General features: G+C 53.8%; 123 protein-coding genes, 1 other RNA gene and 3 other annotated features (2 of these 127 cut by a window edge). Of the genes, 15 read left to right on the top strand and 109 right to left on the bottom strand.

Annotated elements, in window-relative coordinates; genetic code table 11:
• From yqfD to rpsU, 4 genes are all read right to left on the bottom strand, one after another.
• Positions 1 to 422 carry the beginning of a sporulation protein YqfD gene (yqfD, locus tag ACTVDO_RS01165; protein ID WP_442900893.1) on the bottom strand. Its footprint begins 766 nt before the window's first position, so 422 of the gene's 1188 nt are visible here — the first part of the coding sequence; the start codon lies at positions 420 to 422; the stop codon falls past the left edge of the window.
• The gene (gene yqfC, locus ACTVDO_RS01160) at positions 419 to 712 is read right to left on the bottom strand and encodes a sporulation protein YqfC (RefSeq protein WP_020960626.1); all 294 of its coding nucleotides are present in this window, start codon (positions 710 to 712) and stop codon (positions 419 to 421) included. Before yqfC ends, yqfD begins: the two co-directional genes overlap by 4 nt.
• A gap of 102 nt (positions 713 to 814) precedes the next feature.
• Positions 815 to 1261: a GatB/YqeY domain-containing protein gene (locus ACTVDO_RS01155; protein WP_020960627.1), complete on the bottom strand. Its 447-nt coding sequence runs from the start codon at positions 1259 to 1261 to the stop codon at positions 815 to 817.
• A gap of 29 nt (positions 1262 to 1290) precedes the next feature.
• Entirely contained in the window at positions 1291 to 1464 is a 174-nt protein-coding gene (gene rpsU, locus ACTVDO_RS01150) for a 30S ribosomal protein S21 (protein WP_008879912.1), read from the bottom strand.
• 180 nt (positions 1465 to 1644) lie between these two features.
• Here rpsU and ACTVDO_RS01145 point away from each other — a divergent pair, with 180 nt between their 5' ends.
• Complete coding sequence (locus tag ACTVDO_RS01145; protein ID WP_020960628.1) at positions 1645 to 2580, top strand: Na/Pi symporter; 936 nt, start codon at positions 1645 to 1647, stop codon at positions 2578 to 2580.
• Here the strand turns inward: ACTVDO_RS01145 and deoC are convergent.
• The 13 genes from deoC to gpr all read right to left on the bottom strand — a co-directional run bounded on the left by deoC (position 2577) and on the right by gpr (position 17587).
• Positions 2577 to 3248 (bottom strand): deoxyribose-phosphate aldolase, encoded by a 672-nt coding sequence (gene deoC, locus ACTVDO_RS01140; protein WP_020960629.1) that lies wholly within the window; start codon positions 3246 to 3248, stop codon positions 2577 to 2579. The genes ACTVDO_RS01145 and deoC overlap by 4 nt on opposite strands.
• A gap of 219 nt (positions 3249 to 3467) precedes the next feature.
• Positions 3468 to 4817: a tRNA (N(6)-L-threonylcarbamoyladenosine(37)-C(2))-methylthiotransferase MtaB gene (gene mtaB / locus ACTVDO_RS01135; RefSeq protein WP_020960630.1), complete on the bottom strand. Its 1350-nt coding sequence runs from the start codon at positions 4815 to 4817 to the stop codon at positions 3468 to 3470.
• Between the two features lie 70 nt (positions 4818 to 4887).
• Entirely contained in the window at positions 4888 to 5652 is a 765-nt protein-coding gene (locus tag ACTVDO_RS01130; protein ID WP_020960631.1) for a 16S rRNA (uracil(1498)-N(3))-methyltransferase, read from the bottom strand.
• An 18-nt stretch (positions 5653 to 5670) separates the two neighbouring features.
• On the bottom strand, positions 5671 to 6609 hold the full coding sequence (prmA, locus tag ACTVDO_RS01125; protein ID WP_023817692.1) for a 50S ribosomal protein L11 methyltransferase: 939 nt from the start codon (positions 6607 to 6609) through the stop codon (positions 5671 to 5673).
• A gap of 5 nt (positions 6610 to 6614) precedes the next feature.
• Entirely contained in the window at positions 6615 to 7760 is a 1146-nt protein-coding gene (dnaJ, locus tag ACTVDO_RS01120) for a molecular chaperone DnaJ (RefSeq protein ID WP_020960633.1), read from the bottom strand.
• Positions 7761 to 7889: 129 nt separating this feature from the next.
• Positions 7890 to 9710, bottom strand: a complete 1821-nt coding sequence (gene dnaK / locus ACTVDO_RS01115) for a molecular chaperone DnaK (protein WP_442900892.1) — start codon at positions 9708 to 9710, stop codon at positions 7890 to 7892.
• Between the two features lie 22 nt (positions 9711 to 9732).
• Positions 9733 to 10389, bottom strand: a complete 657-nt coding sequence (gene grpE, locus ACTVDO_RS01110) for a nucleotide exchange factor GrpE (protein ID WP_020960635.1) — start codon at positions 10387 to 10389, stop codon at positions 9733 to 9735.
• Positions 10390 to 10485: 96 nt separating this feature from the next.
• Entirely contained in the window at positions 10486 to 11520 is a 1035-nt protein-coding gene (gene hrcA / locus ACTVDO_RS01105) for a heat-inducible transcriptional repressor HrcA (RefSeq protein WP_020960636.1), read from the bottom strand.
• Between the two features lie 83 nt (positions 11521 to 11603).
• Positions 11604 to 12743: a radical SAM family heme chaperone HemW gene (gene hemW / locus ACTVDO_RS01100; RefSeq protein WP_020960637.1), complete on the bottom strand. Its 1140-nt coding sequence runs from the start codon at positions 12741 to 12743 to the stop codon at positions 11604 to 11606.
• Positions 12744 to 12868: 125 nt separating this feature from the next.
• On the bottom strand, positions 12869 to 14698 hold the full coding sequence (gene lepA, locus ACTVDO_RS01095; protein WP_020960638.1) for a translation elongation factor 4: 1830 nt from the start codon (positions 14696 to 14698) through the stop codon (positions 12869 to 12871).
• A gap of 143 nt (positions 14699 to 14841) precedes the next feature.
• Positions 14842 to 15180, bottom strand: a complete 339-nt coding sequence (locus ACTVDO_RS01090) for a DUF3679 domain-containing protein (RefSeq protein WP_442900891.1) — start codon at positions 15178 to 15180, stop codon at positions 14842 to 14844.
• Between the two features lie 13 nt (positions 15181 to 15193).
• The gene (gene spoIIP, locus ACTVDO_RS01085; RefSeq protein WP_020960640.1) at positions 15194 to 16393 is read right to left on the bottom strand and encodes a stage II sporulation protein P; all 1200 of its coding nucleotides are present in this window, start codon (positions 16391 to 16393) and stop codon (positions 15194 to 15196) included.
• A 75-nt stretch (positions 16394 to 16468) separates the two neighbouring features.
• On the bottom strand, positions 16469 to 17587 hold the full coding sequence (gene gpr, locus ACTVDO_RS01080; protein WP_020960641.1) for a GPR endopeptidase: 1119 nt from the start codon (positions 17585 to 17587) through the stop codon (positions 16469 to 16471).
• Positions 17588 to 17769: 182 nt separating this feature from the next.
• On the opposite strand from gpr, the gene rpsT reads away from it, so the two are divergent.
• Entirely contained in the window at positions 17770 to 18039 is a 270-nt protein-coding gene (gene rpsT, locus ACTVDO_RS01075; RefSeq protein ID WP_442900890.1) for a 30S ribosomal protein S20, read from the top strand.
• 124 nt (positions 18040 to 18163) lie between these two features.
• Here rpsT and holA read toward each other — a convergent pair whose 3' ends face one another.
• Entirely contained in the window at positions 18164 to 19201 is a 1038-nt protein-coding gene (holA, locus tag ACTVDO_RS01070) for a DNA polymerase III subunit delta (RefSeq protein WP_020960643.1), read from the bottom strand.
• Positions 19202 to 19484: 283 nt separating this feature from the next.
• On the opposite strand from holA, the gene ACTVDO_RS01065 reads away from it, so the two are divergent.
• Complete coding sequence (locus ACTVDO_RS01065; protein WP_020960644.1) at positions 19485 to 19619, top strand: YqzM family protein; 135 nt, start codon at positions 19485 to 19487, stop codon at positions 19617 to 19619.
• A gap of 45 nt (positions 19620 to 19664) precedes the next feature.
• On the opposite strand, the gene ACTVDO_RS01060 is transcribed toward ACTVDO_RS01065, so the two are convergent.
• The 3 genes from ACTVDO_RS01060 to ACTVDO_RS01050 all read right to left on the bottom strand — a co-directional run bounded on the left by ACTVDO_RS01060 (position 19665) and on the right by ACTVDO_RS01050 (position 23145).
• On the bottom strand, positions 19665 to 21962 hold the full coding sequence (locus ACTVDO_RS01060; RefSeq protein WP_442900889.1) for a DNA internalization-related competence protein ComEC/Rec2: 2298 nt from the start codon (positions 21960 to 21962) through the stop codon (positions 19665 to 19667).
• Entirely contained in the window at positions 21959 to 22426 is a 468-nt protein-coding gene (locus ACTVDO_RS01055; protein WP_020960646.1) for a ComE operon protein 2, read from the bottom strand. Before ACTVDO_RS01055 ends, ACTVDO_RS01060 begins: the two co-directional genes overlap by 4 nt.
• 107 nt (positions 22427 to 22533) lie before the next feature.
• Positions 22534 to 23145: a helix-hairpin-helix domain-containing protein gene (locus tag ACTVDO_RS01050; protein WP_020960647.1), complete on the bottom strand. Its 612-nt coding sequence runs from the start codon at positions 23143 to 23145 to the stop codon at positions 22534 to 22536.
• A gap of 101 nt (positions 23146 to 23246) precedes the next feature.
• Between ACTVDO_RS01050 and comER the strand changes: the two genes are divergently transcribed.
• Positions 23247 to 24065, top strand: coding sequence for a late competence protein ComER (gene comER / locus ACTVDO_RS01045; protein ID WP_020960648.1), 819 nt, complete (start codon positions 23247 to 23249; stop codon positions 24063 to 24065).
• A gap of 331 nt (positions 24066 to 24396) precedes the next feature.
• On the opposite strand, the gene ACTVDO_RS01040 is transcribed toward comER, so the two are convergent.
• From ACTVDO_RS01040 to ACTVDO_RS01005, 8 genes are read right to left on the bottom strand one after another with little or no spacing between them, the layout of a single operon-like run.
• Positions 24397 to 25140 (bottom strand): class I SAM-dependent DNA methyltransferase, encoded by a 744-nt coding sequence (locus tag ACTVDO_RS01040; RefSeq protein ID WP_020960649.1) that lies wholly within the window; start codon positions 25138 to 25140, stop codon positions 24397 to 24399.
• Complete coding sequence (gene rsfS / locus ACTVDO_RS01035) at positions 25137 to 25493, bottom strand: ribosome silencing factor (RefSeq protein ID WP_020960650.1); 357 nt, start codon at positions 25491 to 25493, stop codon at positions 25137 to 25139. The genes ACTVDO_RS01040 and rsfS overlap by 4 nt, the downstream gene beginning before the upstream one ends.
• Positions 25490 to 26068, bottom strand: coding sequence for a bis(5'-nucleosyl)-tetraphosphatase (symmetrical) YqeK (gene yqeK / locus ACTVDO_RS01030; protein WP_020960651.1), 579 nt, complete (start codon positions 26066 to 26068; stop codon positions 25490 to 25492). Before yqeK ends, rsfS begins: the two co-directional genes overlap by 4 nt.
• Positions 25977 to 26627: a nicotinate-nucleotide adenylyltransferase gene (locus ACTVDO_RS01025; protein WP_020960652.1), complete on the bottom strand. Its 651-nt coding sequence runs from the start codon at positions 26625 to 26627 to the stop codon at positions 25977 to 25979. Before ACTVDO_RS01025 ends, yqeK begins: the two co-directional genes overlap by 92 nt.
• 39 nt (positions 26628 to 26666) lie before the next feature.
• Positions 26667 to 26960 (bottom strand): ribosome assembly RNA-binding protein YhbY, encoded by a 294-nt coding sequence (gene yhbY, locus ACTVDO_RS01020; protein ID WP_020960653.1) that lies wholly within the window; start codon positions 26958 to 26960, stop codon positions 26667 to 26669.
• Positions 26961 to 26963: 3 nt separating this feature from the next.
• Positions 26964 to 27797: a shikimate dehydrogenase gene (aroE, locus tag ACTVDO_RS01015; protein ID WP_020960654.1), complete on the bottom strand. Its 834-nt coding sequence runs from the start codon at positions 27795 to 27797 to the stop codon at positions 26964 to 26966.
• 21 nt (positions 27798 to 27818) lie between these two features.
• A complete protein-coding gene (gene yqeH / locus ACTVDO_RS01010; RefSeq protein WP_442900888.1) occupies positions 27819 to 28928 on the bottom strand; it encodes a ribosome biogenesis GTPase YqeH in 1110 nt (369 codons plus the stop codon).
• A 2-nt stretch (positions 28929 to 28930) separates the two neighbouring features.
• Positions 28931 to 29446, bottom strand: a complete 516-nt coding sequence (locus ACTVDO_RS01005) for a YqeG family HAD IIIA-type phosphatase (RefSeq protein ID WP_020960656.1) — start codon at positions 29444 to 29446, stop codon at positions 28931 to 28933.
• Positions 29447 to 29789: 343 nt separating this feature from the next.
• Between ACTVDO_RS01005 and ACTVDO_RS01000 the strand changes: the two genes are divergently transcribed.
• A complete protein-coding gene (locus ACTVDO_RS01000; RefSeq protein ID WP_020960657.1) occupies positions 29790 to 29930 on the top strand; it encodes a sporulation histidine kinase inhibitor Sda in 141 nt (46 codons plus the stop codon).
• Between the two features lie 47 nt (positions 29931 to 29977).
• Here the strand turns inward: ACTVDO_RS01000 and ACTVDO_RS00995 are convergent, their stop codons facing one another.
• Positions 29978 to 30757: a phosphatidylserine decarboxylase gene (locus ACTVDO_RS00995; RefSeq protein WP_442900887.1), complete on the bottom strand. Its 780-nt coding sequence runs from the start codon at positions 30755 to 30757 to the stop codon at positions 29978 to 29980.
• Positions 30758 to 30880: 123 nt separating this feature from the next.
• Between ACTVDO_RS00995 and pssA the strand changes: the two genes are divergently transcribed.
• From pssA to motB, 3 genes are all read left to right on the top strand, one after another.
• Entirely contained in the window at positions 30881 to 31420 is a 540-nt protein-coding gene (pssA, locus tag ACTVDO_RS00990) for a CDP-diacylglycerol--serine O-phosphatidyltransferase (RefSeq protein WP_020960659.1), read from the top strand.
• A 172-nt stretch (positions 31421 to 31592) separates the two neighbouring features.
• The gene (motA, locus tag ACTVDO_RS00985; RefSeq protein ID WP_020960660.1) at positions 31593 to 32384 is read left to right on the top strand and encodes a flagellar motor stator protein MotA; all 792 of its coding nucleotides are present in this window, start codon (positions 31593 to 31595) and stop codon (positions 32382 to 32384) included.
• On the top strand, positions 32377 to 33156 hold the full coding sequence (gene motB / locus ACTVDO_RS00980; protein WP_442900886.1) for a flagellar motor protein MotB: 780 nt from the start codon (positions 32377 to 32379) through the stop codon (positions 33154 to 33156). Before motA ends, motB begins: the two co-directional genes overlap by 8 nt.
• A gap of 147 nt (positions 33157 to 33303) precedes the next feature.
• Here the strand turns inward: motB and ytvI are convergent, their stop codons facing one another.
• From ytvI to ACTVDO_RS00935, 9 genes are all read right to left on the bottom strand, one after another.
• Positions 33304 to 34329: a sporulation integral membrane protein YtvI gene (gene ytvI, locus ACTVDO_RS00975; RefSeq protein WP_442900885.1), complete on the bottom strand. Its 1026-nt coding sequence runs from the start codon at positions 34327 to 34329 to the stop codon at positions 33304 to 33306.
• A 131-nt stretch (positions 34330 to 34460) separates the two neighbouring features.
• Complete coding sequence (gltP, locus tag ACTVDO_RS00970; RefSeq protein WP_020960663.1) at positions 34461 to 35726, bottom strand: glutamate/aspartate:proton symporter GltP; 1266 nt, start codon at positions 35724 to 35726, stop codon at positions 34461 to 34463.
• 219 nt (positions 35727 to 35945) lie between these two features.
• Positions 35946 to 36659: an RNA polymerase sporulation sigma factor SigK gene (sigK, locus tag ACTVDO_RS00965; protein ID WP_442900884.1), complete on the bottom strand. Its 714-nt coding sequence runs from the start codon at positions 36657 to 36659 to the stop codon at positions 35946 to 35948.
• A gap of 528 nt (positions 36660 to 37187) precedes the next feature.
• Entirely contained in the window at positions 37188 to 37331 is a 144-nt protein-coding gene (locus ACTVDO_RS00960) for a YrzI family small protein (protein ID WP_020960666.1), read from the bottom strand.
• A 367-nt stretch (positions 37332 to 37698) separates the two neighbouring features.
• On the bottom strand, positions 37699 to 37944 hold the full coding sequence (locus ACTVDO_RS00955; RefSeq protein ID WP_020960668.1) for a YrhC family protein: 246 nt from the start codon (positions 37942 to 37944) through the stop codon (positions 37699 to 37701).
• A gap of 60 nt (positions 37945 to 38004) precedes the next feature.
• Positions 38005 to 39138, bottom strand: coding sequence for a bifunctional cystathionine gamma-lyase/homocysteine desulfhydrase (locus ACTVDO_RS00950; RefSeq protein WP_442900883.1), 1134 nt, complete (start codon positions 39136 to 39138; stop codon positions 38005 to 38007).
• Positions 39135 to 40064: a PLP-dependent cysteine synthase family protein gene (locus ACTVDO_RS00945; RefSeq protein ID WP_442900882.1), complete on the bottom strand. Its 930-nt coding sequence runs from the start codon at positions 40062 to 40064 to the stop codon at positions 39135 to 39137. Before ACTVDO_RS00945 ends, ACTVDO_RS00950 begins: the two co-directional genes overlap by 4 nt.
• Positions 40065 to 40131: 67 nt before the next feature.
• On the bottom strand, positions 40132 to 40836 hold the full coding sequence (gene mtnN, locus ACTVDO_RS00940; protein ID WP_020960671.1) for a 5'-methylthioadenosine/S-adenosylhomocysteine nucleosidase: 705 nt from the start codon (positions 40834 to 40836) through the stop codon (positions 40132 to 40134).
• Between the two features lie 14 nt (positions 40837 to 40850).
• Positions 40851 to 41498: a class I SAM-dependent methyltransferase gene (locus tag ACTVDO_RS00935; RefSeq protein ID WP_020960672.1), complete on the bottom strand. Its 648-nt coding sequence runs from the start codon at positions 41496 to 41498 to the stop codon at positions 40851 to 40853.
• A gap of 206 nt (positions 41499 to 41704) precedes the next feature.
• Here ACTVDO_RS00935 and ACTVDO_RS00930 point away from each other — a divergent pair, with 206 nt between their 5' ends.
• Positions 41705 to 41914 (top strand): YrzA family protein, encoded by a 210-nt coding sequence (locus ACTVDO_RS00930; protein ID WP_020960673.1) that lies wholly within the window; start codon positions 41705 to 41707, stop codon positions 41912 to 41914.
• 98 nt (positions 41915 to 42012) lie between these two features.
• Here the strand turns inward: ACTVDO_RS00930 and ACTVDO_RS00925 are convergent, their stop codons facing one another.
• From ACTVDO_RS00925 to ACTVDO_RS00815, 23 genes are all read right to left on the bottom strand, one after another.
• Complete coding sequence (locus ACTVDO_RS00925) at positions 42013 to 42633, bottom strand: YrrS family protein (protein ID WP_020960674.1); 621 nt, start codon at positions 42631 to 42633, stop codon at positions 42013 to 42015.
• A 63-nt stretch (positions 42634 to 42696) separates the two neighbouring features.
• A complete protein-coding gene (locus tag ACTVDO_RS00920) occupies positions 42697 to 44469 on the bottom strand; it encodes a peptidoglycan D,D-transpeptidase FtsI family protein (protein ID WP_020960675.1) in 1773 nt (590 codons plus the stop codon).
• Between the two features lie 98 nt (positions 44470 to 44567).
• Positions 44568 to 45044 (bottom strand): transcription elongation factor GreA, encoded by a 477-nt coding sequence (greA, locus tag ACTVDO_RS00915; protein ID WP_020960676.1) that lies wholly within the window; start codon positions 45042 to 45044, stop codon positions 44568 to 44570.
• Positions 45045 to 45151: 107 nt separating this feature from the next.
• Complete coding sequence (gene udk / locus ACTVDO_RS00910) at positions 45152 to 45787, bottom strand: uridine kinase (RefSeq protein ID WP_020960677.1); 636 nt, start codon at positions 45785 to 45787, stop codon at positions 45152 to 45154.
• A gap of 1 nt (position 45788) precedes the next feature.
• Positions 45789 to 47057, bottom strand: coding sequence for a peptidase U32 family protein (locus tag ACTVDO_RS00905; protein WP_020960678.1), 1269 nt, complete (start codon positions 47055 to 47057; stop codon positions 45789 to 45791).
• Positions 47058 to 47073: 16 nt separating this feature from the next.
• On the bottom strand, positions 47074 to 48003 hold the full coding sequence (locus tag ACTVDO_RS00900; RefSeq protein WP_020960679.1) for a peptidase U32 family protein: 930 nt from the start codon (positions 48001 to 48003) through the stop codon (positions 47074 to 47076).
• A complete protein-coding gene (locus ACTVDO_RS00895) occupies positions 48000 to 48653 on the bottom strand; it encodes an O-methyltransferase (RefSeq protein ID WP_020960680.1) in 654 nt (217 codons plus the stop codon). Before ACTVDO_RS00895 ends, ACTVDO_RS00900 begins: the two co-directional genes overlap by 4 nt.
• Before the next feature lie 204 nt (positions 48654 to 48857).
• Complete coding sequence (mltG, locus tag ACTVDO_RS00890; protein WP_020960681.1) at positions 48858 to 49949, bottom strand: endolytic transglycosylase MltG; 1092 nt, start codon at positions 49947 to 49949, stop codon at positions 48858 to 48860.
• 162 nt (positions 49950 to 50111) lie between these two features.
• Entirely contained in the window at positions 50112 to 50408 is a 297-nt protein-coding gene (locus ACTVDO_RS00885; RefSeq protein WP_020960683.1) for a DUF1292 domain-containing protein, read from the bottom strand.
• 17 nt (positions 50409 to 50425) lie between these two features.
• On the bottom strand, positions 50426 to 50842 hold the full coding sequence (gene ruvX, locus ACTVDO_RS00880) for a Holliday junction resolvase RuvX (RefSeq protein WP_020960684.1): 417 nt from the start codon (positions 50840 to 50842) through the stop codon (positions 50426 to 50428).
• 3 nt (positions 50843 to 50845) lie between these two features.
• Positions 50846 to 51112 carry an IreB family regulatory phosphoprotein gene (locus tag ACTVDO_RS00875; protein ID WP_020960685.1) on the bottom strand — a complete coding sequence of 89 codons (267 nt, stop codon included), beginning with the start codon at positions 51110 to 51112 and terminating at the stop codon, positions 50846 to 50848.
• Between the two features lie 69 nt (positions 51113 to 51181).
• Positions 51182 to 53818, bottom strand: coding sequence for an alanine--tRNA ligase (gene alaS, locus ACTVDO_RS00870; protein WP_020960686.1), 2637 nt, complete (start codon positions 53816 to 53818; stop codon positions 51182 to 51184).
• Positions 53819 to 53865: 47 nt separating this feature from the next.
• Positions 53866 to 54090: a binding site (T-box leader), on the bottom strand.
• 47 nt (positions 54091 to 54137) lie between these two features.
• Positions 54138 to 55199 (bottom strand): AI-2E family transporter, encoded by a 1062-nt coding sequence (locus tag ACTVDO_RS00865; protein WP_020960687.1) that lies wholly within the window; start codon positions 55197 to 55199, stop codon positions 54138 to 54140.
• A 125-nt stretch (positions 55200 to 55324) separates the two neighbouring features.
• Entirely contained in the window at positions 55325 to 55459 is a 135-nt protein-coding gene (locus ACTVDO_RS00860) for a YrzQ family protein (RefSeq protein WP_020960688.1), read from the bottom strand.
• 11 nt (positions 55460 to 55470) lie between these two features.
• Positions 55471 to 55662, bottom strand: coding sequence for a hypothetical protein (locus ACTVDO_RS00855; protein ID WP_008881018.1), 192 nt, complete (start codon positions 55660 to 55662; stop codon positions 55471 to 55473).
• Positions 55663 to 55677: 15 nt separating this feature from the next.
• Positions 55678 to 56151 carry a PRC-barrel domain-containing protein gene (locus tag ACTVDO_RS00850; protein ID WP_020960689.1) on the bottom strand — a complete coding sequence of 158 codons (474 nt, stop codon included), beginning with the start codon at positions 56149 to 56151 and terminating at the stop codon, positions 55678 to 55680.
• A gap of 26 nt (positions 56152 to 56177) precedes the next feature.
• Entirely contained in the window at positions 56178 to 58541 is a 2364-nt protein-coding gene (recD2, locus tag ACTVDO_RS00845) for an SF1B family DNA helicase RecD2 (protein WP_020960690.1), read from the bottom strand.
• Between the two features lie 19 nt (positions 58542 to 58560).
• On the bottom strand, positions 58561 to 59223 hold the full coding sequence (locus tag ACTVDO_RS00840) for a tetratricopeptide repeat protein (RefSeq protein ID WP_020960691.1): 663 nt from the start codon (positions 59221 to 59223) through the stop codon (positions 58561 to 58563).
• Between the two features lie 118 nt (positions 59224 to 59341).
• Positions 59342 to 60457: a tRNA 2-thiouridine(34) synthase MnmA gene (gene mnmA, locus ACTVDO_RS00835; protein ID WP_020960692.1), complete on the bottom strand. Its 1116-nt coding sequence runs from the start codon at positions 60455 to 60457 to the stop codon at positions 59342 to 59344.
• A 14-nt stretch (positions 60458 to 60471) separates the two neighbouring features.
• Entirely contained in the window at positions 60472 to 61614 is a 1143-nt protein-coding gene (locus ACTVDO_RS00830) for a cysteine desulfurase family protein (RefSeq protein ID WP_020960693.1), read from the bottom strand.
• A gap of 22 nt (positions 61615 to 61636) precedes the next feature.
• Positions 61637 to 62053: a cysteine metabolism transcriptional regulator CymR gene (cymR, locus tag ACTVDO_RS00825; protein WP_011232042.1), complete on the bottom strand. Its 417-nt coding sequence runs from the start codon at positions 62051 to 62053 to the stop codon at positions 61637 to 61639.
• Between the two features lie 10 nt (positions 62054 to 62063).
• A complete protein-coding gene (locus ACTVDO_RS00820; protein WP_020960694.1) occupies positions 62064 to 62714 on the bottom strand; it encodes a YczE/YyaS/YitT family protein in 651 nt (216 codons plus the stop codon).
• Between the two features lie 64 nt (positions 62715 to 62778).
• Positions 62779 to 64074 (bottom strand): replication-associated recombination protein A, encoded by a 1296-nt coding sequence (locus ACTVDO_RS00815; RefSeq protein ID WP_442900881.1) that lies wholly within the window; start codon positions 64072 to 64074, stop codon positions 62779 to 62781.
• On the opposite strand from ACTVDO_RS00815, the gene ACTVDO_RS00810 reads away from it, so the two are divergent.
• Together ACTVDO_RS00810 and ACTVDO_RS00805 are read left to right on the top strand one after the other, a co-directional pair.
• On the top strand, positions 64066 to 64389 hold the full coding sequence (locus tag ACTVDO_RS00810) for a hypothetical protein (RefSeq protein ID WP_442900880.1): 324 nt from the start codon (positions 64066 to 64068) through the stop codon (positions 64387 to 64389). The two genes, ACTVDO_RS00815 and ACTVDO_RS00810, sit on opposite strands and share 9 nt — an antisense overlap.
• Complete coding sequence (locus tag ACTVDO_RS00805) at positions 64386 to 65036, top strand: RsfA family transcriptional regulator (protein ID WP_442900879.1); 651 nt, start codon at positions 64386 to 64388, stop codon at positions 65034 to 65036. The genes ACTVDO_RS00810 and ACTVDO_RS00805 overlap by 4 nt, the downstream gene beginning before the upstream one ends.
• Positions 65037 to 65088: 52 nt before the next feature.
• On the opposite strand, the gene ACTVDO_RS00800 is transcribed toward ACTVDO_RS00805, so the two are convergent.
• From ACTVDO_RS00800 to ACTVDO_RS00735, 14 genes are all read right to left on the bottom strand, one after another.
• Positions 65089 to 65850, bottom strand: a complete 762-nt coding sequence (locus ACTVDO_RS00800; protein ID WP_020960698.1) for a tRNA threonylcarbamoyladenosine dehydratase — start codon at positions 65848 to 65850, stop codon at positions 65089 to 65091.
• 155 nt (positions 65851 to 66005) lie between these two features.
• Positions 66006 to 66192, bottom strand: a non-coding RNA gene (ssrS, locus tag ACTVDO_RS00795) — 6S RNA.
• Between the two features lie 76 nt (positions 66193 to 66268).
• Positions 66269 to 68041 (bottom strand): aspartate--tRNA ligase, encoded by a 1773-nt coding sequence (gene aspS, locus ACTVDO_RS00790; protein ID WP_020960699.1) that lies wholly within the window; start codon positions 68039 to 68041, stop codon positions 66269 to 66271.
• Positions 68041 to 69327, bottom strand: a complete 1287-nt coding sequence (gene hisS / locus ACTVDO_RS00785; protein WP_020960700.1) for a histidine--tRNA ligase — start codon at positions 69325 to 69327, stop codon at positions 68041 to 68043. Before hisS ends, aspS begins: the two co-directional genes overlap by 1 nt.
• Positions 69328 to 69375: 48 nt before the next feature.
• Positions 69376 to 69606 (bottom strand) — a binding site (T-box leader).
• Positions 69607 to 69914: 308 nt separating this feature from the next.
• On the bottom strand, positions 69915 to 71444 hold the full coding sequence (gene ahpF, locus ACTVDO_RS00780; protein ID WP_442900878.1) for an alkyl hydroperoxide reductase subunit F: 1530 nt from the start codon (positions 71442 to 71444) through the stop codon (positions 69915 to 69917).
• 13 nt (positions 71445 to 71457) lie between these two features.
• On the bottom strand, positions 71458 to 72021 hold the full coding sequence (gene ahpC / locus ACTVDO_RS00775; RefSeq protein ID WP_020960702.1) for an alkyl hydroperoxide reductase subunit C: 564 nt from the start codon (positions 72019 to 72021) through the stop codon (positions 71458 to 71460).
• Between the two features lie 358 nt (positions 72022 to 72379).
• Positions 72380 to 72553: a hypothetical protein gene (locus ACTVDO_RS00770; protein WP_020960703.1), complete on the bottom strand. Its 174-nt coding sequence runs from the start codon at positions 72551 to 72553 to the stop codon at positions 72380 to 72382.
• A gap of 80 nt (positions 72554 to 72633) precedes the next feature.
• A complete protein-coding gene (gene dtd, locus ACTVDO_RS00765) occupies positions 72634 to 73092 on the bottom strand; it encodes a D-aminoacyl-tRNA deacylase (RefSeq protein ID WP_020960704.1) in 459 nt (152 codons plus the stop codon).
• A 22-nt stretch (positions 73093 to 73114) separates the two neighbouring features.
• Positions 73115 to 75313 (bottom strand): RelA/SpoT family protein, encoded by a 2199-nt coding sequence (locus ACTVDO_RS00760; protein WP_020960705.1) that lies wholly within the window; start codon positions 75311 to 75313, stop codon positions 73115 to 73117.
• Between the two features lie 137 nt (positions 75314 to 75450).
• Positions 75451 to 75963 (bottom strand): adenine phosphoribosyltransferase, encoded by a 513-nt coding sequence (locus ACTVDO_RS00755; RefSeq protein ID WP_020960706.1) that lies wholly within the window; start codon positions 75961 to 75963, stop codon positions 75451 to 75453.
• A complete protein-coding gene (gene recJ, locus ACTVDO_RS00750) occupies positions 75963 to 78320 on the bottom strand; it encodes a single-stranded-DNA-specific exonuclease RecJ (protein WP_041267971.1) in 2358 nt (785 codons plus the stop codon). Before recJ ends, ACTVDO_RS00755 begins: the two co-directional genes overlap by 1 nt.
• A gap of 57 nt (positions 78321 to 78377) precedes the next feature.
• A complete protein-coding gene (locus tag ACTVDO_RS00745; protein WP_442900877.1) occupies positions 78378 to 79280 on the bottom strand; it encodes a cation diffusion facilitator family transporter in 903 nt (300 codons plus the stop codon).
• Between the two features lie 124 nt (positions 79281 to 79404).
• Entirely contained in the window at positions 79405 to 81657 is a 2253-nt protein-coding gene (gene secDF, locus ACTVDO_RS00740; RefSeq protein ID WP_442900876.1) for a protein translocase subunit SecDF, read from the bottom strand.
• Positions 81658 to 81776: 119 nt separating this feature from the next.
• Positions 81777 to 82067 (bottom strand): post-transcriptional regulator, encoded by a 291-nt coding sequence (locus ACTVDO_RS00735; protein ID WP_020960710.1) that lies wholly within the window; start codon positions 82065 to 82067, stop codon positions 81777 to 81779.
• 107 nt (positions 82068 to 82174) lie between these two features.
• Here ACTVDO_RS00735 and spoVB point away from each other — a divergent pair, with 107 nt between their 5' ends.
• Both spoVB and ACTVDO_RS00725 read left to right on the top strand, forming a co-directional pair.
• Positions 82175 to 83737, top strand: coding sequence for a stage V sporulation protein B (gene spoVB, locus ACTVDO_RS00730; protein ID WP_442900875.1), 1563 nt, complete (start codon positions 82175 to 82177; stop codon positions 83735 to 83737).
• Positions 83738 to 83802: 65 nt separating this feature from the next.
• The gene (locus ACTVDO_RS00725; protein ID WP_020960712.1) at positions 83803 to 84186 is read left to right on the top strand and encodes a TIGR04086 family membrane protein; all 384 of its coding nucleotides are present in this window, start codon (positions 83803 to 83805) and stop codon (positions 84184 to 84186) included.
• Positions 84187 to 84306: 120 nt separating this feature from the next.
• Here ACTVDO_RS00725 and yajC read toward each other — a convergent pair whose 3' ends face one another.
• The 16 genes from yajC to nadB form a co-directional block, all read right to left on the bottom strand.
• Positions 84307 to 84579 carry a preprotein translocase subunit YajC gene (gene yajC / locus ACTVDO_RS00720; RefSeq protein WP_020960713.1) on the bottom strand — a complete coding sequence of 91 codons (273 nt, stop codon included), beginning with the start codon at positions 84577 to 84579 and terminating at the stop codon, positions 84307 to 84309.
• Between the two features lie 23 nt (positions 84580 to 84602).
• Positions 84603 to 85745: a tRNA guanosine(34) transglycosylase Tgt gene (gene tgt / locus ACTVDO_RS00715; protein ID WP_020960714.1), complete on the bottom strand. Its 1143-nt coding sequence runs from the start codon at positions 85743 to 85745 to the stop codon at positions 84603 to 84605.
• Between the two features lie 17 nt (positions 85746 to 85762).
• A complete protein-coding gene (gene queA / locus ACTVDO_RS00710) occupies positions 85763 to 86791 on the bottom strand; it encodes a tRNA preQ1(34) S-adenosylmethionine ribosyltransferase-isomerase QueA (protein WP_020960715.1) in 1029 nt (342 codons plus the stop codon).
• A 15-nt stretch (positions 86792 to 86806) separates the two neighbouring features.
• Positions 86807 to 87013: a DUF2905 domain-containing protein gene (locus ACTVDO_RS00705; RefSeq protein ID WP_442900874.1), complete on the bottom strand. Its 207-nt coding sequence runs from the start codon at positions 87011 to 87013 to the stop codon at positions 86807 to 86809.
• The gene (ruvB, locus tag ACTVDO_RS00700) at positions 87010 to 88011 is read right to left on the bottom strand and encodes a Holliday junction branch migration DNA helicase RuvB (RefSeq protein WP_442900873.1); all 1002 of its coding nucleotides are present in this window, start codon (positions 88009 to 88011) and stop codon (positions 87010 to 87012) included. Before ruvB ends, ACTVDO_RS00705 begins: the two co-directional genes overlap by 4 nt.
• Positions 88012 to 88048: 37 nt before the next feature.
• Positions 88049 to 88624, bottom strand: coding sequence for a Holliday junction branch migration protein RuvA (gene ruvA / locus ACTVDO_RS00695; protein ID WP_442900872.1), 576 nt, complete (start codon positions 88622 to 88624; stop codon positions 88049 to 88051).
• 99 nt (positions 88625 to 88723) lie between these two features.
• Positions 88724 to 89206 (bottom strand): intercompartmental signaling factor BofC, encoded by a 483-nt coding sequence (locus ACTVDO_RS00690; protein ID WP_020960719.1) that lies wholly within the window; start codon positions 89204 to 89206, stop codon positions 88724 to 88726.
• A gap of 79 nt (positions 89207 to 89285) precedes the next feature.
• Positions 89286 to 90296 (bottom strand): DUF3231 family protein, encoded by a 1011-nt coding sequence (locus ACTVDO_RS00685; protein WP_020960720.1) that lies wholly within the window; start codon positions 90294 to 90296, stop codon positions 89286 to 89288.
• 101 nt (positions 90297 to 90397) lie between these two features.
• Entirely contained in the window at positions 90398 to 91141 is a 744-nt protein-coding gene (locus ACTVDO_RS00680; RefSeq protein WP_020960721.1) for a YebC/PmpR family DNA-binding transcriptional regulator, read from the bottom strand.
• A gap of 128 nt (positions 91142 to 91269) precedes the next feature.
• Complete coding sequence (locus ACTVDO_RS00675; protein WP_020960722.1) at positions 91270 to 92007, bottom strand: YhcN/YlaJ family sporulation lipoprotein; 738 nt, start codon at positions 92005 to 92007, stop codon at positions 91270 to 91272.
• A 115-nt stretch (positions 92008 to 92122) separates the two neighbouring features.
• Positions 92123 to 92863, bottom strand: coding sequence for an NAD(+) synthase (gene nadE / locus ACTVDO_RS00670; RefSeq protein WP_442900871.1), 741 nt, complete (start codon positions 92861 to 92863; stop codon positions 92123 to 92125).
• A gap of 35 nt (positions 92864 to 92898) precedes the next feature.
• Positions 92899 to 93843 carry a phosphotransferase gene (locus ACTVDO_RS00665; protein WP_020960724.1) on the bottom strand — a complete coding sequence of 315 codons (945 nt, stop codon included), beginning with the start codon at positions 93841 to 93843 and terminating at the stop codon, positions 92899 to 92901.
• Positions 93827 to 95494, bottom strand: a complete 1668-nt coding sequence (gene safA / locus ACTVDO_RS00660) for a SafA/ExsA family spore coat assembly protein (RefSeq protein WP_442900870.1) — start codon at positions 95492 to 95494, stop codon at positions 93827 to 93829. Before safA ends, ACTVDO_RS00665 begins: the two co-directional genes overlap by 17 nt.
• 157 nt (positions 95495 to 95651) lie before the next feature.
• Positions 95652 to 96755: a quinolinate synthase NadA gene (gene nadA / locus ACTVDO_RS00655; RefSeq protein ID WP_442900869.1), complete on the bottom strand. Its 1104-nt coding sequence runs from the start codon at positions 96753 to 96755 to the stop codon at positions 95652 to 95654.
• A gap of 14 nt (positions 96756 to 96769) precedes the next feature.
• Entirely contained in the window at positions 96770 to 97600 is an 831-nt protein-coding gene (nadC, locus tag ACTVDO_RS00650) for a carboxylating nicotinate-nucleotide diphosphorylase (protein ID WP_020960727.1), read from the bottom strand.
• A gap of 31 nt (positions 97601 to 97631) precedes the next feature.
• On the bottom strand, positions 97632 to 99230 hold the full coding sequence (nadB, locus tag ACTVDO_RS00645) for an L-aspartate oxidase (protein WP_442900868.1): 1599 nt from the start codon (positions 99228 to 99230) through the stop codon (positions 97632 to 97634).
• Positions 99231 to 99298: 68 nt separating this feature from the next.
• Here nadB and ACTVDO_RS00640 point away from each other — a divergent pair, with 68 nt between their 5' ends.
• Together ACTVDO_RS00640 and ACTVDO_RS00635 are read left to right on the top strand one after the other, a co-directional pair.
• On the top strand, positions 99299 to 100444 hold the full coding sequence (locus ACTVDO_RS00640) for an IscS subfamily cysteine desulfurase (protein ID WP_442900867.1): 1146 nt from the start codon (positions 99299 to 99301) through the stop codon (positions 100442 to 100444).
• Positions 100432 to 100980, top strand: coding sequence for a transcription repressor NadR (locus tag ACTVDO_RS00635; RefSeq protein WP_020960730.1), 549 nt, complete (start codon positions 100432 to 100434; stop codon positions 100978 to 100980). The genes ACTVDO_RS00640 and ACTVDO_RS00635 overlap by 13 nt, the downstream gene beginning before the upstream one ends.
• 272 nt (positions 100981 to 101252) lie before the next feature.
• Here the strand turns inward: ACTVDO_RS00635 and pheA are convergent, their stop codons facing one another.
• The 17 genes from pheA to ACTVDO_RS00550 form a co-directional block, all read right to left on the bottom strand.
• Positions 101253 to 102101, bottom strand: a complete 849-nt coding sequence (gene pheA, locus ACTVDO_RS00630; protein ID WP_442900866.1) for a prephenate dehydratase — start codon at positions 102099 to 102101, stop codon at positions 101253 to 101255.
• A 21-nt stretch (positions 102102 to 102122) separates the two neighbouring features.
• Positions 102123 to 102566, bottom strand: coding sequence for an ACT domain-containing protein (locus ACTVDO_RS00625; protein WP_020960733.1), 444 nt, complete (start codon positions 102564 to 102566; stop codon positions 102123 to 102125).
• 17 nt (positions 102567 to 102583) lie between these two features.
• The gene (gene obgE / locus ACTVDO_RS00620) at positions 102584 to 103885 is read right to left on the bottom strand and encodes a GTPase ObgE (RefSeq protein WP_442900865.1); all 1302 of its coding nucleotides are present in this window, start codon (positions 103883 to 103885) and stop codon (positions 102584 to 102586) included.
• Positions 103886 to 103979: 94 nt separating this feature from the next.
• Positions 103980 to 104540: a Spo0B C-terminal domain-containing protein gene (locus tag ACTVDO_RS00615; RefSeq protein ID WP_442900864.1), complete on the bottom strand. Its 561-nt coding sequence runs from the start codon at positions 104538 to 104540 to the stop codon at positions 103980 to 103982.
• A gap of 174 nt (positions 104541 to 104714) precedes the next feature.
• Positions 104715 to 105005 (bottom strand): 50S ribosomal protein L27, encoded by a 291-nt coding sequence (gene rpmA / locus ACTVDO_RS00610; RefSeq protein ID WP_008881065.1) that lies wholly within the window; start codon positions 105003 to 105005, stop codon positions 104715 to 104717.
• Between the two features lie 15 nt (positions 105006 to 105020).
• Positions 105021 to 105353 (bottom strand): ribosomal-processing cysteine protease Prp, encoded by a 333-nt coding sequence (locus ACTVDO_RS00605; RefSeq protein WP_020960736.1) that lies wholly within the window; start codon positions 105351 to 105353, stop codon positions 105021 to 105023.
• A 1-nt stretch (position 105354) separates the two neighbouring features.
• Positions 105355 to 105663, bottom strand: a complete 309-nt coding sequence (gene rplU, locus ACTVDO_RS00600; protein WP_020960737.1) for a 50S ribosomal protein L21 — start codon at positions 105661 to 105663, stop codon at positions 105355 to 105357.
• A gap of 15 nt (positions 105664 to 105678) precedes the next feature.
• Positions 105679 to 105758 (bottom strand) — a sequence feature (ribosomal protein L21 leader region).
• 145 nt (positions 105759 to 105903) lie between these two features.
• Positions 105904 to 106764 (bottom strand): site-2 protease family protein, encoded by an 861-nt coding sequence (locus ACTVDO_RS00595; RefSeq protein WP_020960738.1) that lies wholly within the window; start codon positions 106762 to 106764, stop codon positions 105904 to 105906.
• Positions 106757 to 107524: a M23 family metallopeptidase gene (locus ACTVDO_RS00590; protein WP_020960739.1), complete on the bottom strand. Its 768-nt coding sequence runs from the start codon at positions 107522 to 107524 to the stop codon at positions 106757 to 106759. Before ACTVDO_RS00590 ends, ACTVDO_RS00595 begins: the two co-directional genes overlap by 8 nt.
• A gap of 343 nt (positions 107525 to 107867) precedes the next feature.
• Positions 107868 to 108671 carry a septum site-determining protein MinD gene (gene minD, locus ACTVDO_RS00585; protein ID WP_020960740.1) on the bottom strand — a complete coding sequence of 268 codons (804 nt, stop codon included), beginning with the start codon at positions 108669 to 108671 and terminating at the stop codon, positions 107868 to 107870.
• A 2-nt stretch (positions 108672 to 108673) separates the two neighbouring features.
• Entirely contained in the window at positions 108674 to 109366 is a 693-nt protein-coding gene (gene minC / locus ACTVDO_RS00580) for a septum site-determining protein MinC (protein WP_020960741.1), read from the bottom strand.
• A gap of 40 nt (positions 109367 to 109406) precedes the next feature.
• Positions 109407 to 109925 carry a rod shape-determining protein MreD gene (mreD, locus tag ACTVDO_RS00575; protein WP_442900863.1) on the bottom strand — a complete coding sequence of 173 codons (519 nt, stop codon included), beginning with the start codon at positions 109923 to 109925 and terminating at the stop codon, positions 109407 to 109409.
• Entirely contained in the window at positions 109922 to 110788 is an 867-nt protein-coding gene (mreC, locus tag ACTVDO_RS00570) for a rod shape-determining protein MreC (RefSeq protein WP_020960743.1), read from the bottom strand. The genes mreD and mreC overlap by 4 nt, the downstream gene beginning before the upstream one ends.
• A 20-nt stretch (positions 110789 to 110808) precedes the next feature.
• Positions 110809 to 111831, bottom strand: coding sequence for a rod shape-determining protein (locus ACTVDO_RS00565; protein ID WP_020960744.1), 1023 nt, complete (start codon positions 111829 to 111831; stop codon positions 110809 to 110811).
• Positions 111832 to 111988: 157 nt separating this feature from the next.
• Positions 111989 to 112669: a RadC family protein gene (gene radC / locus ACTVDO_RS00560; RefSeq protein WP_020960745.1), complete on the bottom strand. Its 681-nt coding sequence runs from the start codon at positions 112667 to 112669 to the stop codon at positions 111989 to 111991.
• Positions 112670 to 112773: 104 nt separating this feature from the next.
• The gene (locus tag ACTVDO_RS00555; protein ID WP_020960746.1) at positions 112774 to 113361 is read right to left on the bottom strand and encodes a Maf family protein; all 588 of its coding nucleotides are present in this window, start codon (positions 113359 to 113361) and stop codon (positions 112774 to 112776) included.
• A 112-nt stretch (positions 113362 to 113473) separates the two neighbouring features.
• Positions 113474 to 114221, bottom strand: partial view of a stage II sporulation protein D gene (locus tag ACTVDO_RS00550; RefSeq protein ID WP_442900862.1) — the 3' portion only. It continues 347 nt past the right edge of the window; the window shows 748 of its 1095 coding nt (coding positions 348–1095); the start codon falls outside the window, past its right edge; it ends in the stop codon at positions 113474 to 113476.

The following is a 114221-nucleotide window of genomic DNA, read 5'->3' as shown; positions in this document are numbered from 1 at the left end:
AATTGGAACGCGCCGCGTTCGACTCCCATTCGTTTCAGTTCGCGGGAAATTTGATGTTCTGTCTCTGGGGTCGCGCCTTCGATGTCAATGTTCCAAACGATGTTGGACAGCAAAAACATGATGGCCATAAAAGCGAGCAAGCCGAGCCAAAAGCCGCTGTTTCGCCACGCACGACGCCAAAAAAACGGCAGTCCGGTTCTCCCGACAAACGAAAGCTTGCATTCGCTTTGCCGGGCGATATGGCGCAGCCGTTTCACATCGCTGAGCTTAATGAAAAACGTCACGGTATCCCCGCTATGCTTTTTCACGTTCCATACAGCGATGCCGTTGCGCACACAGGCGTTGATCAACCGTTCCGTCCCTTTGCCTTCCGCCTTGACCCGCACGCTGCCGGCGAGCGTGTCGACCCATTCGTTTTTCATCTTTTTTCCTCCTCTATATAAACGACTTGGCTGATTTTTCCCTCCAACAAAATTTCTTCCGGCAAAATCGTTTTAATAACAAATTGTTCGCCGCGGACAAGCAGCTGACCGTTCCGCAGCAAAAGGCGGAGCTCTTTATCGCTGAACGCAAGCAGCCCGCGGTGGTTTTCGATGTAAATATGGATTTGCCCCACCATCGTAATGCGGGGCAGGTCCATCATGATGTCAGCGGGAAGCTCGAGCTTTTCCGCCATCCACCGCTTCATCTGCTGGCGCCACTTTTTCACCATTAAAAAGAACCCCCTTTCATCTCATATGTATGAGACAAAAGGGGGTTCTAGCACCGCTTTTCAAAAACAGCAGGCCCGCCTGCCGGCAAGGCCCATCGTGTTTTATGAAAGCTGTTGTTGGACTAATTTATTGACGAGCGAACCGTCCGCTTTTCCTTTCACTTTCGGCATGATCGCACTCATGACTTTTCCCATATCCGCCTTCGAAGAAGCGCCGACTTCCTTGATCGTCTGTTGGATCAGTTCGCGCAGCTCATCCTCTGACAGCGGCTTTGGCATATACGATTGAACGATTTCAATTTCAGTTTTCGCTTTTTCGACAAGATCTGAACGGCCAGCGTTTTCAAATTCTTGGAGGGAGTCTTTACGCTGCTTCAGTTCACGAGAAAGAACCGTCAGCTCTTCGTCTTCTGACAGCGGGCTTTTGCCGAGCTTGATCGCTTCGTTTTGCAGCGCCGCTTTCAACATGCGCAGAACGGACAGCTTTTCTTTCTCCTTGTTTTTCATCGCCTGCTTCATATCGTCATTTAAACGATCGAGAAGACTCACCGATTATACACCCTCTTTGATCCGTGCTCTTAGTGCTTGCGCTTTCTAGCCGCTTCAGATTTTTTCTTCCGTCTGACGCTTGGCTTTTCATAAAATTCGCGCTTTCTCACTTCTTGCAAAGTACCGGTTTTCGAAACGGCACGTTTAAAGCGACGAAGAGCGTCGTCGATCGACTCATTTTTGCGAACGATCGTTTTGGACATCCTGCTTCCCTCCCTCCGAACAACAACCATTGCATATTGTACTTGTCAATTATAATACATGCCGATGGAAAAGGTCAATAAAAAAAGCTTGGCCGCCCCGTCCTGTCCCGCTCTCCTTCAAAAAACGGTCATCGCCCGCGGACAAGGCCCATACATATAAGATGAAAGGGGAGATCGTCCGTGGGGCCGCTTTTGATGCTGTTTGCCATTTACACCGCCATTTTTTTGATCGGCATGTTCATGATGAAAGCCGGGTTTTACACTTTGTCCGGCCATCGGCTGAAGCGATGGCTCATGCGCTTTACCGCCACACCATGGCAAGCGTTTCTCGCCGGCTTGGCGACGACCGCGCTTGTGCAAAGCAGCTCGGCGGTGATGGTGATGACCGTCGGTCTCGTCGCCACCGGCTATTTATCGTTCCGGCAGTCGATCGGCATCATTTTAGGCAGCAATATCGGTTCAACGGTCACGACCGAGCTCATGACCCTCGATATCGGCGATGGCGCCATTTCGCTTCTTCTCGGCGGCGCGCTGCTCGTCTTGATCGGGCGTCACCGCCTCATTTACAGCATCGGGATGATTGCCGTCGGCCTTGCCGCCTTGCTGTTCGCCATGGACGGCTTCAGCAGCCTCGCTAAACCGCTGGCCGCCTATCCGCTCGTTGATGATTGGCTGCAGCAGACAAACCGTTCAACGACGGTCGGCCTCCTTGTTGGCATCGTCTTGACCGCCCTCGTTCATTCAAGCGCAGCGACAATCGGCATCGCCATGGGCTTTTTAACCGAACAGTTGTTGACGCTTCCAGCCGCCATCGCGATATTGCTTGGCGCCAACATCGGCACGTGCATTACCGGGCTGCTCGCCTCGATCGGTTCAAGCAAAGAAGCGCAGTTAACGGCCTACACCCATTTATGGCTGAACGTCACCGGCGTGGCCGTATTTCTTTTTTGGACCGAGCCGCTCGCCCGTTTCGCGGCCATGCTCAGTTCCGCGCCCGACGTGCAGCTCGCCCATGTAAGCGTCCTGTTTAACGTCATTTGTTCTGTCGCCGCCTTGCCGTTTGTCAGCGCCATTGAAACAGCTATGTTGTTTTTGCACACCCGCAGACGGACTTAATAGCCATTGCCGCCAGTTCGGCCGCTGACGATCGCCACCCCGGAGCTCGTCCCGATGCGCGTCGCCCCGGCTTCCATCATCGTTTCCGCTGTTTTCCGATCCCGGACGCCGCCGGAGGCTTTGACGCCTACTTTGTCGCCGACTGTCCGGCGCATGAGCACCACGTCCTCGACTGTCGCTCCGCCGCCCGAGAATCCAGTCGATGTTTTCACATAGTCAGCGCCCGCTTTCACTGCCAATTGGCAAGCGCGCACTTTTTCATCGTCGGTCAACAAGGCCGTTTCGATAATCACTTTCACAAGCGCCTTCCCGTCCGCCGCCTCGACGACCGCGCGAATGTCGCGCTCAACAAGCTCGTCAGCGCCGCTTTTTAACGCGCCGATATTGATCACCATATCGACTTCACGCGCGCCGTTTTCGATGGCGTTGTTCGTTTCAAACGCTTTCGTTTCCGGCGTTGTCGCCCCAAGCGGGAAGCCGATGACCGTGCAAACGCGGACATCGGTGCCGGAAAGCTCTTGTGCCGCCGTTTTCACCCACGCCGGGTTGACGCACACGGAAGCGAAGCCATATTGCTTTGCTTCTTGGCATAATTGAATAATCTGTTCTTCCGTCGCTTCTGGTTTCAGCAGCGTATGGTCGATCATTTTGGCGATATCCGCCGTCATGGAAAACCGCTCCTTTCTTCCGTTGCTGCAAAAATTGAAAGGTCTGACGTCTACCATCATACCATGTCCCTGCGACAAAAACTAGCCGTCATCTATATTCTCTCCCGTTTCCGTAAGCTTTTTAGCCCGAGGCAGCTCCATGCCAAAAAGCGAAAAACCCAGCCTAACGGCTGGGTTTTATGAGGCGTTGCACTTCGTCCTACCCGATGATGTGGATGGTTATGAGCTGACTTTTAGCGAGCGCATGGCCTCCTCCGGCACAATGCGGACAAACTCGCCTTCATTATACGGATAGCCCGCTTTCGTGATTTTCACTTTCACCAGTTCGCCGATCATCTTTTCGGTTGCCGGGAAGCGCACTTTCAAATAGTTGTCCGTATAGCCGATATACATCCCCGGCTCTTCCTTGTCGTGCTCTTCCGGAATGACTTCGAGCACTTGCCCTTCAAACCGGGAAGCGTATTCTTTTGCCAGCTGATCGGATAGGGCGATCAAACGGCGGACGCGGTCATGTTTCGTCTCCTCATCGATTTGGTCCGGCATGCGGGCCGCCGGTGTGCCGGTCCGCTTCGAATATGGGAAAACGTGCAGTTCAGAGAACCGCTGTTCGCGGATAAAGTTGTACGTCTCCATAAATTCCTCTTCCGTTTCGCCCGGGAAGCCGACAATGACATCAGACGTTACGGCGAGTTCCGGAAACACTTCGCGCAACCGGGCGAGCCGCTCAGCAAAAAATTCCACCGTATATTTGCGGCGCATCCGCTTGAGCACGGTGTTGGACCCGGATTGAAGCGGAATGTGCAAATGGCGGACGATTTTGTCCGAACGCTTCAACACATCGATCACTTCATCAGTAATTTGGCTTGCCTCAATCGACGAGATGCGGATCCGTTTCAGTCCCGGCACTTGCTCGTCCAAATCGCTAAGCAGCGCGGCAAAGTTGTAGTCTTTTAGATCGGTGCCATAGCCGCCCGTATGAATGCCGGTCAACACGATTTCCTTATAGCCGGCGGCGACGAGCTGGCGCGCCTGGCGGATGATTTCTTGCGGATCGCGCGAACGCATTAAGCCGCGCGCCCATGGGATGATGCAAAACGTGCAAAAGTTGTTGCACCCTTCTTGAATTTTCAGCGACGCCCGCGTCCGATCGGTGAACGCCGGCACGTCCATCTCTTCGAACACGCGCGTTTTCATAATGTTGTGGACCGCATTGATCGGCTGGCGTTCACGCTGAAATTGCCCGACATATTCTAAAATTTTATGACGGTCTTGCGTGCCGATCACAATATCGACGCCGGGAATCGCCATCACCTCGGCCGGCGATGTTTGCGCATAACAGCCGGTCACGCAGACGACGGCGTCCGGATTGCGGCGCACCGCGCGGCGGATGACTTGGCGGCTTTTTTTGTCGCCCGTATTGGTCACTGTGCATGTGTTGATCACATACACGTCGGCACGACTTTCAAACTCTTTCCGTTCATAACCAGCCTTTTTAAACAGCTGCCAAATCGCTTCTGTTTCATAATGATTGACTTTGCAGCCCAATGTATGGAAAGCCACTGTTGGCATGTTCTTCACCTCACTCCGCACCATCGCTGACTGTCAGCGAATGGCTTGATTTTGATATAACCAAACGGCTTCACTCCCGTTCTTTCCGACGCAGCTCCCATTCGTACGAAACAGCTGAAAGCAAGTACAGCGGCGCCGTTTCCGTCCGCAAAATGCGCGGGCCAAGGCTGCACGGAGAAAAACCGCTTTGTTGAAGACGCTCGGCCTCCTCCGGACTGAACCCGCCTTCCGGCCCAAAAACGGCCAGCAGCGAGCCGCCCGGCTTAAGGCCGGCCAGAAGCGCCGGAAGCGAGGCGTGCCGCCCTCCGCGCCCCTCCTCTTCATAGGCAAACAGCCGGTTATCAACCGTTTCCCCGAAAGCGATCAATTCCTTGAGTGAAAGCGGCGCCCACACTTTTGGCAGCAACGTGCGTTCCGCCTGTTCGGCCGCCTCTTTCGCAATTTTCCCCCAACGTTCCACTTTTTTCTCCGCTTTTTTGGCATCCCATTTAACAATCGAGCGGGCGGCCATAAACGGAAGAAAGCCGGCGGCTCCGAGCTCGGTTCCTTTCTGGATGACAAGCTCCCATTTTTCGCCTTTTGGCAACCCTTGGGCGATATAAATGCGCACCGGCAGTTCGCGCTCCTCTTCTTTCCATTGTACAATACGGGCGCGCACATGCTCATTGGCAATTTGTTCAATCGTGCACACCGCCGTGCGCCCGTTCGGAAAAACGCAGGCGATGGCGTCTTCCGGCTTCATGCGCATGACGCGGACGATATGATGGGCGTCATCGCCGCTGATGACGACGTTTTCGCCTTGACGCTCCCGATCGGAAACGAAATAGCGCTGCACCAAACATCCCTTCTTTGCTTACGGTTTGATGGCGACAAACGCCACCCAGTCTTCCATCGCAACAACTTCTTCGATGACAAACCCGGCGGCAAGCAGCCCGTCTTTGACATCCTGTTTTTTCGCCTGGATGATGCCGGACGTGATAAAGCGGCCGCCCGGCTTCAACAGCCGGAAGGCGTCGGAAGCGAAGCGCAAAATGATTTCCGCCAAAATGTTGGCGACGATGACATCAGCCGGCTCGTCAATATGGTCAAGCAAATTGTTTTGCGCCACCGTGACGATAGACTGCACTTTATTGAGCTTGACGTTCAGCCGCGCGCTGTCGACTGCCACCGGATCTAAGTCGAGCGCCCGCACTGATCCGGCGCCAAGCATGGCGGCGGCAATGCTCAAAATGCCGGATCCGGTGCCGACGTCAATGACGTCATCGCCGGGGCGCACATATTTTTCGAGCGCCTGCAGGCACATGACTGTCGTCGGGTGGGTGCCGGTGCCAAACGCCATGCCTGGATCCATTTCGATGATCAGCTCATCGCCGGAAGCCGGCTCATATGTTTCCCATGTCGGCACGATTGTAAACTTTTCCGATACTTTCACCGGATGGTAATGTTTTTTCCACGCCGTCGCCCATTCTTCCTCATTCACTTCGCTCAACGTAATGTTATTTTTGCCAAGGTCAATATCATATAGCCATAAATTGTTAATCGCCTGCTTAATTTGTTCCACCGTTTCGCCAAGAAAACTATTGACCGGCAAATACGCTTTAATGATGACCCCTTCTTCCGGATAATCGTCCGGATTGAGCTCGACGATTTCGCCATACCAGTCGTCGCGGTCTTTCACGAGATCGTACGGATCTTCGATGACAACGCCGCCGGCACCCGCTTCATGCAAAATGTTTGAAATCGCCTCGACCGCCTCATGCGTCGTATGGATGCTGATTTCTGACCATTTCATCGCGCTCACGCTTCTCCTTTAAACGCCTTTTTTACTTTCTCAAAAAACCGGCCGTGCGGCCCGTCATGCATTGTTTCTCCGCCGAGCCGATCGAACTCGCGCAGCAGCTGCTTTTGTTTCTCTGTCAGCTTCGTCGGCGTGACGACGCGGACGACGACGTGTTGGTCGCCTTGACCGTAGCCGTGCACGTTCGGCACTCCTTTTCCTTTTAAGCGGAAGCGCGTGCCCGTTTGCGTACCGGCCGGAATTTTCAGCTTTACATCACCGTGGAGCGTCGGCACCTCAATTTCATCGCCGAGCGCCGCTTGGGCAAACGAAAGCGGCACTTCACAATAAATATCATCGCCATCACGTTTGAAAAACTCATGTGGTTCAACGCGAAAAACGATGTATAAATCCCCCGGCGGCCCGCCGTTGACCCCCGGCTCCCCTTTGCCGGCAACGCGCAGCTGCTGGCCGTCGTCGACGCCAGCCGGAATTTTGACATGAATTTTTTTTCGCTGTTTGACGCGCCCCGTGCCGCCGCACGTCGAACATTTTTCTGGAATATAGCGCCCCGTGCCGCCGCAAACCGGGCACGTTCGGCGGTTGACGATGCGGCCAAACGGCGTCGCCTGTTCACTTGTCACTTGTCCGCTGCCGCCGCAATGCGGACACGATTGCGGGCTTGTTCCCGGTTTGGTGCCGTTGCCGTGGCATGTGTCACACAGCTCTTCATGCGGCACTTCAATTTCCGTTTCTTTCCCGAACGCTGCTTCCTCAAACGTGAGCGTCATCATATATTCCACGTCGGCCCCTTTGCGCGGCCCGCTCGCCCGCCGGCGTGAACCGCCGCCAAAAAACGTCTCAAAAATATCTTCAAAGCCGCCAAAACCGCCGAAACCGCCAAAATCAAACCCGCCGCCTTGGAAGCCGCCCCCGAACGCCTCGTTCGGGTCGGTATGGCCGAACCGGTCGTAGCGGGCCCGCTTTTCATCATCGCTTAACACTTCATACGCTTCTTTAATCTCTTTAAACTTCTCCGCGGCGTCCGGCGCTTTATTAATGTCTGGATGATACTGCTTCGAAAGCTTTCGATACGCTTTTTTAATCTCGTCTTTCGTCGCGGTTTTACTGACGCCGAGAACTTCGTAGTAATCGCGCTTCGCCATCGTTGATCATCCACTCCCGATTCACTCACATAAAGGTTATTTTATCATTCCCCTTGACTTTATGGCAACATGGGAATGCTAGAAAAAAAGTCAAAGCCAAGGCAGGCCTGACTTTGACTGTTTGCACCATTATTTGTCGTCCTTCACTTCTTCAAATTCGGCATCAACGACATTGTCCCGGTTGGCGGCGCCAGCTTGTGCCCCGGCCTCTTGCGCCTGTTTCGCCGCTTGCTCATACAGCTTGATCGACAGTTGCTGCACCGCCTCTTGCAGCGCGTCTTTTTTCTTGCGGATATCATCAAGGTCGTTTTTCTCGAGCGCCGCTTTCAACGCATCTTTCGCATCTTGCGCTTTTTTGATTTCATCAGCGCTCACTTTCCCTTCAAGCTCTTTCACCGTTTTTTCAGTTGTAAAGATGAGCTGGTCGGCTTCATTGCGCAGCTCGGCCGCTTCCTTCCGCTTCCGGTCGGCTTCGGCGTTTTCCTCCGCCTCTTTGACCATGCGCTGAATTTCTTCTTCCGACAGGCCAGACGACGATTTAATCGTAATCGATTGCTCTTTGTTCGTGCCCAAGTCTTTGGCGCGCACATGGACGATGCCGTTGGCGTCAATGTCAAACGTCACTTCAATTTGCGGCACGCCGCGCGGCGCCGGCGGGATGCCGGTCAGCTGGAAGCGGCCGAGCGTTTTGTTGTCCGCCGCCATCGGGCGCTCCCCTTGCAGCACATGGATGTCTACTGTCGTTTGGTTGTCGGCGGCCGTGGTGAACACTTGCGATTTGCTCGTCGGAATGGTCGTATTCCGTTCGATTAATTTCGTGAACACGCCGCCCATCGTCTCAATGCCAAGCGACAGCGGGGTAACATCAAGCAAGACAACATCTTTCACTTCACCGGCAATGACCCCGCCTTGAATCGCCGCACCGATGGCGACGACTTCATCCGGGTTGACGCCTTTGTGCGGCTCTTTCCCAAGCTCGCGCTTAATCGCCTCTTGGACAGCCGGAATGCGCGTCGAACCGCCGACTAAAATCACTTTGTCAATATCAGCCGGCGTCATGCCAGCATCTTGCAGCGCTTGGCGAACCGGCCCCATCGTCCGTTCGACGAGGTGGGCGGACAGCTCTTCAAATTTCGCCCTGGTGAGCGTTGTCTCCAAATGGAGCGGGCCGTTTTCGTTCGCGCTGATGAACGGCAGCGAAATTTGCGTCTGCGTGACGCCCGACAGTTCTTTTTTCGCCTTTTCAGCTGCATCTTTCAAGCGCTGAAGCGCCATTTTATCTTTCGATAAGTCGATGCCATACTCTTGTTTGAACTGGCTGACCAAATAATCGATGATCACTTGGTCGAAGTCATCGCCGCCCAAATGGTTATCCCCGGCAGTCGCTTTCACTTCAAAGACGCCGTCGCCAAGCTCCAAAATGGAAACGTCAAACGTCCCACCGCCCAAGTCATAGACGAGAATCGTTTGATCCTCCTCTTTGTCAAGACCGTAAGCGAGAGCGGCCGCCGTCGGCTCGTTGATGATGCGCTCAACTTCAAGCCCGGCGATGCGTCCGGCATCTTTCGTCGCCTGGCGCTGGGCATCGTTAAAGTACGCCGGGACGGTGATGACGGCGCGTGTCACCGGCTCTCCCAAATAATCTTCGGCGTACGACTTCAAGTATTGCAAAATGATCGCCGAAATTTCCTGCGGCGTATATTGCTTCCCTTCGATGTCAACTTTGTAATCCGTCCCCATGTGGCGCTTAATCGAGATAATCGTGTTCGGATTCGTGATCGCCTGCCGTTTGGCGACCTCACCGACTAAACGCTCACCGTTTTTAAACGCTACAACCGATGGGGTTGTGCGGTTTCCTTCCGGGTTTGGAATGACTTTGGCTTCGCCGCCTTCTAACACGGCGACGCAAGAGTTTGTCGTCCCTAAGTCAATGCCGATAATTTTGCTCATCGCTCATCACCCTCCATTTCCGTTATTGGCTTACCTTGACCATCGCAGGACGGAGAATGCGATCCTTTAACTTATAGCCCTTTTGGAATTCCTCGACCACTGTATTCGGCTCGTAGCCGCCTTCATCCGTCTGCATGACCGCTTGATGCAAATGGGGGTCAAACGGCTTCCCGACCGCTTCAATCGCCTCGACGCCTTCTTTTTTCAACGCGTCAAGGAGCGAACGGTACACCATTTCCATCCCTTGCAAAATCGATTTGGCTTGTTCATTTTCCGTCTCTATTTTCAAGGCGCGCTCAAAGTTGTCAAGCACCGGAAGCAAATCGCTCGCCAAACTTTGGGCGCGGTATTTTTCAGCCGCTTCCATCTCTTGGCGTGTCCGGCGGCGGAAATTTTCAAAATCAGCATACAGGCGGAGATAGCGGTTTTCCATCTCAGCCAACTTGGCTTCGAGCTCCGCCACTTGCGCTTTGGCGGCCGCGAGCTCCCCCGCCTCGGCTTGCACCTCCTCAGCAGATCCGGTTGCCCCAGAGACCGGCTCTGGCTCCCCGCCAACCGACCCGGCAGCATCCGCTTCGCCTTCCGGCTGTAGAACCGCCTCTTCCGACGAAACCGGCTGCTCCATTTCAGGTTCGTTGTATGTAGCTTGTTCAGTCATTTGTTTTTCTCCTTGCTCCATTGCTTTCACCTCCCCAACAGGGCTCACCATTTATGTACCAATGGCCACAAGGAAAGGATGGACTGTGCATCCATCCGTTAACCAATATGGCCATTCTTACTGATTTTGATACCATTTTGCCAACGCCGCCGACAAATCGGAGGCAACGCGGTTTAAGACGGTGATCACGCGCGAATATTCCATGCGCGTCGGGCCGAGAATCGCAATCGTCCCAAGCGGCGCATCGCCGACTGAATATGTGGCCGTAATCAGGCTGCAGTTTTCCATGCCGCTCAGTTCATTTTCCCGCCCGATTGACACTTGCACCCCTTTTCGACTCTGCTTTCGCAGCAGGCGGTAAATATCCTTTTCCTGCTCGATGATGTTCAGAAGCGGGCGCACTTTTTGGATGTCGCTGAATTCCGGCTGATTGAGCATGTTCGCCTTGCCGGCGAAAAACATTTTTTCCTCTTCGGGGGCACCGATCGTATCGATCAGCGTATTGAGCATGCTGTCATAATTTCTAATATGCCGGCTCAGCACATCGGCCACTTCCCTGTCGATTTTTTCCTTTAAATCAATAAGGGGAACACCGTTCAACCGTTCGTTTAAAATGTTGACCATTTTTTCGAGATCGCTGGCGTTAACCGCAGCCGGAATCGTCACCACCCGGTTTTCGACGTGGCCTGTATCGGTCACAACGATGGCAACAGCCGTCTGTTCGTTGAGCGGAATGATTTGCATCCGTTTCAACTTGTTTTCTTTAAACGCCGGACCGAGGGCGATCGACGTATAATTGGTCAAGTCAGATAAAATTTGTGCCGATTTTTGCACCAGCTTCTCTAACTCATATATGCGCTCGGCGAACACAGAGCGGATTTTTTGAATATCTGCCCTTGTCAACCGCTGCGGAGGCAACAAGTGGTCAACATAATAGCGGTATCCTTTCTCCGACGGCACGCGGCCCGAGGAAATGTGCGTTTTTTCAATATAGCCCAGCTCTTCCAAATCCGCCATTTCATTGCGAATGGTCGCCGAGCTGAACGCGATTTGATGCTTTTTTGATAACGTCCGCGAACCGACAGGCTGCCCGGAACGAATGAAGTCGTCGATAATCACCTGCAAAATCAGCAGTTGACGGTCCGTTAACACGTTTCTCACCTCTGTTAGCACTCAAACATTTCGAGTGCTAATTCTACTATTAGGGTAGCAAATCGCTCGGCAAATGTCAATGTTTACATTTCGCCGAGAAAGGCGGCGAACACTTCATTGCCGAGCAGCTTGCCGCGCTTTGTCAAGCGGACGTGGGTCGCCGTCTCCTCAAGGCGTCCGTTTTCGATTTCACGACGGATCGCCTCGCCAAACACGTCGTTCATCTCACAGCCAAACTTTTGCTGGAAGCAGGCCTTGGACACTCCTTCCGTCTTGCGCAATCCTAAAAACATTTCCTCCTCCATCTGTTCGCGGACGGTCAAGCGGTGTACGTCGCGGTGCGGCCATTCGCCGCGTTCCACCTTCTCGATGTAATGGCGGACCGGACCGATATTGGCGCGCCGCACTCCATCAACGTAGCTGTGTGCCCCGGCACCGATGCCGTAATACTCTTCATTGTTCCAGTACACGAAATTGTGCCGGCTTTCAAATCCTTGGAACGCGTAGTTGCTAATTTCGTATTGCCGATAACCGCGGGCTGTCGTTCGTTCCATTGCCGCTTCATACATCGCCGCTTCTGCCTCCTCCCCCGGAAGGTAAAGGCGGCCTTTTCGCCACTCATTGTAAAAGATCGTTTTCGGCTCAAGAATGAGCGAATAGGCAGAAAGATGCGGCACATGAAGCGAAAATGCCGTTTCCAAATCGGCAAGAAACTGTTCAAACGTCTGCCCGGGAAGCCCGTACATGAGATCGAGGCTGATATTTTCAAACCCGGCTTCCCTTGCCATGGCCACCGCCCGCTCGGCATCGCCGCGTCGGTGTGTGCGACCGATCGCTTGAAGAAGCTGATCATCGAACGTCTGCACCCCGATGCTTAACCGGTTTACCCCAGCCGCGCGGAGAATGGAAAGTTTTTCTTTAGTCAGCCCATCCGGGTTCGCTTCGACCGTAAACTCCGCCATTTGCGCGTCAAACTGAAAATGGCGGTGGATGCTCTCAAGCAAGCGGCCGAGCTGCGCCGGCTCCAACACCGTCGGCGTGCCGCCGCCGATAAACAGCGTCTCGAGATGGCTGCCGAACTCGGCCGCCGTCCACGCCATTTCTTGATCCATCGCCCGCAAATAACCGTCAACCGGCTGGCCGGCGGCGAACACTTTGTTAAAGTCGCAATAATGACAAATATGGGCGCAAAACGGAATGTGAAAATATGCTGATGTTGCCATAGTCATCCTCCTTTCGGCTGCAGCCGGATTGCCGGCATAACGGCTCGTGGCATCTCTCATCCTTCCGCCGGCGTCGCATAGCGATAAACAAACAAGGCCATCCCCGAAGGAGACAGCCTTGCTCGTTATTTTTTCTGGTCATCGATTTTCAAGACAGCCATAAACGCTTCTTGGGGCACTTCGACCGAGCCGATTTGTTTCATTCGTTTCTTTCCTTCTTTTTGTTTCTCAAGCAGCTTCCGCTTCCGCGACACGTCGCCGCCGTAACATTTGGCAAGCACGTTTTTGCGCAGCGCTTTGATCGTCGAACGAGCGATGATTTTGTTGCCGATCGCCGCCTGCACCGGCACTTCAAACTGTTGGCGCGGGATTAAATCTTTCAACTTTTCAACAATCACTTTGCCGCGCTCATACGCCGCATCACGATGGACGATAAACGATAAAGCGTCGATTTTTTCCCCATTCAACAAAATATCCATTTTGACAAGATTCGATGGGCGGTAGCCGATCAATTCATAGTCAAATGACGCGTATCCTTTCGTGTTCGACTTTAAAGCGTCAAAAAAGTCGTACACAATCTCGGAGAGCGGGATGTCGTAAATGAGCATGACCCGCTTTTCATCTAAATACTGCATATCGACGAACGTGCCGCGCTTTCCTTGGCAGAGCTCCATGACCGGGCCGACGTAGTCGTTTGGCACCATAATCGTTGCCTTTACATACGGCTCTTCGATGCGGTCAATTTTTTGCGGATCCGGCATATTCGTCGGGTTGTCGACGGCGATTTCCGTCCCATCGGTTAAATACACCTTGTAGACGACGCTCGGTGCCGTTGTAATTAAATCGATATGGAACTCGCGCTCGATCCGCTCCTGAACAATTTCCATATGGAGCAAGCCGAGAAATCCGCAGCGGAAACCGAATCCAAGCGCCTGTGACGTTTCCGGCTCAAAATGAAGTGCCGCGTCATTGAGCTGCAGTTTCTCAAGCGCTTCGCGCAAATCGTTGTAGCGCGCCGTATCGATCGGGTACAGGCCGCAAAACACCATCGGGTTGAGCTTTCGGTAGCCGGGGAGCGGCTCAGCGGCCGGCCGTTCGGCGTCGGTGATCGTATCACCGACGCGCGTATCTGTTACATTTTTAATGGAAGCGGTCAAATAGCCGACATCGCCAACCGTCAGTTCGTCAACCATTTTTTGTTTGGGCGTAAACACGCCGACTTCGGTCACTTCAAATTCTTTGCCGGTCGACATCATTTTAATGCGTTGCCCTGGCTTCACCGTTCCGTCGACGATGCGAATGTAGGCGACAACGCCGCGGTATGGATCATAGAGCGAATCGAAAATGAGCGCTTTCAGCGGCGCATCCGGATCGCCTGACGGGGCCGGAATTTTTTCCACGATTTGTTCCAAAATTTCTTCAATGCCAATGCCCACTTTCGCTGAGGCGAGCACTGCTTCGGAGGCGTCAAGACCGATGACGTCCTCGATTTCCTGACGAACGCGCTCCGGCTCGGCGCTTGGCAAATCGATTTTATTAATGACCGGCAAAATTTCCAAATTGTTATCAATTGCCAAATACACGTTGGCGAGTGTCTGCGCTTCAATGCCTTGTGCCGCATCGACGACCAAGATCGCTCCTTCGCAAGCGGCCAGGCTGCGGGACACTTCATACGTAAAATCGACGTGACCCGGTGTATCGATCAAATGAAAAATATACGCTTCCCCGTTTTTCGCTTTATATGTCAACTGAACCGCATTCAATTTGATTGTGATGCCGCGTTCGCGCTCGAGATCCATCATGTCGAGCGTCTGCTCCCGCAGCTCGCGCTCCGACAGCGCGCCCGTTTTTTCTAAAATGCGGTCCGCTAGCGTCGATTTTCCGTGGTCAATGTGGGCGATAATGGAAAAGTTTCGAATCCGTTCCTGCCGTTTCAGCCGTTCTTCCCGGTTCATCGTCTCTCACTCCTGCTTCTTCGCAAAACTACACTAGCTTTGATTATAGCAACAGTGCGAAGAAGATTCAATGACCAAGGTAAAAACAAAAAAGCCGCCATGCCTGGCGGAGCAATCATCGTTTGAACTTGTCCGGAAACCGGCTAACTAAACGCGCGGCCGACGAGCGACAGCACTGTCTCCATGAACGCCGTCACCGCATCCGCAAACTGCCGGCCGAGTTCAGAAAAGAGATTGAACGTTTTCAGTTCCTCAATCGTTTCCTTTTTTTCCTGCAAATCACCTGCCGTCACCGTCCGTCCGAACACGGCCGTCTCAAGCTCTCCGTTTCCATTTTTCTCGATCTGAATGACGGACGGAAACGACGGGTCAGCGTAGCCCCGCATTCGCTCCATGCCGTGGTGCGCCTGCTGCATGCCCAACAACACACCGAAAAAAAGGAGAAAGAGCGCTAGACTAAACCGAATAAACCACCTTGCCATATACGACGCCCCTTTACTTTTTCTCCGCCGGAGCCGGCGCTTCGACTTTTTCCGCCTGCCAATAATAGTCGCTGAACACATCGGCAAAAGCAGTCGCCGAACGGAACAATTCAGCAAACGTATTGTCGACGCCACCGAATTCAACTAAAATCGCGTTCCCGGATAAATCTTGATTAAATTTTCCATCCGTTCCCGCTCCTTGTTTCTTAATGACCCCACGGCTCAACCCCGGGTATTTTTTCTGCAGCAGATGATGGAGATCTGTCGCCAGCTGCAAGTTTTTCTCATATTCCGCGTTCTCGCCGCCGACAATAAACGCCACACGTGCGTAGTCAACCCCATTGATCGTCGTCGTCGTATATTTCCGTCGGTGCGCATCGCGGTGAATATCGATGAAGTATTGCAGATCGCGATTTTGCTTCATCGCCGCGACGACCGTTTGTCTTGACATGTCGTACGCTTGGCCGTATTTCATCCCCTTTTTCAACAATTCCGCTTCAATATCGGTTTTGTTAACTTGCGCGCCAATTCCCCGCTTCTCTAATTCTTCCATTAATTTTTCTCCAACCTTTGTCACATTTACGCTTCGGTGGAACGCTAAATCCGGGTCGGTCACACCTTTTAAGGCCGGCAAATACGACTCACGCGTATGCGTATGGTAAATGTAGACGACCTCTCTTCCCCCCGTCGTCTGCGCGGGCGGCGGAACCGGCTTTTCATCTTGGCTTTGCTCCGCTTGTTCGAGCTCCTCAACCGATGCCTGCCGCTCAGCGAGCATCACTTCAAGCGGCGGCGCTGATTCGTACGGAATATTCGTATAATCCGTCCCTTCACCGGCGACCAAAATTTTGCTGTCATACAAGGCAAAGCCCGGCAGCTCGCTGCCGAGCAGGCTGCGCGGGTCATCGGGATTGATGCTTGTCGCCAAGCGGAATAACAGCGACGAATAACTCGTCTGTTGCCGCTCTTTTGGCAGCAGCTGGGTAAAATAACGATTTTCAAGCCCGAACAGGCGAATGAACGTTTCTTCCGGAAAATGGGCCGCCATATCGTTAAGCGACGATGACGACGGGCGGTATTCCGGACGCAGCGACGTAAGCGCTCCGACGAGCATAAACATCATCATACATCCAAGAACGATGAACATCAGCAATTTTTTTAAACTGGCTCTTGGAACAGTGATCACGACGTTTGGGGAGCGCCCTCGTTTCATCTTTTCCACCCTTTCCCGGCTTGTCTCCTCACTTTAACGTATGGCCAAGCAGGAAAAGATAGAACCGTTTTTTGCCTAGTGGGTGTAAGAGCCCGTATTGCCTTGATCGACTTGCTGATGCAGCGCCGCGTTTAAGCCGCCGGCCAACAAGTTGGCCATATCGCCGATGAACGAATCGACTTCCTTCGGTGTCACCATTAAGTTATGTCCAAGCGGAGCGAGCACTTCATAAATGAGGCGGCGCTTTTCGTCATCGCCAAGCGTGCCGACCATGCCCAGGAATGTCGATCGTTCTTGCGGAGACGGCATATCGTGTTCGGTCAACTTCTTTTTGCGGCCGAACGCCCAGCCAGCCGGAGCCAACGCGCTTGACGGCCGCTGTCCTTCGCGCATCTCACGGCCGAAATGTTTTAAAATGAAATCGATCGTGTCGCTTGTGATCGAGACGGCATCGACGACCGTCGGAACGCCAATTGAAATGACCGGGATGCCAAGCGTCTTATCGCTTAGCTCTTTCCGCTTGTTGCCGACCCCGGAACCAGGGTGAATGCCGGTATCCGAAATTTGGATCGTCGCGTTGACCCGTTCAATTGAACGGGCTGCCAGAGCATCAATAACGATGACAAAATCCGGCTTCGTTTTCCGGACGACACCATCAATAATATCGCTCGTTTCGATGCCGGTCGTCCCCATCACCCCGGGAGCAAGGGCGCTCACCGGCCGGAATCCTTCCTCGACACTTTCCGGCTGCAATTGAAACAAATGGCGGGTGACGAGCACGTTTTCGACCGTCAACGGCCCGAGCGCATCAGGGGTGACGTTTTGGTTGCCAAGCCCGACAATCAGGCAGCTCGCTTGCTCGGGAATGCGGAGCCGTTGTAAAAAGGTGCTCAGTTGTTCCGAAAAAATGCGCTGCACTTTTTGCTGCAATTCCGTGTTTTGTTCGCGGATGCCTTGCGCCTCAATCGTCAAATAATGGCCCGGCTTTTTGCCAATTGACGCTGCCCCTTGCTCTGTGACATGCACGTGCGACAGTTTGACGCCGTCGATCTCCTGATCATGAATGATGACTCCCTCAATCGGCGAGGCGCTTTCTTTTTTTTGCTGCAAACGCTCCTCGACCGCGATCTCATGGGCTTCGATCGCTAAGTCGGTACGCACCGAGTACATGCGTAAATCAAGCGGCTGTTCCATCTCGTTCCTCCTCGTTCATGCTGTTTTCTTTTATTGTCGCCGCAATGGGGCCGTGTCATTCATATTTTGTAAAGGATTTTCGCTTGAACACTCTTGCATAATCAAAACGCGTTTGATAGAATAACATTTGTTCTTCCTGTTGTTCACAGCAGAAATAGGAACGGTAATGGAGGTGAACGGACGTGGCTAACATTAAATCGGCGATCAAACGCGCGAAAACGAGCGAAAAACGTCGGGCTCACAACGCCTCGATGAAATCGGCCATGCGCACGGCGATCAAAAAATTTGAAACGCTTGTTGAAGTGAAAGACGTGGAAAGAGCGCAAGAAGCGTTCATTATCGCGTCGAAAAAATTAGACAAAGCCGCAAGCAAAGGCCTTATTCATAAAAATGCCGCCAGCCGGCAAAAATCGCGTTTAGCGAAAAAATTAAACAGCATCCAAGCTTCATAATAAAAAACGACCTGGCGCCAGGTCGTTTTTTTGTACTGCATGAATCTTCTGGGCATTCCAACGGAAAAGGCGGGCCCGCCCGCTTGCGCACAAGCCCAAACGCCAAGGGGCGGCCGTACAACGATCAGCTGCCGCGCTTTGCCGCCGGGCGGGCGCCCCAACGCATGAGCAGCAGCTCGACGGCCAGGCGGCGGTCCATGGCTCCACTTTTCACTTCATAATCAGCGGCGGCTAACTGATCGATTGCTTCCGTCAGCTCCGTATCAGAAAAACGGGACGCCTGGCCAAGGGCGAGCTTGACGCGGAACGGATGCACTTTGAGCACCGAGGCGATTTGCGTCTGCCCATAACCTGCTTCAGAGAGCCATTTCACTTGCGCCAACAGGCGGAAATGGCCGGCGAGCAATGCCAAAATTTTGATCGGTTCCTCATTGTTTTCAAGCAAGTCGTAAAACGTCTGCAGCGCCGCCGGAATGTCGCGCTTCGCTACTTGCTCGACAAGGACAAAGACGTTTTCCTCCGGTGTTCGGGCAACAAGCTGCTCCACCGCCGCCGCCTCCACCGTCCCACCCGGCCCGGCAAACAAGGCCAGCTTATCCATTTCATTCGCCAAGACCGCCAGCTGCGTTCCGGCCCGGCGCAAAAGCAGCTCAATGGCTTCGTCACTCACCGACACCCCTTGGTGTTCGAACCGGCGGCGCACCCAGGCCCGCAACTCCGCTTCGGCGAGCGGGGCGGCGACCACGACTTCGCTGTGCTCTTTGGCGAGCTTCGTAATTTTTTTCCGCTCATCAAGCTTGTCATACGGCGCGAAAAAAACGACAATGGAAAACGGCGCCGGCGCTTTTAAGTATGCCTCCACCTTCGTCAAATCGTGCTCGATCTCCTTCTCTTTTTCGGCCGTAAAAAAATACGGATGCTTAATGAGGATGACGCGCCGTTCCCCAAAAAACGGCACCGTCTCCGCCTCCTCGAGCGCCGCTTGCACCGGTGTTTCTTCGCAGTCATACACGGCAAGATTCCATTCGCGTTCTTCGTCGCCAAGCGCCGCCTTCACTAACCGTTCGTACGTTTCCACTAATAAAAACGGCTCGCTGCCATATAATAAATAAAGGGGAGAAAACCTCCGTTTTTCAATATTTCCCCATACCCGTTCCAGCATGTTCCCTTCTCCATTCTCTAGCAAGATTCCCTGCTAGAAAGATACACCGTTTTCCGCCATTTTACAAGGGAACCGGCTGTCGAGAAAACCGGTTCCCCTTTATATAAACGCCGGCCAATAAGTCCTAGGACCTTATTTGCCAGCGGGTTATTTTTATGTTTTCCCGGCCGTTTGAAAGTATTTGTGTCAACTGTTGTCAAGGAAGGAAAATGGACAAGCGACGGTAGATTTTTTTGGTGTTTTCGTCTATACTAAAAATGATTGCACGAGGAGGGGGAAAACGATGAACGTATTTGAAAAGGAAGTGCAAAGCCAACGGAATGACGCCGTCGATTCCGCCGTCGGGTTTATCGTGTCGTTCGGCTTTTTCGCGACGATATTCATCATCGCGACGCTGATCGAATTTTTCGGCCGGTAAAGGGTTGCTTACATAAGCAATCCTTTTTTCTTTGTGTATAATATGCTATGGTTTTATTTGCTGAAAGGTTCCGCTTTTTTTGCCTACTGCATTGTATGGCTTCATCACCTGAAAAGTTCCGCTTCCGCCATCATAAAGATACCGAATGGCTCCGTTTTCATCCGTCCGCCAACTGATGACGCCTTGTTGCTTCAGCCGTTCTAGCACCTCCGGGGACGGGTGGCCATAACGATTGAAACGGCCGACCGAAATAAGCGCAGCCCGCGGCTTCACTGTGCGCAAAAACGGAGCAGTTGTCGACGTTTCACTGCCATGGTGCGCGACTTTCAATACATCGATGCGCAGCGTCGGATAGGCGCGGATGAGCGCTTCCTCCGCTTCTTTTTCAATGTCTCCGGTAAACAGCCAAACGAAACCGCCAAGGCGAGCAAGCAACACAAGCGAGCCGTTGTTGTCCTCATCGTTCCCTTTTTCCGGATGGAGCACAACGAACCGCACGCCTCCCTCTGTCCATCCTTCCCCCCGCACCGCGGTGTGGACCGGCACGGAAAACGGGCGCGCTACCGCCTTTACGGCCGGCCGTGCTCCCGGACTGGTGACAATTTCGTTGACGCGTATGGCCTTCATCACCTCAGGAGCCGCCCCGATATGGTCGGCGTCATCGTGCGTCAAAAGGAGTTTGTCGATCGTTCGCACCCCTTGCGCTTTTAAAAACGGGACGACGACATCGCGGCCGACGGCAAACGGACGAGCCCGCTCGCGCCACGGTTCACGCCCCCACTCCGGCGTCCCCCCAGTGTCAATGAGATAGACCGCTTTCCGATGAGGAAGTTCAATGTAAATGCAATCACCTTGGCCGACATCGAGCACCGTCACCTCCCCCTTCGGGTTCACGTATGGGGCGGCCAGCTGCAACGCCATCGCCGCCGCGACTGTTGCCAACCCGCGAATGATCCAACCGCGCTCCCAACAAAGAAACGCCGCTGCGACCGCTGCCGCATAAACGGCCAAGCACCACGGCTCCGGGCGCCCGAGCACAAGCATCAATGGATGGTCGGCCGAGAAAAAACGAACGACCGCATTCGTAAGCCCAACCGTTTGAACAAACAGCCAAACGAGCGGAAAAATCGGAACAGCAGTGGATAGAAAGGAGAGTGGCAACACAACAAACGAATACCAAGGAACGAACACGACATTGAGAAATACGCTCCAAACAGAGATTTCGTAAAAATGGTAAAGCAAAACCGGCAGGGCGGCCGTTTGAGCGACGAGTGCCGTTTGCAGCAACCGTCCCACTATCGAGCGAACAGCAACAAGCGCCGGAAAATGAACGAGGAGGACGAACGTCACTACAAACGACAGTTGAAATCCGACATCCCACACCATGTACGGATCGAAGACCAAAAGTGCAAGGGCGGTCCAGCTTAACGCGTCGAGCGGATGGATCGCTCCTTTTTTCCATTGGACCGCGAGCACGATCATGCCTGTCGCACAAGCGCGCAAAACCGATGGCGAGGCGCCGGCGAGCACCGCGTAAACCGGCAGGGCGGCCAGTAAAGCGACGACAACCGCCTCGCGTGTCACGAAACGGATCGCTGCGGCAAACACCGCACCGACAAGCAAGGTGACATGGCCGCCGGAGATGGCCAGCAAATGGATGAGCCCAAGCTCTTGGTAGCCGCTGAGCACCTCATCATCCAACTGGCGGCGCTCGCCGTAAATCAGGGCGGCGGCCACGCCAGCGGCCTCCGGCGGAAAACGGTCTTCAATATGGCGGACGCCCGCCTCGCGAATCGTCATAAGCCGTTCGATGGCAGTCGGGCGTACGCGCACACAATCCGAAAGGTCAATCTCTTCGGGGAGAAACAGCCAGTGAATGTGGTGGAAGCGCAAATAGCGTCGGTAGTCAAACGCATACGGATTGCTTGCCGGCATCGGGGGCTCGAGTGTTCCAGTGACGCGGCATACCGTCCCAGGCACCAGGCGCGCTTGCAGCGCCTCTTTTTCCGCCGCCGTCCGAACGGTGTAACGAAGCTGCACCTTTTCCCGGCCGACTTTGACCGGCGCCTGCAGCCGGTCGCCATCGATCGCCGGCGGGGCGGAAAAGCGAACCAAAAGCGAATGTCGGCCGTCGGAAAGGGATGTGTTGTTATGATGATCAACGAAAAGAAAATAGACGAAAAATAAGGAGGCGGCAGCCAAAGCGGGCACCAAGAGGTGCTGGCGGCGAAGGAAAAGAAGAAGGAGATACCCAAAAAGGAGGAAAAATGCCGGCTTGGACAAAGAGGCCGCCGCTACGGCCAAAAGCGCCGCCGCAGCGACATAAATAGCTTGTCCCCTCATGATTCTTCCCCGCCGGAAAGTTGGGCAAACACATCCATCTTCAACGGCACTTGCACGAGCCGGACGCCGGCTTGGGCAAACAGCTCGAGGGCGTACGGATGGTTTTTGTAATCTTGCGCGTAATAGACGGCGCGAATACCGCTTTGAATGATTGCTTTGCAACAGTGCAGGCACGGAAAATGAGTGACGTACATCTCGGCCCCTTCGGTCGGGACACCAAACTTGGCGCATTGCAAAATGGCGTTCATTTCAGCGTGAATCGTCCGGACGCAATGGCCATCAATGACGTAGCACCCTTCGTCAATGCAGTGGGCGCCGCCGGCGATCGAACCGTTATACCCGCCGGCAATGATCCGTTTGTCGCGCACAATCGTCGCCCCGACCGCGAGCCGCGTGCACGTGCTGCGCAGCGCAAGCAAATGGCTTTGCGCCATAAAATATTGATCCCATGTCATCCGCTCCATGTCATATCCCTCCGGTCGTTTTGATAATTTTAGTCTAATCGCCGTCCATGGCGCCGTCAACGCCAAAAAACGTCCGCGGGTCCCTGACCCGCATACCAGCTCCCCCTCTACGGCACGAGCAAATACGGTTTCAATTTCTGCAACGTTTTTTCGCCAATTCCGGTCACCTTTAACAAATCTTCCACCCGCTGAAACGGTCCGTGTTCCTCCCGATAGGCGACAATCGCTTCCGCTTTCGCCCGCCCGATGCCCGGCAGCTGCATGATCTCCTCGGCGGTCGCCGTATTAATGGCCACTTGCGGGCTGTCCCCCTCCGTTTTCGACGCGGCGTCCGCCGCTTCCAGCGCCGGGGCGGCCTCGCCTTTTTTCGGCACATAAATCATCATTTCATCGCGCACTTTCGCCGCCAAGTTCACCCGGGTATCATCAGCTTCTGCCGTCAAACCGCCAGCCAAAGCAACGACATCACGGACGCGGGCATCCGCCGCCACCTCGTACACCCCAGGTTTCTCGACCTCCCCTTTGATATCGACAATCGCGGTCGATGGCGGGGCGGATGTTTTCACCGCCGGTTCCCCAGCATCCGTTTCTTCCGCCGCCGGCGGCAGCACCAGCGGCTCTTGTTCGGCCGGGGAGCGGCTGAACAGCCATGCCCCTGCCGCAACGGCAAACAGCACAAGCGCTCCCATCTTCCATCGCATTTTGACAGCGTCCCACATACGTCCCATCCTTTCCTGCTTCTAGTCATAAAATCAGCCTTTGCGGCATACATATCGAAAAAGAGTACCGGCGAACATGAACCGGGAGGGGGGAACTGCACGTGAACATTGGCTTTATCGGCACGGGGAATATGGGCACCATTTTGATCGAGGCGTTCCTTGACTCCGGCGCCGTCAAAGAAGAAGAGCTGATCATCACCAACCGTACGCTGGCCAAAGCGTTCGATATACAAAAAACTCATCCGGGCATCACCGTCGCCCGCGATGCACCTGAAACGGTCAAACAAGCTGCCATCATCTTTTTATGCGTTAAACCGCTCGAGATGGTTCCGTTGTTGCAGCAGCTGGCGCCATACTGGACCGACGAGCATTGCCTCGTGTCGATCACAAGCCCGATCACCGTCGAACAACTTGAAGCTGTTGTCCCTTGCCAAGTCGTGCGCGCCATTCCGAGCATCACGAACCGGGCGCTGTCCGGCAGCATCCTCGTCACGTTTGGGTCGCGATGTTCGGCCTCCTGCCGGCAAACGATCAACGACCTTCTCCGCCGCATCGCATCGCCGATATGCATTGACGAAGCCATCACCCGCGTCGCTTCGGACATTTCGAGCTGCGGCCCGGCGTTTTTCAGCTATTTGCTGCAGCGCTTCATCGACGCCGCGACGGCCAAAACGGCCATCACGAAAGAACAGGCGACGATGTTGGCGACCGATATGATCATCGGCTTAGGGGAATTGCTGAAGCGAAACTTGTACACACTCCCGACGCTGCAGGAAAAAGTATGTGTCAAAGGCGGGATTACTGGAGAAGGCATCGCCGTCCTCGAGCAGCGGCTCGACGGCGTTTTTGAAGCGGTGCTGGCCAAAACGCATGAGAAGTTTAAAGAAGATGTGAAGAAGGTGAGGCAGCAGTTTCCTTGATAGGTTTTTATTCGACAAGCAACAGCGAAAGTCCTGCTTCGTTCGACAAAAAATAGACCCCAGCTTGTACGGCTGGGGTTTTCATATTTACGGATATTTCGTCGGGTTCCATCGTTGTTCAACTTTTTAGGTATGCCTGTTTTTGTTTGTTCGTTTCGATCCTCACCCAGCTATTGAATAGGGTACAAGCTCTCTTATTAAGCTTGATTGACGCTACATTCATTTCAATCCTCATCCAACTATTCATCCGGATGCAACACGACACAGAACTTCTCCCCGTATTATATGTTTCAACCAAAATATTATAATATGATTTCCCGCCATGCGCCTCTCACCGCTTCCGCGCCACAAAAAACCACCGTTCAGACGTCTCGGCCGGGGGTTCATCGGTGAAGTCGGCCGTCACTTCGAGAACGTCGAAACCGGCGTCATCAAGCCATTGTTCATAAGCTGTGCGCTCGAATGTACGTTGTTCGTGCCATTCGTCGTGGCGCTCATAAAAGGCGCCGCGGCGGACGAAAAACGTCAGTTCGTGCCCGACGCTGTGCGGCCAGTCAAGCGGATGGCACGTCCAAATGTAGCTGAGGTCATCCCCTTGGTCGGCGAAGACGGCATCGCGGAACAAGACGTCCATTTTGTAAACCGAGTGGACGTCAAACAGCAGCAGCCCACCGGGGCCAAGCGCGCGGGAGACGGCGGCGAACGTCCGCTGCACGTCCTCTTCATCCGTCAAATAGTTGAGCGCATCGCAAAAAATGAAGGCGCCATCAAGGTCGGAAAACCCGTCAAGCTCTGCCATGTTTTGCTCGAAAAACGGCACGTTGACGCCGGCTGCCTCCGCTTTCGCCTGAGCAATGGCGAGCATATGCTCAGAGAGATCGACGCCGGCTGCTTGCCATCCGGCCTTGGCGAGGCGGATGGCAAGCTCGCCCGTCCCACAGCCGATGTCGACGACCCGCCGTCCCGGCCGTTTGGCGTATTGGGCAAATGTCCGCTCAGCAAATGATTGCCACGCGTCATACGGCGCTTCCGTCATCAGCGCGTCATACCAATCGGCAAAGCGGCCGTACGTCATGGCTGCAGCACAGCGGCAACATCTTCTGTCGGAGCGTCTCCCCAAAGCCGCTCGAGATTGTAATAGTCGCGCTCATCTTTCGCAAACACGTGGGCGACGATATCGCCGAGGTCTACAAGCACCCATTTCGCCTCCTGGAATCCTTCGATCCGCCTAACCGGCAGTCCGTGCTCTTCAGCCTGGTCTTGAATTTCGTGGGCGATCGCCTGCACTTGTTTATCCGAGTTGCCATGGCAAATGACAAAATAATCGGCAACGGGCGAAATACCTTTCATGTTGAGCACGACAATGTTTTCCGCCTTTTTATCATCCGCCGCACGGACGACAAGCTGCAATACCTCTTGTTCGGTCACCGTTCCATTTCCCCCTTCACCTCGCGTACAAGCGAATTGTACATATGAATCGTGTCCGGATAAATCAGTTGGCGCTTCCCGAGCAAAAATGTGATCGTATTTTGCACCGCTTGCAACAGGGCGCGGTTGAGATCTTCCTCGGCAAGGCGCCTTACTTCCTCGACGCCGGGAAACTTCCGCCCCGGTTCGATATAGTCAGCCAAATAAATTGTTTTCTCAAGCAACGTCATCCCGGCTCTTCCAGACGTATGATAGCGAATGGCATCGAGCACATCCGGATCGTCAATGCCGGCTTCCGTTTGCACTAAATAGGCGCCGACGGGCGCATGCCACAATTCACTGTTGTACGCCAACAAGTCGTTGGGCATATTGTGCGCCAAAATGAGCTGTTTCATTTCGTCGACCGGTCGGAATTTCGCATAGTCATGGAAAATAGCGGCCAACTCCGCTTTTTTGACATCGGCGCCATACCGCTTGGCAAGCTTAACGGCCGTTTCGACAACGCCAAGCGTATGCTCGTAACGCTGCTCCGTCAGCTGCCGTTTCACAATCAGCAACGCCTGTTCTCGCTCCATATAACCCCTTCTCCTCAATATAAAGTCTGACGCCTTCCGGCACGAGGTAACGGATCGTCTGACCGTTTTGCACCCGCTTGCGAATGAGTGAGGAAGAGACGGCAAATTGCGGCGCCTCCACCTCGATGACTGGGTATGGCGTCTCCATGGAATAACCGGGGCGTTTCACCCCGACAAAGGTCACGAGCTCAATAAGTTCATCGATGCGATGCCAGTTCGGCAAATATTCGACCATATCCGCGCCGATAATGAAATAAAACTCGTCATCCGGGTGCATCGCAACAAGCTGGCGAATCGTGTCGTACGTATAGGAAGGCCCTTCCCGCTCAAGCTCGATCGTCTCAATATGAAAGCGCGGATGGCCGGCCACGGCCAACTCCAGCATGCGGAGCCGATCCTCGCTTTTCGTCACTTGTTCGTACTGCTTATGGGGAGGAATGCGGTTGGGCAGAAACCAAATTTGTGACAACTGAAGGGCATCGAGCACTTCATTCGCCATAATCAAATGGCCGTAATGAGGCGGATCGAACGTTCCGCCGAAAATCCCGACTTTTCCCATCTTCCTTCCCCCCGCCGTTTTGCCTTGGCCGTGTTGCCGTCAGTCAGGCAAAACGATTTGTTTATGTTCTTTCGACTCTTTGTATAAGACGATCGTATTGCCGATCACTTGCACGAGTTCGGCCTCCGTCCCGGCCGCCAGCTGCTGGGCGACGGTGTAGCGGTCTTCTTCACAGTTTTGCAAAACACTCACTTTTAACAGTTCTCGCGCCTCGAGCGCCGCGGCAATTTGTTTCGTCATCTCTTCGGTGACGCCGCCTTTGCCGACTTGAAAAATCGGCTTGACATGATGGGCTTGGGCCCGCAAAAACCGTTTTTGCTTTCCCGTTAACATATGTTACCTCCTCAATTGTGCGGTGACAAGCTGTTTCATCCGTTTGACATCCGGCCATTGACCGGTCCATTTTTCAAACGCAAGCGCCCCTTGGTACACAAGCATGCCGACACCGTTTTGCACGCGGGCGCCGCGCGCTTTCGCTTCCTTCAGCCACTTCGTTTCGAGCGGGTTGTAAATGATATCCGATACGATCGTCCCCGGCCGCAGCCCTTCAAGGGAAAGCGGCTGTTCGTCCTCCTTCGGATGCATGCCGACCGAGGTTGTATTGATCATAATATCATATTCCGCCACCCGCCGTTCGGCCTCAGCCAGCGAGAAAAACGCCGACCGGCCTTCGCCTTCCCCGCTGCGGACGAGCTGTTCCGCTTTTTCGATCGTTCGGTTGGCGATGTCAATTCGTTCAGCGGCGGTGGAAAGAAGGGAAAAATAAATGCCGCGCGCACCGCCGCCGGCGCCGATGAGCAAAATCCGCTTGCCGTCAAGCGCCACTTCCATCTCCTCTTCGAGCGCCCGGACATAGCCGGGCCCGTCTGTATTGTAGCCGACAAGCCGGCCGTTTTCATTGACGATCGTATTCACTGCCCCGATGCGGCGCGCATGATCATCGATGTCATCCAAAAACGGAATGACTGCCATCTTATGCGGGATCGTTACATTGACCCCGGCAATGCCAAGCGCGCGCACGCCGGCAATGGCCTCGCCGACTTGCTCCCGTTTGACGGAAAATAAGTGATAGCGCGCCGGAATGCCCAGGCGGGCAAACGCATCGTTATGCATGAGCGGCGACAGCGAGTGTCCGACCGGAAAACCGATTAGCCCGTATACGCTTTCCATCCTTCTCCCCTCCCGTACGCATTAAATCAACGATTGGCGAATCAATACATCGACCCCTTTCGGAGCATGGACGACGAGCTGGGCGCCCGGGTCATTGCACGTCACCCACCCAAGCCCGGAAAAGACGACATCCGTTTTTCGCTCCTTGACGGACAACGATCGCGGCACAAGCGGCGGAAATTCCTCTGCATAGCGTTTGTTTGGCGGGGCGAGCAAGCCGCCGAGTTGATTGGTGTAAAGCGTATCTGCTTTCTCCAACTTTGTCCGGTGAATGGCCAGTTCATTCGCCATATAACAGACGAACGAGCGGCGTCCACCTTTGATGTAATCGAGGCGGGCCAAGCCGCCGAAAAAGAGCGTTTGTCCTTCATTAAGCTGGTAGACGCGCGGATGGATTTCCCGTTTCGGCGTAATCACTTTCAAATCGCGTGCATCGACAAAATGTGCCATTTGACGATGGTTGATGATTCCCGGCGTATCATAGAGCGACGCCCCGCCCTCGAGCGGGATTTCAATCATATCGAGCGTCGTTCCCGGGAAATACGATGTGGTAATGACGTTTCCTTTGCCGGTCGCCTCCTCCACGATCCGGTTAATAAACGTCGATTTGCCGACATTTGTGCAACCGACGACATACACATCGCCGCCGTCGCGGTAGCGGTCAATCGTCTCCATCACCTTTGCCATGCCGATCCCTTTCGCCGCGCTTACTAGGCAGACATCCACCGGACGCAGCCCGAGCTCTTCGGCCATGCGGCGCATCCACTGCAACAGCTTCGGATATTTGACCGATCTTGGCAATAAATCGGCCTTATTGCCGACAAGCAAAATCGGATTGTCAGCCGCAAACCGCGGCAACCCGGGAATAAAGCTTCCGTTAAAGTCAAAAATATCGACGATGTTGACGACAAGCGCCTTCGACTCCCCAATGCGATGCAGCATATGCAAAAAATCGCGGTCATCAAGCGGCACATCTTGCACTTCATTGTAATGTTTCAGGCGAAAGCAACGCTGGCAAATCACCTCTTCCGTTTCTTTTTCAAGCACGCTTTTCGGCGCATACCCTGCCTTTTTCGGGTCTTCAAACTGGATGGCCGCCCCGCAGCCGATGCAACGCAGTTGTGGCTCCACAATCATTCCTCCCAATAAATCATCCCTTTTTTCCGCATGGCACTTAAAATTTTCCGCTCTATTTTCCGGTTAAAGCGTGTCCATACCCCGTCCGTCTGGGCGATCGGAACGACTAAGATCGTATTTAATCCGACACGGTTGCCACCGAGCACATCGGTCAACAACTGATCGCCGATGACAACGACTTCTTCCTTTTTCAGCCCCATCATCTCCAACGCCTGCAAAAACGCGCGGGTCAGCGGTTTGCGCGCTTCGAAAATGAACGGGATGCCAAGCGGTTCGGCAAACGACTGCACGCGTCGTTTATTATTATTCGATACGATCACAACCTTAATGCCCGCCCGCTTGATCGCCTCAAACCAGGCGGCCAACTCAGGTGTCGCACCTGGCCGATCCCACTCAACAAGCGTATTGTCGAGATCGGTGATAATCCCTTTTACTCCTTTTTTCTTCAACTCGTCCGGCGCAATGTCAATGACGCGCTTCGTAAACTGGCTTGGTAAAAAATAGTGAAGCATATAAGTCACCTGCCTTTATCATCTGCTTTTCCCATCATAGCGGATTTGGCCGTTCGTTTCAAAACAAAGTTTGGCAGCCTCCTTGATCGAGAACAGTGGAACAAAAAGTTTTCGACAATTTTTGCGGTTCTCCGGTTTGTGGATAACTGTTACCCACATGATACACAAACGGATGACGATACTTCCACTATTTTATAAACATGTTTTCCACATGTTATCCACTATTTTCTGTGGATAACAGAACGGTTGTTCTATTTTGTAAATCATGGTACAGTGAAAGTAACCTACCATTATATGTATGGAATACTCGTTATATTCCATCGGAAAAGGAGGGCGTTCTCCGATGAAATATTTATCTGATGAGCTGTTGATCGAATCGTATTTTAAGGCGAAAGAGCTCAACTTAAGCCCGGAATTTATTGAACTGATCGAAAAGGAAATCCAGCGCCGGTCATTGACTCATAAAATTAAGCTGTCCTCATGAACGAAGGCCTTCGGGCTTTTTTTGTTTGTTTTAAAAAAAGCCCGGACCTAGCGCCAATAGCCGATCCGCTCGCCGACTTTCACCGGCATCGGCGCGGCAATGCGCGGGTCGGGCGCAAAGCTTCCCCGTTCAAACAGCAGCACAACCGTCGAGCCGAACGAAAAGTACGCCATTTCCTCCCCTTTTACCAACCGTTCCCCCTTATGGGTCAGCTCGATGCTGTTGACGAACATAGCGCCAATTTTTACGATTGCCATCCGCTTGCCGCCGGCTGTGACCTCTGTGATGAGGCGATAATTTTTTTCCAGCGGCCGCCGACCGTATTTTAAACCGAGACGATTAACAGGATACGATTTACGGCCGAGCGTCCACTGTTTTTCGATCACGCCAGATATTGGGCTGTGAATGCGGTGATAATGGCTCGGGCTCAAATACAGAATAAAAAAGAACCCGTTCACGTATGGTTGCGCGGCCTCAACGCTTCCAAGCATTTCCGCAATCGAATACGGTTTCCCTTTGACAATCATTTCACTGGTTTTTTGGATCGTTCCCATCTCCTCAATGACCGCATCAACCGGGCTGACAACCGCATGCTCGTCAGCATCAACCGGTCTGATTCCGGCTTTGAGTCGGCGGACGAACAGCTGCTGCAATGTTTTATAATTTTTTAAGCTTTTTTCCATTTCTTCTTGGTTAATATGATAAATTTTCGCATACGATGGTATCAATGGCGCGCTGAGGCGCGATCTGGCAAACGAAGCGAGCAGCTTCGAGGAAAGCGAGTGATTGGTCAACTCAATCAACAAACGATACAGCCATTTTCGCAAGCATGTTCCCTCCAGTTATGTAGCGTCGCCGGTTGTTACTACCTTCCATATTACCGCCAAAATGAGTATAATGGTAGTAGAATTTTCTTTTGGCGTTTTCTGTTGGAAAAGGAGTGGGGAGAGTTGTTCTTATCCGATTATTTAGATTATACGTTAAAAAAGTTAAAGGCAAACATGGCCAACATTTTGACGATGACAAACTTATCGCTCGGCGGTTTTTCTGTCTTGACTACGCTGAACGGCCAGCTTCACATGAGCGTGCTTCTCATTTTTTTAGCAGCGTTTGTCGACCGCTTTGACGGCGCAGTCGCCCGCAAACTGAACATCGAATCCGAACTCGGCAAGCAGCTTGACTCGATGAGCGACATTGTTTCTTTCGGCGTCGCGCCCGCCTTGTTGATGTACGAAGCTTTGTTCCGCGAATTCGGTGCGCCGGGAGCGGTGTTCACTATTTTGTATGTCGCCTGCGGCGCCTTCCGTCTCGCCCGCTTTAACATCACGGAGAACAACGGCTATTTCTCCGGGCTGCCGATCACGGCCGCCGGGGTGCTGATGACGTTAGGTTATTTGGCCATTCCGTACTTTCCGCCGCAGTCGTTTATGTTTTTGGCGCTGATTTTATCGTTTTTAATGGTCGGGACGTTTAAACTGAAAAAAGTATGACCAACGCCAGGCCGCCTCTTTCCAATGGCATATGGATCGGGCGGCTTTTTTGCGTCCGAAGTCACACCTTTTTCCCTTTTCAACCTTCTCTATTCAGTATATGATAAATATGGTTTCTTCATAAAACAAAAGCGGCATAGATCGTTTGCACGGAAAGAGCGGGGGGATCCAGTTGGACAAAACATCGATTATCGGTATGATTCTTGGTATTGTTGCCGTTGGACTTGGCATGTATTTTAAAGGCGTGTCGCCCGCTGTTTTAATCAATCCGGCCGCCCTCTTAATTATTCTTGTCGGGACAGCCGCGGCGGTTACGATTGCTTTTCCAACGAAAGAAATCAAAAAAGTGCCAAAGCTGTTAAAAATCATTTTTACCGAGCCGGCCACCCCGACGGTTGAGCAGCTCATCCCGCTGTTTGTCGACTGGGCAAACATCGCCCGCCGCGAAGGGCTGTTGGCGCTCGAGGCGAAGCTCGATGACATCGAGGATCCGTTTTTGCGCAACGGGCTGGGCATGGCGATCGACGGACAGACGCAAGAGTTCATCCGTGATGTGATGACGGAAGAAATTGCGGCCATGGAAGAACGGCACGAGGCGAACGCCGCCATTTTTGCACAGGCCGGCACGTACGCGCCGACGCTCGGGGTGCTTGGCGCTGTCATCGGCTTAATTGCCGCGCTTGGGAACATGGAAAATATCGCTGAGCTCGGCGAAGCGATCAGCGCCGCGTTTGTCGCGACACTGCTCGGGATTTTCACCGGCTACGTGCTTTGGCATCCATTCGCCAACAAATTGCGGCGAAAATCAAAAGAAGAAGCGAAAGTGCGCTACATCATGATTGAAGGAGTGCTGTCCATTTTGGAAGGACAAGCCCCGCGGATGATCGAGCAAAAACTCGCTTCCTACTTGCCGGAAAGCGAGCGTCATCAAGTGCTGGCACAAGGGGAAACGGTCAATGGCTAAGAAAAAGAAACACTCGCATGATGAGCACATGAGCGAATCTTGGCTTATTCCGTACGCCGATTTGCTGACACTGCTGCTTGCTCTGTTCATCGTCTTATTTTCAAGCAGCCAAATTGATCAAAAAAAGTTTCAACAAATCGCGCACGCCTTTAGCACCGCCTTTGCCGGCGGCACGGGCGTCCTCGATTTTCAAAGCCCGGTGGAGCCAATCACCCCGCCGGCCCAAGATGAAGAAGGGCGGCAATCGGAAAGGGAGCCCTCTCCGGTTGTAAGCGAACAAGAAAGAAAAGAGCTCGGGCAAGTGAAAGAAAAAATCGACGCTTATATCCGCCAAAACAAGCTTGACGGAAAGCTGCAAACTTCTTTGACTGACGAAGGGCTGGCCATCACGATTTTGGACGACATTTTATTCGATTCCGGCAGCGCGGAAGTGCGCATGAAAGACCGGCACTCGGCAGAAGAAATTGCCGCTTTGCTTGTCATGAATCCGCCGCGCAACGTGATCATCAGCGGCCATACGGACAACGTGCCGATCCATAACGAACAGTTTGCCTCTAACTGGGAACTTAGCGTCATGCGTGCCGTCAACTTTATGAAAGTGTTGCTTGAAAACAAACAGCTTGACCCACGCTATTTCAGCGCGAAAGGCTACGGCGAATACAAGCCGATCGCTTCGAACGCGACCGCCGCCGGCCGGATGAAAAACCGGCGCGTCGAAATTTTAATTTTGCCGCGCACCGAGATCAGCCGTTCACAATCGCCCGCCCAATAAAAGACCGCCAGCCGTCAAGGCGGTCTTTTTACTTTCCGCCGGCCGCAGCTTGTCCGTTGTCCTCCGCTACGCCCCCATGTCCTTTTTTAAGTTTCCTTTCCCTCGATCACTTCTAGTCGGAAGCAAGCCGGCTTTCCACCGGCTTGTTCATAGTTTAACTGTCCATTTAATGACCCCTGCTTTTACGAGTGTCTCAACTAAAATCACAATAGCCGGACCGACAAACAGCCCGATAAAGCCAAGCAGCTGAAAGCCAAGATAGACGCTGACGAGCGCTGCAAGCGGAGAAATGCCTAAATTCGTCGAAAACACTTTCGGCTCAATGATCCGGCGCACGACGGTGATGACGACAAACAACACGATCAGTCCGATGCCGAGTGTATTGTCGCCGTTGGCGATGCTAATAATGCCCCACGGAACGAGCACCGAGCCGGTTCCTAAAATGGGCAAAATGTCGACGACGACAATCACGAGCGCCATCAAAGCGGCATAGTCGATGCCCAATAATAGAAGACCGGCAAGAGCAAGGAAAAACGTAATTAAGCTGAACAAAAACTGTGCTTTTATAAACCCGACCCCCGCCTTGCTCAACTGGGCGATGACCATTCCGAGCCGCTGGCGGGTGCGCTCGGACAAATAGCGGCTTATGGCTTGCTTCAACCGCGGCAAGTCGAGCGAAATGAGAAACAAAGCAATCAAATAAACTAAAAAATGGATAAAAAATGCCGGAATGGCAGCAATATAATGGACAAGCGACTGCGTCAAATTCGTCGCAAACGATAACAGCATTTGCTGAACCGTATTGACGCTGCGTTCCACCGAATCAATAATTTCCTGCGGAATCGAGCTAGAATACGACTGCCACGTTTGGATGAAATGATCGAGCACTTTCGTCGTTTCGCTTAACACGTAAGGAAGCTTTTGCGAAAGCGCCATCACTTGCTGAACCAAAATAACGATTAAAAAGTAAAGTGAAAATCCGACGATAACTAAAAATAACGAAAAAATGGCCGTCACGGCGTGCGCGCGCTTCAGCCGGTAATTCTCTTGCAAGCGGCGAATAGACGGTTCTAACAGAAGCGCGGTGGCGAGCGCCAGCAGAAGCGGCACGCTGTACGGCAGAAGCCATAACGCGATGGCGAGCAACAGCGCGATGATAATCCAACGTTTCACGTTCGTCCCTCATTTAATCAAGATTTGGCGAAATGATGTTCCACTATAAATATAGCGGACGGGCTACAGGACGGCAACTGTTTTTGCGCATAAAGCGAAACAGCGGCCGGTCGTTCAGCCGCTGTTTTCGGTCAGGCGCTTTGCCGCAACTCCGCCATATATTGTTTTCCCTGCTCTTCGTTATATTGTCCTTCCCATTTCGACATGACGACGGCCGCAAGCGCGTTGCCGATTACGTTCACAGCCGTGCGCGCCATATCTAAAATGCGGTCAATCCCGGCGATAAACGCCAGCCCTTCGACCGGAATGCCGACCGTGCCAAGCGTCGCCAATAAGACGACGAACGAAACGCCCGGAACACCCGCAATTCCTTTCGAGGTGACCATCAGGACGAGCACGAGCGAAATTTGCTGTGAAAGCGGCATGTCGATGCCGTACAACTGGGCGATAAAGACGGCGGCCAATGCCTGATACAGCGTCGAGCCGTCCAAGTTAAACGAATAGCCCGTCGGAACGACAAACGACGTAATGGCTTTCGGGCACCCGAATCTCTCCATTTTTTCGATGATTTTTGGCAGCACCGTTTCAGAGCTCGATGTGCTATATGCCAACACTAATTCATCTTTTAAGATTTTAATAATATGAAAAATATTTATGCCCACCAATCTGGCCACGCCGCCGAGCACAACTAGCACAAAAAAAGCCATGACCGCGTAAACGAGCACGACGAGCTTGCTGAGCGGGAGGAGCGAAGCGACGCCAAACTTCGATACCGTCACACCGATGAGGGCGAAGACGCCAAACGGCGCGAACTTCATCACTTGGTTGGTGACGTAAAACATCGCCTCGGCAGTGCCTTGGAAAAAGCGAAGCACCGGTTTTCCTTTTTCACCGATCGCCGCTACCCCTAATCCAAACATGACCGAAAAGAAAATGATCGGCAGCATATTGCCGGTCGACAACGCTTCAAACACGTTTTTCGGCACGATGTTAACGAATGTTTCCACCATCGAGTGGTGCTGCACTTCGTTCGTCGTATCAATGTATGATTGAATATCGGTTTTCTCCAGCGACTTCATATTGACGCCCGCACCCGGCTGGAATACGTTCGCTGCCAAGAGGCCGACGACAATCGCAATCGTTGTGATAATCTCAAAATAAATAATCGTTTTGCCGCCCAGTTTCCCGAGCTTTTTCACATCGCCGACGTTGGCGACGCCAACAATTAAGCTCGAGACAACAATCGGAATGACGATCATCTTAATTAAACGGAGAAAAATGTCCCCGATCGGTTGCAAATATGCCGCTACTTTAGGATTCCCATAAAAAAGAGCCCCGACGACAATCCCGAGGATAAGGCCGATAAAAATTTGCCAAGCTAGTCCAATTTTCTTCACCTTTTTCGCCTCCTTTAGACAAATTTAGACAAAAACCGACAAAATTATTTTACTTTTAAAAATAAAACTTGTCAATGTCTTTCTCTAAATCCGCTTCGTTAAGCAACACTAAAGGTGGATTTTTCTTTTTTAAAATAGTTTTAATTTTCATTTTTGTTGCATAAAAATTAGGGAAACCTTACTAGGCCGGTTTCCCTAATCTTGACCTTCTAGCCTCCTTTATGGCCGGCGCTTTTCTTTTTCCTGCCGGTAAAACTCGTGGAACATTTTCATTAATGCCCGCTTTTCGATGCGCGAGACGTAGCTTCTTGAGATGCCGAGCTCTTTGGCGATTTCACGTTGCGTTTTCTCGCGCTGCCGGCCGAGGCCAAACCGGTTGACGATCACTTCTTTTTCCCGCTCGTCAAGCACACTGATGTATCGTTTCACTTGCTCAAGTTCCATGTTGAGCTGAATTTCATCGACGATATCCTGCCCCTCCGATTTTAAAATATCGAGCAGACTAATTTCATTTCCTTCCTTATCTTGACCGATCGGTTCATGGAGGGAAACATCTTTGCGCGTTTTTTTCAGCGAACGTAAATGCATGAGAATCTCGTTTTCAATGCAGCGGGCCGCATATGTCGCCAGTTTTGTCCCTTTGCCGGGTGAATAGCTTTCAATCGCTTTAATCAACCCAATCGTGCCGATGGAAATTAAATCTTCTACTTCCTCTCCTGTATTTTCAAATTTTTTTACAATATGGGCGACAAGGCGCAAGTTATGTTCGATGAGCCGATTGCGGGCTTGTTCATCGCCTTTGGCCATCAATTCCAAATATTTTTCCTCTTCTTTAGGGCTTAACGGCTGGGGAAATGCATTGTTTTTAATGTATGAGACGAGAAACGTCAGCTCTTTCAATAAAAAGGCAAACGCTGAAAAAATGTCGGACACGCTCTCACCCCCGCCTGCTTTCGTCGGCGGAAACCGCCTATCGTTATGTATATGCGGGGAGGATGTTGTCCGTGTCTGGACAAAAAAATTTAGCCGGCCCCTCCAAAAGGAGCCGGCTGCAGGCAACCATACCGCCCGCGTTAATCAGCAAAAACAAACATCCCTTGTGCAGCCCGCCTGCTGTTCCCCTCCCAGACGGGGCCGCTGCGCTTCCGTTACACTCCCGCTTCGGCGCTCACTTCCGCAGCGACAACGAGCGCGATCGACGCGGTAATGACGACTGCCATGACGATAGCAAACATCCCCGTTCCCTCCTTGGCCTCCTAGTTTATTTTTATTTTACCAAAGAAGTACGGAAGCGCTTCTGCCACATTTTGAACAATTCTTGAAATTCGACCGCCAACAGGGACGCGCAAAGCATGGATCCCCTTCAGCCTCAGTCAAGTCGAACCATCCGTCCGTTCCAGCCACATCATAAGCCATACTCGCGCAATTGACATGGATCTTCTCCCCTTTCATCCTCATTGATTAAAACAATCGTTGATGGAAAGAACATTTGCGGTCAAGCAGCTCTTCCTCGGCCGCCCGTGCGAACGGCTCTTCTTCGCTGTTCCTTTGCCGCGGCTTTCTCCGCTCAATGGTGATCGTAATAAAAAACAAATGGATCGTCATGCCCGCTCACCTCCTTTCTATGCAAAAAGCCGCAGAAGGAAGGGTTTCTGCGGCTAAGTACACAAAAAGGCCGCAGAAAGCGAGACTACCCCCCCTTCTGCGGCCCGATCGCTGCTTTTCATCATCGTGCACGTTTATTTCCGGTCGGCGGAAGGTCGAATAGCCAAGTAATGGAATGTATTCATTGATTCTGTCCATACCATCATTGTCATTGTCTTCGACCTCCCCTTGGAAATGACGTTACGAAGGTAATTATATCCAAAAATATCCTTGTTGTAAACCTTTTTTAGAGAAAATTTTTCCTCCCTTTGAACGCTAACGTGGTGAAACAAAAAGCCCGCCTTTTGAATCAAAAGGCAGGCTGCTACTATTTTAACGAGTTCTCCTCTTCTTCAAGCCGGCGGGCGTAAGCGGCGGAACGCTGCGAACAATACAAGGCAGCGGCAAAACAGCCGCCAACTGCCAGCAAAGCAACTGGTTTTTTTGCCGCCTCAAGCGCCCCCGGGATGATCGTACCTAAATAGAAAAACGCACCAAGCGCAAACAAGACGAGGCTGTATGTCTTAAAGTCGCCTGCCTTCGCGCGCCAGTCGTTTCGTTGCTCCTTGTTCATCGCCGATCCCTCCTCCTTCCCACTGTACCATAACAAGAAGGGGAGAAGGGAGCGGCAATTTCAGCCAAGCGCCTGCGCCAAATCGTCAAGCAGATCGTTGACGTCTTCGAGGCCGACCGATAGACGGATGAGCCCATCCGTAATGCCGAGCTGTTCGCGCCGCTCTTTCGGAATCGAGGCGTGCGTCATTTTCCCCGGCAGCGAAATTAAGCTTTCAACCGCTCCTAAGCTTTCAGCAAGCGTAAAATAGCGGACGCGGGAAAGCACCGTTTCCGCCCGTTCAAGGCTGCCGACGTCAAACGAAATCATACCGCCAAATCCGCGCATTTGTCGTTTGGCCAACTCGTGGTTCGGGTGCTCCGGAAGCCCGGGGTAATAGACGCGGGTGACCGCCGGATGTTCTGACAAAAAGGCGGCAATGGCGCGCGCATTTTGTTCATGTTCTTCCATTCGTACGCCGAGCGTTTTCATCCCGCGCATGAGCAACCACGAGTCTTGCGGGCCGAGCACGCCGCCGGTCGAGTTTTGCACGAAATGGAGCCGTTCAGCGAGTTCCGCGGTGCGGACGACAGCCAGTCCGGCGACGACATCGCTATGGCCGCCTAAATATTTCGTCGCACTATGGATGACGATATCCGCACCAAGTTCAAGCGGCGTTTGAAAATACGGCGTCGAAAACGTGTTATCAACAATGGTCAAAAGACCGCGCGCCCGGGCAACGGCGGCCGCCGCCTGCAAATCGGTGATTTTCAAAAGCGGATTCGTCGGCGTTTCAACGTAAATCGCCTTCGTGTTCGGGCGAATATGCGCTTCAATGTTAGCGATATCGCTTGTGTCGACGAACGTTGCCTCGAGCCCGAACCGGTTCAGCACGTTCGCCATCACGCGGTACGTGCCGCCGTAGACGTCATCGGTCAGCACGATATGGTCGCCGCTTTGAAACAGCATCATGACAGCCGTAATGGCGGCCATCCCGGAAGCGAATGCAAATCCGGCTTCACCGCCTTCAAGGTCGGCAATGAGCTTTTCGAGCGCCGCGCGCGTCGGATTGCCGGTGCGCGAGTATTCAAACCCTTTATGTTTGCCGACTTCCTCTTGTTTGTACGTGCTCACTTGATAAATCGGAACGGACACCGCCCCGGTGTGCGGGTCGCCTGGGATGCCGCCATGGATGAGCATCGTCTTCCGTCTCATGAGGATCCTCCACCTTCGTAAATGTTTTTGCTTAAATACCGCTCGCTCCCGTCGGGGAAAATAACGACAATGTTCGTCCCGGGCTTCGCTTTTTCCGCCTCGAGCAAAGCGGCATGAAACGCAGCGCCGGACGAGCTGCCGACAAGCATCCCCTCTTGCCTCGCCAGTTCCCTGACACGGCGGAAAGCATCATCGTCGGCAATCGTATAAATGGCATCAAAATAATCCGAATCCATAAACGGCGGCAAAAACTCCATGCCGATCCCTTCAGTCCGGTGCGGCCCCGGCTCGCCGCCGCCTAAAATCGAGCCTTCCGGTTCGACGATCACCGTTTTGATGGCTGGATTTTTTTCCTTTAGAAACATCGCCGTCCCCATAAACGTGCCGCCGGAACCGGCGCCGGCGACGAAAACGTCGATCTGCCCACCTAAATCATCCCACAGCTCCGGCCCGAGCGTTTTGTAATACGTCCTTGGGTTGGCCGGGTTTTGAAACTGCTGCGGGCAGTACGCGCCCGGAATCGTGCGGGCGAGCTCTTCAGCTTTGCGAATCGCCCCTTCCATTCCTTCCTCGGTCGGCGTATGGACGATTTGCGCTCCGAGCGCTTTCATCAGCTGTTGCTTTTCAATGCTGAATTTTTCCGGCACACAAAAGATGACGTTCACATTTTTGCCGATCGCCGCTAATGCCAAACCGATGCCAGTGTTGCCGGCCGTCGGTTCGATGATCGTGCCGCCTTCTTTCAATTTTCCCGATTCGAATGCTTCGCGCAGCAGCTCCTGCCCAAGCCGGTCTTTGATGCTTCCGCCTGGATTGAAGTACTCCAGCTTTGCGAACAGGCGGATACCATCCGGCAAGGAAAAACGTGTAATCTCAACAACCGGCGTATGGCCGATCAGCTCATGAATGTTTTTGGCTACCCGCATCGTCGGTCACTCCATTCTTCACATCCATTTGGCGGCGGAACGGCGGCGTCTTTACGTTTCTCGCTGTTTAGCCTTGTTTGTGCACCACGGCCAACATCGACAACACAAGCTCAGCCGAATGTTTTGCCGCCGTCTCTAAAAACTGTTCAAATGAGATATTCGACTCCTCGCCGGCAATATCGGACAGCGCCCGAATCACCACAAACGGCGTCCCAAACTGCACGCACACTTGAGCGATGGCCGCCGCCTCCATTTCGACGGCGCACAGCTCCGGAAATTGGCCGCGCACAAATTCGACGCGTTTCGGATCATTCATAAATGAATCGCCGGTCGCAATCAAGCCGGTGGCCGCCTGAAGGCCGTCGAGCTGCGTTGCCGCCTGTTTCGCCGCCTGAACGAGGGCCTCGTCAGCACGGTAGCGCGCCGGCAGACCGGGCACCTGCCCGTACGCATAGCCGAACGCCGTCACATCGACATCATGATGGACGACCTCATCGGAAATGACGAGATCGCCGACGCGCAGCGACGGCAAAAACCCGCCGGCCGAGCCGGTGTTGATGACGAAATCGGGTCGGAATCGGTCAAGCAACAGCGTTGTGCCCATCGCCGCGTTCACTTTGCCGATGCCGGACTTGAGCAGCACCGCTTCGATGCTGCCAAGGCGTCCAGTAGAAAATTCGCATCCGGCGATCACCACCTCTTCACGCCCTTCCATACGTGCGCGCAAAATGGCTACTTCTTCTTCCATTGCTCCAATAATGGCTGCTTTCATCGTTCTCCCTCTTTCTATGTCGTTTGTTTTACCGCCTCCATCACCCAGACGAACGCGTTTTGCTGCACAAAGAAGACGGAAAAGCCATGGTTGGCAAACAATGACGCCAATACGTCAAGCGTCGTATAATATTCGCGCTCGAGATCGTCGGCCAAATCGTGGAAACCGCGCGCCCGGGCGGCTTCGACAGCTTGGCGGAACGCTTCTTTGTCGCGAAACGCCGTATCGGCAAACACTATTTTACCACCCGGGTTAAGCAGTTGGCTATATTTGGCGATCGCCTTGTCTTTTTCCGCGTCGGTCAAATGGTGGAACGCATACGTGCTGGCCACCGTGTCGATCGGTTCGGGCGGCAGTGGAAATTGCAAAAAATCACCGTCCATGATGACCGCCTGCCCGCCGAGCTTTTTCACCGCCTTTTTCCGCATCGGCGCTGATGGCTCAATTCCATACACTGTTTTGCCGCGCTCGAGCAGCTTTTTCGTCAAATTGCCGGTGCCGACGCCAAACTCAAGCACCACCCGGCCGGATTTGTCAGCGACCGTGCTTAAAATACGGTCATAACCGGCAAACACGTCCCGGTATTGTTCATCATAGCCCTCGACCGATTGATCGTACGATTCCGCCCATTGCTCGAACAAATCGAGAAATTCCCTGCCCATATAGTCATACACCTCGTAAAGTTTATAATTCCTATAAACATAGTATGCTTTGAATAATCATCTGTTCCCAATGTAGCATAACTTTTCCCGCTGTTCAACGATCATGCCTGCCGCTGCTTGTATTGTTCCCCATCATGCCGCTGACTGCACACCGGTGGATGACAGCGGGAAAATTTGCTACACTGGCGTTGAAAGGAGGCGAAACGATGGTCAACATTTCCCTTGATTTAATCGAAGACAAAGTGGAATTTTTTGAAGCGGATGATTTACGGACGCTCGAAAAAAACATTAACGAGCAAATCGAACATAATAAAGCGCTGCTGCTTTCCGTCCACCATGTGTCGCACCAAATGCATGTCATGGAAAACGGGAAACGGTTTTACAGTGCGGTCGTCCATTTCAAAGCAAAAAAATAACAGGTGCCCATACCGCTTTCGGGCACCTGCCTTGCGTCACACCTAAATGTCCCTCTTCCGTTCTCCCGCCGGGCGGGGCCATATACCTTCCAAACCTGTTACGGCTTTTGCTTCAGCTTTTGCACTTTTGTCGGCTTCCAACCTTCATTCGTCACCCATTCAATATACACTTTGTAATGGGCGGTTTGATCATTCGTGGAAATCGTGGCGACCGCTTTATTCGGTCCGTTGTTGCCGATGAACCAAACGATCATCTCTTCCGGGGCAATGCCGGTCGCATAACTGACGGCATCAAGCATTTCCTTCCAATCCACCGAATCTTTTTTAAACACCGTTTCGTGCGGCTCTGATTGCGTCGTGCCAACCGGCTGCCATGCCGGGTTAACGATTTCTTTTTCAATGTTCGACCCCGGCGGGCCCGGCGTTTCCGTCACCTCGGCTTCTTCTTTCTCGCCGGCGGAAGCCGCATCATCCTCTTGCGGAGTCTCCTCCGCTTCGGCCGGTGCGGCCGTTTCCACTTCCACCTGTTTCGCGCTGTTGGCTGATCCGGTTGTTTTGACCCGGGAATCGGCCTCCTCACGGCTTGGCTGGCCGCCAAACAGCAAATTCCAAGCAACAACGAGAATGAGCAGCACAACAATGGCAATCGCCCCGTTCAGCCAGCGGTTGACTTTCCGCCGCTTGGCGCGGGCGGCAAAGCGCGTTCCTGTTTGCGGCACAGTCTCCTCCCCCTTTTCGGCAATTTTCCTGTTGAAAAAAAACGGGTTCTCTATATTGGTTCGTCATCCCCGCTCATTTTTGTCGCGGTCATACGCGTAAAGCGCCTCGACGGCGGCGGCAAACACATCGTTCGTCACGGCGAGCCCGCCCGGACGGTCAAGCTCAACGACGACAAGGGCGTATTTTGGGCGGTCAGCCGGGAAATAGCCGGCAAACCATTTATTAATCAGTTCGCTGCCGCCGTCCGTTTTCCCTGTCTCCGCCGTTCCCGATTTGCCGGCGACCGCATACGGCAGCGAGCGGAAGCGGCGCCCGGTTCCCTCTTTCTCCATGACGACGCTGCGCAAAAGCCGTCGCAGCTGCTGCACCGTTTCCGGCGCAAGCGGTTCCTTATCTGTCGCCGGTTCACGCGAAAAGGAAAATAGTGTCGTGCCGTTTTTATAGAGCACTTTATCGACGGCCCGCACTTTAAAGGCTGGGCCACCGCGGGCGATCGTCGCCATCATGTTGGCGACGCCAAGCGGCGAGACGCGCACATCTTTTTGCCCGATCGCCGTTTGCGCCACAGCGAGCGGCACTCGTTTGTCGCGTCGGTCATGCCAAATCGTTCCTTTTCGCTCTTCCGGAAACTGGCGGAACTCGTCCTCATGGTAAACTGCCCCCTCCCAACCGGCTGTCGGATACAACCCGAGTTTTTCGGCATACGTCTCAAATGCGTCTGAATCGCGTTTAATCAACTCTTTGCCGAGGGTGGCGAAAGCGTTGTTGCAGCTGACGGCAAAACTATCAACGAAGTCGAGCGTGCCGTAATCGTGCTCCTCATCGCGGGTCACGCCATCAATTTTTTTGCTGCAATCAAACGTCGTCCCGAACGAGGCAAGCCCTTTGTCAAGCGCCGCTGCAGCGATCACCGTCTTAAAGATGGAGCCGGGAATTTGCGGCAGCACCATTTGATTTTCCGCCCCACGGTTTTTGTATGGATCGCGTGGGTCCATATTCGGGCGGCTGACCATGGCCAGCACGCTGTTGGCGTCCACATCGAGCAGGACGAGCCCGCCTTTTTTCAACCCGTACCGGTCAACGATTTGCTCCATTTCTTGCTGGATATCACGGTCGAGCGTCGTTTGGACGGTCACCGGATAAAACGGATTGCCCGGGTCGCTATATTTGACATCAAGCCCAAACAGCGGCCGTCCTTCGGCATCTACATGGTAAAGCAGCTTCGTCTCGCCGTCGGCGAGCAAAAATTCGTCAAACGCCTTCTCGAGTCCTTGAATGCCGGCTTCCGCCTGCGGCGGGAGCGGCCGTTTCGGGTAGCGCGCGCGCAAGAGCTCCCGATCCGGGCGGGTAAAACCTAGCACATGCGGGGCGTACACCGTCTCGAGCGAATATTGTTTATTGACGGCAAAGACGCCCGGGATGCGCAAATCGTTAATTTGTTTCATCTGATTGGCGCTTAAAGCGAGCGGCTCGCCGCCTTGCTCTAAAACGAACGGACCTTCCGCCCGCTCGAGCTGACGGCGGATGTCTTCTTCGGCAACCCCTACGATGCGGGCGACTTGTTCAATCGGCCATTTCATCGTACTTAAAAATGGGAATAACACAAGCGACGGCACATACCGCTTGGTAAGCGGCTTGCCGTTTCGGTCGACGAACGACCCGCGTCCATCATCGATCATCAATTCTTGCGTGCGTTGGGCAACGCTCTCGGCAATTAAATTATGATTGGCAAACGACTCGGTGTCAATGAGCTGAAGCTGTGCCAACCGTCCGACGAGCAGCAGCAAACCAACTTGAATGAGCGCCAGCATGGCGATCGTCCGTTTTTTCCACATAAAGAAAACACCTCATCACCAGTTTCGACGAGGTGTTTTCATTTGAAACGTACCAAAGGCGGCGATTTTTCTGTTGGCGTCGCCGATTTTCAGGGCGCTTATTTGACTGCAACAATTTTCACCAGCATTTCCCCACCCGGCGTTTGTACGGTCACCTCATCGCCGACACGGCGGCCGATGAGCGATTTGGCGATTGGCGAATCGTTGGAAATTTTCCCTTCAAACGGATCGGCCTCCGCGCTGCCGACGATCGTATACGTCTCTTCCTCGCCGTCCGGAAGCTCAATGAACGTCACCGATTTGCCAAGCGAGACGACGTCCGGATTTTCTTTGTCTTCTTCAATGATGACCGCGTTGCGAATCATGTTTTCGAGCGTTTGAATGCGCGATTCGACAAACGCCTGCTCATCTTTTGCCGCATCGTATTCCGAGTTTTCCGATAAATCCCCGAACCCCCGTGCAATTTTAATGCGTTCGACAACTTCCTTCCGTTTCACGGTTTTTAAATACTCAAGTTCTTGTTCCAGTTTCTCTTTTCCCTCTTTCGTCATCGGGTATTGCTTTTCATTCGCCATTTGTCTCACTCCTCTATGTTCTTCATTATGTAAAACGTACGAACAGAAAAACAACTGTTCGTACGCTTACTTGTTATATAATATATTGTTTTGTCTCTGTTATGTTATTATAAAACCGATTTTTGTTCAAGGACTGTGCGAATTTTTGCTACCATTAAGTCAATGGCGACGACGTTTTGCCCTCCTTCCGGGATGATGACATCCGCGTAACGTTTTGTCGGTTCGACAAACTGGTTGTGCATCGGCCGGACAACGGATAAATACTGGTCGATAACAGAGTCAAACGTACGGCCGCGCTCTTTAATATCACGGATGAGGCGGCGGATGATGCGAATGTCTGGGTCGGTGTCGACATACACCTTGATGTCCATCAAATTGCGGAGCCGCTCGTCCTCGAGGACAAGGATGCCTTCCAAAATAATGACCTCTTTCGGCTCAACGCGGATGACTTGACTCGAACGAGTGTGAAGCGTATAGTCATACACCGGCTTGTCGACCGGCTCGTAGCGAAGGAGCTTATGGACGTGCTCGATCAACAGGTCGTTGTCAAACGCCAACGGGTGGTCGTAATTTGTCTTCAACCGCTCCGCAAACGGAAGATGGCTTTGGTCTTTGTAATAAAAGTCTTGCTCTAAGACAAGAATCGAACGGTCGCCGAAATGATCGTAAATCGCGCGGGCGACGCTCGTCTTCCCCGAACCGGAGCCGCCGGCAACGCCGATGACAACGGGCTTTTTCGCCATCTTAATTCTCCTTTCTCATCATGTTGTATGGGAAGAGAGGACGCTTGACTTTGAACTTGACAATTTGCAGCGGATGGCGCGCTGCATCGAGTTCATGGCCATTTTCATCCCAAATTTTTTCAATCACTTGGGTAAAGTTTTCAATTTCCGGGCCAAAAAATTCGACTTCATCGCCCGGTTTAAAATGGTTGCGCTGCTGGACGGTGGCGATGCCCGTCTTCCGGTCGTAGTCAAGCACCAAGCCGGCAAACTCATGCGTCGTTTTTCGGCTGTGCGTACCATACATATGGTTCGTATAGTCCGGGAAGCCTTCAAAAAACGATGAAGCGGTTTCGCGGTTGGCGCATTTGTCGAGCTCCCGCACCCACTCTTCATGAATGGTGAAATGGTCGGGGTCCGCACAGTAAGCATCAATGACCTTCCGGTACACGCTCACGACCGTCGCCACGTAATGGATCGATTTCATCCGCCCTTCAATTTTCAAGCTGTCGACACCGAGCTCAATCATGGCCGGAATGGCACGGATCAAGTTCAAATCTTTCGCGCTCATGGCAAATGGGGCGTCGCCTTCAGCAAACAGCGGGATTTCCCGTCCGTCAGCCAGCTGGTACAAGTCATAGTCCCAGCGGCATGACTGGCAGCACCCGCCGCGGTTCGAGTCGCGCGCTGTCATATGGTTGCTCAATACACAGCGGCCGGAGTAGGCGGAACACATCGCCCCGTGGATGAACGCCTCGATTTCAATATCAACCTTCTCCTTGATTTGCCGAATTTCCTCGGCGCTCACTTCGCGGGCGAGCACAACCCGCTCGAGCCCTTCCTCTTTCCAAAACTGGACCGCTTTCCAGTTCGAAAGCGACTGCTGCGTGCTTAAATGCACTTCGAGCTTTGGCGCCACCCGGCGCGCGGTCTCGATAATGAGCGGATCGGCGACGATAATGCCATGGACGCCGGCATCCTCGAGCGCCCGCAAATAATCGTCAACGCCCGGAATATTTTCATTATGGGCATAAATGTTGGCGGTGACGTACACTTTTGCTCCGTACCGGTTGGCAAATTCAACCCCTTCGCGAATTTCCTCGACCGTAAAGTTGTCAGCGTTGGCTCGTAAACTGTATTCCTGCCCGCCGATAAAGACGGCGTCCGCGCCGTAATGAACGGCGATTTTCAGCTTTTCTAGGTTGCCGGCCGGCGCGAGCAATTCCGGCTTTTTCACAATAACGCGTTTGCCGTCAACGATTTCGGAAATGCGGTCGTTTTTTAGCAGCATTTGTTTTCCCTCCTTTTCAATAAATCGTTTCTTTAAAGAAAAATCCGGTATCAAGGCGGCGGTGCGGCGGCTGGAGCGCCTCAACGGCTGCAAGCAGCTCCTCTTTTTCCCGCTCATACTGCCCGCGGTCTTCGGCGCACATATCAATGGCGCGGCGGTACAGTTTCGTCACTTCCGTAATGTAGCGCGGTTCATGCAAAATGCCGTCGATTTTAAAACTGTCAATGCCGGCTTCGATCATGTCGCCGAGCTCGTCAATGATGCAAAGATCGTTCGGGCTCATAATGTGTGTGCCGTTCTCGTCTTCAAAAATCGGGTATTTATAGTCACGTTCCTTGTCGTACAGGAACAGCCCTTTCTCATGCTTTTTCCGCTCGATCTCCATCACGTTTCCTCGGTACTCAAAATAGTTGCCGATGAGCGAGCGCTTTGACTGATACATGCACGTCGCCCCATGCACTTGCACTTCAATCTCCACTTCAGCATGGGCTTTAATTTCCAAAATGGCGTCCATGTTCAACTCGCGGGCCAAGACGGCGCGTTTTGCCCCTTTTCGCCCCCAGTAGTTGCACGTATACCAGTTTGTCGCGGTCGTTTCCGTGCTCCAATGGAGCTTCATATGGGGAGCGGTTTCCCGGACCGTCAACAGCACGGCCGGATCGCCAAAGACGATGGCGTCGGCGCCTACGCTAGCGACAAAGGCGACGTAATCGGCGAGCTCGTCCACTTTTTCGTTATGAAAAATGGCGTTCATCGCTACATAAGCGTTCATGCCGTGCCGGTGAGCCGCCTCGACAGCCGCGGCGACATCGGCGCGGGAGAACTCTCCAGCGAGCCGCAAGCCATAGCGCTGTTCGCCGACCATCACAGCGTCCGCTCCCGCTTCAGCCAGTTCATGAATATGGGAAACGCTCGTCGGCGTGACGAGCAATTCCGGTTTTTTCATTCTCGTTCACCTCGTTTTTTCGATATAGCCAGCCCGTCGCCGACCGGGATGATGACCGTGTCGTAATCGTTCCGGGCCATAAGCCATTCGTTGTAGCGGCGGATTTTTTTGGCGATGTTCCAAAGCCGCTTATTGCCACCGGGCGCTTCAGCGGCGACGAGTCCTTTAAACAACACGTTGTCGCTAATGATGAGGCCGCCTTCGGCCAGAAGCGGCTCATAGAGTGTAAAAAAGCGCTCGTATTGCCCCTTGGCGGCATCGATAAAGAGCGCATCAAACGGCGCAACGGCGGCGACATCGGCCCCAACCGCGAGCGCATCGCCGAAAACCGCTTCGATTTGCCGCCCGGTATTCGTCTTTCCGATATAAAAACGGGCGCGTTCGTACCGCTCCCGGTCCCGTTCAATCGTCACAATGCGCGCCTCCGGCAGCGCTTTTGCCATCCGGATCGCCGAATAGCCGATCGCGGTGCCGATTTCCAAAATGCGGCGCGGTCTGGCGGTCTTCAACACGAACAGCAGCACTTCCATGCTCACCGGATCCATAATCGGCACGCGGTGTTCACGCGCGTACCGCTCCATTTCCGCGATATCCGGATCTGGCGCCGGGCGCAGCTGCTGCAAATAACGAACGACATCGTTCGGAAGCAAGGCGATTCCTCCCCGGCATCAACAAAGTGAAAAGCGCCTGCCTAGAGCCGAACTGCAGCCCAGAGGTTTGCGCTTCATCATCATGAAAAATAAGAGCCGCAAACGGACTCTTATCATGGATCTGTTCAACTTTATTTATACTACCATAAAACTGCGAAAAAGCGAAGCTGTTTGGCCCGTTTGGCCAACAACTTCCGTTTTGCTCTATTGTTTCCCAATATGCTTCGCTTTTTCCCGGTTATGCTCCGCCAGCGTTTTGGTGAAAATGACGTCGCCAGCCGGTGTTGCCAAAAAGTACAAATAGTCGGTCACGGCCGGGTTGAGCGCCGCTTCAATTGACATCTTGCCGGCATTGGCGATCGGCCCCGGCGGCAGCCCCCTGTGAATATACGTATTGTATGGCGAATCGACTTTTAAATCTTTGTAAAAGACACGCTCTTTATGTTTGCCGAGCGCGTATAAGACGGTCGGGTCAGTTTGCAGCGGCATGCCGAGGCGCAGCCGGTTGTAAAACACGCTGGCAATTTTCTCACGGTCGGCTTTTTCGGTCGCCTCTTCTTCAATTAACGACGACATGGTCAACAACCGGTGCGGCGACAGCTGCCGTTCTTTCATCATCCTCTCGTATTGGTCGATCACCGCCGCCGTTTTCGCCACCATCGCCTCAATGATTTCCGAAAGCGGCGGTTTTTTGTCGGCAAACACATATGTGGCCGGGAACAAGTAGCCTTCCAACGGATAGCGGATATTTTGGTGAAAAATGTCGTTCGTTAATAAGTCTGGGTATGTTTTCATCAGCTGTTCAATGTACTTGCGGTCGTTGAGCAGCTTCATAATGTCTTCTTGATCGTATCCCGTTTTCGCAGCGATGAGATCAGCGATTTGTACAAGTTGCGATCCTTCGGGGATCGTCAGCTTCAATCCGATTTTCAACGACTTCCCGGTTTTTAACAGCTCAATGATGTGTGTCATCGGCATCGCCCGCGTCAGCTCATACTCCCCGGCTTGAAAGCCGGACTCGTTTTTCCAGCGGACGTAGTAGCGGAAGACAGCCGCACTTTGAATGAGCCGTTTTTGTTCAAGCAGTTCGGCGATGTCTGCCGCCGACGAACCGACCGGAATCGACACGTGAACCGGGGTGCGGTCGCCTGGGTCAACCGGCGCGAACGCTAGGCGGATGTATAGGAAACTGCTGACGCCGGCGATGACGAGCGCGGTCAGCAGGCCGGCGCAAACGAGCAAGACGATTTTTCGTACAAGCCGCGCCTTAGGCGTCTGAAAATCGCTTTGTTTCATCTTCAGCCTCCTTTCACCGGTCATATTATACTACAAATTTCTTGTTTTTTCGCCCTTTCGTGACAAGAAAAGCTTCGCATGGACGGATCCTTTGAAACTCATCGCCTGCGGCTCAAAAAATTCGCCAAAAAAACGGCTGCCCGCAGGCAGCCGCTTCATCTGTTACACTTCGTCTTCTTCTTGCTCAGCGCAAAACGTATTCCACACTTCTTCGATCATGTCCCACTCTTCTTCCGTCTCAATCGGAAGCAGTTCGCCTTCCTCATGTTCGTCGCCGGGGATGAACGCCGAAACGTGCACTTCTGTCTCGCCGTCTTCATCTTCGGCCTCAGCGCTGACCGGATAATAAAACACATACGATTTGCCAAAATCGTCCGATTCAAACGTAAACAAAATTTCACACAACTGTTCGTTGCCGTGTTCATCGACCACGGTAATATGATTGTCTCCATGTTCCATTGCCATTTTCCTCCCGTTCACCGTTTACTGTCCAAGTACGATTGCAAAATGACAGCCGCCGCCATTTTGTCGATCACTTTCCGCCGCTTTTTCCGGCTCACATCGGCAGCGATCAACATCCGCTCGGCGGCCATCGTCGACAACCGTTCATCCCAAAGCACGACCGGCAAGGAAAACTCCTCGCGCAGCCTGGCGGCAAACCGCTCGCTTGCCTCAGCGCGCGGCCCGAGCGTGCCGTTCATGTTTTTCGGCCATCCGACGACGATCGTATCGACGCCGTACTCATCGATAATGGCGCGCAGCCGCTTGAGGCCATAGTCGCCGCGCTCCTCATCGATGGCGATCGTCTCCAAGCCTTGCGCCGTCCAGCCTAGTTCATCGCTGACGGCGACGCCAAGCGTTTTCGTTCCGAGATCTAGTCCCAACGTCCGCATCAGTTAATCCTTTCGTTGCCCCTGTAAATAGAATTTCACCAATTCCTCGATTAATTCATCGCGCTCAATTTTGCGGATGAGCGTGCGCGCATCTTTATGTCGCGGGATGTAAGCCGGATCGCCGGACAATAAGTAGCCCACAATTTGGTTGATGGGGTTGTAGCCTTTTTCCTGCAAGGCGCCATACACCGTCAACAACACTTCGCGAACGTTCGTTTCAGCCGGCTCCTCCGGGAAATGAAACTGCATCGTTTGGTCAAACGAGCTCACCGTTTCCACCTCGCTCTTTATTCGGGCCATCCCGTCCTCTTACATCCATTGTACACGATTCGCGCCCATTTAGGAAATGGATTTGACCCATGTTTCGACATAATCAAGCGCTTCGCCGACTTTGTTCACGTCTTTGCCGCCGGCCTGCGCCATGTCAGGACGTCCGCCGCCCCCGCCGCCGCAGCGTGAAGCCACTTCTTTGACGAGCTTGCCGGCGTGGTATCCTTTTTTCACAAGATCATCGGTCACCGCAGCAATGAGTTGGACTTTGCCGCCTTGCACAGCTGCTAACACAATGACTGCCGTGCCTAATTTTTGCTTCAAGTCATCCGCCATCGCCCGCAGTTGGTTCATGTCGTTCGCCTGCACTTTCGCCGCCAACACTGGGACGCCTCCTACGTCTTTCACCTGACGGGTGAGGTGTTCCGCTTCCAGATGAGCGAGGCGGGCAGCAAGCGACTCGTTTTCGCGCTGCAGCTGCCGCAGCTCGGCAAACACCCCATCGAGACGGGCTGACAGTTCTTTCGGGCTCGTTTTTAGCTTTTGCGCCGCTTCTTGCAAAACAGCGAGCTGTTCACTCATAAAGCGGTACGCCGCTTCCCCGGTCACCGCCTCAATGCGGCGCGTGCCGGCGCCGATGCCGGATTCGGAGACGATTTTAAACAAGCCGATCGCCGACGTGTTCGGCACATGGCAACCGCCGCACAGCTCTAAGCTGTAGTCGCCCACCTTGACGACGCGGACGATGTCGCCATATTTTTCGCCAAACAACGCCATGGCCCCCATCGCTTTCGCTTCCTCAAGCGGTTTATAGAAAATATCGACAGGGGTGCTTTTCCAAATTTGTTCATTAACGATGGCTTCAATGCGCTCTAGTTCCTCCGGTTTTACTTGCCCAAAATGGGTAAAGTCAAAGCGGAGCCGATCCGGGGCGACGAGAGAGCCAGCCTGATTGACATGGCGGCCAAGCACATCTTTTAACGCTTGATGAAGCAAATGGGTCGCCGTATGGTTTTTCACGATTTGCGCCCGCTTCGCTTCATCAACGCGCGCTGTATACACCGCGCCTTTTTTCACCGTGCCGCGTTCGACGGCGATCGCATGAAGATGCTGGCCGTTTGGTGCCTTCTGAACGTCTTTGACGACCGCTGTTCCTGTCTCACCGGCAAACGTGCCCTGGTCGGCGATTTGCCCGCCGCTTTCGGCGTAAAACGGCGTTACATCGACGATGATTTGCGCTTCTTCACCAGCTCCAACTTCCTCAACAAGCTGCCCGTCTTTGACGATGGCGAGAACGGTGGAAGAAGCGACGAGCTCATCGTAGCCGACAAAGCGGCTTTCGTCTTTAATGTCGCCAAGGACGCCGCCTTGCACCTGCATCGAATCCACGTCTTGGCGGGCGGCGCGCGCCCGTTCGCGCTGCCGTTCCATCTCCCGTTCAAACCCATCATGGTCGACTTTCATTCCGGCTTCGGCCGCGTATTCCTCCGTCAGCTCGACCGGGAAGCCGTACGTATCATACAGGCGGAATACATCCTCGCCTGGAATGACGTCGCTTCCTTCGGCTTTGGCCTTCTCGATCACATCGCTTAAAATGGCGAGTCCTTCGTGAAGGGTTTCATGGAACCGCTCTTCTTCATTCCGGATGACCCGTTGGATAAAGTCGGCTTTTTCTTTCACTTCCGGATAGTAGTCGTGCATAATTTCGCCGACGACCGGAACGAGTTCGTACATAAACGGGCGTTCAATGCCGATTTGCTTCGCATAGCGCACCGCACGGCGCAGCAAGCGGCGCAATACATAGCCGCGGCCCTCGTTTGACGGCAGCGCCCCGTCACCGATTGCAAACGTAACCGCGCGAATATGGTCGGCGATCACTTTAAACGCGACGTCTTTCTCCCGGTCTTCGCCATACCGCTCGCCGGCGATTTGTTCAGTCGTACGGATGATCGGCAGGAACAAATCGGTTTCAAAGTTGGTCGGCACATCCTGTAAAATCGAGCACATCCGCTCTAAGCCCATGCCGGTATCAATGTTTTTCTTCGGCAGCGGCGTATACGTGCCGTCCGGGTTATGGTTGAACTGGGAAAAGACGAGATTCCACACTTCCAAATAGCGGTCGTTCTCCCCACCCGGATACAGTTCCGGATCGTTCGGGTCGTTGCCAAACGCTTCCCCACGATCGTAAAAAATCTCTGTATTCGGGCCGCTTGGGCCTTCACCGATATCCCAGAAGTTCCCTTCGAGACGAATGATCCGCTCTTCTGGCAAGCCGATTTCGTGATGCCAAATGTCGTACGCCTCTTCGTCTTCCGGATGAACGGTGACCGACAACCGTTCCGGATCAAAGCCGATCCATTTGTCGCTTGTTAAAAACTCCCATGCCCAGTGAATCGCTTCGCGCTTGAAATAATCGCCGATGGAAAAGTTGCCGAGCATTTCAAAAAACGTATGGTGACGCGCCGTTTTTCCGACATTTTCAATGTCGTTTGTACGGATCGATTTTTGCGCGTTGCAAATGCGCGGATTGTCCGGAATAATGCGGCCGTCAAAATATTTTTTCAACGTCGCGACGCCGCTGTTGATCCATAATAGCGACGGGTCGTCGACCGGAATGAGCGAGGCGCTCGGCTCGACCTCATGACCTTTTTCTTGGAAAAACTCCAAAAACATGCGCCGCACTTCGGCAGATGTCAGCTTTTTCATGATGATCCTCCCCTTTGGTCTTTTATATAAAAAAACTCTCATCCCCTTGCAGGGACGAGAGTTATGCTCGCGGTACCACCCTGTTTATGGGCAAAAAGCGCCCATCACCTCTTTGGCCGTAACGCAGCCTTGCGTCAGGTTTTGCCTGCGCTCCGGATTAGCCTTCTGTTGCCCTTCATCTGGAATTTCTTTCAGCCGCGGAAATTCCTCTCTGTGCGCGGGATTGCGCGTTAAGATGGACTGCAACATACTCGATCCGTCATCGCGTTATAGATTTGCGTTTTTCACTGAAAAATTATAGACAAGCAGCAAGCATTTGTCAATGCGGGGCATAATGCTCTTTCCAATGCGCAAGAGCCACTTTCAGCACCGCCGCAGCCGGAACGGCGAGAATGAGGCCGGGCACACCGGCAAGCTCACCGCCGGCAAACAACGCCAACATAATGATGAGCGGATGCATGTGCACGCTTTTGCCCACAATGAGCGGTGATAAAATATTGCCTTCTAAAAACTGCAAGGCAAAAATGATGATCAGCACGATAATGACCATTTTAAGCGAAATGGTCGCCGCCAAAATCGCCGCCGGGATCGCGCCGATCAACGGACCGAAATACGGAATAATGTTCGTTAATCCGATGATAAATCCAAGCAAAAGCGGATAGTCCATGCCGGCGAGCCAAAGGCCGAGCGACGCCATCAGGCCGATCGCCGCACAGACGAACAGCTGGCCGCGAATATAGCCGCCGAGCGACTCGTCAACATCTTTTAAAAACGCCATCCCCGGCCCGCGCCACCGCTTTGGCGTCATATACCAAACCGCTTTTTTCAGCACGTCGATATCTTTTAGCATATAAAACACGATAAACGGAATGAGGAGAAATGTCGCTGCTGAACCAATAAACGATTGGGCCGCGCTCATCGCCATCGTGACCGCCTTGGCAGCAGCCTGCTCAAGTTGCACAAACATCGCTTCAATACGCGTGTGCACTTCCATCGGCCACGTCGACGTTTCATCGTGGATATAGCGCGCCCACTGCCGGTATGTATTCATCAATGATGGCAACCGTTCGTCCAATTCGCGCAGCTGGGCGATCAGCACCGGTATACCGCGATACATGCCGTAGCCGATCGAACCGAAAAACAAGAAATAAATGAGCAAAATGGCAAGTGCCCGCGGCATCCCTTTGCCATGGATATACTCCACGAGCGGATGCAACAAATACGTAATAAACGCCGCCAGCAAAAACGGGGCCAGAGCGGTGGCGATAAAATCGACGACCGGCCACCAAACTTCTTTCATCCGGACGATTAAATAGACGATTGCGGTCACGAGCAGCCATTTTCCGATGCGGAGAAATGACAGCCATTGTTGCTCCCCCATCGCCACACCTCCTACCGTTTAGTGTAAGAGATAGGAGGAGAAATATGCCGTCCTGATCCTTCCGCTATTTGGTAACAGACAAAAAACCGCCGCCACCGCCGTTCGGGCGGAAGGCGGCGGGGCCATCAGCGGATCGCTTGCATCAAGCGGCGGCGCATTCTCCGCATCGTGCGGCCGTTCATCCAATCGTTGCGCTGGGCAAGCTGATAAGCAGCGACACCTAAACCTACGGCCAACAGCGAAGTCATCGTCCGGTTCATGCCTGTCCCCCCTAAAATTGGATCGTGCGCTCATGGTCGTCAAACAAGTCGTCGAGAGAGCTTAGCGTCCCATCTTCCTCGACTTGATGGGCGTGAATCATTCCTTTCGAGACAGACAGCTCAATAAAGCAATCCCAGCAGTAATATTGGTTGACACCGATCTTCCCTAAATTTTTCCGTTTGCAATTCGGGCAAATGAGCATCGACAGCCACTCTCCTTACCACATTGTTTCGACGGTGACGACGCCTTCCTTGGCGGTGAACGGAGCTGCCTCCATTCGTTTCTTTCCTTCGGTCAAGTCAGAAAAAAATCCCTCGCTAATCTCGTATCCGTCAATTTTGCCCAATTGCCCATCAAAATATACATCATCAAGCAAGCCGATCGTTGTTCCGTCTGCGGCGACAACCATACTGCCGGCGATGCCGCGCTCACCGTAAAGAGAGTGGCCGCTTTCAGGAGAGGGAAACGGCTGGAAGCTGTCAGCATCACGAATGATGATCCGGTCGTGTTGCAACGACTGCACGGCCGAAAGCGGCAAGTAGCGGCGGCGGCCAAATAGGCCGCTCCGTTCCGCGACAAGCCCTTTGACCGTTCCGTGGCTGGTAAACCAAATGTCGGCGATCGCCCCGACCGCTTTCCCTGTCGTTTGTTCATAAATGGGAAGCCCTTTGACGTCGGAAAACGTCCGCATCATTCTCCCCACCTTTCCAGCCACTTTTAGCTTGACTCATCGCCCATAAAGTCATACGGCGTAACGTTTTCCATCCCGATGTCCGCATCTTCAAGCGGCAGCTCACCTTCGACAAACGGCGCAGCCGCAGCCGCCAGCTTTTCGGCAAGCGCCGTCTGGCGCGCTCCGTCGCCCCGCTGGGCAACACCGAACCGAAACGCTTCTTCCTCGCCACACAAAATGAGAAATTGCTTGCTTCTCGTCACTGCCGTATACAGCAAATTCCGCTTCAACATCCGGTAATAACTTTTGACAACAGGTAAAATGACGATCGGAAATTCGCTCCCTTGCGCCTTATGGACCGAGCAGCAATACGCATGGGTAATTTGCGCCAAGTCTTGTCTTGTGTACGTCACTTCAATGCCATCAAACGAGACGACGAGCAAGTCTTGCTTTTCTGTATTTTCTTTGGCGTAAAAAATGGCGACGACTTCACCGATATCGCCGTTAAACACGTTGTCTTCCGGCTGATTGACGAGCTGCAGCACTTTATCGCCGACACGATACACCACATCGCCGATCGAAAGCTCCCGCTTCCCGTCAGCCGGGGGATTGAACAGCCCCTGCAGCACTTTGTTTAGCTGATCGATGCCGGCCGGGCCGCGGTACATCGGAGCGAGCACTTGAATGTCTTTGACGGAAAACCCTTTGTTGCGTGCGTTGTCAGCAATTTGCCGGACGACATCCGCCACTTGTCCGGCGCGGCAGCGAATAAAGGAGCGATCCGCCTTCGGGGCGGTTAAGTCAGCCGGCACGACGCCGCGCTTCATCGCGTGGGCGAGCCCGATGATCGACGATCCTTCCGCTTGGCGATACACCTCGGTCAGCCGCACCGACGGGATAACGCCTGACTCGAGCAAATCTCTCAACACTTGGCCTGGTCCGACGGACGGAAGCTGATCTTCGTCGCCCACAAAAATGACTTGCATCCCGTCCGGCACTGCCTTTAACAGCTGATTGGCCAACCATGTATCGACCATTGACACTTCATCAACGACAAGCAGCTTGCCGGCAATCGGCTCATGTTCATCATGGCTGAACCCTTCCGCTCCGTTCCAGCCAAGCAGCCGGTGAATCGTCGCCGACGGCAGCCCAGTCGCTTCGCTCATCCGCTTTGCCGCCCGGCCGGTCGGAGCGGCGAGCAGCACCGGAAACGGCTCGCCGCTTTTGTAATGGGCGGGATCGAGCGATACACCGTTTAGAGAGGCAAACAGCTCAACGATCCCTTTAATCACCGTTGTTTTTCCGGTTCCCGGCCCCCCCGTTAAAATGAAAAGCGGTGATGAAAGCGCCCGTTGGATCGCCTCTTTTTGCTGGGGGGCGTATTGCATTCCGAGCCGCTCCTCGAGCGCCCCAAGCGCCAGCAAAAACTCCGACTCAGGAAATGAGGCCGATGGCGGCGTTTGCCCGAGCAACCGCCGAATGTTGGCGGCGATCCCCTTTTCGGCGAAGTAAAGCGAGGGAAGATAATAACGTCCTTGTTCCACGATCAGCTTTCCTTCTTCGCTTAACATCAGGAGCGTCTGTCCGATGGCTTGTCCATCGACCGCCCCGTTCGGGTTCCCGCCAAGCAGTTCGCCAATGCGGCTGACGAGCTCTTCCTCCTTCATATAGACGTGACCTTCTTGCAAGCATACCTGCTCAAGGACAAACAGGCAGGCGGCGCGCAGCCGGGCCGGATGGCTGCCGGAAATGCCGAGCTGGCGCCCGAGGTCATCAGCGCGGCCAAAACCGATCCCTTCAATGTCTTCGACGAGCTGGTACGGATTTTCATGAATGATATCCATCGTCTCTTCGCCGTATGCCTGGTAAATTTTCATCGCCAGCTGCGGGCCAAAGCCGAGCTGGGTGAGAGCGATCATGGTCTGTTCGAGCCCTTCATGGGCGCAGAGTGTTTCATACAACTGTTTCGCCTTTTGCTTCGTCAGCTTCGGCACGCGCAAAAGCGCCTCCGGATCGCGCAAAATCACGGCGATCGCGTTTTCGCCGAGCGCCTCAACAATCGCTGTCGCCGTTTTTTTACCGATCCCTTTAAACAAGCCGCTTGACAAATAATGAATGACTCCTTCTTTCGTATTCGGAAGCTGTTTGCGGAACTGCTCGGCCGCATACTGGCGGCCAAAGCGCGGATGTTGGCGGAACTGTCCGTAAAAGACGTACACATCCCCTTCATTCAAACGAGGAAAATAGCCGGTGACAACCACTTCTTCCTCGACAGCCGCTTCGTTCGTTTCTTCCACGCGGATGCGGACGACAGTATATAAGGTTTCCTCATTGTGGAAAATAACACCTAAACATGCCCCTTTAATAAACGTACGTCCGTCGAGCGCGAGCGATTGCTGCTCTTGCACCCGTCATCCCCTGCCTTTTTTACGGCGCAAGCCGCTTTTCTGCCAGCTTCTTTCCATACCCGGCAAGCACGTGATCCGGATTAACGTCCAAAGCGGCGGCAAATAAATCGCGGGCAGCGGCTGGATCGTCTTTGTACACATAAATGACCCCTAAATTGTAATAGGCGTCAGCATGGCGCGGATCCCGCTCCAATGTTTTTTCGAAATACCGTTTCGCCTCATCGACATAATCGAGGGTGGCGAGGCAAAGACCGAGTTGAAAGAGCGCCTCAGCATCCCCCTCGTTCAGTTCCGCTGCCCGCTGCAAATACGGCAGCGCCAGGCGCGGCATCTCAAGCCGCGATAGCGACATGCCGAGCATAAAGTGCGTATCGGCATCATCAAGCCCTAGTTGGAGCGCCCGCTCAAACATATTTTTCGCTTCGGCAAACTGCTCGCGCCTGTAGTGCACCGTGCCGATGCCATAATAGGCTGCCGCCGCCTGTTCATCAAGCGTGAGCGCCTGCCGGAAGCATTCGAGCGCCTTCTCTTCCTCGCCGGCTGCGGCCAAAACGGTGCCGATGTTAATATAGCCGGCCGGGTCATCCGGATATTCATTCACCGCTTCAGAAAAGCAACGGAGCGCTTCTTCGTATTCCCCTGCGCGCATATGCGAAAGCCCTTGTTCATTGAGATTGGCCACCGCTCATCCCTCCCAAACTTGCATATCAGTACATTCGTTCGCTCTTCTCCGGCAATTGCAAAAACCCCTCAACCAAACACTCGGTTGAGGGTTCACCGCTAGCGCGGCATAATTCCAGTCAGCCGACATACCAAAGTTTTTCACCGTTGCGAAACACTTCGTCAATCGTGCCACCGCCGAGACATTCGTCACCGCTGTAAAAAACAACCGCCTGACCCGGCGTCACCGCCCGCGCCGGCGCATCGAACACAACTTCGGCTTTGCCGTCCGGAAGCGGACGAACTTCGACGCCGACATCCGGCTGGCGGTAGCGGAATTTCGCTGTGCAGCGGAACGGCGCTTCCGGCTTGCGGTCGGATACCCAGTTGACGTGGACTGCTTTTAATGATGTGGAGTACAAATAGTCGTTTTCAAACCCTTGGGCGACATAGAGCACGTTTTCGCGCACATCTTTGCCGACGACAAACCATGGTTCGCCGCTGCCGCCGATGCCAAGCCCATGGCGTTGGCCGATCGTGTAATACATCACCCCGTCATGCCGCCCTTTCACCTCGCCGTCGAGCGTTTTCATCACCCCGGGCTGGGCCGGCAAATACTGGCTTAAAAATTCTTTGAAGTCCCGCTCGCCGATAAAGCAAATGCCGGTGCTGTCTTTTTTTCCGGCGGTGGCAAGCCCGGCTTCTTTCGCGATCCGGCGCACGTCCGCCTTGTGCAAATGGCCGATCGGAAACATCACTTTCGATAGCTGGGCTTGGCCGAGCTGATTTAAAAAGTACGTTTGGTCTTTGTTCGGATCAGCCCCGCGCAACATTTTAAATTCACCGTCACGAAACTCGACGCGGGCGTAATGGCCGGTCGCCACATAATCGGCGCCAATCGACATGGCATGTTCCAAAAACGCCTTGAATTTAATTTCTTTGTTGCACATCACGTCCGGGTTCGGGGTGCGCCCGGCTTTGTATTCGTCCAAAAAGTACGTAAACACTTTGTCCCAATATTGCTGTTCAAAGTTGACCGCATAATACGGAATGCCGATTTGGTTGCAGACGCGCACAACATCTTCATAATCTTCGGTCGCCGTACAAACGCCGTTTTCATCAGTGTCATCCCAGTTTTTCATAAAAATGCCGATGACATCATACCCTTGCTCTTTGAGCAGCAGCGCGGCAACCGACGAATCGACTCCGCCGGACATGCCGACAACGACGCGCGTTTCGTGTGGCGCTTTGTTCATGCCGTTTCACCTCCTTACCGGTCGGTGAGCCGCTTGACAATGTTCACCGTTTCTTCAGCGGCTCGCTCAATTTGTTCTTTTGTATTGCCAAGTCCGAAGCTGAAGCGGACAGACGAGCGAATGCGATCGGACTCCTTTCCACACATGGCAACAAGCACATGTGACGGGTCGATTGATCCGGCCGTGCACGCCGATCCGCTTGAGGCGGCGATACCGGCTAAGTCCAGGTTCACAAGCAGCGATTCGACGTTCGTTCCCGGGAAAGCAACATTTAAAATATGCGGCAAACCGTCCGGACTGCCGTTGACCGTATAGTCGATGCCTGAAGAGCGGAAAACGTCAAGCATCGCCTCGCGCCAAGCCGCGTACTGCCTGCGCTTTTCATCCCTCGTCCGCTCCACAATCTCCGCCGCCTGCGCCAAACCGATCATGCCGGGTACATTTTCCGTCCCGGCCCGTCGTTTTCGCTCTTGTTCGCCGCCGAACAGAAGCGGGGTGATTTTCACCGTTTCCCGGACATAAAGCGCCCCACTCCCTTTCGGACCGTTAATTTTATGGCCGGAAAGCGACAACAAATCGATGCCGTATTCGTTGACATCAATCGGAATAAGCCCGTACGCTTGGACAGCATCGGTATGAAAGTAAGCCGGGTGATCGCGCAAAAGCGCGCCAATTTCACGGACCGGCTGAATCGTGCCGATTTCGTTGTTGGCAAACATGATTGAAACGAGAATCGTCTCATCGCGCAACACGGCTTTTACATCGTCGACCGATACGAGCCCTTGTTCATCAACCGGCAAATACGTTACGTCAAATCCTTGCCTTTCTAAATATTCGCAAGCGCGCAGCACGGCGTGATGCTCAATGGCGGTCGTAACCACATGGCGGCCGCGGCTGCGGTTGGCCGTCGCCGTCCCGATGATCGCAAGGTTATCGGCTTCTGTTCCCCCGCTTGTAAATACAATTTCCGTCTCTTTCGCCCCGAGGCTGCGGGCGATGGTTGCCCTCGCTTCGTCAAGGGCGCGGCGGCTTTGCCGGCCGAAGTAATGGATGCTTGATGGGTTGCCGAACTGTTCGGTCATCCAGTGGACCATGCCGGCCGCCACATCCGGATGCACCGGGGACGTGGCGGCATGGTCCAAATAAATCCGTTGCACCAGTCATTCTCCTTTCTGTGCGTCAAATATAAAACATATATGCCCCTTCATCCCCATCGCTATACTTCGCCAAATCTTCCAATGTTGTGCTGTCAAGCACTTCCTCGACCGCATCACGGATGCGGATCCATAGCTCGCGCTTCGCCGGCTCCTCCTCTTCAAGCTCCTCGACCGGAGTGAGCGGCCCTTCAAGCACGCGCAAAATATCGCCGGCGGTAATTTTCGCCGGATGCTCGGCAAGCACATAACCGCCGTACGCCCCGCGGATGCTTTTGACGAGTCCGGCGTTGCGCAGCGGTGTGACAAGCTGTTCCAAATAATGTTCCGATAAATTGTTCGCTTTGGCGATCGAACGAAGCGAAATCGGGCGGTCGCCATATTTTTTGGCCAATTCGATCATAATCGTCAACCCGTACCGGCCTTTCGTTGAAATTTTCATCATATCCCCCCTAACGGCTTACCCCTTGCACATGAACGCTCGTCGTCCCGAGCAGGCGGCCGGTCATTTTCCGGCATTGCGGCAGCGCCAGACCGGCGACCGAGCCGATCGTCACACAAAAAAGAAGCGTGCCGAACGACACCGGACCACCAAGCAGCCAGCCGACAAGCAACACGAGCGTTTCCATTCCAATGCGAATGTACGCCACCTTCCATTTAGTCAACTCGGTCAGGGCGAGCATTAAACTGTCGCGCGGACCGGCGCCGACACCGGCGGAAATGTATAGCCCCATGCCATAACCGGACACGATGATGCCCGTCATTAACATTGCATATTGTTCGAGCGGCCATTCTGGTGTTTTCAGCTGGGGAATCATCATCCACACATCGATCAAAATCCCAACTGTCACCATATTCAAAAAGGCGCCAAGCCGCGGCAGCCGCCTTACGAGCAGGGCGGAAACCGCGAGCACCCCCACCCCGACAATGATCGACCATGCGCCGATCGTCAAACCAAATTGTCGCTGCAGGCCGATATGAAGCACATCCCATGGCGCACAGCCGACGTCAGCTTTAATCGTCAACACGATCCCAAACGACATGACGAGCAACCCGGCAAAGTAAATGCTCCACCGCAGCCATGGGATATAAGTATGGGTCATGATGGATGCGCCTCCTCTGTTAAGCCAATCGCCTGTGTTATTATACCATAAATGCCCCTTCCATTCACGACTCAACATGGTTCTCTTGACTCAACTGCCGGAGCCGTCGGTACACTTTGGCATAATACTTTTCCTCGCCATGCTCTTTCGGTTCGTAATAGCGAACGCCTTCAAGAACGGATGGCAAGTAAGCTTGGGCCACCCATCCATTTGGATAATCGTGCGGATATAAATACCCTTGCCCGTGTCCAAGCACAGCCGCTCCTTTATAATGGGCATCTTTTAAATGGTCCGGAATCTCGCCAAGCTTGCCGGCGCGCACGTCAGCCAGCGCGGCATCGAGCGCCTTGTAGGCGCTGTTTGATTTTGGGCTCAAACAAAGCTCAATCGTCACAACGGCAAGCGGAATGCGCGCCTCCGGCAGCCCGATCCGCTCCGCCGCTTCCACTGCCGCCTGCACTTTCACTCCCGCCATCGGGTTGGCAAGCCCGATATCTTCGTAGGCGATGACGAGCAGCCGCCGGCAGACAGCCGCTAAATCCCCGCCTTCAAGCAGACGCGCCAAATAATGAAGCGCAGCATCGGCATCGCTGCCGCGTACGCTTTTTTGAAACGCAGACAATAGCGAGTAATAATGATCCCCGTATCGATCATGAATAAAGCCGCGGTTGGCGGTGCATGAGGCAACGATATCCTCATCAATATACAGGCGGCCGTCGCGTTCATCAGCAGCGGCGACTGCCGCCTCAAGGAGCGAGAGCGCGGCGCGTGCATCCCCGCCGGCCGCCTCGGCAATGCGCCATAACAGCGCCTCATCGATGACCACCGGCTTCGCTCCGACGCCGCGTTCCGGATCAGCGAGCGCCCGTTTTAAAATCACGAGTAAATCAGCCGGCGGAATCCGCTTTAACTGCTGAATTTGCCCGCACCGGCTGCGGATCGCGGGATTCACCTCATGAAATGGATTTTCCGTCGTCGCCCCAATCAGTGTCACCAGCCCGGATTCCATGTGTGGAAGCAGCACATCTTGCTGCGCTTTATTTAGCCGATGGATTTCATCGATGAACAAAATGACGTTGCCCGACCATCGCGCCGCTTCGGCCGCCTCTTCGATCTCCTTTTTCCCGGACGATGTCGCGTTAATGGCAATCAATTCCCGCCCGGCGGTGCGGGCGATGGCATAAGCGAGCGACGTCTTCCCCGTCCCCGGCTCCCCGTAAAGCAATAGCGACGGCACATACCCTTTTTTAATCATTTTATAAAGCGGTGTCCCGGGTCCGATGATATGCGCCTGTCCGACGATGTCATCAATCGTCTGCGGCCGCATCCGCACCGCGAGCGGTTCCGTCGTATGTTGCATGCTGATCCCTCCTTCGTTTCATTGTACAGCGGCAGCGCCCGCTTCGCCAAATACAACCTCACCGCTTCTGGCGTAAAACGTCCATTTCTTTCGGTAATATGTAGTAGTAGACTCGTTGAATGGGGCAGTGCAGCTCAGCTGTCATTGCGTATGTTGAACCAGCCGGCACCTTACTGCTTTGTACCAATCCTTCGCGGTGCAACGGCAAGCAGGAAAGGGAAAATGATGAAAATAAAGAACGTGAAGTTTAAATTGGAAAAAGAACGGAAAAACTATTATCATATCAACATTACATTTGCGGGGTGGACATCATGAAGACAAGACAGGATGCATGGTCACATGAAGAAGATGTACTGCTCGCCGAAACGGTGCTGCAATACATACGCGAAGGAAAGACTCAACTTGCCGCCTTCGAAGAGGTCGGAAGACAGCTGCACCGGACAGCGGCGGCATGCGGATTCCGTTGGAACGCCGAAGTGCGGAAACGGCATCTTGAAGCCATCGAGCAGGCGAAGAAGCAACGAAAAGAGCGGAAACGGGCGTTAGAGATGATGAAAAAATGGCAAAAAGAAGCGAACGCTATAACATTCGCCTCTTCCGATGCAACCCAGACCGCCCAAGGGTCATCCTCATTTCTCCCGGCCGCTCCGTTGACGCTCGACCAATGCATTTCCTTTTTGCAAACGCTGCGGCGCGATGCGGAACAGTTGGAAGCCGTCCGTCAAGAAAACGAGCGGTTAAAACGGGAACGAGCCGAATGGCAAGCGCACAATGAGCGGTTGGCGCAAAAATTGGAGCGCTTGGAGGCGCGCCAAACGACTGTCCAAGAAGATTACGAGGCGCTTGTCAAAATTATGGCCCGCGCCCGCCAGCTTGCTTCTGAAGAAGGCGAGCGCCTTTCCCTCGCCCAACTGCTTCTTGCCGAAACGGACGAACAAAGCGAACCGATGGCCCATTCATAACGAAACAAGAGGCGATGACATGCATCGCCCCTTATTTTTTTGCATCGTTTCCTTATTCCCCGACACGGGCAATCGGGATATCTTTTAATAATTCATTGACCACGTAGGACGCCATAATGAGTCCGGCTACAGACGGAACAAACGCGTTCGATGACGGCGGCATTTTCGCCTTGCGGATCGGTGAAGCGTCATTGCCGACGACCTGGCGGACATCCTCGCGGATTTTCACCGGCTTCTCGTCGGAAAAGACGACCGGGATGCCGCGACGAATCCCTTCTTTGCGCAGTTTGGCCCGGATCACTTTGGCAATCGGATCCGTGTGCGTTTTGGAAATGTCGGCAATGCGGAAACGGGTCGGATCCATTTTATTCGCCGCCCCCATGCTTGAAATGATCGGGATGCCGCGCTCCAGACATTGTTTCATTAAATGGACTTTATACATGATCGTATCGGATGCATCGACGACAAAATCCAAGTTATAAGCGAAAAATTGCTCATACGTCTCTTCCGTATAAAACATTTGCAAGGCGATGACCTCGCACTCCGGGTTAATGTCGGCGATGCGCTCTTTCATCAGCTCGACTTTCGGACGGCCGATCGTCGACAACAAGGCGTGAATTTGGCGGTTAATGTTGGTAATATCGACATTGTCACGATCCACGAGCACCAACCGGCCGACACCGGAACGGGCAAGCGCCTCAACGGCGAATGACCCGACACCGCCAACCCCGAGCACCGCGACGGTGGCATTTTTTAACTTCCCAAGCCCTTCTGAACCAATTGCCAGTTCATTGCGAGAAAATTGATGAAGCATCGTTCTCCTCTCCATTTGTTTAGAAATTGATCATGATGCCGCTTTTTATCCTATCATTAAGGCTGCCCTAGTGGCAACGGCATTTTGCTGGCAAAACAAAACCCCCTATGCTCTTGCCGGCACAAGGGGCATCGTTCTTTTATTCTCCTATGTATACCAGTCCCAATCGTGCCGTCGATGCCTTCGTTTTGAACCCGCTCCCACATAGGTGGGTGCCCTGTTCCAAGGTTTGCGCTTCCCCCGTAACGAAGGGGCATGCACGCCGCCTGGAAACCCCGGGCTCCCGGATCATCTACTGTTCGGTCAAAACGATGGGTGACCCGACGAACACATTAGGACGGTTGGTTGATTTGATTGTATCATATTTTTCAGCGTTTGTGAACACCTGCTGTTGATGTTTCTCTTTCGAGCGACGCTGCTATTCCCGATCGGAGGGCACAACGGTCAGATGCAGTTCCTCGAGCTGTTTTTCGCTGACCGGCCCCGGCGCTTCAGTGAGCAGACAGCTCGCGCTCGCTGTTTTCGGGAAAGCGATCGTGTCGCGCAAGTTCGTGCGCCCGGCTAAGAGCATAACAAGCCGGTCGAGACCGAGGGCGATGCCGCCGTGGGGCGGGGTGCCGTATTCAAACGCCTCAAGCAAGAAACCAAACTGGCGGCGCGCTTCTTCATCGCTGAACCCTAAGGTGCGGAACATTTTTTCTTGCACATCGCGCTCAAAAATGCGGAGCGAACCGCCGCCAAGCTCATAACCGTTTAACACCAAATCGTACGCCTGCGCGCGGACGGCGCCTGGGTTTGTCTCAAGCAGCGGGATATCGTCGCGCACCGGCATCGTAAACGGATGGTGGGCAGCGTAATAGCGGCCTTCCTCTTCGTCATACTCCAAAAGCGGCCAGTCGGTGATCCACAAAAACGCCAATCTCGTTTCATCGACTAAGCCAAGCTCTTTGCCAAGTTTCAACCGCAATGCGCCGAGGGCGGCGGCGACAACCGCCTTTTTATCGGCGACAAACAGCAGCAAGTCCCCCTCTTCGACAGCGAGCAGCTGGCGCAGCGCCGTTTGCTCGTCGGCGTTGAAAAACTTGGCGATCGGCCCTTTCAGTTCACCGTTTTCCGCTTTCAGCCAAGCGAGCCCTTTCGCTCCGTAGCGGCTGGCAAACTCCGCTAACGCGTCAATGTCTTTGCGCGAATAGCGGCTTGCAGCGCCTTTGACGTTGATCGCCTTCACTTGGCCACCTTGCTCAACAGCACGGACGAACACTTGAAACGAAGAGCGACGGACAGCTTCCGATACGTCGACCAGTTCAAGGCCAAAGCGCACATCCGGTTTGTCCGAGCCGTAGCGGCTCATCGCTTCGTCATACGTCATGCGCGGGAACGGGCGCGGAATGTCGATCCCTTTAGCCGCTTTCACGACCGCCGCCATCATCCGCTCTGTTAAATCGATAATATCTTCTTGGCTGATAAACGACATTTCGATGTCAATTTGCGTAAACTCCGGCTGGCGGTCGGCACGCAAGTCTTCATCGCGGAAGCAGCGGGCGATCTGGTAATAGCGTTCGAAACCGCCGACCATCAACAGCTGCTTAAAAATTTGCGGCGACTGCGGCAGCGCGTAAAATTCGCCCGGGTGGACACGGCTTGGCACCAAGTAGTCGCGTGCCCCTTCCGGCGTGCTTTTCGTCAACATCGGCGTCTCGACTTCCAAAAAACGCTCGCCATCCAAAAAATCGCGCACCGCTTTCGTCACCTTATGGCGAAGCGCAAGCGTTTGGAACATGATCGGGCGGCGCAAATCCAAATACCGATATTTTAAACGGACGTCTTCCGCCGCATCCGTGTCGTCAGAAATGGCAAACGGGGGCGTTTTCGCCTCGTTAATGATGTCAATTCGCTCAGCCTGGATTTCAATGCGGCCGGTCGCGATGTTTGGGTTGACCGTCTCCGGCGCGCGGGCGACGACCGTCCCTTCGACGCTTAATACATATTCGCTCCGCACGCGCTCTGCTGTCGCCAGCGCCTCAGCCGAGACGTCCGGGCTGGCGACGACTTGAACAACGCCCGTCCGATCGCGCAAATCGATGAAAACAAGCCCGCCCAAGTCGCGGCGTTTTTGCACCCAGCCTTTCAATACGACACGCTCGCCGGCCGCCGCTTCCGGCACTTCGCCGCAATAATACGTTCGCTTCATCATTTTTCCTCCTCCCGCGTTGCCCGTTCTATTAAAAAGGTCACCAACTCCCCAAACGGCACACTCGTCTGCTCGCCGCTCGCCATATGTTTTACAGCCGCTGACTGTTTTTCGAGCTCCTCATCCCCGATGATGGCGACAAACGACGCGCCAAGACGGTCGGCCGCCTTCAGCTGCGCCTTCATTTTCCGGCCCAAATAATCTTGATCAGCGCGCAGGCCGGCACGGCGCAATTCATAAACGAGGCGGACGGCCTCATCTTTCGCCCGCTCGCCAACCGCAACAACATAGCAGTCGATCCCTTTGCGGACCGGCAGCTCAATCCCTTCTGCCGCAAGCGCCGCCAAAAGGCGCTCAATGCTTAACGCAAAGCCGATTCCCGGCGTTTCCGGGCCGCCGATTTCTTGCACGAGCCCGTTGTAGCGCCCGCCGCCGCAAAGGGTCGCCGCTGCCCCAAACCCTTCGGCCTCGCTCATAATTTCAAATGTCGTATGGTTGTAATAATCGAGCCCGCGCACGAGCCGCGCGTCGATGACGAACGGAATGCCAAGCGCTGTCAAATATTGCTTCACCTTTTCAAAATACGCGCGCGATTCGTCATTCAAATAATCTAAAATCGACGGCGCTGACGCCATCAGTTCATGGCCGCGGTCTTTTTTACAATCAAGAATGCGGAGCGGATTCGTCTCAAGCCGCGCTTGGCAGTCCGGGCACAGCTCATGAATGCGGCCGGAAAAATGGCGGACGAGCGCTTCGCGGTGCGCCCGCCGGCTGTCTAAATCACCTAAACTGTTGATCACCAACCGGATGTGTTTTAGCCCGAGCGCTTCATAAATATGCATCGCTAACGCCATCACTTCGGCGTCAATCGCCGGATCGCTGCTGCCGAGCGCCTCAACGCCAAACTGGACGAACTGGCGGAACCGCCCTGCTTCCGGCCGCTCATAGCGGAACATCGGTCCGGTGTAATACAGCTTGACCGGTTGGCTCGGGCTGCCGTACAGCTTATGCTCGACAAACGCCCGGACGACCGGCGCCGTTCCTTCCGGGCGGAGCGTCAGCGCCCGGCCGCCTTTATCTTCAAACGTGTACATTTCTTTTTGCACGATATCGGTCGTATCGCCAACACCGCGCAAAAACAGTTCGGTATGTTCAAAAATCGGCGTCCGGATTTCTTCATAGCCGTACCGGCGGCAAAGATCACGGGCAATTTGTTCGGCATATTGCCACTTTTCCGTCTCGCCTGGCAGCAAGTCTTGTGTCCCTCTCGGAATTTGAAAAGCCATATTCGTCCTCCTTTACACAAAAATAAAAACGCCCTTATCCCCATCATCGATAGGGACGAGAGCGTCATTCCCGCGGTGCCACCCTAATTGAAGCATACAAGCTTCCTCTTGTCGCCGCTAACGCATGGCGCGCGTTCCCCCTTACTGACGCACGGCGTGTTCAAAGGGAAACCTATGGAGTGTCTTTCGTTAAGCCATCATGGAGAAACGCTCGCAGCCTCAGGCGTTTCCTCTCTGGCCATGTGGGCCCTAACTACTTTTCTCCGTCATCGGTTGTCTTGTATTAGGGAAATGTAATTTTATATTACGGAGAAAACAAGGTATTGTCAAGTTGTCTTCCCTGTGAACTTTGTACTGCTACGTCGGCTGAAGGGGGGAAACTTCAAACGGCCTGGATGTATTCGTTAACCGGCAGGCAACATGGTTTTCTTCATTCTGAAGATGTATGTTCGACCGCCATGATTGCCAGCATGGCCGTCATCGCCTGCCAACATTCATTTTCCTTTTCGCTGCTGCGGACGCACTTTCCAGTTGGAAGTCGGGACTTTCCTCAGGCATATGTGAAAGGAGAGCCATTTTTGGCTCTCCTAATGACGAATCAAGTAATCAAACGCGCTCAATGCGGCGGTAGCGCCCGCCCCCATCGAAATAATGATTTGCTTATAGGCGCTATCCGTGCAATCGCCCGCGGCAAAGACGCCGTCGACACTTGTCGCACTGCGTTTATCGACGATAATTTCACCGATGCGGTTCCGTTCAACCGTCCCTTCTAGCCACTCTGTATTCGGCACGAGACCGATTTGAACGAATACGCCTTGCAACTCAATATGGTGCTCTTCCCCTGTTTCCCGGTCTATATACGTAAGGCCATTCACTTTATCTGTACCGGTAATTTCTTTCGTTTGCGCGTTTTTGATGACCGTCACGTTCGGCAAGCTGTACAACCGATCCTGCAAAACAGCGTCCGCTTTCAACTCCGGGGCAAACTCGAGCACGGTCACATGTTTGGCAATGCCGGCGAGGTCAATCGCCGCTTCCACGCCGGAGTTGCCGCCGCCGATGACCGCGACGTGCTTGCCTTCAAACAGCGGGCCGTCGCAATGCGGGCAATAGGCCACGCCTTTGTTTTTGAACTCTTCCTCGCCTGGTACGCCAAGATTGCGCCAACGGGCGCCCGTCGCGATAATGACCGTTTTGCTTTTTAACACGGCGCCGTTTTCAAGCTCCACTTCAATGAGATCCTTCTTTTCCAACCGTTTCGCACGCTGCAAGGTCATGATGTCGACATTATAATGTTTCACATGCTCTTCAAGGCTTGCGGCAAGTTTCGGACCTTCCGTGTATTTCACGCTAATAAAGTTTTCAATGCCGAGCGTATCGAGAATTTGTCCGCCAAACCGCTCAGCAATAACGCCGGTGCGAATGCCTTTTCGCGCCGCGTAAATCGCCGCCGCAGCCCCGGCCGGACCGCCGCCGACAACGAGCACATCGAACGGTTCTTTATTGGCAAAGTCAGAAGCGTCTACCGTGCTTCCGAGTTTTGCAAGAATTTCCTCAAGCGACATGCGGCCGCTTGCAAACGGCTTGCCATTTAAAAAGACGGTCGGCACAGCCATAATTCCCTTTTGTTCTACTTCTTCTTTAAACGCTGCCCCGTCGATCATCGTATGTGAAATGTTCGGATTTAATACGCTCATCACGTTTAACGCCTGAACGACATCCGGGCAGTTATGGCACGTTAGGCTGACGTATGTTTCAAAACGATAAGTGCCTTTGAGGTTTTGAATTTGGTTCATAACTTTCTCGTCAACCTTAGGCGGTCTTCCGCTCACTTGAAGCAACGCCAGCACTAGCGAAGTAAACTCATGCCCCAACGGAACGCCGGCGAATGTGACGCCCGTATTTTCGCCAACCCGATTGACGCTGAAGCTCGGCGTCCGTTCGAGCTTCGCTTTTTCTACTTTAATTTTCGGCGACATGGCCGTTAATTCATCGACTAAAGCAAGGAGATCGCGGGAAACTGGATCGTCTCCCGCGCTCACTGTTAAAACAATATCATTCTCCATTAATTGTAGATACTGGGCCAATTGGGCTTTGATGTCAGCATCCAACAGCATTGCATAAGCCTCCTTAAATTTTCCCTACAAGGTCAAGGCTTGGCTTCAGCGTTTCCCCACCTTCTTGCCATTTTGCCGGGCACACTTCTCCCGGATGGTTGCGAACGTATTGAGCCGCCTTGATTTTGTCAATCAGTGTGCTGGCTTTGCGGCCGATGCCGTCAGCGTTAATTTCCACCGCCTGGATGACGCCGTCCGGGTCGATGATGAACGTGCCGCGTTGCGCCAGCCCTTGCTCCTCGTCAAGCACGTCAAACATGCGGGACAGTTGGTGCGACGGATCGCCGATCATAACATATTCGATTTTGCTGATGGCTGGCGATGTATCATGCCATGCTTTATGAGTAAAGTGGGTATCGGTCGAAACCGAGTACACTTCCACGCCAAGTTCTTTGAACGTTGCATAGTGGTCTTGCAAGTCTTCAAGCTCTGTCGGGCATACGAATGTAAAGTCGGCCGGATAGAAGCAAACGATGCTCCATTTCCCGAGGAAGTTTTGTTCCGTGACTTCGACAAAATCTCCGTTGTGATACGCTTGTGCTTTGAACGGTTCTACTTTTTTCCCTACGAGAGACATTCTTCATCTACCTCCTGTAATCGTTAGTGATTAGATTAAAATTATTTTAATACGATATTGATTATCATATAGAACTATGTATTTTGTCAATATATATGCTTAAAATTTTTCCATCGCCTCTAGCCACCTTCAGGTGCAACACGGTGCACTTGTGAGATGGGCAATAAAGTTGGGCGCCCTTTATTTGTCGTCCTGTCCGGAACTCTCCCCAACCGGGGGAATCACTTTTGCAGCGGCCCGGCCGTGTCTCTCAGGAGAACCGACACACTAATCAGCCAATGGGGATGCCATACCGGTTATGTCCGCCCCATGACATGGGCGCCGCTCCTCCGGCCGAAGCGCCAGCGCCCGGCCGTGTTCACGGACGAAACTGCTGCTTTTTCAATGTTTGCACGTCTTTTAGCGTCACGCCGAACTCAGACGCCAGCTCAAAGGCGCTGTATTCAGACTCAAGCCTCATCCATTCGTGGAAATCAGCGGAAAGCACATCGTTCGTCCGGTGCGCCTGCACGCCTCTGCCCGTTTGCCGCATCGCCCCTCCTCCTTTCTATGTGCCGGTTTGTTTTCATCTTTCCCATTTTTCGCCGAAAATAAAAAAGAAACCGGGAAACGTCATTCGTTTCCCGGTTTCTCGCCGCTGTCGATGATTAAGGTGACTGGGCCGTCGTTTGTGAGCGTCACGTTCATCATGGCGCCGAACACGCCTGTTTCAACATGAATGCCTTTTTCGCGCAAGAAGGCGTTGAACGCCTCATAAAGCGGCAAGGCACGATCCGGTTTCGCCGCTGCCATAAAGTTCGGCCGCCGCCCTTTCCGGCAGTCGCCGTACAAGGTGAATTGCGACACTGACAGCACCGCCCCACCGACCTCAAGCAACGAGCGGTTCATTTTTCCGTCTTCATCTTCAAAGATGCGCAAATGGGCGATTTTCTCCGCCAAATAGGCGGCGTCGGCCTCCGTATCACCGTGGGTGATACCAAGAAGCACGACAAGCCCGAAATCGATCGCCCCAACGACCTCGCCGTCAACAGTAACGCCCGCCTGTTTTGCCCGCTGAATGACCGCTCTCATCGTGTCCCTCCTTTTGACGCCCTTAGTTGTTCATCAGGCGTTGAACCGAATAAATATCGGGAATTTGTTTAATTCGTTCCACTACCTTTTGCAAATGGCTGATGTTATGAATGGCAATCGTCATATGAATCGTTGCGATTTTATGGCGATGGTCCGAGCGGCCCGAGACGGCGGAAATGTCCGTGCGCGTTTCGTTTACCGCCTGCAACACTTCATTGAGCAAGCCGCGGCGGTCAAAGCCGGTAATTTCAATGTCGACATTATACTCGCGCTCGCCATTTGTGCCGCTTTCCCATTCAACAGGAATCAAACGGTCAGCCGCCTCTTCCACCTGCACATTCGGACAGTCGGCGCGGTGGACGGAAATGCCGCGACCGCGAGTGATAAAGCCAATTATTTCGTCGCCCGGCACCGGGTTGCAGCAGCGGGACAAACGGATCAGCAAATTGTCGATTCCTTGGACGCGAATACCGCAGTCGCGTTTTTTGCCGGCCGGCAGCTTGGCCTCGGAGACCGCTTCAGCCAGTTTGCGCTGCTGTTCTTCCAAATCGCGCTGCTTTCGCCATTTTTCCGTCAGCCGGTGGGCAATTTGCGCCGCCGTAATCCCATGATAGCCGACCGCTGCATACATGTCTTCCTCATTGGAAAAATTAAATTTTTCTGCGACGCGCTTCAAATTGTCGGCCGTCATCACTTCCTTCGCCTCAAAGCCGAGGCTGCGCACTTCTTTTTCGACCATTTCTTTCCCTTTTTCAATATTTTCCTCGCGCCGCTGCCTTTTGAAAAACTGGCGGATTTTATTGCGGGCCTGTGACGTTTTCGCGAGTTTCAACCAATCTTGGCTCGGACCGTATGAATGTTTCGACGTTAAAATTTCGACAATGTCGCCTGTTTGCAGCTTGTAATCGAGCGGCACCATTTTGCCGTTCACTTTCGCCCCAATCGTTTTATTGCCGATTTCCGAATGGATGCGGTAGGCGAAATCAATCGGCACCGAGCCGGCCGGCAGCTCGATGACATCGCCTTTCGGGGTGAAGACGAACACCATGTCGGAAAACAAGTCCATCTTCAGCGATTCCATAAATTCCTCGGCATTGCTGGCATCATTTTGCCACTCTAAAATTTCCCGGAACCATGACAGCTTTTCTTCAAACGAATTCGGCTTGACAGTTTTTCCTTCCTTGTACGCCCAATGCGCGGCAATCCCAAACTCGGCAATTTGGTGCATTTCAAACGTGCGGATTTGCACTTCAAGCGGCTCACCTTTTGGGCCGATCACCGTCGTATGGAGCGATTGGTACATGTTCGGCTTCGGCATGGCGATGTAATCTTTGAAGCGACCTGGCATCGGCTTCCAGCACGTATGGATGATGCCGAGCACGGCATAGCAATCTTTAATGCTGTTGACAATGATGCGGACGGCGAGCAAATCGTAAATCTCGTTAAACTGTTTGTTTTGCATCGCCATTTTCCGATAAATGCTGTAAATATGTTTTGGACGCCCGGAAATTTCGCACGGAATATGCACTTCATTCAGCCGCTCGCGCACCTCTTGAATAACTTCTTCCAAATATTGCTCACGCTCAGCCCGCTTTTTCTTCATTAAGTTGACGATGCGATAATATTGCTGCGGATTTAAATAGCGAAGCGCCGTATCCTCAAGCTCCCACTTAATTTTTGAAATGCCGAGCCGGTGGGCAAGCGGAGCAAAAATTTCGAGCGTCTCATTGGCGATGCGCCGCTGCTTTTCCGCCGGTAAATGCTTTAGCGTCCGCATGTTGTGCAGCCGGTCAGCCAGCTTAATTAAGATGACGCGAATATCTTGCGCCATCGCCAAAAACATTTTCCGGTGGTTTTCCGCCTGCTGTTCTTCTTGCGACTTATATTTGATTTTGCCAAGCTTCGTCACCCCGTCGACAAGCATCGCCACTTCCGCGCCGAACTCGCGCTCGAGGTCTTCTTTTGTCGCTTCGGTGTCTTCGACGACATCATGCAAAAACCCGGCAGCGATCGTCGTCGCATCCATTTTCAAGTCAGCCAAAATGCCGGCGACTTGAATCGGATGGATGATATATGGTTCGCCCGATTTCCGGAACTGGTCGCGGTGGGCGTGTTTCGCAAATTCATACGCCTTTTTTAAAAAGGCGACATCTTGTTCCGACAAATAACAGCTCGCCTGTTCAAACACTTGCTCCGCTGTCAGCACTTGTTCATTGGCCATAGAGTTAAATCACCTTTAATTAAAATAAAATTCAGACGGAAAGGCATAGGCATCCATCACGTTAATAAGAAAGAGCACTCGTGCGAGTGCCCCTTTTTTCTCTATTGTAGCGAAAGAAACGAATCGTGTCGACTATTTTAAAACTGCATGAGCGTCAAAATATCGTAGCCTTCCAATTTTTTACGCCCGCCAAGTTCCGTCAATTCAATTAAAAACGCCAAACCGGCCACCGTGCCGCCAAGCTGTTCGACCAAATCGATCGTCGCCCGCATTGTTCCGCCTGTCGCTAGCAAGTCGTCGGTAATTAACACGCGCTGGCCTGGCTTGATGGCATCTTTATGCATCGTCAGTACGTCCGTCCCATACTCTAACCCGTATTCGACACGAACGACTTCGCGCGGCAGCTTTCCCTCTTTGCGCACCGGCGCAAACCCGACGCCAAGCGCATAGGCGACCGGGCAGCCGATAATAAAGCCGCGCGCTTCCGGACCGACGACGATATCGATTTGTTTTTCGCGCGCATATTGGACGATTTGGTCAGTAGCATATTTGTACGCTTTTCCGTTGTCCATTAGCGTCGTAATGTCCTTAAATAGAATGCCCGGTTTTGGAAAATCCGGCACGATCGTGATGTACTGTTTTAAATCCATTATACGTTTGCCTCCTCGTACGTTTGCGAACGTGTCATTGCTGCTAAGCAGCGTTTCAACTGCTCGTAAGTGGAATATAATAACTGATGTTCCGCCTCAAGCTCGTCCCGCCGGCGGCAGTATGTCGGCGATTCATGCAAGTCGCGCTTCGCCGGCGTATGAACGAGCGAAATGACGCCGTTTTGTTCCGTAATAAACTCCAGCTCTAAAAACACTTTTGCCATAAAATAAACCGTCTCTTCCGTCCAGCCGCGGGCGCGCGCCAATTGTCCGCCCCGCTCGGCGAGCGGAAACGAACGATATTTATGCAAAAGGGCATAAAACCATTTAAAATGGTCGCGCGTCGGGAACGTGCGGAAAAACTGCGCTTCCGGCTGTGCGAACACCGCGTAAATGCGCTCCGGCTGCCCGTTGCCAAGCAGGGCGGCAAGCCGGCTGATCTTTGGCGGCAAGTCAAGCAGCACAACATAGCGGCCGTCAATCGCCAAGGCGCCCGCCTCTTCATCATTTGACACATAATGAAGTTCGCGGCGAAACGTCGCCAAATCTGCACGATGTCCAGTTTCGCGGCGAAACAGGACGAGCAGCCGCTTCTCTTCCGGCAGCCGCTCGAGAAGCGGGCGGACGTCGCGGCAGCCGCGGGCATCAAACAGCTGACAGCTGCTTACCGCTACATCACATAACGACAGCTGCGGCCGTGCCAGCCCGTTCCATTCGTTCACCGCAAGCTCCCCGACGACCGAGACGCGCGCCCCTGGGGCGATTTCCTCGCAGAGCGGTCCAAGGCCGAAACCAATGGCATCAATCGCTGCGCCGTCTTGGGAAAAGGCGGCTTTCATATGGGCGCCGTTCGCCCCGACGCGCCGCATCGTTTCAACCGCCGCCTCCTCAATGAGCAGAAGCGGCCGCGGATTGCCGACGCCAAACGGAGCAAGCCGTTCAAGCCCGCGGGCGGCCGACAACGTCAACTCCGCAACGGAACAGGCAGCATCGATGAACGTCGGCGGCGTAAAATCATCATCCGACAACGTCCTCGCCGCGATGGCATTCAACCGCTCCCGCAGCTTCTCTACATCATCAAGCGCCAAGGTCATTCCCGCCGCCATCGGATGGCCGCCAAAATGCGGCAAGATATCGCGGCATTGCGACAGACTGGCAAAAAGGTCAAAGCCTTGAATGCTGCGGGCTGATCCTTTGGCGATTCCTTTTTCCCGATCGATCGAAAGTACAACCGCCGGACGGTAAAACTGCTCGACAAGCTTCGAGGCGACGATGCCGACAACACCCGGATTCCATCCTTCACCGGCCACAACAAGAACGCGATGCTCGTCAGGCGGAAACCGGCGCCGCACCATCTCGGCCGCTTCTTCAGCTATTTGCGCTACAAGCTGCTGACGCTCGCGATTTAGTTCGTCCATTTCTTGAGCCAACCGGACCGCTTCGTCCTCATCGTCAGTCATTAACAGCGCCACGGCCGGATCAGCGCCGCCGAGGCGGCCGGCTGCATTCAGCCGCGGCGCGATGGCAAAGCCGACCGTCTGCTCGTTTACCGTCGCCGCATCAATGCGGCATTGCCGCCATAGGGCACGCAACCCGGCGCGTTTCGTTTCACGCAGCGCTTCAAGGCCCTGCGCGGCAAGCAGACGGTTTTCCCCCACGAGTGGCACTAGGTCGGCAATCGTCCCGATCGCCACCAAATCAAGCAAATGACGCGGCACCTGCCCGAGCAACGCATGGGCGACTTTAAACGCCACACCGACACCGGCCAGGTCGCGAAACGGGTATGTACTTCCCGGCTTTTTCGGATGAATGATCGCGTACGCCTCCGGCAGCACCGGACCGGGTTCATGATGGTCGGTCACAATGACATCAAGCCCCCATTCGTTAGCGGCGGCGATTTCATTGACCGCGGCAATCCCGTTGTCGACAGTCACAATCACGGAAACGCCCCGCTCTTTCGCGGCACGGAACGCCGCCAGATTCGGGCCGTATCCTTCCGTAAAGCGGTTGGGAATGTAGAACTCAACCGACGCCCCCGCTTCTCTAAGAGCGCTGACCATCACCGACGTACTGCAGACACCATCGGCGTCATAATCGCCATAAACAAGCACAAGTTCGCCGGCCTCGATCGCCCGCTTAAGGCGCCGGATGGCCCGCTCCATCCCATCAAGCAGAAACGGATCGTGAAACGGCTGCCCAAGCGGATTGAGAAACGCGGCCGCTTCCGCCGCCGTCCGCACGCCGCGGCGGGCAAGAAGCCTGGCCAACAACGGCGCGAGGCCGGCTTCCCCTGCCAGCCGCCGCACCGTCTGTTCGTCGGGACCATCTACCTCCCAACGCGTTTTCGCTTTTAACATGTCCCCCACCTCAACTCTCCTTATTATACAAAAAGGAGAAAAGGGCAGGCAACGGCATTACGTGTTTTTTTCCGGATCATACGGGTTGATATGCACCATCACATTGCGAACGCGCGGAAGCGTCAACAGCTTTTCCTTTACTTTTTTCCCAATCCGATGCCCTTCTTCCACTGTCAACAGCGGATCAACGGCAATCTTCAAATCAACGATAACATAATGACCGTGCTCGCGCGCGTATAGTTCGTTAATTTGCCGCACATCAGGAAACGACAGCACCGCCTCCCGCAAATAGTCGGTTTCCTCCTCGTGGAGCACATGGTCAATCGCCGTATGGATCGACTGTCGGCCAAGTTCCCACGCCATTTTCATCACAAGAATGGCAACAAACAGCCCGGCGAGCGGGTCGGCATATACGAGCCAGCCGATTTCCCACTTTCCGCCGAGAATAGCGGCACCGACACCGACGAGCGCGGCGAGCGAGGAGAAGACGTCAGAGCGGTGCTCGTAGGCGTTCACGATTAAGGCATCGCTGTTTAGCCGTTGCCCGAGCCGATACTTATAGCGAAACATCGCCTCTTTGACAACGATCGATAACAACAGAACATAAATGGCGGCCATCCCCGGCGGTGACAGCGGGGCAAACAACGACATGAGCGCCGACCGCCCGATCTCGAGCCCGACGAGAAACAAAAGAACCGCCACAATAATGGCAGCGATTGATTCCGCTTTTCCGTGCCCGTACGGATGGTCTTCATCCGGCGGGCGCGCTGCGGCCCGCAGTCCGACCCAAACGGCGAACGACCCGGCGACATCGGACGCCGAATGGGCGGCATCGGCGATCAGCGCCTGGCTGTGGCTCCACACCCCAACGACTGCCTTGATGGCCGCAAGCGCCATGTTGCCGACAATGCCGACAATCGCTGCTGTTTTCGCCTGCCTGAACCGTTGTTCGTTTTCCATGGCCCATATCCCCCCACCTTTTGCGCTTCCCCTGCTTTGCATCTGGCCATTAGTGTATCCCATTTTCCATCGATCGTTGCGAAAGAAAAAGCACCGGAAAAAGCGAATGCTTTTTCCGGCGCCATTACAGATGCGGTTCGGCCTCCGGCGCGGCTTTTTTCGCCCCTTTGCCTTTTTTGAGCGCGTTTCCTTTCCACACGAGCCACAGCTGTGCAGCGATGAACAGCGAAGAATAGACGCCGCACACAAGGCCGGCGAGCAAGGCGAGGTTGAAGTTGCGAATCGCTTCGCTGCCAAACAAAAGCAAGGCGATCACCGTAAACAAAACGGTCAATACGGTGTTGATCGAACGCGTGAACGTTTGTTGCAGCGCCCGGTTGACGATATGCTTTAAATCGTCGACCGTTTTCACTTTCCGCTTTTTCATGAGATCGCGAATACGGTCGAACGTGACAATTGTATCATTGATCGAGTAACCAATGATCGTCAACACAGCGGCGATAAACGTTAAATCGACTTCAAGCCGCGTCAAGCTGAACACGGTAATGATAAAAAAAGCATCGTGCAATAAGGCGATGATGGCGGCCAACGCCATCCGCCATTCAAAGCGAATCGTCACATACAAAATGATCCCAATCGACGAAATGAGCACGGCAATGAGCGCGTTGCGGGCAAGCTGTTTGCCGACAATTGGCGAGACGGTGCTCACGTTCGGCTCAAAGCCGTAAGCCTGTTTCAGCTCGCCTTTTAACTTGGCAATTTCCTCCTTATTGAGGACGCCGATTAAACGGACAACCCCCGTCTTTCCGTCCGTGCCGGATAACACAACATCTTCCGGCTTATGGCCGAGCCGTTCAAAATAGCTGCTCAGTTCATTGGCCTCGATCGGGCGGTTGCTCGTCACCTCAATGCGCGTCCCGCTTGTGAAGTCAATGCCGAGATTGAGCCCCATGGCAACAAGCGAAATAACGCCGGCAATTGTCAAAGCGCTGGAGAACAAGAAAAACTTTTTGCTATGTTTCACAAAATCCCAGCGGTCAAACTTCGTCGGCACTTCCGTCTCGTCATTCGTTTCGGCAATGTTTAAGATTTCCGATTTTTTCACACCGAAATAACCCGGCTTCTTATCAAACCAACGGCTTGAGACGAGCAGTCCGAGCAAGAGCCGCGTGCCGTAGACGGCGGTGACAAAGCTCGCGACAATGCTGATGATGAGCATCGTCGCAAACCCTTTGACCGAACTCGTCCCGTAAATGAACAGGACGGCGCCGGCGATGATCGTCGTAATGTTGGCGTCAAAAATCGTCGCAAACGAGCCGCGGGTGCCGGCGCGAAACGCTGACAACATCGATTTGCCAAGCTTGATTTCTTCCTTGATCCGCTCGTACGTAATGATGTTGGCGTCGACCGCCATCCCGACCCCTAAAATAAGGGCGGCAATGCCCGGCAGCGTCAAGACGCCGTTCATCCAGTCAAACAAGAGCAAAATCAAATAAACGTATACCGACAGCGTAATGACGGCAATCACGCCCGGCAGCCGATAAAACCCAATCATAAACACGAAGATGGCCGCAATGCCGATAATGCCGGCCCATACCGTTTTTTCGAGCGCGTTTTGTCCAAACTGGGCGCCGACCGATGTCGAATAAATCTCGTGCAGCTCAACAGGAAGCGCCCCCGCATTCAACAAGTCGGCGAGTTGCTGCGCTTCTTTCACCGTAAAGTTGCCGACGATCGATACATCCGTCTGGTTAAACACTTGATTGACCGAGGCGGCGGAAATAAATTTCGGATCCGCCTTGCCCGCTTCTTTTCGGTACGAGTCAACCCCTTCTTCAAAATCAAGCCAAATCACTAATATATTGTTCGGCGGCCCCATGTTGTACACTTTTTCCGTCACTTGGCGAAATTTATCAGCATCTTTTAATTTAATGGCGACGCTTGGCCGGCCGTTTTCATCAAACGATAGCTTCGCCCCGCCTTGGACGAGGTCGCTCCCGTCCATAAGCACGTTGTCATTCACATCGCGGAACGTCAACTTTGCCTGGGTGGCCAAAATTTCGCGCGCCTCATTTTGGTCTTTCACCCCGGCGAGCTGGACGCGGATGCGGTTTCCGCCTTCGATGTCGACGCGCGGCTCGCTGACACCGAGGACGTTAATCCGTTTGTTTAAAGCGCTGACCGTGCTTTGAAGCGTTTCCTGGTCAATTTTGTCCCCCTTTTTCGCCGGCCTCACCTCATACAACACTTCAAATCCGCCTTGCAAATCAAGGCCTAGTTTTATATTATGTACAATTCCTTGAACCGTCGGTCCGATCACCCCGGCAAACAGGAGCAGAAGCAAAAAAAACGCGACGATGCGGCTTCGTTTTACCATTCGTTTCAAAATCCTCCTTTGATTCGTCTTGTCACCCAACGGCTTCCATCGCGCCATCGCTGAGTACGCCGGCTTCGACTTTCATTATGAGCCAGCCGGCCACTAGTGTCAATTTTTCACTATAACAATTCTTTGAGAACACGCTCCAAATCATCGCCGCCGGCTGCCCGCTGCTGTTCGTACGACCGCATCGTCAAAAACGCCATATATTCCCCAGGCGAAAGCGACAAAATGTCGCTGACAAGCTCATATAGTTTTTTTTCCATCAATGCCTTTTTCCACTTTCGGGCGCACAAACATTCCCATAGCCCGTCGATTGTCACTTGCGTGTAGCCGAGCAGACGAAATTCGTCATATTTGCATTCGAGCGCCGGCATGAGCTGTTCACGCAGCTGTTTTTCCCCTTCCATCTCTCACCCTCCCGCGCCATGCCAGCTATGATCCTTGTCATGCTTGGCCATGTGTCTCGCATATATTGTATAAAAGATTAAGGCATTTGAGAAGGCAGGGAAAGAAAATGTCCAAATTTTTGCAAGGGACGATCATTTTAATCGCCGCCGGTTTTATTACGAAAATTCTCGGCTTCATCAACCGCATCGTCGTCGCCCGGATGATCGGCGACGAGGGGGTTGGGTTGTACATGATGGCCGTGCCGACGCTCGTGTTGGCGATTACGGCCACCCAAATCGGGCTGCCGGTCGCGATTTCCAAACTGGTCGCCGAGGCGGAAGCGGCCGGCGATCGACAACGGGTTAAAAAAATTCTTGTCGTGTCACTCACGACGACCGGGGTGCTAAGCGCCATATTTCTGCCCGCCCTCATTGTTGTCGCGCCGTGGCTTTCGCGGACGCTGTTCACCGATCCGCGCACGTACTATCCGTTAATGGCCATCGCTCCGGTCGTACCGATCGTGGCCATCTCCTCGGTGCTGCGCGGCTATTTTCAAGGACGGCAGCAAATGAAGCCGTACGCCTACTCGCTTTTGATTGAACAAATCGTCCGCATCAGCCTGATCGCTTTATGCACAAGACCGCTCTTGCCATACGGCGTCGAGTACGCCGCCGCCGGCGCCATGGCGTCTTCTGTTCTCGGGGAACTCGCCGCCTTATTGTACTTGTTGTTCTTATTTAAGTTTAAAAAATCAATCCGCCTGCGGACAAAATTTTTTCGCTACGTGCGCGCCGGCAAAGAAACGTTCATCCGCCTCATGCGCATCGCCCTGCCGACGACCGGCGGCCGCTTGATCGGTTCGCTTTCTTGGTTTTTTGAACCGATCGTTGTCGTCAATAGCTTAGCTCTTGCCGGCGTTACCGCTTCCATCGCCACGAAGCAGTACGGCCAGCTCGTCGGCTACGCTCTGTCGTTGCTCACCTTGCCGTCGTTCATTACGTACGCGCTCTCGACAGCGCTTGTGCCGGCCATTAGTGAAGCGATGGCGCAAAACAAGCCGATGTTGGTCGAATACCGGATCGCCCAGGCGATGCGGCTGTCGCTTATCACCGGCGGCCTTTCCGCCGTCGTCCTGTACATTTTTGCCGAACCGCTGATGCGGTGGATGTACGGCACGAGCGAAGCGGCCATCTTTATTCAAGTGATGGCGCCATTTTTCTTGTTTTATTATTTCCAAGGCCCGTTGCAAGCTGTGCTGCAAGGGCTTGATTTGGCAAACGCCGCCATGACGAACAGTTTGATCGGCGCGGCGGTGAAGCTCGCCTGCATTTTCGTTCTTGCCTCGCGGCCGAGCTTAGGCATTATGGGGGCGGCACTGGCGACATCGGTCGGCACGGTGCTCGTGACGCTTCTCCATTTCGCTACCGTCGCCAAAGCCGTTTCCTTTTCGATCGATGCGCGCGAATATGCAAAAGCATTGGCTGCCATCGCCGCCGCCGGTGCGGCCGGCTATGCGCTGTTCCGCTATCCGCCTGCGGCCATATCCCCGCCGCTATGGACGCTGTTTGCCATGGCGGCAACGATTGCTTTATATGTTGCGGCCCTTCTGTTTTTTCGGCTTATCAGGCGCGAGGAGCTTGTCTATCTTCCAGGGCTTCATTGGCTCGCTGGGAAAAGCGGACGAAAATAAACTTCTAAACATGTCCGGCCGTGAATATATTGTGGTAAAACGATTGTGGTCAAGGGGGGAGGACGTTGTCACGGCTTGGCAGCGCACTCGTATATGGCGTCGCCACCATTTTCGTTTTGGCGGCGCTCGTCAGCTTCGTTTTTTCACTGCTGCTCAAATGGACGGACATTCATGAATCATCGCTCACATGGATCATTTTCGCCATCTCCGTCATCTCAATGTTCATCGGAGGGATCGTTGCCGGCGGGAAAAGCCAAGAAAAAGGGTGGCTTGCCGGAGGGCTGACCGGCCTTTCATTTACAGCGATCATTTTTTTGTTTCAATTTCTCGGCATTGAAAAACCGTTTACGGTCGAACAATGGCTATATCACCTCGGTTTTTGGATCGCCGCATCTCTCGGCGGCATCGTCGGCGTCAACCTGTCGCCGGCGCGCCGCGAGCGGGCATAAACGGTCATCCTAATGTGAAAGCGGCTGTTTCCGGGCGAAACAGCCGCTTTTTTAGGCAGTGCCAATCCTTTCCATGACAGCCCGGTTGCCGGCGTCATCGATTGACACTTTTCATTCGGGTTATGCTTTGTTTTCCGGCACCACTTCGCGCACCGCGGAACGGTCGTATGTAAGCCGCGTGCCGTCACCAGCGCGGATAATGATTTTATCCTCATCGACCGAGTCGATGATGCCATGCAAACCGCCGATCGTGACAATTTTGTCGCCTTTTTTCAAATTCGCCTGCATTTGCTGGACGGCGCGCTGCCGCTTTTGTTGCGGGCGAATAAGCAAAAAGTAGAAAATGACGAAAAACAGCACGATCGGCAATAAATTCGCAATCGCCGCGTTCATTCAATCCCCCTCCTTTCCGATGGCTAAAAGTTTTTCGCGTTCGGCTTGTTAAAGCCGTAGCGTTCGAAAAATTCCTCACGGAAGTCGGCGAGCCGATCTTGACGAATCGCCTGTCTCACCTGCTCCATTAATTTTATCAAAAAATAGACATTATGGTAAGACGTGAGCCGGATGCCAAATGTTTCATCACATTTGATGAGATGGCGGATGTAGGCGCGCGTATAGTTTCGGCACGTATAGCAGTCGCAGTTCGGATCAAGCGGTGTGAAGTCACGGGCGTACTGGGCGTTTTTGATCACCACCCGCCCTTCACTCGTCATGACCGTCCCGTTGCGGCCAATGCGCGTCGGCAAAACGCAGTCAAACATGTCGATGCCGCGAATCGCGCCGTCAATAAGCGAATCAGGCGAACCGACACCCATTAAATAGCGGGGCTTGTCCGCCGGCAACAACGGTGTTGTAAACTCAAGCACCCGATTCATCACATCTTTCGGCTCGCCGACCGACAAACCGCCGACCGCATAGCCGGGAAAATCAAGCGACACTAAATCACGGGCGCTTTGCCGGCGCAATTCCTCATACTCGCCTCCCTGGACGATGCCAAACAGCCCCTGCTCATTCGGCCGGCGGTGCGCTTTCAGGCAGCGCTCCGCCCAGCGGCTCGTTCGCTCGACCGACCGTTTCATATAGTCGTACGTTGCCGGATATGGCGGACATTCGTCAAACGCCATGATGATGTCCGCGCCGAGCGCATTTTGGATTTCCATCGCTTTTTCCGGCGATAAAAACAGCTTGTCACCATTTAAATGGTTGCGGAAATGGACGCCCTCCTCCTCGATACGGCGGAACTCACTCAAGCTAAACACCTGGAAGCCGCCGGAATCGGTCAAAATGCCGCGGTCCCAGTTCATAAACGCGTGCAGGCCGCCTGCTTCCTCGACGATGTCATGGCCCGGCCGAAGCCATAAATGGTATGTGTTGCTCAAAATGACACCCGCGCCCATTTCCTTCAACTCTTCCGGCGACAGCGTTTTGACCGTCGCGAGCGTCCCGACCGGCATAAACATCGGCGTTTCAAACGAGCCGTGCGGGGTGTGGAGGATGCCAAGTCGCGCTCCTGTCTGTCGGCACGTTTTGATCAGTTCAAAGCGAATCGGTGTCGTCACCGTGCTGTTCTCCTTTCTTAAATGATGAGCATTGCATCGCCGAAGCTGAAAAAGCGGTACCGCTCTTTGACCGCTGTTTCATACGCGTGCAAAATATGCTCGCGGCCGGCAAGCGCACTCACGAGCATGATGAGTGTCGATTTCGGCAAATGGAAGTTCGTCACGAGCCCGTCAATACCTTTAAATTCGTAACCCGGGTAAATGAAAATATCCGTCCAGCCGCTCTCAGCGGCAAACCGGCCGCCATGCCGACCGGCGATCGTCTCAAGCGTCCTCGTGGATGTCGTCCCGACGGCGATAATGCGACCGCCGTTTGCGCGTACACGGTTCAATATCGCCGCTGTTTCCTCGCCCATTTGGTAAAACTCAGCGTGCATATCGTGTTTCTCAACGTCATCCACTTGGACCGGCCGGAATGTGCCGAGCCCGACATGAAGCGTAATAAAGGCGATATGTACCCCTTTTTGGCGGATGTCCTCGAGCAGCTCCTCGGTAAAATGAAGGCCGGCCGTTGGTGCCGCCGCCGAGCCAATTTCGCGGGCGTACACCGTCTGATAACGCTCCGGGTTGTCGAGCTTTTCCTTAATATACGGCGGCAGCGGCATCTCACCAAGCTCGGCCAACACTTCATAAAACAATCCTTCATACGAAAACTCAAGCACCCGGCCGCCGTGCTCAAGCGTATCAAGACAGACGGCTTGAAGTTTCCCGCCGCCAAACGTGAGCTTTGTTCCCGGCTTGACCCGTTTGCCCGGCTTAACAAGCGTCTCCCAACGGTCACCGTCCAGCTGCTTTAAAAGCAGCACTTCGATCATCCCGCCCGTTTCCGCTTTTTCCCCATACAGACGCGCCGGCATGACGCGAGTATCGTTTAAGACGAGGCAATCGCCCGGATTCAAGTACGAAATAATGTTGCGAAATGTTTCATGGCGAATGGCGCCCGTTTGTTTATCCAGCACCATAAGCCTTGACGCCGCCCGGTCTGGGAGCGGCGTTTGTGCAATAAGCTCTTCTGGCAAATGAAAATCAAACAAGTCGACTTTCATCAAATTCTCCTTTCTTTAGCGAAATCGCCCGAGCACATAAAAAATGAAAGATAACACGACACTTAGCACGATCGATGTCACGATCGGAAAATAAAATGTCATATTTCCTTTGCGAATGACGATATCCCCCGGCAAGCGGCCGAGTTTGACAAACTGCATGACAAACCCGACAATGATAAGCACAGCGCCAATTGTCATAATCAACTTCGGCAAGCTGTTCACCGCTTCGGAACCTCCATTTCGAAATGGGCATACGCCGCCGGCGTAGCGACACGCCCGCGCGGCGTCCGCTGCAACAAGCCGATTTGCAGCAAATACGGCTCATACACTTCCTCAATCGTTTGCGCTTCTTCCCCGACCACAGCGGCTATCGTTTCAAGCCCGACCGGACCGCCGGCAAATTTTTCAATAATCGCCAAAAGCAGCTTATGGTCAATGTGATCAAGCCCGAGCCGGTCAACTTGCAGCCGCTCAAGCGCCTCAACGGCGAGCGGCAGCGTAATTTCCCCGTCCCCGCGCACTTGGGCAAAATCGCGGACACGGCGGAGCAGCCGGTTGGCAATGCGCGGCGTGCCGCGCGCCCGACGAGCCAGCTCAAGCGCCGCCTCATCGTTGATTATAATATGCAAAATGGCGGCCGCCCGCTCAACAATTTGCGCCAATTGGTCCACTTGGTAATATTCGAGCCGGCTGATGACGCCAAACCGGTCGCGCAGCGGCGCGGATAGCGCCCCGGCTCTTGTTGTCGCCCCGACAAGCGTAAACGGCGGCAAATCAAGGCGGAGCGAACGCGCTTCTGGCCCTTTGCCGATCATAATGTCCAAACAGTAATCTTCCATCGCCGGGTACAGCACTTCTTCAACCGTTCGCGGCAATCGATGGATTTCGTCAATAAACAGCACATCCCCAGGCTCAAGCGATGTCAAAAGCGCCGCCAAATCACCGGGCCGCTCGAGCGCCGGCCCGGATGTCGTCCGCATCCTGACCCCCATTTCATTCGCAATCACGGCGGCGAGCGTCGTTTTTCCAAGTCCCGGCGGTCCATACAGCAAGACGTGATCAAGCGTCTCCTCGCGCAGCTTGGCCGCTTCAATAAACACTCGCAAGTTTTCTTTCACCTTATCTTGCCCGATATATTCATGCAAATATTGCGGGCGCAAGTTTGGTTCGAACGCCGCCTCGCCACCTAAAGCGGCGCCGGATACAAGCCGTTCGTCCACCGTCGTCCCTCCCCTTTGGCCGATTGCCGGCCACCCTTTATTTCAACAACAGCGCCAGCGCCCGTTTTATGTACTGTTCCGTCGACATCGTTTCTTCGCGGAGCGCCGGAATAATTTTCTCGATTTCCCGTTCCGCATAACCGAGCGCCTTGAGCGCAACGACCGCCTCGGCAAGTTCCCCGGAAATGGGGGCGGCCGGGCGCGGGGCCGAAAACACTGTAAGCTTTCCTTTTAAATCTAAAATCATTTGCCGGGCCGTCTTTTTCCCAACCCCTGGAAACTTGCATAAAAACGCCTCATTTTCTTCCTCGATCGCCTGCACGAGCTCATCCGGACGGCCGGCCGCCAAAATGGCGAGCCCCCCTTTCGGTCCGATGCCGGACACTTGGAGCAGTTTCGCGAACAAGTTCCGCTCTTCACGCGTTAGAAATCCGTATAAGGCGTGCACATCTTCACGCACGTATTCGTATGTATACACTGTCACCATCGCCGCGCGACTCTCGCGAAAGACAAACGGGTTCGGAGTCAAAATTTCGTAGCCGATGCCATGGTGGTCGATCACAACATATTCGGGACAGACGTAATCGACATACCCGCGGATAAACTCGATCAATGGGTACTCCTCTCCTTTTCTCGTCCTTTCATTGTATCATACGATTTCATTATAGCAAAAACAAATCCCGTGATGCGCTTCACACCACGGGATTCCATTTTATTGCACAATCGCAAAATGGCGATACATTCTGATCACTTGTTCATATTGCTCTTTCGAGAGGACGCGAATTCCTTTCTTTAGTTTTTCTTGCTGGCGGCTTTCGAGTTTTTGCACGTCGATTTGGAAAAACGACTGAATAATTTCACTCGAGCGGCCCGGCTTGCCGTTAAAAATGGACAACGTGCCATCGTCTGTAATCCCGAAATAACCATTTGTTTTGAGCAACGGAGAAATATCGTTAACCGTTTTGCGAAAAACAATCGTTCGGTCATCAAGGGTAATAAGCTGCCAGTCGCGGTATTTTTTCCATATTTCTGTTAACGAAAAGACCGTTTCCGTTCGTTTCTCCTCGCTGATCTCTCCGTCTAAATATTGCTGTTGCAGCACAATCGTCATGTTAACCGGCGCCGGCTCGGCGAACGTCTGATGAGTCGGCAACACGACCGCAGCAATCAACAACATGATGGAAAGAATTCGCATTGTCCGTTCCTCTCTTCCGACATGATGGTTTCCTTACATCATTAGTTTCGCCGATAGACGCCATTTTATTCCTGTTCCGTTAGCCTTTTTGCAAGGCAAGCTGCCGCCGGTCTACAAAATGCGGTGGGTATTCAAGCCAGCGGCGGTCGATCATCATGTTGACCCCGTCCTCGGTAAAAGCGCCGGCTTTGGTGATCAGACTGGCATATAAAGCGATAATATCGCGGCGGAGACTGGCCGCCATTGCCGCCCCGTATTCCGCCGTGCCAATCGCGGACAGGGCGTTAATGACCGCCATCATTAACTGATCGGAAAATGGCGGTTTCGTGGAATCAGTCACCGTCACATCGGACGACATCACAGTCGGCACGTCGCTTTCCCGCAAGACGTCATGGACCGTGTTCATAATGTCCGAGCAGACGCGCACCCCGCGCAAGAAAAAGTTGCGGATTTCCGGATCGCCGGCGACTTGGGCAAACCCTGTCAACGTCGCCTTGCCAATTTCGTTGTTACGCGCGGTCGCAAACAAATGGGCGACTTCGATGGCCAAGAGCGGACGGCGCGGGCCGAACCAGCCGGTTAAAAAGCTTTGCCGCTCGATGAATTCCACCTCTTTCGGGTAGGCCATATACGGCGGACGGACGTACACCCCTTTTTCAAGCAACAATTGGCGGGCGCGGTCGTTAATGTCGGTCGCTTCATTCAAAAACTGCCGGAACAAATCGACAACATCTTGCCGCGACGCCATGGCGATCGCCCCGCTGTGGGAAGTAAGGCCGAATTTCGACATATGGTATATATATTCAAGGTAAAAAACATCGCTGAACAGCTTCGGGGCCCCTGGGTAGACGTGCTTCTCGACCGGATAACCAATCGGCTTGGCGATCCCTTCAGCCGAACAAAGCTGTTCAATGGCGCGCAAATGCCCGTTGGCGACGTTCAACGTTTCGGCGATGAGCGGGCGAATGTCGTCGTCAGTCACCGTTTCGCTAAAATGGGTGAGCAGACAAGCGACGATGCTATCGTTTATATACGTGCTCCAAAGACTGGAAATCTCTGTACTTGTTAATGAAGCAACATTTCCTTCCATAATATTTTTGCACCCCCTTGTTTCCCTGTTATTATGTTCTGCGGCCTTCTGCTGTATGTAGTTAAGGCAAAAAAAAATCGCCAGCGTGCTGCCGACGAATATTATTCTTCCTCAAGCACCGATTCATCCAAGTTATGGTACACTTCTTGGACGTCGTCATCATCTTCGAGCGCATCGATTAACTTCAGCATTTTTTTCAAGTCATCGCCCGATAACGTTGTATATGTTTGCGGGATCATCGTAATTTCCGCGTTGGCAAACGTTAGTCCTTGTTGTTCGAGCTGTTCTTTTACCGTCTCAAACGACTCGGGCGCCGTATAAATTTCGAACGACTCGTCTGTCGTTTCCATCTCCTCCGCACCGGCTTCAACCGCCAAAAGCAACAGCTCGTCCTCATCAACATCGTGTTGCTCGCGGTCGATGACGAGCCATCCTTTGCGCTCAAACAAATAAGAAACGCAGCCCGTTTCCCCCAAGTTGCCCCCGTTTTTCGAAAAAGCCGCACGCACGTTGGCGGCGGTGCGGTTTTTATTATCCGTAAGGCAGACGACCATGACCGCGACGCCGCCTGGCCCGTATCCTTCATAACGGATTTCCTCATAACTGGTATGTTCCTGATTTCCCGTTGCCTTTTTAATCGCCCGTTCAATGTTTTCGCCCGGCATATTGGCCGCCTTTGCCTTCTCAATGACAAGACGCAGGCCCGGGTTGGCCGCCGGGTCACCTCCGCCGGTTTTCGCGGCGACATAAATTTCTTTCGCCAGTTTCATAAACAGTTTGCCGCGCTTCGCATCTTGGGCGTTTTTCCGCCGTTGGATATTTTTCCACTTCGAATGTCCAGCCATCGAAATTTCTCCTCTCATCACAACGGAATGTCCGATATTACTATAGCAGAAAACGCGGCAAATGTCAGCCGTAGTCGCCGTTCACTCATCGAGACGTAAAAAAGGGGCCAATGGCCCCCCTTGCTCGGCTAGCGGGTGTTTCTCGGCCGCTCTTGAATCGTATCACCATCGATGAAAATGGTGCGCAAATCGCGGCGAATCTCTTCCATACTGATCGGCGCGCCGCGGCGAATGGTGTTGTCAATCGTACGGACGCGGTTGTACATGCTCGGATTGGATGTGACACGCACCTGTTTGCCGTCGGCATACGGGGCTACCGCTTTGGCGACACGCTCTTCAAGTCGTTCGGGATGACGGGCATCAGTCGCAATGGCAATTAGTGCTTGATCGCCGTAAACAACCGTGCGTGCATCATCCACCCCGCCTATTGCTGCGGCGCGGCGTGAGAGCTCCTCAGCCAAACCGCCGTCATAGCTGCGGTAATACGACGGATGCGGATCGACATTCAGCGAATGTAAATGCCCGTGGTAGTTGTAGTCGCCGTCACCAAAATCGACGTCTCGCGGAAGAGCCGGAACGTCCGTATCAAACCGGGTCGCCGCCGGCCCACCGAGACGGCCGTTCTCGGCCAAATAGTCGGCCGCCGGTCCGCGGCGCGCCCACATATAGTTGTTATCGTAGTTGAGCGCGTTCGTCCCGTAACGACCGTAGCGGAAATCATCGCCCTGTTCCGTCGAGTAATAGCCGATCGGTCTTGCCGCATTGTTGTAGTGCCGGGCTCCTTCATCGTTGGCCCCGTAATTGGCACACGAAGCAAGCAACCCGGCGGCCGACAACACACCGATCCATTTGACCGCGTATCTCAATGGAAAACCCCCCTTGGTTTCCTTCGCCCCAGGCTGGCATGAAGCCAGCCTTACAATTAGCTTGCGGAAAAGGCAGGAGGGTTATCGCTGTCAGTTCACACCAACAAGGCGATCGCTAAAATTTAGGCGGTGCAATGGCCAACTGCCGTTTATGATGCGAACGTTCGTGCAACTGTTCAATAATTTTCCGATCCCGTTCCGGAATGTCTTCTCCTCTCAAGTATTTATCAATCATTTCGTATGTCGTGCCCATCTCACTTTCATCTGTCTGTCCTTCCCATAATCCGGCGCTCGGCGCTTTCGTGACGATTTCTTCCGGTACGCCGAGCAGGCGGGCCATTTCACGCACTTCGCCTTTTGTAAAGTGAATGAGCGGCACTAAATCGACCCCGCCATCGCCGTATTTCGTAAAGTAGCCGGTATGCCACTCCGCCGCATTGTCTGTGCCGACAACGAGGTAACCATAGTTGTTGGCGACGGCGTATAACGTCGTCATGCGCAGGCGCGCCCTCGTGTTCGCATCGCCGAGCCGCGCTTTTTCTTCATCCCAATCCCCGATCGCTTTCAGCTCAGCTTCTACCACGCCGAACAACGCTTTATGCGCCTCGGTCAAATCGATGACGAGATGCTGAATACCGCAACTTTCCACTACTTTGAGCGCATCTTCCATATCCTTCGGATTGCTTTTGCACGGCATGATGAGGCCGAGTGAATGGTCCGGAAACGCCCGTTTAATCAAATGGGTGACAACAGCGGAGTCGATGCCGCCGCTAACGCCGACTACCGCCCCGTTTAAGCCGGCTGACGCCACTTGCTCCCGCAGCCATTGCACAAGTTTGTCGATTTTTTCTTGCATCCGCCTTCGACTCCTTTTTCTAAAGATTCCATCCCTTATTTTAGCATAGCGCAAAGGCGGCGGACAAACCGTTCCCGCTTCTCCCGGTCCAATGCGAGCGGGCGGCGGCGTGCGACCGCCGGCCGCCATTCACGAAATACATCAGCAGGGAACAAAAGTGCATGCAAAAACCAATGTTTTTCCAGCCAACGTCTAAGCGGAGCAAAGCGGGTGAGCGCCGAATACGACCAATCGAGATGCGGCAAAATACGGTTTGCGTATTGCCAATAATCAAGCCCGGGCGAGGCGAGCGCAGCCGTGTCGTAGTCGATCATATATACATGGCCAGCAGCAGTACGCAAAAAATTATGGGCCGCTACATCGCCATGAATGATGGCAACAGACTCAGCTGCCAATTCTTGAGCATGCTCACGGCACGTTTCCAGGCAGTAATGCGCCCAACGCAGCGTGAACGAGATGTCCTCTTTTTCCATCACCGTTTCAATGAATGGCAAATGTCGAAAAAACTCGTCGTAACGGCGGCGCCATTTTTCATACAGTTGCACGGACGGCAACCACATGGACGCCTGCTCGCCGTAGACGATCCTCGCCGTAGCCAAATGGTAGCCATTTAGCACTTGAAGTCCGTCCGATATGTCGGGCTCGTTTGCGAATGAGAGCGGACGCGCATCGGCTACATATTCCGTCAACAGCCAATACCGTCCCCCGGCGGTGATCACACCTCCATGGCCGATCGGCACAACGGCCGGAGCGGCGAAAAAACCGGCGCGGCGCAAGGTGCCAAGCAGCCAAGCTTGCCGCCTGGCCGCCGCCAGCGAGCGGTACGCTTTCGCAATGAATGATCCGTGCCAAGTGACGATGGCGATGACATGCGGTTTCAGCATCACAGCCTGCCGAATAGCAAGACGGCAATGGCGATTAAGAAGAAAAAAGAGACGGCGGGCGGCGTCTCTTTCTGTTTGGTTACTGCTCCTCGCCATGCCCGCTCTCCTCATCCGGCGGCCCGGCAAACAGACGCGAACGGGCGGCCGGTGGGGCAGGCGATGGTGCGTATCCCGGCGGGCTTGTCGGGTAAACGACACCAGGCCACGGGATTGCCGGCGCAGCTTGTTGGAGCGCATATCCGTATGGAGTCGGCGGCGCGTACGTCCCGGAAGGCATGTATCCTCCATAATATTGGACCGGCGGATATACAGGCATATACCCAAAAGGTGGATACCCGGCTGGCGGCGCGTACACTCCAGGCGGCGCATATCCCGGTGCGGCGGCAGAACCGGTCTGGGCGAAAGCAGCTCCAGGCGGCGGAGCAAATGGAGCAGCAGTCCCGTGTTCTCCCGGTCCGGGAAGCGGCGGAGACGCTAAAGATTCACTGCTGCTTTCGCTAATGCCGGGAAACGGCGCTGAACTGCTTTCCGGGCTTTCCCCGGCTACTGATAAACCCGGCGGCGGGGAATAAGGCGGCATGGCCGGCAGCGGCGGCATATAAAATCCCGTCCCTGGCAAAATCGGCGTCACCGGCACACACCCTTGGTCAATACCAAACACTGGCGCCGCCGGCGGTGCAACCGGAACTTGCGGGATGTTCGGCAACGGCGGCGGGACTTCTTCACTTTCCGCTGCTACATGTTCCGCTTTCAGTTCAGCCGGACTTTCCTCTATCTCCTCTTTCATCATGCCGGGCAAAATGTTGCTCGGCTTTGGCGGAATCGGCGGCAGATTCGACAACGATTTGGCAAACGAAACGTGAGAAGCCGGAGCGGCCGGCGGGATCGTATGCGCAAGCGGCGGCGTATAATCTGCCGGTGCCGTCGGGGCCTCGTTCACCGGTACGTTCGGTGCTTCATTGACCGGCACGTTTGGGGTTACGTTCACCGGCACGTTCGGTGCTTCATTGACCGGTACGTTCGCCTCCTCCTTCCCTACTGCCTCCGATGTTCCATCCGTCGGCGCCTTGGTTGTTTCTTTCCCCACCGCTTTCGGCGCTTCGGCCGCCGGCACCTTGGTTGTTTCTTTCCCCACCGCTTTCGGCGCTTCAGCCGCCGGCGCCTTGGCTGTTTCTTTCTCCACCGCTTTTGGCGCTTCTACCGCCGGCGCCTTGGCTGTTTCTTTCATCGCCGCTTTTGGCGCTTCTACCGCCGGCGCCTTGGCTGTTTCTTTCATCGCCGCTTTCGGCGCTTCGGCCGCCGGCGCCTTGGCTGTTTCTTTCTCCACCGCTTTTGGCGCTTCTACCGCCGGCGCCTTGGCTGTTTCTTTCATCGCCGCTTTTGGCGCTTCAGCCGCCGGCGCTGCCGGCAACTTATTGGCAGCTGCTGGCGCTTCGTTCACTGGCGCTTCGTTTTCCGGAACGGAGCCGCCGGCTGTGTCAAGTTCCGTATCAATGTTGAACGAAACGAACGGTTTCGCTTCTGCGTACGGATGTTCTTCCACTTTCGGCTTTTTCGGCGCTACATACATTTTTGATTCTTTTTTTATTGGCACCCCTGCCGTCGGCACTTTCACTTTCATTCCCGGCATAATCATATCGGGATCACTCAAATGCCCATTTATCTTTTTCAATTGTTCAAAATCAACCCCGTATTTTTGGGCAATTTTCCAAAGGGTGTCTCCCTTTTGAACAATATGGATTTTCACGCCGTTCCCCTCCTAAACCGAGACTGTTTGCACTCTATCCGACCGATGCTTGTTTCGTGTTATCGTCTTTCAACACAATGTATGACAATGAGTGCCTATTTATGATAAAAAAATCCCCAGCTGGACGGAGGCGGCCCCGTCTCGCCAGGGAAAGGAACTAGGCAAGTGCAAGCATGCGGTCGAGCGCCCGTTTCGCTTCGAACGCCACTTCGTTTAATACGGTAATGCGGTTGACGACCATACCTTCGCTAAGTGATTCTAACGCCCAAACGAAGTGCGGCAAATCGATTCGGTTCATCGTCAAACACGGGCACATATACGGATTTAAAGAAATAATTTCCTTGTCCGGATGCTCATACTTTAACCGGTTGACTAGGTTCATTTCCGTCCCGACGGCCCACCGGCTGCCGGGCGGGGCGTTGCGAATCGTTTCAATAATATATTTCGTCGATCCGGCGTAATCCGCCTGTTGAACGACTTCCCAACTGCATTCCGGATGGACGATAATGTTCATTCCCGGCTTCGTCCGCCGGATTTGCTCAATTTGCCGGACGGTAAAGTTTTCATGCACGGAACAATGGCCTTTCCAAAGAATGACTTTCACGTTATCAATCGCACCGGTGCATTGCAACGATTCTTCATGCGGATCCCAAACCGCCATCTCGTCAAGGCTGACGCCAAGCGCATAGGCAGTATTTCTGCCCAAATGTTGATCCGGCAAAAAGAAAACCCGCTCTTTTTGCGAAAAAGCCCACTGAACGATGTTTTTCGCGTTGGACGACGTCACAGTCGCCCCGCCATGGCGGCCGACAAACGCTTTAATCGCCGCTGTCGAGTTGACGTACACAAGCGGGAGGATCGTTTCGCCAAACCGGTCTGTGAGCGCCGCCCACGCCCGCTCGACTTGGAAAAGATCGGCCATATCGGCCATCGAACAGCCGGCGCGCAGATCAGGCAAAATGACCGCTTGTTCCTCACCCGTTAAAATGTCGGCCGTTTCCGCCATAAAATGGACGCCGCAAAACACGATATACTCCGCTTCATCGTTTTTTGCCGCCAGCTGGGCTAGTTGAAGCGAATCGCCGGTCGCATCGGCAAACTGAATGACTTCATCTTTTTGGTAATGATGCCCGGGGATAAACAGGCGGCGTCCAAGCCGTTCTTTTACCGACCGAGCGCGGGCTTCCAGCTCGCTTTTTTCCATTGTTTTGTACCGTTCCGGCATGTCATCAAGCCGTTTCAACTGCTCAAGTACGTTCATGTTTTCTCCCCCTGTCATTGTAAATCAAAGCTAATGTCAAGCGCCGCGGCGGAATGGGTTAAAAATCCAAGCGAAATGTAGTCGACGCCAGTCGCGCCGTACGCTGCTACGTTGGCAAGCGTAATCCCTCCGGACGCTTCGGTGATGATCGGTGTTGGCACGAGCCGGACGAACGAACGCACTTCATCCGGCGTTCGGTTGTCAAACATAATGACGTCAGCCCCCGCTTCGACCGCCTCGAGCACCTCGGCTTCCGTTTCCGTTTCCACCTCGATTTTCACCATATGGCCGAGCCGCTCCCGCACCGCTTTGACCGCGTTGGTGATCGACCCGCAAAAGGCGATATGGTTGTCTTTAATCATGACACCATCATACAAGCCAAAGCGATGGTTATAGCCACCCCCACACGTGACAGCATACTTTTCAAGCATGCGCAGCCCAGGCGTTGTTTTCCTTGTGTCGCAAATGCGCGTATGGCTGCCGGCAAGCAGATCAACCGCTTGGCGCGTGACAGTGGCGATGCCGCTTAAGCGCTGAAGCAAATTTAACATGACGCGCTCGCCGGAAAGAAGCGGCCTGACCGGTCCGGATACTGCCGCTATCGTTTCGCCGGCTGCGACTCGCTCCCCGTCCTGTTTCATGACCGATACCTCGATGTGCGGATCAAGCAGCCGATAACCGACGGCAAGGAGACCGACGCCGGCCACGACCCCGTCCGCTTTCGCTGTAAACACGCCCGCTGCGCGTTCGTTAGCCGGGAAGATTGCGTCACTTGTCACATCACCGTCGCCGATATCTTCAAGAAAAAAGTGTCTCAACAACTGTTCGAGTTTTAACCGATTCATCGCTCAGCCCCCTCTTGGTCTCACTTCCGCTTTATCGCCCGACCGGTGCAGACGCCCACTCTTCTTTTGTCCGCACGAGGCGCCGCCCTTGCCAGTCCGGATGCGGATGCGGAAAATCGCTCCGGTAGTGGCCGCCGCGGCTTTCTGTGCGGCGAAGCGCCGACGAAGCAACAAGCCAGCCGGCAAGAAGCATATACCCTGTTTCGATCTCCTCAGCCGCCAACGTCTCAACATCTCCCTCGAGCCAATGCGGCAGGGAAAACTGTTCCAGCCAATCAACCGCCTCACGGAGCCGCTCTCTGTCACGGACGATGCCGACCGATGCGGACAATTGCTCACGGATGTGCGCCCGCCCCGGAAGCGGCGGCGCCAAAAGGCAGGGCGGGCGGTCAACCGACCGGTCAGCGCGGCGCCCGGACGTTGGCCATCCCGCCTGGCAGTTGATGGCGTCAGCCACGCGGGCGCCAAATACGATCGCCTCAAGCAATGAATTGCTCGCCAACCGGTTGGCGCCGTGCACACCAGTACACGCCGCTTCTCCGATGGCATATAAGCCCGGCACAGTCGTCTGTCCCCATTCATTGACAACAATGCCGCCCATTAAAAAGTGGGCGCCCGGCACAACGGGAAGGCGGCCGGCTTCAAGGTCAACGCCATGTGCTTCACATAGCGCGGCAATCGTCGGAAAGCGGCGGCGGAAATGAGACACGGCGGAAATATTCAAATAGACGCGGACACCGCGTTCCAGTTCCGCAACGATCGCACGGGCGACAACATCACGCGGCGCCAAGTCGCCAAGCGGATGCACGCCGTCCATCACGCGCCGCCCGTCTTCTGTCTCCAGTACCGCCCCTTCGCCGCGCACCGCTTCCGATACAAGCCCGACCGCTCTTCCCCCGGCAGCCAGCATCGTCGGATGAAATTGGATAAACTCCATATCAGCGACCGCCGCCCCGGCGCGATACGCCATGGCGATGCCGTCGCCTGTTGCTGTCAGCGCGTTTGAAGTAAACGTATACAACCCGGCGCAGCCGCCGGTCGCCAACACGACAGCGGACGCGCGCCAGACGGAAACACGACCGTCTTTCCGCATCGTTTTCACCCCGACGCAACGGCCGTCTTCGATCAACAAGTCAATCACTTGTTCCTCCTCGACAAGCGGCACACGATCATTCAACTGCTGAAGCAAAAACGAAACAAGCGCCTTGCCCGTTTGGTCGCCGCCAGCGTGCAAAATGCGCCGGTGGCTATGCCCCCCCTCAAGGCCAAAGCAGGGACGGCCATGTTCATCTGTATCGAACGCCATCCCGGCGTCGATCCATTCTTGCAGCCGCTTTGGCCCTTCACGCACAAGCAACTCAACCATCCGTGCATCGTTATGATGACAGCCGGCCATCAACGTGTCATGGAAATGAGTGCGCCAATCATCACCGGTCGCCAGAGCCGCTGCCACCCCGCCTTGCGCCCGCCATGAGTTGCTGTCGACCCGGCTTTTCTTTGTGAAAATCGTCACATTTTCTTGCGCTCGCAAGTAATACGCAGCGGTTAAAGCAGCAAGACCGCTGCCGACAATAATGATGCCGTCTTTCCCCACATCCGGATCCTCCTTTCTTTTCACCTGTCTTGACATCTATATTTACACATATTTAAACTAATGACAAGAGGTTTGTCAAAAAAATACCGAAAAGGCGGGGGACTATGATTTATTTGGACTATGCAGCGACTACGCCGATGTGCGAGGAAGCCATCGCAGCCTATGCTGAAGCAGCGGCCGTTTATTTTGGCAATGAAAGCAGCCTGCATGACATCGGCACAAAAGCGAAACAATTGCTCACATTATGCCGGCGCGAGCTTGCCGCTATGATCAACGGGGAAACGGAAGGAGTGTATTTCACAAGCGGCGGTACGGAAGCGAATATGCTCGCTATTCGATCGCTCATTGCCGCCCGTCGTCATAAAGGAAATCATTTAATCACCACCGAAATCGAGCACGCCTCACTGTACCATTTGTTTCAACAGCTTGAAACGGAAGGGTATGCGGTGACATATTTGCCCGTTGACCGATTCGGACGCATCCGTCTCGCTGATTTGGAACGGGCCATCACGCCGCAGACGATTCTTGCTTCCATTCAACACGCCAACTCAGAAATCGGCACCATCCAGCCGCTTGCCGACATCGGCCGCCTGCTGCGGGCGCACGGCATTCTTTTTCATAGCGACTGCGTGCAAACTTTTGCTAAAATACAGCTAGACGTCAAGGCGATGGCGATTGACAGCGTATCGATTTCCGCCCATAAAGTATACGGGCCGAAAGGGGTCGGCGCCGTCTACATCGATCCGCACCTTCACTGGAAACCCGTCTTTCCGGGAACGACACACGAATCCGGCTTTCGGCCCGGAACGGTCAATGTGCCGGGAATCGCTGCCTTCATCACCGCCGCTAAGCGGCTTTACGGGCGAATGGAAAGCGAACAAACGCGGCTTGAACAGCTGCGCCGCCGGCTGCTTGACGCCATAGCAGCCAAACAGCTGCCGGTCACGGTCGAAGGCCATCCCGACTGCCGGCTCGCCCACATTATCGGTTTGATCGTGAACGGGTTGGACGGACAACTGGTGATGCTCGAATGCAACCGGGCCGGCATCGCCATTTCAACCGGCAGTGCCTGCCAAGTCGGGTTGCAAGCCCCATCGCGGACGATGATCGCTGTCGGCAAAACTCCGGAGGAGGCAAAGCAGTTTGTTCGCGTATCGCTCGGTATGGCGACGACGGAAATCGAGATTGATCAATTAGTTTCAACATTGGAACAGCTCATCCGAACACGAAGGGGGGCATGGACAAGGTGAAAGAAGAAAAGAAAATTTTAGGGGAAGCACGACGCCAGCTCATTTTGCAATGGCTGAAAGAAAGCGGGACGCCGCTCACCGGGGCGGAGTTGGCGGCAAAAACGAACGTCAGCCGCCAAGTGATCGTCCAAGATATTTCGCTGTTAAAGGCGCGCAGCGAACCGATTATCGCCACAAGCCAAGGCTATTTGTATTTAAAGCCGGCCGAGCCGGCCAAAACGTATACGAGAACAGTCGCCTGCTCCCATACCCCGAAGCAGACGAAAGAAGAATTGTATTTGCTCGTCGACTGCGGCGTAACGGTGAAAGACGTCAAAATCGAACATCCGGTTTATGGCGATTTAACCGCATCGGTCATGGTCAGCAACCGCCTCGAAGTCGACCAGTTTATCGCCAAAATTGAGGCGGCAAAAGCGGCATATTTGCTCCAGCTGACAGACGGGACGCATTTGCATACGCTTGAAGCTGACTCACCGGAAAAGCTCGATGCCGCCTGCCGCGCCTTGGCACAAGCCGGTTTTTTAATTGAAGCCTAAAAGAGCCGGGAATTTCAGGCGAAAGAAGTGCAAAACCACGTCTCCTTAACGGAGAAGCCGCGAAAAATCATCGTTTCCCACCCGATTGAAAAAATAGTCGTTTCCCGCCATCGGTTTAAACGGCGGCGAAGCGGCTTTTTTCACCCAGTCAGCTCTTCTGAGACGAGAAACTGCATGCCCTTACCGAACAGCCGCCAACCAAGATTGCGTCACGGGGCCAACTAAACAGAAAACGCGAGCGGGAACATACCGTTCGCGTTTTTTTACCCGTTTTAGGCAAAATAATAAGGATAACTGCCCAACAACTGCACCGTGCAGCCGAGCGCTTCGATCTCGGCGATCGCCCCCGGGATGAGCACCTCATCAAGCGGTGCATCAATATCAATGATAAAAAAGTAGTTGCCAAGCCCCGTTTTCGCCGGGCGCGACTCAATTTTTGTCAAGTTAAGCCGCCGCCAGGCGAACGCCGACAGCACTTGATGGAGCGCACCAGGCTGGTCTTGCGGCAGCATCACGACCACGGTCGTTTTATCGCCGGCATAAAGCGGCGAGGCAGGCGAAAGCGGCTGCCCGCTCCGGCTGACGACGATAAAGCGCGTATGATTGTAATCGTAATCATGAATATTTTCCTGTACAATCGTCAAACCGTATTCGCCCGCCGCCAACCGATTGGCGATCGCTGCCACCGGCAAGTGCGGATGTTCGCTCACAAATTTGGCGGCAGCACTCGTCGATGTCATCGGCACTTGCTTCGCCCCTTTGAGCACCGTGTGTAAAAATTTGCGACACTGCGCAATGGCGTGCGAATGCGAATACACCTCTTTGACCTCGCGCCAATGTGGCGCATAATACGGGTGCACCATGAAATGTTGCTCGATCGGAACGACGATTTCACCAATGATCGGCAGCGGCTGTTCATGAATTAAGTAATCCAGCGTTAAATTGACCGACCCTTCCAACGCATTCTCAAGCGGCACAACGGCCGCTTCAATTTCCCCAGCGGCGACGGCGTCGATGCAGTCGGGAATCGTGTCGTACGGCTCGCGCGGTTCCGACGGAAACAGCGCCGCGACCGCCGCTTCGGTAAACGTCGCCTTCGGTCCTAAATAGCCGATTTTCATTTTGGTTGCCTCTCCCTTACTTTAATACACTCCTGAACCGACAATTTCCACTTTTTCGACAAATTCAAACCTTCTCAGCTTCGCCAACAGTTCATCAATGTCTTCGCGCATATCGTTCGTGCTGACGGAAAGCGTCACGTTCGCCCGCCCTTGCAGCGGAATCGTCTGGTGAATCGTCAGCACGTTGCAGCCGGCCGCGGCCACAGCGCCAAGCAGCTGCGACAGCGTGCCCGAGCGGTCCTCCAAATGGAAAAACAGCGTGACGATGTTCTCTTTCGTCACCGCCTGAAACGGAAAAATGGCGTCACGATATTTGTAAAAGACGCCGCGGCTAATGTTGGCAAGCTGCGCCGCCTCGGCGACCGAGGCGGCTTTTTTCCGCTCAAGCAGCTGTTTGGCAAGCACGACTTTTTTCATCGCTTCCGGCAAGACGTCTTCGCGCACCAAATAAAACTTTTTCTCCACCGCACCTTCCCCCGCTTTTACCGTTCATCCCAATCATCGACAAACTCAAACTCGTAATCGAGCAGCCGGACGGTGTCGCCGTCTTGCGCCCCGCGCTCGCGCAGCGCATCGTCCACCCCCATGGCCCGCAGCTGGCGGGCGAAGCGGCGCACCGATTCCTCACGCGAGAAATCGGTCATCTTAAACAGCTTCTCGATTTTGTCGCCGGATAAAACAAACGCTCCGTCGCTGCCGCGGGTGATCGTAAACGGCGGCTCCTCTTTCTCGTATTTATAGACGACGCGCTGCACGGCCGGCTCTTCCGGTTCATGGAGCGGGAACTCCGGCGTTGTTTCCAATAAATCCGCAATGGCAAACAAAAGCTCGCGCACCCCTTGCCTCGTCGCCGCCGAAATCGGAAAGACGGGCACCGCCTCGCCGATTTTTTCCCGGAAGCGGCGCAAATTTTCTTCCGCATTTGGCATGTCCATTTTATTGGCAGCGACAATTTGCGGCCGTTCCGTCAAACGCAAATTGTACTGCTTCAGCTCCTCATTGATGACGACATAATCATCATACGGATCGCGTCCTTCCACCGCCGCCATGTCGATGACATGGACAATGACGCGCGTCCGCTCGATATGGCGCAAAAACTGATGTCCAAGCCCCACCCCTTGATGGGCGCCTTCAATCAGCCCCGGCAAGTCGGCCATGACAAAACTGCGGCCGTCTTCTGTTTCGACAACGCCTAAGTTGGGGGCAAGCGTCGTAAAATGATATTCCGCGATTTTTGGCCGTGCGGCGGAAACGACAGACAGCAGCGTCGATTTGCCGACGCTTGGGAAGCCGACGAGCCCGACATCAGCGAGCAGCTTCAACTCCAAAATGACGTTCCGCTCTTCGCCCGGCTCTCCGTTTTCCGCGATTTCCGGCGCCGGATTGGCCGCAGTCGCAAACCGGGTGTTGCCGCGTCCGCCGCGCCCACCTTTGGCGACGACAAAGCGCTGCCCTTCCTCCGTCAAATCAGCGAGCACTTCGTTTGTGTCCGCATCGATGACGACCGTTCCAGGCGGCACTTTGACGAGCAAGTCCTCCGCGTTTTTCCCATGCTGGTTTTTCGACATGCCGTTTTCGCCGCGCGGCGCTTTAAAATGGCGCTGGTAGCGGAAATCCATCAATGTGCGCAACCCTTCGTCCACGACGAACACCACATCGCCGCCCTTGCCGCCATCCCCGCCGGCCGGCCCGCCTTTTGGAACGTATTTTTCCCGGCGGAACGCAACCATGCCGTTGCCGCCGTCCCCGCCTTTCACGTAAATTTTCACTTGATCGACAAACATGGTTGTTCCTCCGATTCGCTTCCATCATGGCAAAATGAGTGTAGCTAATATTTATTATTGTATACAAAGCCAATTCAATGCTGTCAATATGTGTTTACGAATAAGATATTCCGGGACAGGGCGGCAGCTCAAGCTCCACCGTCAATTCATCCGCACCGACGGCAAACGACACGAGCCGAAGCGGCCCGGATGGCTCATAGCGCCCAAGCCAAGCGCGAACGGCCTCGCCATCCCGCCAAGCGCCGCGGCCGTCAAAAAACAGCGCCGCCCGTCCATGGCCGATCTCGATCGTTAAACATAAATGGTTTTCTCTCTGCTCGTCAGCCTGTTCCTCAAGCAGGCGAAAAAATCGGCGGCACCATTCGCTCAGCGGTTCGTCATACAGCGATAAATCGGCCTCATCGCCCACAACTTCGTATTCAAGAAAAATCGGGTGCGGCTCCCAGTTGTACGTCATAATCAGCTCGGCAAACCGCTCGGCCTTTAAGTTCGTCAACCGCGTTTCTTGCTGCGCCTCGCCGATAATGCCGTTGATGATTTCTTGCACCCGTTCCACTTTATTGAGCGCCAAGTGGCCTTTAATGAGCTGGATTTTGTTCAGCCAGTCATGACGGGCATGGCGCATCACTTCGATGACAGTCCATCGCTTTTCCATGCAACGCTCCCCTATTCATGCAGCGCAACTTCCCGCGCCGCCTGTTGTATCCTTTCCCCTCCTCAGGGGACAGTTTACTTTTACTATAGCATTTTCTGGCATCGAACGGGAGCGGTTTTTCAAGCAGAAAAAGAAAAACCCTAACCGCGACGGTTAGAGTTTTTCGAAATGGTATTACGCTTCTTGGCTGACCGGATAGACGCTCACGCGTTTGCGGTCACGACCGAGCCGCTCGAAACGGACGATGCCGTCGATTTTGGCGTACAGCGTGTCATCGCCGCCGCGGCCGACGTTCAAGCCCGGATGGACTTTCGTTCCGCGTTGGCGGTACAAAATCGAGCCACCCGTCACGAATTGGCCGTCAGCGCGTTTCGCGCCAAGGCGTTTCGCGATTGAGTCGCGGCCGTTTTTCGTCGAACCGACCCCTTTTTTCGAAGCGAAAAATTGCAAATCAAGTCTCAGCATGACAGTCACCTCCTGCTATCTCAATGTCACGCGAATAAATTTCCCGTAATCGCGTTCGATCGTCTTTAGCGAGACGACCATCGCTTCGAGCAAAAGCTGCACTTTCTCTGCCGTCGCTGCTTCTTCCAACTCCGGAAGCTCACAGCGAAGATGGCCGCCGTCTTGGCCGAGCATAACGCGCGGACGGACGCCGGTGAGCTCCTCGATGGCGTTGATCGTCCCAAACGAGACGGCCGAAGCGCCGGCGCAGACGATGTCGTGCCCGCGCTTGGCAAACTTGGCGTGACCATCCATCGTAAACGCGCGAATGCGGCCGCCCGCTTCCCGTTCAATCGTGACGCGGATCATCTTATGCGTTGATTTTTTCAATCACGACTTTAGTGTACGGCTGACGGTGGCCTTGTTTGCGGCGGTAGTTCTTTTTCGCTTTATATTTGAAGACGATGATTTTCTTTTGCCGGCCATGTTTTTGCACTTTCGCCGTGACCGTTGCACCTTCGACCGTCGGGTTGCCGATTTTCACCGTTTCCCCGCCGATGAACAGCACTTTGTCAAACGTCACCGTATCGCCTTCATTGACATCCAATTTTTCAATGTAAATTTCTTGGCCTTCTTCCACTTTCAACTGTTTGCCGCCAGTTTCGATAATTGCGTACATACGTCGCACCTCCTTCATGATACTCAGACTCGCCAGCGTCAAGGCGGTTCCGGATGGAACGCTTCACAACCCGCGCTGAGCGGTTGTAGTACGGGTGCGTCATTTTGCGACAGCTGCCCTCTTTTGTCCTTTCTACAAAGGACAAAACGTCTACAACGTCATCTATAGTACCATAGAAACAGCCCACCGTCAACTGCCATTTTCCCCACGACAGCCAACAAAAAAGCGGCTGTCGCCGCTTTAATAAATAAGCGCGCCAAGCGGCGCATCGATCCGCTTTTCGGCAAAAAACGCGTGCAACAGCTCATTTTCATCAAGCGTCATCCGCTCGCGGCCCTCGCCAGTGACAACAATTGCGTGCTTTTGCCCGCGGTAAAAACGGTGCAGCACGGCCGAGATGCGCTCCTCAGCCGATACGGTGATCGTCTTCAGCCTTGTGTAATCCCCCTTTTTTCCATAATACCGCTCAAGCAAAAACCGCATGACGACATACGGATGCTGCTTCCACTCCTGCCGGATGGCATGCGCCAAAAAGGCAACAATCACCCATAAATCCAACTGACGCGGCGCCATGAGAAGCAAAAGAACTATACCGACAGCAAGCACAACGGCCGAGACCGCAACCATCTGTCGGTGCGCCTCGCTGAACGGGAGGCGATGCGACAAGAGCAAAAACAGCAGTTTGCCGCCATCAAGCGGCCAAATGGGCAACAAGTTCAACCCAAAGATCGCTACATTATAGCGAAAAAACAACTCCCAGCTCCCGTCATCCATCCAACCGACCTTCCATAAAAAAAACGCTGCGGCTACGAGCCAAAGATGCTGTGCCGGGCCGGCGAGCGTCACGATCCACTCCTCGCGAAACGGCCGGTTTCCATGCTCTTCCACTTCAGCCACTCCACCGAACGGCAGCAGCAAAATCCGCTTCACCCGCCATGAAAAATACGCGGCTGCCGCCGCATGGCCAAGCTCATGGACGAGAATAATGAAAAACAGCAAACAAAGCTGCTTAAAGTGGGCGGTCAATACCGCCATGCCGCCGATCAGCCATAATAACGGATGAACGTGCAACTTTCCAAGCAGCCCTACATACTTATTCAAAGGAAATCACCTGGATCGGATCAATGAATTGATCCCCTTGCTTAATGGCAAAATAAAACAACCCTTTCTGTTCGTCTTCGTCACTTGCCTGTGCAGTTCCGACTTCCTTTCCCATTTCGACAAAGTCGTATAGTTTCACTGAAATGGTTCCCAAATGGCCATACCACGTTTCACTGCCGTCCGCGTGCTGAATCACGACCGTTTTCCCAAAGGTTTCTTTTGTGCCGGCAAAGGTGACAATCCCTTCTTTCATTGCCTCGACTTTCGCCTCGCTCTCGGTTTCAATCATCACCCCTTGGCCATTTTGCTCAAAGCTTTCGAGCACTCGGCCGGAAACGGGCACCGCGTATGAGGACGCCGTCTCCGTTTTTGTCTCCTTTTTCGGCGCAAAAAAGGCGAGCGGCTCACCAAACGTTTGTTCATACCAGGCTGAGACAGCCGCAAACTGAAATTCCGTTTCCATCGCCCTCGTGACAAACTGCCGCGCCGGTTCGAGCGAAGCGGATGGATGTTTGAACAAAATGGCGGTGATTAACACAAGGCACGCCGCAATCAGCGTTTTGAAGAGAAACCACTCTTTGCGGAACAGCGGATGGGACTCTGATTCAAACGAATAGCGGTCGTACGTCACAACCGGAAGCCCGTACCGCTCCTCATCCGCCATCCCCCACTCCGGCTCTCTGCGATTTTTTGCCTGATGGTGGCGCTCTTTCCGCCGCTTTTCAATCCGTTTTTTCATCTCCCGAACGCGTCGGTCCATACGTCCCCCCTCCACCTTTCTAACCACGTTTGTACTAGTTTATGAGACAACCCGTTTGAATATGAGCAGGCGTTTTTTCACTGCCCCCACCGGGCTCACCTCGATGAGCGCAAGCTTGTCGCCGCCAAAGGCGGACGACTGTTTGCAGCCAGCCGTTTACACAGAAGCAATGTTTTCGTCAAGCCCGCCTTGCCGATTTACACGATCAGTAAAAAAGAGACCTAGTCTCCCCCCTTTTATCCTCAATATTCTCTCCTGTTATCGTGCCGCACGCCGGCGCCGGTTTCCGCAAGTAATGGGCAAAACAAAAAGGGCAATTTCCCGTCGGAATTGCCCCATTCCCTTATTTCAGGCTAAATATTTTTCGAATCTTTGAGAACAACCCTTTCTCCTCTTCCTCGAGCGGCGGCAGCGGCACCGATTCGCCGAGGATGCGGCGGGCGATGTTGCGGTAAGCAACCGACGCTTTGCTGCTTGGGTCAAGGACGATCGGTTCGCCGCGATTCGACGCTTTGATCACGTTCTCATCATCAGCGATAATGCCGAGCAGCTCGATCGACAAATGCATGACGATTTCATCCACATCAAGCATATCACCGTTTTTCACCATATGGCTGCGAATGCGGTTAATGACGAGGCGCGGCGGTTTGACGTGCTCTTCCGCTTCAAGCAAGCCGATGATGCGGTCGGCGTCGCGGACGGCCGACACTTCCGGTGTCGTGACGACGATCGCCTCGTCCGCGCCGGCGACAGCGTTGCGGTAGCCTTGTTCAATGCCGGCCGGGCAGTCGATGAGCACATAGTCGTATTCTTGCTTCAACTGCTCGACCAGCTCTTTCATCTGCCCCGGATTGACCGCCGATTTGTCGCTCGTTTGCGCCGCCGGCAGCAAATACAAGTGGTTATCGAACCGCTTATCTTTGACGAGCGCTTTTTGCACCGTACAGCGTCCTTCAACGACATCAACTAGGTCATAAATAATTCGGTTTTCAAGCCCCAACACGACATCGAGGTTGCGCAGCCCGATGTCCGTATCGACAAGGCACACCCGCTTCCCCAAAATGGCGAGGGCCGTCCCAAGGTTTGCGGTCGTCGTCGTTTTGCCGACGCCGCCCTTCCCGGAAGTGATGACGATCGCTTCTCCCACGGTTACATTCTCCTTTCTAAGCGCGTCAAATTCGGCCGCAAATGCATAAGCAGCTGCAGGCGGTCGACCACAATTTGATCATGTTCATTAATATAAGCACATTCCATCTCATTTCCTTCGTCCGTTTTGTAATCGGGAGCACGATTCATGACATCGCCGATGCGCAGCTGCATCGGCTTCATCACTGACGCGGCAATGATCGCCTCTTTATTGCCGGCATATCCGGCATGGGCGATGCCGCGTAAGGCGCCGAGGATGAAAATGTTGCCTCCGGCGATCACCGTCCCGCCGGGGTTCACATCGCCGAGCAGCAACAAATCCCCCTCGACGTGAAGCACTTGTCCGGAACGGACAATGCGCGAGACAGTGACGATTTCCGTTTTCTGTATCCATTCAATCGCGTCCGCTTTCGACATCACATTGCTTTCGATCGAATCGACGACCAAATTTTTCGAACGGCGGATGAGCGCGCGCAACTCCTCCTCTTGGGCGGGCGTTAAGTAGCGGTTCCCGACTTTCAAATGGACGGAGACGAGCGGGCTGTTGGAAGCGACGCCAGAGCGCTTGACAAGCCGCTCTTCGATCTCTTTCAACAAGTCGTCATACGAACAGCGGTCATCAAGATGCAGCGTCAGCCCATCTTTCGTCCCTTTAATCGTCACATACTGCTGCTTTTGTTTTGCCACAACGTTCACCCCAACGAATATTTCTACAGAACGGGCCGTTTTTCCTCTTTTATTCTTCCTGCTCCAACCGGCGAATTTTTGCCAGCCACCGTCCGAGCGGGTACGAGAAGATCAGTAAAAATCCGATATTCAACAGCAATGTTGGCCATAGACGACGATCCCAAAATACGGAAAACGACCAATCCGTCCGCCCGATCAACAGCTGAATGCCGTACACATAGCTGTCAAGAAGAGCGATGGCCAACAGCGATAGCAAAAACACAACAAGCCAGCTCTGGTGAAACCATTTCATCGCTTTGCCCGCGATATAGGCGATGAGCGTGTAGGCAAAGGCGTAAACGCCGAGCAGCTCTGTATAGACGCAGTCATACAGGAAACCGAATATGAATCCGTACCCCATCGCCCGCGTCCCACCAAGATAAACAGCCGTCAGCACTAAAAAAATAAGAAAAAAGCGGGGAACAAAAAAATAGCGGACATACAAGTCACCCTTCGGCCATACATCAACAAAAATGCTTTCGCTGACAAAACATAACACCGCAAGGAAAGGGAGCCGCCACTTTTTCACTTTGCCTCCTCCTCTTCTTGCAGTGCCTCATCGATTTTCCGTTTCACAATCATCACATCATCAATATCATACAAGTTGGCAAACGGTTTAACATAGACAACTTGCGTCAATCCGTACTGGTCTGGTTTGACCTCGGTTACTTCGCCGATCGGCAATCCTTTCGGAAACACGCCGCCGAGGCCGGAAGTCAACACTTTTTGCTTCTCTTTCACTTTGGCGTCAATCGGAATTTCGCCAAGGATCAGTTCGCGCCGTTTGCTGTCATACCCTTCAATTAAGCCGAATACGTTTTCGTTCCCTTGGACATAGGCGGAAATGCGGTTGTTTTGGTCGAGCGCGCTTAACAGTTGCACCGTGGACGTAAATTGGGAAGCGTGCTGCACCTTGCCGACAAGCCCGGCTGGGGTAATGACCGCCATATCTTTTTTCACCCCATGCTGCGCGCCTTTATTGACAATGATCGTCTCCCGCCAGCGGTCCGGGTTTCGCCCGATCACAGTCGCTTGGATCGGAATAAAGTCGCGCAAGCTCTCTTTTTTGTCAAGCAACGCGCGAAGCCGTTTGTTTTCCTGGCGCAGCGCCTCAACCTCCGTCTGCAGCGCCGCGTATTCCTCAAGCCTTGCTTTCAATAACTCGTTTTCCTCATATGTATGGCGGAGATCGTTCACATTTTCAAAGAAGCCCGCGACAAACTGTGCGGGCTTCCCAAACAGAAGCTGGACAAAACCGACAGTGTCTTTGACAAACTGCTCTGGCCACGTCAATTGCTCGCGGCTGCGCAGCGAAAAGCCGATCAACATAACAAGAATGACGATGCTGACAAGCAAAAAAATGAGACGCTTATTTCCGAAAAACTGTGGCATGCGTCGGCACCTTCTTACTGTCAGCGATGGTCTCTCGCCTTGTTTTTAAACAAGTCAATATGGTCGAGTGCTTTGCCGGTGCCAATCGCCACGCAATCGAGCGGATTCTCGGCGACGATGACCGGCATGTCCGTTTCTTGGCTGATGACTTTGTCCAAATTGCGCAGCAAAGCTCCGCCGCCCGTCAGCACGATGCCGCGGTCCATAATGTCGGCCGCCAGCTCCGGGGGCGTTTTTTCAAGCGTGTTTTTCACTGATTCCACAATGGCATAAACGGTGTCGCGAAGCGCCTCAGCCACTTCCTCGGCGCTAATTTCGATCGTTTTCGGCAGCCCGGTCAATAAATCGCGGCCACGAATTTCCATTTTCTCGATCCCCTCCGGATTTCCAGCCGAACCGATTTCCATTTTGATCGCCTCCGCCGTCCGCTCACCGATCATCAAATTGTACGTTTTGCGGATGTATTGGATGATCGCATCATCCATTTCATCACCGGCAATGCGGATCGACTGGCTCGTCACGATGCCGCCAAGCGAAATGACCGCTACTTCGGTCGTGCCGCCGCCAATGTCAACGACCATGCTGCCGGTCGGTTCCCATACCGGCAAGTTGGCGCCGATGGCGGCCGCAAACGGCTCTTCAATCGTGTACGCGTCGCGCGCTCCGGCCTGTCGTGTCGCATCGATGACCGCCCGCTCTTCGACCGCCGTGATGCCATACGGTACACATACCATCACATACGGCTTGCCGGCAAACAATCCTTTCGTCTTGATAGCTTTGCGAATATAATATTTCATCATCGTCGCTGTCGTCTCATAGTCAGCGATGACGCCATCTTTCATCGGCCGCAGCGCCACGATGTTGCCCGGCGTGCGCCCGATCATATTTTTCGCTTCATTGCCGACGGCAACAATTTGCTTCGTGTCGCGCTGAATGGCGACGACTGACGGCTCACGCAAGACGATCCCTTTTCCTTTCACATAAACAAGCGTGTTCGCCGTCCCTAAATCAATCCCAAGATCTTTCGTTCCAAACCCAAGCATATTGTTGATCTTCCTTTCCGAAACGAAATGCGTATCATCTTTATATTGGCAAAATTGGTCGGATGTCAGTCATTTATAAATGGTACAGCACCGCCGAAACGGATTCAGAAAAACTCATAATTGATATTATACCTGATTCGACAAAAAATGAGAACCGTTAGACATAGCCTTTTTCTTTTAAACTGATGAATTTTTGGTCACCGATAATGAGATGGTCCAGAAGCTCGATGCCGATCACGCGGCCGCATTCGACAAGCCGTCTGGTGACATCGATGTCCTCGCGGCTTGGGGTCGGATCGCCAGAGGGGTGGTTATGCACGCAAATGACTGAGGCGGCGGATCGTTTGATCGCCTCTTTAAACACTTCGCGCGGATGGACAATGGAGGCGTTTAAACTGCCGATGAACACTGTTTTGCGATGAATTACTTGATTTTTTGTATTCAAATAAATGGCAACAAAATGTTCTTGCGATAAAAATCGCATATCTTCCATGACATATTTGGCCCCGTCTTCCGGACAACGGATGACATAGCGGTCATGGTAGCCGGATTGGTGAATGCGCCGGCCGAGCTCAAGCGCGGCCAAAATTTGTGCCGCTTTCGTCGGCCCGATTCCTTTAATGTTGGTCATTTCTTCAACCGTCGCGTCTTTCAGCAGCCTCAGCCCTTCAAAATGCTGAAGAAGACGCTGGGCGAGCTGCACGACCGACTCGTCTTTCGTCCCGGTGCGCAGCAAAATGGCCAATAGCTCATGATCAGCTAAACTTTCCGGCCCTGACGACAACAGTCGTTCACGCGGCCGACCGTCTTTTGGCACATCGCGAATCATCCACGCCATCGTATTCCTCCCTTACTCCTTTTCTGATCCCGCTGTTATCCGGCAGTGACCGACCGCAGCACAATAAGCGTCCCCGGCCATGTGGATGGCGGCTGTTAACGGCATTACGCTCCCATGCCGTCCGGCGGCCACCCGAGCCGACGCAGCTCTCTTACAGTCCTTGACAGCGGCAGGCCAACAACAGTGAAGTAATCTCCTTCAATCCGTTTGACAAACAGGGCGGCCCGACCTTGAATGCCATACGCTCCCGCCTTGTCCATCGGCTCTCCGGTGGCGATGTAAGTTTCGATTTCTTCATCGCTCAACGGCCAAAACGTCACCGCTGTTTTTTCGGCGAATGACACCGTTTCCCCGTGCGGCGTCGCGATTGCAACCCCTGTCCAAACATCGTGCGTCCGCCCGGATAAAAGCCGCAGCGTCTCAAACGCTTCTCCGGCGGTGCGCGGCTTCCCTAGCAACCGGCCGTCATGCACAACAATCGTGTCGGCGCCAAGGACGTAGGCGTCAGATGCGCACGGCACGACCGCCTCGACTTTCCGGCGGGCAAGCATTTGGACGGCTTCTTCAGGGGGCGTTCCGGGAGCGATCGTCTCGTCGGCTTGGCTTTCCTGCACATCAAACGGCCAGCCGGTCATCTCGAGGAGCTGTTTGCGGCGCGGGGAGCGGGACGCAAGCACGAACCGTGGGGGCATCGTCATTCTCCTTTCCTTCGTTTCGGTTCGGAAGATTCATTTGTATCGTAGCAAATTTTTCACTGAAAGGCAATTTTCCACAGACAAGAACAAAGAAAAAACGGAGCCGTTTTTAGCTCCGCAGCGGGATCAATTCCATATAGACGCTGAGCGCCTCGAGCAGCTGTTGTTGGGCCTTGCTGAGCAGCGCTTCCTCTTGATTTTCTTTGTAAGCGGCGAGCGCCAAATACGCCTGCTTGAGCGCTTCGGCATATTCCTCGACTGTTTTGTTGTTTGGTGTTTCGCTTTTTTCGAACGAGCCGTACGCCTTGCTTAGCGCCTGCCATTCTCCGTCGCTCACATCCTTGCCGGCAAGCAAAGCGGCGGAGACTGCCGCCATGCTTCCGTATAACGCCTCCCCTTTTTGGACGATTCCTGACCGGCGCACCTTTGTTTCAGCCGCAAATGACAGTTCCTTCACGTACGTGCTCGGCACCGCCTCGCGGTATCGGTCGTTGACTGCCCGCAGCGCTTCTTTATCCGCGCCGACCGCAATATAGAGCGCCGCCGGCTGTTTCCCGGCCACCACGACTGGCACGCCGGCCGCTTGGATCGATTCGGCCGCCCGCACAGCTGCCCTTTCGTCAGAGTAGACACCGGCTTGGATCACCGCGATTGAAAACGGCGCAAGCATTGTGCTTTCCGCCCCTTCCTCTCCTGTCGCCGTTCCAGCCTCCGCGAGTTCCTCCATCGCTTCAGCCGCCGGCGACGGCTCCCCTTTTTCCTGCGGGACAAGCCGGAGCATCGTCATGCCAAACGCCATGCCGACGAGCGCGGCGACCGCCGCCGCGAGAAACAGTGACTTGGCATGCGGCGGCAGC

The organism is Geobacillus sp. BK01 (assembly GCF_052220245.1).
Taxonomy (GTDB): domain Bacteria; phylum Bacillota; class Bacilli; order Bacillales; family Anoxybacillaceae; genus Geobacillus.
Note: the sequence above shows the minus strand (reverse complement) of the source record. Positions and strands in the feature narration are given on the sequence as shown.

Excerpts from the sequence above, each read along its gene's own strand:
- yqfC (WP_020960626.1), bottom strand. The coding sequence starts at position 712 with ATGGTGAAAAAGTGGCGCCAGCAGATGAAGCGGTGGATGGCGGAAAAG.
- rpsU (WP_008879912.1), bottom strand. The coding sequence starts at position 1,464 with ATGTCCAAAACGATCGTTCGCAAAAATGAGTCGATCGACGACGCTCTT.
- deoC (WP_020960629.1), bottom strand. The coding sequence starts at position 3,248 with ATGACGGCGGATATCGCCAAAATGATCGACCATACGCTGCTGAAACCA.
- mtaB (WP_020960630.1), bottom strand. The coding sequence starts at position 4,817 with ATGCCAACAGTGGCTTTCCATACATTGGGCTGCAAAGTCAATCATTAT.
- prmA (WP_023817692.1), bottom strand. The coding sequence starts at position 6,609 with ATGAAATGGTCAGAAATCAGCATCCATACGACGCATGAGGCGGTCGAG.
- dnaJ (WP_020960633.1), bottom strand. The coding sequence starts at position 7,760 with ATGGCGAAGCGCGATTACTACGAAGTTCTCGGCGTCAGTAAAACCGCG.
- dnaK (WP_442900892.1), bottom strand. The coding sequence starts at position 9,710 with ATGAGCAAAATTATCGGCATTGACTTAGGGACGACAAACTCTTGCGTC.
- grpE (WP_020960635.1), bottom strand. The coding sequence starts at position 10,389 with ATGGAGCAAGGAGAAAAACAAATGACTGAACAAGCTACATACAACGAA.
- hemW (WP_020960637.1), bottom strand. The coding sequence starts at position 12,743 with ATGGCAACATCAGCATATTTTCACATTCCGTTTTGCGCCCATATTTGT.
- lepA (WP_020960638.1), bottom strand. The coding sequence starts at position 14,698 with ATGAACCGGGAAGAACGGCTGAAACGGCAGGAACGGATTCGAAACTTT.
- ACTVDO_RS01090 (WP_442900891.1), bottom strand. The coding sequence starts at position 15,180 with ATGGCAAGGTGGTTTATTCGGTTTAGTCTAGCGCTCTTTCTCCTTTTT.
- spoIIP (WP_020960640.1), bottom strand. The coding sequence starts at position 16,393 with ATGAAACGAGGGCGCTCCCCAAACGTCGTGATCACTGTTCCAAGAGCC.
- gpr (WP_020960641.1), bottom strand. The coding sequence starts at position 17,587 with ATGGAACAGCCGCTTGATTTACGCATGTACTCGGTGCGTACCGACTTA.
- holA (WP_020960643.1), bottom strand. The coding sequence starts at position 19,201 with ATGCTGGAACGGGTATGGGGAAATATTGAAAAACGGAGGTTTTCTCCC.
- ACTVDO_RS01065 (WP_020960644.1), top strand. The coding sequence starts at position 19,485 with ATGAACGTATTTGAAAAGGAAGTGCAAAGCCAACGGAATGACGCCGTC.
- ACTVDO_RS01060 (WP_442900889.1), bottom strand. The coding sequence starts at position 21,962 with ATGAGGGGACAAGCTATTTATGTCGCTGCGGCGGCGCTTTTGGCCGTA.
- ACTVDO_RS01055 (WP_020960646.1), bottom strand. The coding sequence starts at position 22,426 with ATGGAGCGGATGACATGGGATCAATATTTTATGGCGCAAAGCCATTTG.
- ACTVDO_RS01050 (WP_020960647.1), bottom strand. The coding sequence starts at position 23,145 with ATGTGGGACGCTGTCAAAATGCGATGGAAGATGGGAGCGCTTGTGCTG.
- ACTVDO_RS01040 (WP_020960649.1), bottom strand. The coding sequence starts at position 25,140 with ATGACGTACGGCCGCTTTGCCGATTGGTATGACGCGCTGATGACGGAA.
- yqeK (WP_020960651.1), bottom strand. The coding sequence starts at position 26,068 with ATGGAGCGAGAACAGGCGTTGCTGATTGTGAAACGGCAGCTGACGGAG.
- ACTVDO_RS01025 (WP_020960652.1), bottom strand. The coding sequence starts at position 26,627 with ATGGGAAAAGTCGGGATTTTCGGCGGAACGTTCGATCCGCCTCATTAC.
- yhbY (WP_020960653.1), bottom strand. The coding sequence starts at position 26,960 with ATGTTAACGGGAAAGCAAAAACGGTTTTTGCGGGCCCAAGCCCATCAT.
- aroE (WP_020960654.1), bottom strand. The coding sequence starts at position 27,797 with ATGGAAAGCGTATACGGGCTAATCGGTTTTCCGGTCGGACACTCGCTG.
- ACTVDO_RS01005 (WP_020960656.1), bottom strand. The coding sequence starts at position 29,446 with ATGCTTCACTATTTTTTACCAAGCCAGTTTACGAAGCGCGTCATTGAC.
- ACTVDO_RS01000 (WP_020960657.1), top strand. The coding sequence starts at position 29,790 with ATGAAATATTTATCTGATGAGCTGTTGATCGAATCGTATTTTAAGGCG.
- motB (WP_442900886.1), top strand. The coding sequence starts at position 32,377 with ATGGCTAAGAAAAAGAAACACTCGCATGATGAGCACATGAGCGAATCT.
- ACTVDO_RS00960 (WP_020960666.1), bottom strand. The coding sequence starts at position 37,331 with ATGACGATCCATTTGTTTTTTATTACGATCACCATTGAGCGGAGAAAG.
- ACTVDO_RS00955 (WP_020960668.1), bottom strand. The coding sequence starts at position 37,944 with ATGAACAAGGAGCAACGAAACGACTGGCGCGCGAAGGCAGGCGACTTT.
- ACTVDO_RS00950 (WP_442900883.1), bottom strand. The coding sequence starts at position 39,138 with ATGAGACGGAAGACGATGCTCATCCATGGCGGCATCCCAGGCGACCCG.
- ACTVDO_RS00945 (WP_442900882.1), bottom strand. The coding sequence starts at position 40,064 with ATGCGGGTAGCCAAAAACATTCATGAGCTGATCGGCCATACGCCGGTT.
- mtnN (WP_020960671.1), bottom strand. The coding sequence starts at position 40,836 with ATGAAAGCAGCCATTATTGGAGCAATGGAAGAAGAAGTAGCCATTTTG.
- ACTVDO_RS00935 (WP_020960672.1), bottom strand. The coding sequence starts at position 41,498 with ATGGGCAGGGAATTTCTCGATTTGTTCGAGCAATGGGCGGAATCGTAC.
- ACTVDO_RS00930 (WP_020960673.1), top strand. The coding sequence starts at position 41,705 with ATGGTCAACATTTCCCTTGATTTAATCGAAGACAAAGTGGAATTTTTT.
- ACTVDO_RS00920 (WP_020960675.1), bottom strand. The coding sequence starts at position 44,469 with ATGTGGAAAAAACGGACGATCGCCATGCTGGCGCTCATTCAAGTTGGT.
- greA (WP_020960676.1), bottom strand. The coding sequence starts at position 45,044 with ATGGCGAATGAAAAGCAATACCCGATGACGAAAGAGGGAAAAGAGAAA.
- udk (WP_020960677.1), bottom strand. The coding sequence starts at position 45,787 with ATGGCGAAAAAGCCCGTTGTCATCGGCGTTGCCGGCGGCTCCGGTTCG.
- ACTVDO_RS00905 (WP_020960678.1), bottom strand. The coding sequence starts at position 47,057 with ATGCTGCTAAAAAACGACCGCATTTCCGAAATCGTTGACGGCAAACGC.
- ACTVDO_RS00900 (WP_020960679.1), bottom strand. The coding sequence starts at position 48,003 with ATGAAAAAACCGGAATTGCTCGTCACGCCGACGAGCGTTTCCCATATT.
- mltG (WP_020960681.1), bottom strand. The coding sequence starts at position 49,949 with ATGAAACAAAGCGATTTTCAGACGCCTAAGGCGCGGCTTGTACGAAAA.
- ACTVDO_RS00885 (WP_020960683.1), bottom strand. The coding sequence starts at position 50,408 with ATGGAACATGGAGACAATCATATTACCGTGGTCGATGAACACGGCAAC.
- ruvX (WP_020960684.1), bottom strand. The coding sequence starts at position 50,842 with ATGCGGACGTTGGGACTAGATCTCGGAACGAAAACGCTTGGCGTCGCC.
- alaS (WP_020960686.1), bottom strand. The coding sequence starts at position 53,818 with ATGAAAAAGCTGACATCTGCCGAAGTGCGGCGCATGTTTTTGGAGTTT.
- ACTVDO_RS00865 (WP_020960687.1), bottom strand. The coding sequence starts at position 55,199 with ATGGGGGAGCAACAATGGCTGTCATTTCTCCGCATCGGAAAATGGCTG.
- ACTVDO_RS00860 (WP_020960688.1), bottom strand. The coding sequence starts at position 55,459 with ATGAACCGGACGATGACTTCGCTGTTGGCCGTAGGTTTAGGTGTCGCT.
- ACTVDO_RS00855 (WP_008881018.1), bottom strand. The coding sequence starts at position 55,662 with ATGCTCATTTGCCCGAATTGCAAACGGAAAAATTTAGGGAAGATCGGT.
- ACTVDO_RS00850 (WP_020960689.1), bottom strand. The coding sequence starts at position 56,151 with ATGCGGACGTTTTCCGACGTCAAAGGGCTTCCCATTTATGAACAAACG.
- mnmA (WP_020960692.1), bottom strand. The coding sequence starts at position 60,457 with ATGAACAAAGCGCCACACGAAACGCGCGTCGTTGTCGGCATGTCCGGC.
- cymR (WP_011232042.1), bottom strand. The coding sequence starts at position 62,053 with ATGAAAATTTCAACGAAAGGCCGGTACGGGTTGACGATTATGATCGAA.
- ACTVDO_RS00820 (WP_020960694.1), bottom strand. The coding sequence starts at position 62,714 with ATGACCCATACTTATATCCCATGGCTGCGGTGGAGCATTTACTTTGCC.
- ACTVDO_RS00810 (WP_442900880.1), top strand. The coding sequence starts at position 64,066 with ATGTTGCATGCTGATCCCTCCTTCGTTTCATTGTACAGCGGCAGCGCC.
- ACTVDO_RS00815 (WP_442900881.1), bottom strand. The coding sequence starts at position 64,074 with ATGCAACATACGACGGAACCGCTCGCGGTGCGGATGCGGCCGCAGACG.
- ACTVDO_RS00805 (WP_442900879.1), top strand. The coding sequence starts at position 64,386 with ATGAAGACAAGACAGGATGCATGGTCACATGAAGAAGATGTACTGCTC.
- ACTVDO_RS00800 (WP_020960698.1), bottom strand. The coding sequence starts at position 65,850 with ATGCTTCATCAATTTTCTCGCAATGAACTGGCAATTGGTTCAGAAGGG.
- aspS (WP_020960699.1), bottom strand. The coding sequence starts at position 68,041 with ATGAAGCGAACGTATTATTGCGGCGAAGTGCCGGAAGCGGCGGCCGGC.
- hisS (WP_020960700.1), bottom strand. The coding sequence starts at position 69,327 with ATGGCTTTTCAAATTCCGAGAGGGACACAAGACTTGCTGCCAGGCGAG.
- ahpF (WP_442900878.1), bottom strand. The coding sequence starts at position 71,444 with ATGCTGTTGGATGCTGACATCAAAGCCCAATTGGCCCAGTATCTACAA.
- ahpC (WP_020960702.1), bottom strand. The coding sequence starts at position 72,021 with ATGTCTCTCGTAGGGAAAAAAGTAGAACCGTTCAAAGCACAAGCGTAT.
- ACTVDO_RS00770 (WP_020960703.1), bottom strand. The coding sequence starts at position 72,553 with ATGCGGCAAACGGGCAGAGGCGTGCAGGCGCACCGGACGAACGATGTG.
- dtd (WP_020960704.1), bottom strand. The coding sequence starts at position 73,092 with ATGAGAGCGGTCATTCAGCGGGCAAAACAGGCGGGCGTTACTGTTGAC.
- ACTVDO_RS00760 (WP_020960705.1), bottom strand. The coding sequence starts at position 75,313 with ATGGCCAATGAACAAGTGCTGACAGCGGAGCAAGTGTTTGAACAGGCG.
- ACTVDO_RS00755 (WP_020960706.1), bottom strand. The coding sequence starts at position 75,963 with ATGGATTTAAAACAGTACATCACGATCGTGCCGGATTTTCCAAAACCG.
- recJ (WP_041267971.1), bottom strand. The coding sequence starts at position 78,320 with ATGTTAAAAGCGAAAACGCGTTGGGAGGTAGATGGTCCCGACGAACAG.
- ACTVDO_RS00745 (WP_442900877.1), bottom strand. The coding sequence starts at position 79,280 with ATGGAAAACGAACAACGGTTCAGGCAGGCGAAAACAGCAGCGATTGTC.
- secDF (WP_442900876.1), bottom strand. The coding sequence starts at position 81,657 with ATGGTAAAACGAAGCCGCATCGTCGCGTTTTTTTTGCTTCTGCTCCTG.
- ACTVDO_RS00735 (WP_020960710.1), bottom strand. The coding sequence starts at position 82,067 with ATGGAAGGGGAAAAACAGCTGCGTGAACAGCTCATGCCGGCGCTCGAA.
- spoVB (WP_442900875.1), top strand. The coding sequence starts at position 82,175 with ATGTCCAAATTTTTGCAAGGGACGATCATTTTAATCGCCGCCGGTTTT.
- yajC (WP_020960713.1), bottom strand. The coding sequence starts at position 84,579 with ATGAACGCGGCGATTGCGAATTTATTGCCGATCGTGCTGTTTTTCGTC.
- queA (WP_020960715.1), bottom strand. The coding sequence starts at position 86,791 with ATGAAAGTCGACTTGTTTGATTTTCATTTGCCAGAAGAGCTTATTGCA.
- ACTVDO_RS00690 (WP_020960719.1), bottom strand. The coding sequence starts at position 89,206 with ATGCGAATTCTTTCCATCATGTTGTTGATTGCTGCGGTCGTGTTGCCG.
- ACTVDO_RS00685 (WP_020960720.1), bottom strand. The coding sequence starts at position 90,296 with ATGGAAGGAAATGTTGCTTCATTAACAAGTACAGAGATTTCCAGTCTT.
- ACTVDO_RS00680 (WP_020960721.1), bottom strand. The coding sequence starts at position 91,141 with ATGGCTGGACATTCGAAGTGGAAAAATATCCAACGGCGGAAAAACGCC.
- nadE (WP_442900871.1), bottom strand. The coding sequence starts at position 92,863 with ATGCAAGAAAAAATCGACAAACTTGTGCAATGGCTGCGGGAGCAAGTG.
- ACTVDO_RS00665 (WP_020960724.1), bottom strand. The coding sequence starts at position 93,843 with ATGGCGAGGAGCAGTAACCAAACAGAAAGAGACGCCGCCCGCCGTCTC.
- nadA (WP_442900869.1), bottom strand. The coding sequence starts at position 96,755 with ATGAACGTACTTGAGCAGTTGAAACGGCTTGATGACATGCCGGAACGG.
- nadC (WP_020960727.1), bottom strand. The coding sequence starts at position 97,600 with ATGAATCGGTTAAAACTCGAACAGTTGTTGAGACACTTTTTTCTTGAA.
- nadB (WP_442900868.1), bottom strand. The coding sequence starts at position 99,230 with ATGTCAAGACAGGTGAAAAGAAAGGAGGATCCGGATGTGGGGAAAGAC.
- ACTVDO_RS00640 (WP_442900867.1), top strand. The coding sequence starts at position 99,299 with ATGATTTATTTGGACTATGCAGCGACTACGCCGATGTGCGAGGAAGCC.
- ACTVDO_RS00635 (WP_020960730.1), top strand. The coding sequence starts at position 100,432 with ATGGACAAGGTGAAAGAAGAAAAGAAAATTTTAGGGGAAGCACGACGC.
- pheA (WP_442900866.1), bottom strand. The coding sequence starts at position 102,101 with ATGAAAATCGGCTATTTAGGACCGAAGGCGACGTTTACCGAAGCGGCG.
- obgE (WP_442900865.1), bottom strand. The coding sequence starts at position 103,885 with ATGTTTGTCGATCAAGTGAAAATTTACGTGAAAGGCGGGGACGGCGGC.
- ACTVDO_RS00615 (WP_442900864.1), bottom strand. The coding sequence starts at position 104,540 with ATGGAAAAGCGATGGACTGTCATCGAAGTGATGCGCCATGCCCGTCAT.
- rpmA (WP_008881065.1), bottom strand. The coding sequence starts at position 105,005 with ATGCTGAGACTTGATTTGCAATTTTTCGCTTCGAAAAAAGGGGTCGGT.
- ACTVDO_RS00605 (WP_020960736.1), bottom strand. The coding sequence starts at position 105,353 with ATGATCCGCGTCACGATTGAACGGGAAGCGGGCGGCCGCATTCGCGCG.
- rplU (WP_020960737.1), bottom strand. The coding sequence starts at position 105,663 with ATGTACGCAATTATCGAAACTGGCGGCAAACAGTTGAAAGTGGAAGAA.
- ACTVDO_RS00590 (WP_020960739.1), bottom strand. The coding sequence starts at position 107,524 with ATGGACCGACGCGTTCGGGAGATGAAAAAACGGATTGAAAAGCGGCGG.
- mreC (WP_020960743.1), bottom strand. The coding sequence starts at position 110,788 with ATGCCACAGTTTTTCGGAAATAAGCGTCTCATTTTTTTGCTTGTCAGC.
- ACTVDO_RS00565 (WP_020960744.1), bottom strand. The coding sequence starts at position 111,831 with ATGCTTGGGTTTGGAACGAAAGATCTTGGGATTGATTTAGGGACGGCG.
- radC (WP_020960745.1), bottom strand. The coding sequence starts at position 112,669 with ATGGCGTGGATGATTCGCGATGTGCCAAAAGACGGTCGGCCGCGTGAA.
- ACTVDO_RS00555 (WP_020960746.1), bottom strand. The coding sequence starts at position 113,361 with ATGCCCCCACGGTTCGTGCTTGCGTCCCGCTCCCCGCGCCGCAAACAG.